Below are 115,343 nucleotides of genomic sequence, written 5' to 3'. Positions count from 1 at the left end.
CGTTGGACACTTAGTTGGACAGCTCCTTTGCCTTGGAAGCCTAGAATGGTAATACCAGGATGGAGTGAATTAAAACTAAATACGGATGGACTTATTAACAGTCATATTGACTATTGGGATATTTCTCGACTAGATGTTTTGAAGCAGCTTTTTCAAGTAAATTAATGGGTTGTGCATCAAGAAAGTGTGGGAATGATCATATAATTATTGTCCCTAAATACTTTCAATCATCATGGAATTTCCTTTGTATGGCCATCATCAAACTCGGGTATCATGGAAAGACCAGTAAAGGAAGTCAACGATAATTATTGTCCCAAATGTCAACAAACTTTTCCTGCGGAATGCTGGGCAAACAGTTAAACTTTCGACACTTTATACTATCGTAGACAAGTGCCTCCTGGGGAGGAGCTACCCATCAACCTGAACAAATGCGCATGGTTATACAGGCTGATTTTGAGGGCAGTAGTTTAAGAGGAATTAGTCGCACAGTGAATAAGTGCCTATCATACACGGCCAAATTAAAGATTCAAGGCTTGACTATACCCATAAACTAACAACCCAACTAATTAGAGAAAACCAAAGGATAGTAGTTGAGGATTTAGGAGTAAAAAACATGGTCAAGAATTACAACCCACCCCTCTTGCTCCCCTCCCGGGAGGGAGATGGAGGTGGGTTGTGATGCCAACTGGGGAGAGTTAGTCAGGCAATTAGAATACAAAGCTGAATGGTATGGCCGTACATTAATCAAAATTGACCGATATTTTCCTAGTTCTAAGCGTTATTCTAATTGTGGTCATGTAGTAGAAAAATTACCTCTAAATATTAGAGAGTGGGATTGCCCAAAATGTGCTAGTCACCATGACCGGGACATAAATGCAAGTATAAACATTTTGGCTGTGGGACTCGCAGTGTCTAGGGGAGCCGTCGGATTGGCGACGTACTGTGGAGCGACCGTAAGACCAGAAGGGAGTAAATCCCGGAGGGCGGGTGCTATGTTAGGGCAGCTCCTCTGTCAAGAGGCAACAGAAAGCCCTTACCAGCGGTGTTAGGGAATCCCGCCCTGTCTCGTAGAGCAGCGTCGGTATGTATATGGGTTTATAGAACTCCAAACTGGAAAAACTTATTGGTATTTAATACCACGAGTTAATACCAAGTGGTTAAATTTAGTATATGAAACTGTTGCTGTTGATGCGGGATTATCAGAAACAAAAAAAATCATCTTAGTAGAAGATAGAGCTGGGTGGCACAGAAGTCAGAAAGTTAAAGTCCCATTAGGGATAATTAGAGAATATTTACCTCCATATTCCCCTGAATTACAACCGGCAGAAAGATTATGGGCATTAGTATATGAACCTCTGATAAATAGACATTTTGAAAGTATAGAAGAAATGGAAGAGATTTGAGTTCAAAGGTGTCGTACTTTATCAACAATGACAACAGAAATCAAAAAGTTAACCAACTATTCCTGGCTAAACTCTACTTAGATATACACCTTTTTTTTAACCCGGATTTGTATGATATGCGAGATTCCCCATATGCTGGAAAACTCAAAAACCCGTTAAAGTTAAAATATGTAAAAATTTTTCAGAAAAGGTTAAGTAATTAATGCGTGTAATATTAATGACAGGAAAAGGTGGGGTTGGGAAAACATCAGTGGCCGCCTCAACGGGATTACGTTGTGCGGAGTTAGGCCATAAAACTCTGGTTCTCAGCACCGATCCAGCTCACTCTCTAGCAGATAGCTTTGATATGGAAATGAGCCACGAACCTCGGAAGGTTAGGGAAAATCTTTGGGGTGCTGAGTTGGACGCTTTGATGGAACTGGAGGGAAACTGGGGAGCTGTAAAACGTTATATTACTCAGGTTTTGCAGGCGCGGGGTTTGGATGGTGTGCAAGCTGAGGAGTTGGCAATTTTGCCGGGAATGGATGAAATTTTTGGTCTGGTGCGGATGAAGCGTCACTATGATGAGGGCGAATATGATGTTTTAATTATTGATTCTGCTCCGACTGGTACTGCTTTGCGACTTTTGAGTTTGCCGGAAGTGGGAGGTTGGTATATGAGGAAGTTTTATAAGCCTTTGCAGGGAATGTCGGTAGCATTAAGACCTCTTTTTGAACCTATTTTTAAACCTATTACTGGTTTTTCTTTGCCTGATAAGGAAGTGATGGATGCTCCTTATGAATTTTATGAACAAATTGAGGCTTTGGAAAAGGTTTTAACTGATAATACAAAGACTTCTGTACGGTTAGTTACTAATCCTGAAAAGATGGTAATTAAAGAGTCTTTACGCGCTCATGCTTATTTAAGTTTGTACAATGTTTCTACAGATTTAGTAGTAGCTAATCGGATTATTCCTGATTCTGTGACTGACCCTTTCTTTAAAAAGTGGAAGGAAAATCAACAGCAATATCGGCAAGAAATTCACGATAATTTTAGACCTTTGCCAGTGAAAGAAGTACCTCTTTATTCTGAGGAGATGTGTGGTTTGGCTGCTTTGGAAAGATTGAAAGAAACTTTGTATGGAGATGAAGATCCTAGTCAGGTTTATTATAAGGAAAATACTGTTAAGGTAGTGCAAGAAAAGGGTAATTATAATTTGCAATTATATTTGCCTGGAATTCCTAAAGAGAAAATTCAATTGAATAAAACTGGCGATGAGTTGAATATTAGAATTGGTAATCATCGTCGGAATTTGGTTTTGCCTCAAGCTTTGGCAGCTTTGCAACCTGCGGGGGCAAAAATGGAGGATGATTATTTGAAGATTAGGTTTGCTGAGGCGGTAAAAGTTTAGGTTAGTTATTTTTTTGTGGGAGCAGGTTTTGATTTTTTTCTTTTGCTTAAAGCACAAAGATTAGATTTAAGTATGCTCCTACAAGAGAAAATTAAAAGTTAGTCTTCGATAAACTTGAACCATCAGCCATTTTTATGTATTATTACCTCACAGACTAAAAAATTATTTTTTTTGATATTAAATTAAAAACTCTTACGAAATAGTTTTGATAAATATGGAAATAGGTACAACAGAAGCAGCATTTTTACTTAATATTTCCACTGCTAGACTCCGGGTACTACTAAAAGAAGGCAGAGTTATAGGTGCTCGTAAGGTTAAAAGGTTTTGGATGATTCCAGTTAATGGTCGCGGGATGCCAGAAATTACACCAGGTCGTCGCGGTCCAGAAGGTACTTGGAACAAGAATCAACGTACAGGCAATACCTTTATTCATGTTTTACGAAAGACTATTGACTATAACCGAGACAATAAAACTTCTCATCCAGCAGTTGCTGTGAAAGTAGGAGGTAAGAAAGATTATTGTCACGCTCTCAAAATTGATGGACCTTGCCAAATCGTTTATCAGCCACATCAACCGAACGACAGTCAAGCAGGCGGAGCTCGGCTGTGGATTGAGGTGGAACCACAACATATTGTAGAGCGAATCTACTTCTCGAATGGAGATTATGGTCCGCCCCCGGAAGTGACTGAGCAGAGAGAAAAGCTTAAAAGAAATAGGAAAAGTCAAAAGTCTTCCCAGAAGAAGCATTCGAGAAAATCGAAATTTTAAGTTATTTACCCTCGACAGCTAAAAAAATATCTACAACAGCATGAAGTGCGGAATGTCGGTTGAAAGAAAGGGAAAAATAATTTTTCTCTACTCCCTACTCCTTGCTCTCTGATAGTAAGACTTTTATCTGAGGATTTTCTAATAATTTTGCTGCATCTGCTAATAGTTTTTCGCCCCAAAGTTCTTTTTTGAGACGCTGTAAGTTTCCCCAACTTTTGTCTAATTTTAATGCTGCTTCAGCTATTGTTAAACTTTCAGAAATTTTGCCTTTGTTGTAGAGGGCAACTCCTATTGCTAATTTAGGTTCTACAAATTGGTTATTAATTTCAATTACTGCTTGCCAATGTTCTATTGCTTCATCTATTTTTCCTATTTCATATTTAACTAAGCCAAGATTATTAATCGAAGCTTCATAGTCTGGTTTAATTTCTAGAGATTTTTCCAAAGCAGCGATCGCCTCTTCATATCTTTCTAAAGCTGACAGAGCAATGCCTTTATTGCCCCAAGCTTCGTTTTTGTCTGGTTTAATTTCTAGAGCCTTATCAAAAGCATAAATACCCTGTTCATACCTGCCTAGATATAACATACAATTACCCTTACTATTCCAAGCCTCGTAAAAATCTGGTTTAATTTTTAGAGCCTTATCAAAAGCATAAATACCCTGTTCATACCTGCCTAGATATAACATACAATTACCCTTACTATTCCAAGCCTCGTAAAAATCTGGTTTAATTTTTAGAGCCTTATCAAAAGCATAAATACCCTGTTCATACCTGCCTAGATATAACATACAATTACCCTTACTATTCCAAGCCTCGTAAAAATCTGGTTTAATTTCTAGAGCTTTATCATAAGCATAAATCGCCTCTTCATATCTTCCTAAAATTAACAGGCAAACGCCTTTATTTACCCAAGCTTCCTGATATTCTGGTTTAATTTATAAAGCTTTATCATAAGCATAAATTGCCTTTTCATATCTTCCTAAAATTAACAGACAAACGCCTTTATTTACCCAATATTCCTGATATTCTGGTTTAATTTATAGAACTTTATCATAAGCATAAATTGCCTCTTCATATCTTCCTAAAATTAACAGACAAACGCCTTTATTTACCCAATATTCCTGATATTCTGGTTTAATTTATAGAACTTTATCATAAGCATAAATCGCTTCTTCATATTTGCCTAAAGTATATAGAGTAACGCCTTTATTGTGCCAAGCTTCATATTGCTTTGGTTGAATTTTTATAGTCTTATCATAAGCAGCGATCGCCTCTTCATATTTACTTTCTGTTCCTAGAATCAACCCCTGTTGAACTAATAGCTTTTCTTTATCTTCATCAGTATTATTTTCATCTTCGATTAAATTGTGAATATCTAAAAATTTTTGTCTTCTTTCTTCACAAGTTAAACTCTTATATTTATGATAATCTCCTTCCTCAATAATTCGAGATGATTCTTGAGCTACTAACTCCGGGTCAGACTTAAATTCAAATGTATTAGAACGCCAATCAAAAAAGTCTGGGCAACGATGAATAAAATATTTTAAAGCATACACAGGTACGATAAAAACAAAGCAAATTTTAAAGTCATCTCTGAATTTTTCTCGATGTTGATTCAGGTGACTTAAAATTGGAGGAACACCTTTTTTACTATAACTATATCTCTCATTACTACTCCAACCATTTTTCAGTTTATTCAACTCATATTCATACAGGGAATTTTCCAAACCAGTCACAAATAAAATATTAATATCCTGTCTATTTGGCAAACCAGCAACCAGATTATATAAATTATTTGTTGGTTCATTTAACCGCAAAACTTCGATTTTTTTCTGGGGAACATCTTCCTTAATTTTCTCAATTAATTTGGTTCCTTCTGCGGGAGAACATTCTACAAACAACAATCTAAAACCAGACGTTCTTTTGAGAGACCTAACTATAGCTTTATATTCTGTTTCTGGGTCTTTCAATAAATTCTCATCCCAGTCTATTAAATCTTGGTTCATAGCTTTTGAGATACTCACACGGATTATGCCACGAATATACTGATTAATTTGTTAGTCTTATTTTGAGCGATCGCTTGCTTCATTTTCACCTCCCACGTTATAGTGCTTCAGGAAATGAATCAATTATTGCTCTATAAGCAATAGTAGAGAAAATTCCATATTCACCTCTCCAGTTATGGTGCTTCACAAAATGAATCAATTATTGCTCTATACGTAATAGTAGAGAAATCCCATATTCACCTCTCCAGTTATGGTGCTTCACAAAATGAAACTATTATTGCTCTATACGTAATAGTAGAGAAATCCCATATTCACCTCTCCAGTTATGGTGCTTCACAAAATGAAACTATTATTGCTCTATACACAATAGTAGAGAAATTCCCATATTCACCTCTCCAGTTATGGTGCTTCACAAAATGAAACTATTATTGCCCTATACGTAATAGTAGAGAAAATTCCATATTCATCTCTCAAGTTATGGTGCTTCACAAAATGAAACTATTATTGCCCTATACGTAATAGTAGAGAAAATTCCATATTCATCTCTCAAGTTATGGTGCTTCACAAAATGAAACTATTATTGCCCTATACGCAATAGTAGAAAAAATTCCATATTCATCTCTCAAGTTATGGTGCTTCAGAAAATGAAACTATTATTGCCCTATACGCAATAGTAGAAAAAATTCCATATACTACTGAACTTTCTGAGTAATACTTTCAACAGCTTTCTTAAACTCAGGAGTTCCCTTAATCAACGGATGAACATCATACCAACGTCGCTTTTTTCCCTCATCATCATAATAACAATATTCCAAAATACAGCGATTAAACATTAAACTGCGGTAATTATCATCATTAGGTACTTCCCTAGAAAATGCCACTTCAGCTAACCTTATCCATTGATTATCATCCACAGTTTTCCGATAAATATCTCTAGCATCTGTTATTGACCTGCGGATAGCATTTCTCGGAATTGGTAAATCATCTGTATAATCAAAAGCTGACTGAATTAATAATAGTAAATTCCGTACATGACCACCACTCATTATACAAAGTTGATTCAAAGTTTCTTCACTATCAAATAGGTCAATTTCTAGGGAAAGATTAGGAGCAAATCTTTCCTCTCGCTTGATAATTAACTCTTTAATTTTATTAAATCCTGGTTCGTATTTACTTCCATCAGGTTTCTGTACCATAATCATCGGTAAAACCTGGGGATATGTATAAAATTATCTCAAATCTGCTGCTCTATGGGAGTAGACCATAGAAATAGGAACTGTATAAATAATGTGACAGTTTAATGCTTTTAATTGTTCGGAGCGGTCTATAAAAATATGGTCGTGGTTAGTCCGTTTATCCTCTTGAATAACTGGCACTATTTGGTCTAGGTTATCAACTATTACTGCTAATTCTGTACAACCATTGGGTAAATTTTTCTTAGCATCATTAATAAATTCATTCAAAACTTTAATTAGAGTAACAGTGTGAGGATAAATTTTCTGCCGAATTTCCTGACGGAGAGTTGGTACTGCTCTTAAATTTGCCGTTATTTTAGCAAAAGCAGATATTGTTACATCAACATTTACCTTCTCAAAATCAATTTCTGTCAGAGCTAAATCCTTCAATTCCTGCCAACGATCTTTTAACCAATTAACTACAGAATTAGGTTCAGCAGCATCTTTTAAATCTTGCAATAAATGACGAGTACAAGCCAGTAAAATATCTGTATATTCCGCATCCTCCGCATCAATATCTTGTTCGTCCGCAGCAAAATAAACCACAAATATTTTCTGTGATTCTAGATATTGTTTAAGTCTGAGTAATTCAGTCGATTTTCCTGCCCCACGATGACCAGCATAAAGTTGACAAGTCATCCTATTTGAACGCTTAATTTTTCTGCCTAAATCTACTAAAACATCTCCATCTCCTCGGACTTTTTTACAGTCAACATAAAGAGGGTCTCCTGCTGGTAATGGTTGAAATGGATCGAAGGAGTTGTAGAGATTTGTTAGAAGTTCTTCTATGTCTATTTTTTGATTAGCCATAATAAGTCTATTAAGTAGTTGTTTAATTAATTGATAATGGATAATGAATAATTGATAATTACCTCATCCAAGCCCCCTAAATACCCCAATTTTCGGGACTTTTAGAAGCAAATTGACTCTTATTCCCCCCAAAGTTGGGGGGCTAGGGGGGCAAAATTCAGTTATCAGTTATCAGTTATCAGTTATCAGTTATCAGTCAAATAATTTTTGAAGGAAGTTTAGGGGAAAATTCCTAGCAAAAGTTTCCAACTAATCTGCATTAGAGGTTGCTTGAGAAATTTGCTACATCCAAGCCCCCTAAATCCCCCAATTTTGGGGGACTTTTAGAAGCAAATTGACTCTTATTCCCCCCAAAGTTGGGGGGCTAGGGGGGCAAAATTCAGTTAACAGCTAATTTCTCAACTGAACAGGCATAATTAAATAAGTCATTTTCACCCCACCCAATGGATTTAAAACCACCGGACTTGTAGCAGTATTTAACTGAATTGAAATTTCTGAAGCTGAAGGAATAGCCTTTAACCCTTCAATCAAATATTTCACATTAAAAGCAATTTCTTCCGGTTCATCAGCAGAAATTTGTGCTGCCATAGACTCTCTACCACTACCAACATCTTGAGCATCTACAGATAAAGAAATCTCCTGATTAACACTATCAATAGAACACTTCAAAATATTATTCTTTTGGTCAGCCAAAACAGCAATTCTTTCCACCGCTCCTAAAAATTCTTTCCTATTAACATTAATTTGATTAGTAAACTTATCAGGTAATAATTGTCCGTAAGCTGGATATTGACCCTCCAATTTTCTACTCGTTAAACATTGTTCTCCTAGCTCAAAAATTACCTGACCTTCATCAAATCTCAAGGCAACAGCTTCAGATGATTGACGCATTCCAATCATTCGTTCAACCTCTCGTAAAGCTTTTGCAGGAATTGTTACTTCAAACTCTTCAATTTCTTCAATCTCTTCTACTTCTGACTCACCCTCTGGTGCCACACTTTCAGTCTTAACAATTGCTAATCTATGACCATCAGTTGCTGCAAATTCTAAACCATCTTTTTGTACTTTTAAATGTACTCCTGTTAACACTTGTTTTGTTTCATCAGGACTTGTGGCAAATAAAGTTCCTCTCAAACCATTAATCAAAGCTTCCGGTGGTAAATTGACAACCTCCCCACCTTCCACATCTGGTAATTCCGGATATTCCTCTCCTCCCATACCTCTAACTTGATAACGACCAGATGTAGAAGTAAGAGTGGCGATCGCTTCCCCTTCATCATCATCAATGGTAATATTACCATCTGGTAATCTGGAGACAATATCATTAAATAATTTGGCCGGTAAAGTAAAACTCCCACCTGTTTCTACAACTGCCGGAAAATTTGAACGAATACCTAAACTTAAGTCAAACCCTGTTAATTCTAAGCGTTGATTTTCTACATCTGCTATTAATAAAACATTTGCCAATACTGGGTGGTTAGGGCGAGAAGGAACTGCACGACTGACCAGAGAAAGATTACTATTTAAGTCACTTTGAGTACAAGTTAATTTCATTGGAGTTTACTATTATTACTGGAACTAGAAGCTTTAAAAAAAATTTACCAATAATTTGGGTTTAAAGCTGCACCCTAGAAGGATAGCTTTTTATAGTCAGTGTAATAAGGTCTGAAGAACAATTGTTAAGCGAATTGTTACAGAAAAATCTGATGAGGAGACTTGACGAAAGAGGAAATTTTCACATGAGTGTGAAAATCCCCGCACCTTCAGGTGCGGGGAGGATGTCAACAGGGACTTAAATTCTAAAATTCTTAGGTTAAGTAATGTAGACTTCTAACTTAACATTCTGCCGACGTTGTGCTTAAGCGACAACGCGGGATTCCCTAAAATCACTCATAGAGACCTTCTGCTGCCTCTTGACAGAGGAGCTGCGCTAACATAGCACCTGCCTCCAAGATCGAAGCTCTTTTTGGCCTTACGGTCGCTCCACAGACTGAAACTGCTACCCCAGCAGCTTTATTCTTTTGAGAATAGCACATTATTTTAAGAACCGCATGGGTTGATTGGTTTTCCTCCCGACGCTCCCCTGCCAGGAGGGCAGGGCTGTTTCATTCTCACTCTAGGTGTAGACTTATAGAGTCATGAGCAGACTTTACCCCAAGTTTGGCCTAATATTAGCTTAACTGGCCATTTTTTGTGATGCAAAGCAGTGCGATCGCGTCGCGGTGTGTAGTACTATCGCCACCAACCAATGTCAAACTAACCCAGAAATTGCCCTCTGCTGTGTGATCGCAACTTCATATTAATTCAGATCAAAAAATCGATTTAATACCACACTTAAGTACAAACAGAAAGTATATATTTGAGATGATTACTCAAGTACGCGCTTCGCTGCTTTAATTCCAGCAAAACCATGTATCCTTAGTAGAGTTAACACCCAAGTTTTCGCTCATCGACAAATTGATGGCAGAAAAGCCTGATTTTTGAGGACTGAAATCTTCTTCTCAAATTACATCCTTTACCCAATTTAGTTGATTTTCAATTAACCAATGTCCTCGAATCCCAGACCCTAGACTAGCAGATAACCCTGAGAGAGAGCAAAGGTAATAACTGATACTTTCTACTGATTTTGACCCACGATTACCACTGGGTTTGACTCTGATTACACAACCTGCATCTTGCCATAAATCATCAAGATTATTCGGTATATGAAAAACCTCTACTTCTGTTATGGTCTTGCGATTTCTAGTTTTTTCGTCATTTATATACCTTTTAACGGTTTTGCTTGATTTAACTTGCTGTTCTATTTGTGCATATAATAATGGTTGATTCCTTTTAACTTTGACTAAATAATCATTTTGAGTTTCGATAATTCCCGCCACGGTTTTTTTTGGCAGTGTAAAGCATCAAGGGTAAAAACTACTCCTTTTAAGGGCTTTGTTGCACAAAAAACAAAAAAGAGGAATTAGGGTAAAAATACCTGTAAGTGGCACAAAAAACCAAAATCCTAATCCAGAGATGAGTAAGTCTAAACCAAAGTCTAAGTCCAAGTCTCGTTATAGAGTAAGCAATTGGTCTGAATATGATGCTTCTTTGAAACAAAGGGGGAATCTGACATTTTGGCGAGCGTGATTAAGTCATAGAGCAGTGGCTAAACCAAGAAAAAACTGGATGTCGGGGGGCATCTAACACCTACAGTAACGTCGCTATTGAATTAATGGCCACCCTGGCTACTCTATTTAACTTGGCAGGACGACAAACCGAGGGATTGTTGGAATCTATATTTACCTTAATGGAATTAGAGCTACCAGTACCAGATCACAGTATCTTGTCCCGTCGCCTGAGTAAATTGAATATTGAAATACCAGTAGTCCCACCCCGTCGCCCAAGAGGCCATGCATCTAGTCGTAGACTCTACAGGGGTAAAAGTGTATGGAGAGGGAGAATTGAAAACAAGAGTTCATGGTATAAGCAAACGTCGGACATGGCGTAAATTGCATCTGGGCGTCAATGAAGCAACTGGAGAGATTGTTAGTGCCGTGGTCACAACTAACAATAGTTAGTGACGATCAAGTATTTTCCGACTGATTGGAGGGAGTAGAAGGTGAGATTAGGCAAGTCTTTGGTGATGGAGCCTATGATCAATGCAAGTGTTACCTTGAGGCCAGTAACAGGGGAGCAAAACCAACCATACCACCCCGTAAAAATGCAATCATCTGGCATCATGGCAACTGTAAGGCTCCAGCTCATCCCAGGGACTCCAATCTTAGAGAGATTCGTAGAGTGGGACGTAAAAAATGGAAACGTGAGAGTGGATACCATCGGTGCTCCTTATCTGAGACAACAATGTTGAGGCTCAAAGTGATATTTGGAGGCAAGTTGCGACAACGAAAATTTGATACTCAAGCAGTGGAGTTGTTCATACAATGGTCTATACTTAATCGTATGATACAGAACTGTAAGCCAGAAAGCTATAAAGTAGAATTCTAATTAATTTCTCTCGCAGGGGAGTGTTGCGATCGCAACAAAGCCGCAACAAAGCCGTAATAAAATCTCAAGTTAATATCTGTGGAAAATGTGGAAAACCCAAAAAATCCCTATTATATCGATGATTTCATCAATAAATACCCTGTGGAAAACCTGTGGAAAACTTAATTTTTGTTCTCCTGTATTATGTTATTCATACAATCTATGAACTCAGAAACTTGAAAATATTGAAACCCACATTCCGCACGACAAAATGTAGTACATAAACAGGGGGGACTTGAGTAAGTATTTAGACTCAAGAAAAAAAACCTCAAACTGTAATTCTAGACAAGAGGTGAAGATCAAAAAAGAGGAGAAAATGTCAATAGAAGTAAGTAACTTAGACCATCTAGGGAAAGTATTATATCAGTTTAAAAAAATACTGCTCCATTAATTTTTTTAAGTAGTTAAGAAAAACCTTGATTCCAGTATAAATAGAAAATCATTTTTCCCAATCCCTGAGTACTAACTCCCGATTCATTTTTTTACATTCACATTAGAAACAATCTTTAATGACGACTAGAAAAATTAATCCGATCGCTCAACTGCCTGAGAGTTTGGCCTAAGTTTAAATCATTCTTTTGTAGCTGGGCAATCTTATCGCAACTATATATAACAGTTGTATGGTCCTTTCCACCAAAAAACTCCCCAATTTTTGGCAGACTTAAATCAGTATGTTGTCGCATCAAAAACATTCCAACTTGTCTGGCCAAAGTAATTTCTCGTTTTCTAGAACTTCCTTTTAAATCTTCTATAGACACATTAAAAACTTCTGAAACAGCCTTAATAACTGCTTCTGGAGATGCCTCTAATTTTTCATTTTGTGGATTTAAAATAGGTGCGACATTCTCTACAGTCATCGGCAAACCTGAAATAGAAATATAAGTAACAACCCTAGTCAAAGCACCTTCCAACTCCCGAATATTTGAAGGATATCTAGAGGCGATATACTCTATTACATCCCTAGGCAAAATCATATTTTCATACTCAGATTTTTTCAGTAAAATTGCCATCCTAGTTTCCAGGTCTGGAGCTTGAATATCAGCAATTAATCCCATAGAAAACCGAGAGCAAAGACGTTCTTGTAAACTAGGAATTTGATTAGGAGGTCTATCGGAAGCCAATACTACTTGTTTGCCAGCTTCATGCAAAGTATTAAAAGTATGAAAAAACTCTTCTTGGGTATATTCTTTGCCCTCAATAAATTGAATATCATCTACTAACAAAACATCGGCAGTTCGATAATGTTCTCTAAAACTTTGGAGGCTATCTTTACGAATAGCAGCAATTAAATCATTAGTAAACTTTTCCGTAGAAACATAAAATATTTGAGAATCAGAAAAAATATCCAAACGATAATGACCTATAGCTTGCATTAAATGAGTTTTTCCTAAACCTACTCCACCACATAAAAATAAAGGATTAAACTCTCTTCCTGGAGATTCTGCTACTGCTAAAGAAGCTGCATGAGCCATACGATTATTCGGACCCACAACAAACCTAGAAAACATATATTTCGGATTTAGATTTGCTGGTTTAGGCTTTTGATTAGATAAACTTTCTGAAAGATCGGCAACCTTATTTTCAGACCATATAAGTTCTGAATTATCTTTACCCACACTTTCTCCCACTGTCGTAGTTAGGTAAATTTCTACAGGATGACCGAGAATATCATGTACAACATCAGCAATAGTTTTTACATAGTATTTCTGTAACCAATTTCGAGCAAAAGGGTTAGGTGTACAAATTACCAAACAATTATTTTCTAGTTGTTGGGCATTGGCTGTTTTAATCCATGTTTCAAAAGTAGGTCGGCTTAATTGTAATTGCAATCTTTCTAAAACTTGGTTCCACAAATTATCAAGAGAAATTTCCACTGCTAAGCTCTTTTTATATGAATACAAATAAAAATTAATTAAATATTTAAAGAAGGTCGTAGATTGTAGGTCGTAGTTCGTAGGTGGTGAAAAAAGCTTACCGTGCTACTAAAACCCACATTCCGCACCACAAAATGTAGCAACCGAAGAAGGAGTCAGGAGACAGGAGACAGGAGACAGAATTTTAGAAGAAAATTATAGCTGCCGTGATTGAGTCATCATCAGAGCAAGTATTTATGCGTAAATTTTTTACTAGGAATTTGATCAACGAAAAAAGTATTGAGATGATTTGCATAGTATAGATGATTTGCATAGTATAAATACTTACCAAGCTACAGATTCATATACTACTTTTAATGATACGCTCTTGAAGTGCGGAATGTGGGCTAAAACCTAACACCTTCTGATTAACCCTAACTAAAGTTGTAGACAATGCGCGTGAGTTGTGGGGTTAATAACCCAATTTTTAACTGCGGTGTGCTACACCTACAAGCTACTACCTACAAGCAGAAAGAAGGGTAGGGAGGATAAATTAGTAAATCAAAATTTGGGACTGAGAATGATCAAATAAGTTAGTTAATGAAGTATAGGAATGAGAATAAATTAAAACCGGATCAAATTAATATAGTAAAATTAGCAATTAAAGCTGCTCAGACAATCCAGTAAAAGGTTAATATTAGCATCTAACTAACTCAAAAACCCGACATTGAAAGTGGGCTTACTTGCTAGAGGAGAATTTGATCGACAAAGCTCTATCGGAAATATTGAAAGAGGACTCCTGCTATAATCGCGAGATTTAGCGGTGAGACGAGGCGTAGAAACTGCCTGGGTTTCCCACGCAGACAGCCCCTAATGAATTTCAATCCACAAATTAGAGCCGAGGGCTAATCAATCCAGTCTCAGTTATGATATAGTTATTAACGTTTAATTTTCAACCTTTGATGACTTTAACTTACCAGTACAAACTTAAGCCAACTAGACAGCAAGAAATAGATATTAATCATATTCTTGATGTTTGTAAGAGTGTGTACAATTACGCTTTGAGAGAGCGTAAAGACTGGTGTGTTTCAAGAAAGTCACCAATCAGTAGTTGCTCCATCCTAACTGAATATATTATACCTGCTAATGCCCCTTATCCTAACTATCATAATCAGGCTAAAAGCCTAACAATAGCTAAGAAGACTAATCCTAAATTAAAGTCACTTAATGCTCAAGTTTTACAGCAAACTCTGAAGACTTTAGAACGGGGATTTTCTCAGATGAAAAGTTTAGGTAAAGGCTTCCCTAGATTCAAGAAAAGGATGAGAAGCTTTGTTTTTCCTGCTATGCTGAAAAATTGTTTAGGTTGCAGTAGATTCAACTTACCTCAACTGGGGTGGATTAAATTAAGGCAAAGCAGACCTTACCCTGAAGGAATGGAAGCTAAACAAGCTAGAATAGTCAAAAAAACTAGTGGTTATTATTTGATGATTACTTTTGCTTCATCAGAGTCAGTACCAGATAATCCAGTAGGCAATAAGTATTACGCAAAAGTTGATAAAAATTACACATCTCAAGAATGTCCTAAGTGTGGGCAGATTGAAAAGAAAAAACTCTCTGATAGAAAACATATTTGTAGCAGTTGCGGAGATCAAACTAATTGTGATGTAGCTGCTGCAAAAGTAATCAGAAACAGAGGATTAATAGCCGTGGGGCACACGGTTGAAGAAAAAGCTTGTGGAGATGGTCTGACGGGGTTGCAATTCAACTTGTTTGATTTGTTATCTAGTTAAGAATCTGTGATACAAGAATCTCCCGTTATAATCGCACTTATTTACGGTGAGAGTGTCAAGCTGTGTCCTAACCAATTAGGTCAAGTCAATGAGAAGCCCATTTCTGATTGTGAGATTAGTGTGGGAACTGTTAGCTAACATTCATATAATCAAACCCTTAGATGGCACAAACTTTATTATTTAATGCTCTCCGTGCAGCCATTGATGAAGAAATGACCCGTGACCAGACTGTATATGTTCTTGGTGAAGATGTGGGTCAATATGGAGGCTCGTACAAAGTTACCAAAGACCTTTATGCAAAATATGGGGAACTGCGTGTCCTTGATACTCCCATTGCAGAAAATAGCTTCACAGGAATGGCCATAGGTTCAGCTTTGACTGGGTTAAGACCCATTATTGAAGGCATGAATATGGGCTTTTTACTATTAGCCTTCAACCAAATTTCTAATAATGCTGGAATGTTGCGCTATACCTCTGGTGGTAACTTCAAAATACCATTAGTTATTCGTGGCCCTGGTGGTGTAGGTCGCCAGTTAGGTGCAGAGCATTCCCAAAGATTAGAAGCATACTTTCAAGCTGTTCCTGGTCTGAAAATAGTAGCTTGCTCAACCCCCTACAATGCTAAAGGTTTACTCAAAGCAGCTATCCGTGATGATAATCCGGTCTTATTTTTTGAGCACGTCCTCCTTTACAATCTGAAGGAAGACTTGCCAGAAGAGGAATATTTGTTACCTATAGACAAAGCGGAAGTGGTACGGACAGGAAAAGATGTAACTATTTTGACCTACTCTCGGATGCGTCACCACGTCACCCAAGCAGTAAAAAGTTTGGAAAAACAGGGTTATGACCCAGAGGTAATAGACTTAATATCCCTCAAACCTCTAGATTTTGAAACTATTGGTGCTTCTATTCGGAAAACTCACCGGGTAATTATTGTCGAAGAGTGTATGAAAACAGGTGGTATTGGTGCTGAGTTAATTGCCTCAATTAATGAGAGGTTATTTGATGAACTAGATGCACCAGTTCTACGTTTATCTTCACAAGATATTCCGACACCTTATAATGGTACGCTAGAAAGATTGACAATTGTACAACCAGAGCAGATTGTTGAAGCAGTACAAAAAATGGTGGCAATGCAAGTTTAAGTTGAAGTAATAAGCAAGAAAACTGATGAACTTTTTTGACTTAAATTAACTATAAGGTGAAATTGCTGCAAATCTTAGTTCTACTTCTGCCTTTAATTAGTTGTCAATTTTTTGTTGTGGATATGGATATAGATGTTCCTCTAGGAGCATCTGTATCTAAATTATCTTGTCTATTTAAAGATAGTAATTAGTTAGTAGGAAAAGTACTCAGGAGTCAGTTTTTTATTTTTCTTGATATTGCCCTGTTTCAAGATTGCTTAATTCTCTATTCTGTAATTAATGAAAATGAAAAATTATATAATTAATATCTATTTCAAGCTAAGATAAATTTCTGGAAAAATTGATTTCTCAGTATTAATATTATAGGTAAAAAATAATTGACCTATATTGAAATTGAATTGACTTGATAAATATTTGTTCAGAACCATCGGATATTGATATTTTGTCAATAAAAGCTTTCTAAAAAAGCTCAGTATACAGAAAAGTAAAATATTACAACTTTGTCCTAGTGGAGACGCTGCGCAAACGTCGAAGAGTCAGAAGTCAGAAGTTAGAACTTAGAAGTTAGGAGATTTTGTTTGCTTTGGTCTGAGGAGTAGGCTCCTGGCCTTAAGCCTTATGGGGTCTAATTTCCCACTCTCATCTGCCCTATCTACAAGCTAATTGGTGTCTCCTGAGTTCTGCTTTAAATCATCTAGATATACTGGTTTTAGTTAATTAAATTATGCGCAGACAAAATTCATATATAGCCTTAGTTCTAGTTCTAGTCACAGCATCAGTAACAGTATTAACTCAGATTCTAATTCGTTTTCTAATTCGTTTGGGATTAGACCTCACAGGTGGAGGGACTAGCAATAGAATATCAACTGCAAAGACACCTATTAGCAAAGCAAGAGCTATTGAGAAACAGTGAAGATGAAGAGGCCATCACTAAAAACCTTTCAAACCACCCATCATTAACAACCAACACATCGGAGGCACCGTACCAGAACCAGTCCCCAGTGAAGATAATTGGAATATACTTGTCCGTTTTACACCAGAAGCGGCAACAAAGTTTGCCGAACTGACCAAAAATCTGGCCGGAACTGGACGTAGTATCAGTATTTTTCTAAATAACCAATTATTGATCGCCCCAACTGTTGCTGTTAAATTTGCAGAAACAGGCATTATGAGCGAACAGGCCGTAATTCCAGTTAGATTGACGGCCGAACAAGCACAGAACTTGGCCATAAAACTAAGTGGCGGTGTTTTACCCATTAGATAAAAAAATAAAATAATATTTACAAGACTTACGCATTTTTGAGATATATAGACTATGTATCTATAACTATAACGTTATAGTTTTTGCTCACCACAAGTAGTTTTTTTGCCTAAGTCCTAAGTTATCAAAATACTGATTTCAACTAGTCAAATCATGCGCAGACAAAATTCATATATAGCCTTAATTCTGGTTCTAGTAATAGCATCAGTAACAGTATTGAATCAAATTCCAATTCGACTGGGACTAGACCTTCGAGGTGGGTCACAACTTACTATTCAACTACAAACCTCTGAAGAAGTTCCCACTATCGACGAACGAGTCATGGAAGGAGTACTAAAAATTGTAGAAAATCGAGTCAATGCTCTAGGTGTATCAGAATCAGTAGTTCAATCTTTAGGACAAGACCAAATTCTTGTCCAACTACCAGGAGTAAACGACCCTGAACAAGCAGAAAGGGTTTTAGGAGGGACAGCTCAACTGGACTTCCGCGAACAACTACAGGGTACTGAGCAACAGTTAGCAATAGAATATCAACTACAAAGACAACGTTTAGTAGAGCAAGAATTACTGAAAAATATTGAAGATCCAGAGGCTATAGCTAAAAATTTAGAATCTCTAGAAAAAACAAATCAAGCGATCACTGGACTATTCAAAGAACCCACAATTAAAGGCCAAGATCTGAGAGATGCTTTAGCAGAACCGGAAGCTCCTGGGTCTAATAACTGGAATGTGGCCTTGCGCTTTACCTCTGAAGGAGGGCAGAAGTTTGCAGAACTTACCAAAAATTTAGCAGGAACTGGACGTAGTATCGGTATTTTCTTAGATGACCAACTTTTAAGTGCCCCTACTGTTGGCGTAGAATTTGCAGAAACAGGTATTACTGGTGGTAATGCGGTAATTCAAGGTAGATTTACAGCCCAACAAGCAAATGAATTGGCAGTACAACTGCGGGGTGGGGCACTGCCTGTTTCAGTAGAAATTGTGGAAAATCGAACTGTTGGGGCTACTCTAGGGCGAGATAGTATTCAGCGTAGTGTTTATGCTGGAGCTGGTGGCCTAATTCTGGTATTAATATTTATGGTCGTTTATTATCGACTTCCTGGGATAATTGCTGATGTAGCTTTAGTTATTTATGCTCTGTTTACCATTGCTAGTTTTGCCATCTTGGGAGTGACTTTAACATTGCCAGGAATTGCTGGTTTTATTCTGAGTATTGGTATGGCAGTTGATGCTAATGTTTTGATTTTTGAACGGACAAGGGAAGAGTTACGAGCTGGTAAAACTTTATATCGTTCTGTAGAGTCTGGCTTTTATCGGGCTTTTTCCAGCATTTTAGATGGTAATGTCACAACCTTGATTGCTTGCATAGCACTATTCTGGTTAGGAACTGGTTTGGTAAAAGGTTTTGCTCTAACCTTGGGAATTGGTGTAGCTATTAGTATGTTTACTGCTGTTACTTGTAGTCGTACTCTAATGTTTTGGGCGATCGGTTTTTCCCAATTCCGCAAACCAAAATTATTTTGCCCAGAGTTAAATTGAAGTAGGACTAACCACAAATCTAACCAAAACGCTTATTTGTCTTTAAATGGTTAGTCCAGCCCACTTTTTTCAAGTAAACGTTATTTTAATCACAATACATCGGGATGCGAGGTCAGTTCCGACCTCTATAAAATCAGTTATATAGCAGTACAAGAATTGGGCGGGGACATTTTTCAATCCTAAAACCCTTTTACCGAAAATTTGTGGTGTAAAGCCTCCTCTTTTAAGCTATCCTTTACCCATAAGTCTTGAAACCCTTGTGGGGAGAAGGGGAGCAGGGAGCAGGGGAGAAAGGGGAAAAAATCATAGTAGCTAAGTAAAACTACTGAAGTTGTCAAAATAAATGTATTTTTCCATACATTGTTTATCCCGAAAAAGCCGATCCAAGACTTACACATAACTCGTCTATTTTGTCAAGTTTTATGTTAAGGAAGATGTGGGTAATGGATAGCCTTTTAAGGGGATAATAAGAGGATAATAAAGAAAAATTTTTATGATTAGTAAATCCTATCCGTTTTAAAGGAAAGGTGATTATTAGTCTGGAGAGTACAAAGTTCTTCCCAAGAAAAATTTGCATTGAAGGCTGAAAGTATTACTGTAAAACCTTACAGTACTTACAGCTCTGAATAAAGAGTTTTTAACCTTTAGAGCGCTGAAAGCCTTAGCTAGGAATAGTTATTTCAAGAACTTTGCACTGTCTAGTTATTAATTATTAATTATTAATTATTAATTGTTCCCTATTCCCTAGCACCTATTCTATAAAATCAGTAAAAAATGAAAATCAGTGTTATTGAACAGCGATCACTATGGTGGACAATTTCAGGAGCGATCATCATTAGTGGTTTAATTGCAATGGTCATTTCTTGGACTAGGCCAGATATTGCAGCTCCTTTACGTCCAAGTTTAGATTTTGTTGGTGGTACTCGCCTGCAACTTGAACTAGATTGCAGTATGCCTAACAGTTGTAATGAAGCTATTAACGTTGGTGCTGTTAGAGAAATAATGAGCAATCAAGATTTAGGTAATAGCAAGATTCAAGTTGTAGGAGAAGAAAAACAAGCTCTTGACATACGCACCAAAACTCTAGATGTTGATAATAGAACTAAATTAATCGCTGCTTTAAGTTCAGAGTTTGGTGAATTCGATCCAAGTTCTACACAAATTGATACTGTTGGCCCTACTTTGGGACGACAAATTTTTACTTCTGGAATATCAGCTCTCCTGGTTGCTTTCTTTGGTATTACTGTCTATCTAACTTTTAGATTCCAGTTGGACTATGCAGTATTTGCTTTTGTCGCTCTGTTCCATGACATATTAGTGACGGTGGGTATTTTTTCAATTATTAGTTTAGTAGTTGGTGTTGAGGTAGATAGTTTATTCTTGGTTGCTCTACTAACTATTATTGGATTTTCGGTTAACGATACAGTGGTAATTTATGACCGAGTTAGGGAAGTAATTAAGCGCTATCCAGGAGAGTCAATAGATCGTATTGTTGATGATGCAGTCAATCAAACTTTGACCAGATCTATTAATACTACTGTGACTACTCTATTACCGTTAGTAGGCATTCTTCTATTTGGTGGTGAAACTTTAAAGTATTTTGCCTTAGCTTTAATTATTGGTTTTATTGCAGGTTCTTACTCTAGTATTTTTATTGCTAGTACACTTTTAGCTTGGTGGCGCGAGCGTATTGGTCAATCTATTCCTAACCCAGTAGTAGAAAATTTTCAATTACCAGAAGACCAAGAAAATACTGTTTAGGGTTTGCTGAAAAAGTCTTATGGGTGAGGGTAGGAGACAGGAGATAGGAGACAGGAGACAGGAGACATGGTTACTTAGAGGAGGTAGGAGTAAGAATTGTAAGAATAATTTTTCTGCCCAACTATGCGCCTAAAATACGCTCCTTTTTGAGGGTTTTAGACTGAAACAGGCGCACTGCAATTCGACCCCAAAAAGGCTAAAACTTTTATCTGTAAATACTTTGAGATTTAATCAGCAAGCCCTATTTAAAAATAACTATAGGAAAATGATAATTTGAAAATTATAATACTTAATTTTTCCCTATTTCTTCTAAAAAGTTTTGTCATAGTCTTTGATTAAATTGGTATATCATAAAAATTTACTCTTGCTTATTTCTTCCTCAAAATGAACAAAGATGATCCAGTTTTAAAAGTCCGAGTCGAAAGACTTTACAGACTAATCATCTACGTTAGATGGCTGATAGTTGGGTTGCTTTGGATGAGTATTGGTTTTCTAAGTCTCTGGAGTTTACGCAGAGAAATTTCTTTGTGGGCAGAGCATTTTACTTGGATTGCTGTACGTTACGCTTTGATTTATCATAGGTTACCGACACTTGGTTTAGGTTTGTGTATTGGTATGACAACTGCTGTTTTAGTTTGGCAAAGTAGACATATTCTTTGGGGTTTATCTCCTGAAGAACAAAAGCGTTTAGAAGAACAAGTATGTCAGATTAGTGCTCAAGGACCTACTAATATTTGCCCTGAAGACGTAATAGGAGAATCTATAAGTTTTTGATAAATCAAGATGATTTTCTGAAAACCATCTTTAGTATTGTGCAACTGTACTGTCTTTATAATTCCCAATTGATTGTAATAATAAAAATTCAATTATGCAATTTTTCTTGAAAAAATTTCCGCTAAAATTAAAATATAAAAAAATATCTAAAAATTCAATAAAGTACCCTCAATTACCATTTTTTTTGATAATTAAACAACTTGCCTTTCACGCAAAAGATAATCGTTATACTGGCAGTATTAAAAATTTTTTAGTTTTTTTGATCTTTATATCTTTGATCTATATAACAGTGCTAGCTCCTTTCGTAAAAACAGGAGTCAAAATTTTCGAGCAAACTATAAAAAAAATTGACATTGTTCAAGAATGGGTACAAGAACACTTCCAGAAAATTAGTCCATTGTTTCCCCCATACTATGGTAAATCCGATCGGTTTCTCCCTTATGTAGTTCATACACCTTATTTGATTGACGATAGTCCTCCTGGAGCTTACGATTTTACTCTAGAACAAAATGGTAAATTAAAAATTCCCATTCCAGCACCCTGTCAAGGAACTATTCTTAGAACTAGATTTCAAGGCACAAATGGAAGTTTTACAACTGCCCAAGGTGCAGGTCAGATAGTTGAACTTATGTGTGATGGGACTAATTATTATTGGTTGATGGGTCATTTAGTTCAAGGTTCTCCACCAAGAAGAGGAACAAGAATTAAGAAAGGACAACCAATTGGTATTCAAGGACTTACAGGAAGAACTTCTGGTTATCATGTTCATGCTCAGATTCACTATCATAGTGGGCAAAGAATCACTAACAGAAAGATTACTCGCCCTTTTGTTGAAAATTACATCAAATTTTTGAGAAAAGGTTCTTATTTGGAATAAATAGGCAAATATGAGAAAGTCACACTTAAATTAATAAATCTTAATAAATATCAATTTCTGGCAAAAATTGTAGTTTGTTATTTTACTTATGTTTAGCAGTTAAGAGCATCTATCAACAGTTAATACTAACTATTTTCATATTCAGCGCTGGCAATGAATTGATTTCATATTTTCTATTTTCACTCGCCTTAACTTTGTGTTTACAAAAGTTTGCTCATAAATCTTGATGTTAAACTGTTACCATCAAAAAATTAATTTATCTTAACGTAAATATTTAACCCTAATTGCTAAAGTTTGAGATAACTTACATATAAGGGGTATCTGTTATAATACCAATTGAGTGTACATAATGATGTAAAGGATAAGTATTATTCGCAGTAGCAAACTCTCTAAATTAGATATTTTTCAGATTATTAAGTCTACCTTGACAGTTTTTTTGCTCACAGGTCAGCTCCAAAGTTACAATAAGACAGTTAAGAAATTACAAATATCAAAATTTGCTATTATTTAAAGATTGACACCACAGTGTAAAAATTAACATAAAAATTCAAATAATTAATTAATTTGTGTTAGATTACAGAAGAATAAACAACAAAAGATCGATCTGTAATGACCGTAACTACAAAAAAATCATAAGTATGAGGATAATTAAGAGTGACTTTTGCTCGAATTAAGTTGTTATACTGGAAAGTACTTAGTTTTTCCCCAATTAGACTTCAACTATCGCAGATAGAATAAAATTAATTATCATAATATAGGAATCAGTAATAATACTGAACCAACAAGTCTTGAAAATATTAGCAGTCAGCAGTTGGGCAAAATTTTTATCTATAGTTAAAATTAAGTCCTATGTTTGAAAAAACTATGAATACTTCTCTAAATTCAACATGATAAATAGCGGAGCTAAATTAATGTACAGATTATTGCTAGCATTAAACTAATAAAAATAGTCACCTGGAAATCTTACCAACCAACCCTAAGATTAATAGGAGATGTAATAGTAAGAGTAGGTGCTAAGAAAAAAAGGAGGTGTAATAGAAAAAAATAATAACTATAGTTCATCCCTTTCTGGGATTGATTAAAAGGTTTATGGTTAGCGTGTTATTTTTCATCTGTTAGATGAGAAATGAAAACCCTCATCTAAATTCTTACCTCATAAAGTGGGAAGAGAAAGGGGGGCAACTATGAGGTACACCCTTCATGTCTAAATAGTTGTCATTTTTGATAATGAGTAGCTGATACATTAATTTGAGATTGCTTGTGTCAGTTTCTTTTAATTGTTAATAGGCTGAAAGCTTAAGTTATGTTACTAACATAATTAGATAGCCTAAAGCTTAAAAATTTATTGTTCATAGCAAACACAATGCGAGGTTACGATCAAACTCTCAGTATGGTAGATTCCTATTCAACTAACTAACATTCAGACAGGCAACTAGAAAGTAGAGTTATGGCTCTAATCCGATAAAGAAAGACTTTTCCGATAAAGAAAGACTTTTACTCTAGCTCAAGCTCTCAGTAAAAGATGAGAAACGTACTAAACGCAAATACATAGTCAGATAGGTAAAAGTTCCAGAATAGTTCATACTTGTCTGCTAGCAAAAATTTTGAATCTATATACTTACGTAAAAGTAAGTTATGGGAAAAAAAGGTAACTATGCGGGTTCTTCTCAATGAGGAGATCAAGGTTTGTCATCACCAGAAAGGTTAAGTAAAACTTGAATCGTCTTGAATGACGAAGATTCTGTTGAGAATGTCCCCAAAAGAGCATTGGCCTGTGAGACCCAAGAGGAGCTACAAAGCAGTTTAGTAAGGATAATAAAAATGATGTTGGCACGACTACCAGCCATAATCTGACACTTTAAACACGAGGGAAAAAAGTTCAATATTAATAAAGTAAGCCCTGCAATAAATATTTATTCAAAGCTTACTTAGAGAAATGCCCAATTTCGAAGACAAAACATAAACCATATAGGTTTGGTCACTAGCTATACTGTCTTAACATAGACAGAAAACTTCTGTAAAGTAATTTATTCTTCAATTTAAGGAGCATGAGGAACGCGACATGATCCAGACTAACAACGTAATCGAAACCAAAATTAAGCCTGAGCTAGATCCTAGCGAATTGTTTCCGCAAACCCCAGCCAGACAACCAGATAATGAGTTAGACATCTTAATCACAGAGAGAGAAGGATATACAGATACTCAGTCTGATGAGGACATTCTGAAGTCTGGTAAAGTTGCTAAGTCTCGTACTAAGACTGCGACTGCGGGCAAAAAAAAGCATTACACTGAAGATTCTATTCGCCTTTATCTACAAGAAATAGGACGAATTAGGCTATTAAGAGCTGATGAAGAAATTGAACTAGCGCGTAAAATTGCAGATTTACTGGAATTGGAGCGAATTCGAGAAGAACTAATGTATCATTTGGATCGAGAACCACAAGTTAGTGAGTGGGCAAATGCTGTAGACATGGAGTTGCTAAAGTTTAAGCGTCGCTTAATACTTGGACGTAGAGCTAAAGAAAAGATGGTACAGTCTAACCTGCGTCTCGTGGTTTCGATCGCTAAAAAGTACATGAACCGAGGTTTGTCATTCCAAGATTTGATTCAAGAAGGTAGTTTGGGATTAATTCGAGCCGCAGAAAAATTTGACCATGAAAAAGGGTATAAATTTAGTACCTATGCAACTTGGTGGATTCGTCAAGCTATTACCAGAGCGATCGCAGACCAATCTCGTACTATTCGTCTACCAGTTCATCTGTATGAAACTATATCCCGGATTAAGAAAACTACCAAACTTCTTTCTCAAGAAATGGGTCGCAAACCTACAGAGGAGGAAATAGCAACTCACATGGAGATGACTATAGAAAAGTTGCGTTTTATTGCTAAGTCAGCTCAACTGCCAATATCTCTGGAAACTCCTATAGGTAAAGAAGAAGATTCTCGACTTGGAGATTTCATTGAGTCAGATGGGGAAACTCCTGAAGACCAAGTATCCAAAAATTTACTACGAGAAGATTTGGAAAGTGTTTTAAATAGTTTAAGTCCACGGGAAAGGGATGTATTACGCTTACGATATGGTTTGGATGATGGTCGGATGAAAACTTTGGAAGAGATTGGTCAAATATTTAATGTAACTCGCGAGCGGATTCGACAAATTGAAGCAAAAGCTCTCAGGAAGTTACGACATCCAAATCGTAATAGTATCCTCAAAGAATATATCCGCTAGAGAAGTTAGGAAGTTAGTTGGTTCTCTATTACTTAGTTTTCTGAGTTCTGTTACTACAGAAATTGTAAGTAGTAGAAGTCAGCTAGATACTATTAGTCAAAGTAGAGATACTCAATTTGTTAAGAGATCAAATATAATTGTTCCTTTTGATAGGGTGTGAAAAACTGGTAAACCCTATCAAAAGGTAATTTTTCCTAAATCATTGTTTTGTGACTAGCATTTTTGTTGAATCGCTCAAAGAGTATTGGATATTATTTTCAGCGCTAAAAGAAAAAATCTGACTATAATAGACTTGTCGCTTTATAACTTAAAAATTCCCCAAAAACCTTGTTCTGTAAGGATTGTAGTTATTGGATAGCAAAAATGCTGGGAATTATTGCTCTGTCTAGGTTAGAGTGATTTTTTCCCTTTATTTAGCGACAACTCTAATGTCTGTTTGAATAACCACTTCGGAAAAATTTAGGGGCAGGGAGGTTGCATGCAACATCTCTAGGGAGTAGAAAACAATGGAAATTTTGTTTGCGCAGCATTCCGCACCGAAAAAATATTCTCTCTCAAGAGAAGAACATTTTTATTATGGCTATTTATTATGGCTAATTAATGAGACTGGATATTAAACAGAACTAGGACGTTTCATGTTTTAAACTCTTCTGTGGTTTGATCTCAAATCCGGGGGAATTGGACATAAAAAAAATATCCAATCCTCATAACTACGCTCATCAAAGTGATTCTCTCTCCTCCTGTACGTCGCCCTACCGACAGCTACTCTAGCTGAGGACTGAGGACTGAGGACTGACTCCTAAAGACTACCAATCTATAACTGTTTAACCGGATTTGATATAAGATAGTTACTATTTTCTAATGTTCGATCTTAGTTCCCAAAACTTGCAAAAATGCTGCTAACCATTGGGGATGAGCAGGCCAGGCAGGAGCTGTAACTAAGTTACCATCAACTACTACTTGGTCTACAGCCACTTCTACATATTTACCACCTGCCCTCAAAACATCAGGACTACAAGCTGGATAAGCAGTACAACGCTTTCCTTCTAAAACGCCAGCAGCAGCTAGCACTTGTAAACCATGACAAATAGAAGCGATCGCTTTGTGATTCTCGGCAAAGTGGTGACATATTTTCAAAATTTTGTCATTGAGACGAATATATTCTGGAGCGCGACCACCAGGAATGACTAGAGCATCGTACTCAGCAGGGTCTATGTCATCGAAGGTAGCATTTAAAGTAAAGTTGTGACCTGGTTTTTCGCTATAGGTCTGGTCGCCTTCAAAGTCGTGAATAGCAGTTTTGATACTTTGACCGGAAGTTTTGTCAGGGCAAACAGCGTGTACAGTATGACCGACCATTTGTAATGCTTGAAAAGGTACCATTACTTCATAGTCTTCTACATAGTCGCCTACCAGCATCAGAATTTTTTTTGCTGCCATATTTCTAACTCCTCTTGATTATTGATTTTACTAATTACAGCTTTTTCAATTATGAATCTTAATTGTTAAATTGTGAAATAAGGTGTTCAACATTTAAGCCATATATATAATTTTTGTCAAAGGCAATAGTTCAATAATTAATAATTTAGAATTAAGAATTTAGAATTACCTCTCCTTTAAAACGGAATTGATTGACTCAAAGGAAATTTTTTATTTTTATCCCCTTAAAAGGGGAGGCTTTATATCACAATTTTTCGGTAAAAGGGAATATAAAATCTACATGATTTTTATACGCATTAAAATTAGGACAGCTAAGAAACTTCAAAACATTACAAGTAAAAGTTTTAACTATAACTGATAATTGATATTATATCATGTCCGCTGGTAAGTAGTCATACAAAATTAATTACACATACTCTCAAGCTAAAAAGCTGATGCTGTAAAAATTACAGAGAATAAGATTAGGTAATTCATGTTTAAACACTTATTGTTTGTGTAAACCTAAGCGTGAATATCTAGAGGAAATGTAAGTTTTTTTTCCAACTTTTAAGCCTTCCTCCCTCTTCCTTATTCCTTGCCTTTACCTGAAAAGACTGATGCTACCAGACTTGATATTACTTCTTAGTTTCAACAATATTCTATAGTTACTTCTTTCTGTTTTTTCCGCAAATATTGAACTAAGTCTTCTATTAAATTACGACGAATCGAAATATTTTTTGGTAATAAAGGATTTTGATAAAATTCATTAATTTTTTGCCCTACTAAAAATAAAATTGAATCTGCTTCTAATATTTCTTCTGCCAACATCACCGCACCATTTTTTCCTGAAGGCAACCTGCCAATATCGCAATTAGACTTTTTCAAAATCTCTGTACATTTGGAAATAGTTAAAATTCCTTCGGTCACTAAATCTATTCCACTTAATTTACCTATGGGTGGCATTTCTTTAGTCATCGTCGTAATATCCATTTCAATAGTTTCTCCCAGAAAATTTGCCACAATATTTCCAGTTGTTCCGCCACAAACAACTCTCCGACCGCGAAAATTTAATAATTTTTCTACATATTCAAAATCTCTATTTTCATCTAGGGGCGGACCTGTAAATATCATTACTGGATTTTTCTTTCGCACATAAATTCCAACGAAAGAGGCATCATCTCCAATTTTGCCTCCATAGAGATTATGAGTTTTTTTAATGACATTTTGAACAATATTTCTAGCAGTATGAGTATGATTTATAAATAAAGATTCGATATATTTAGCAATATTATCCCAACCCCAACCAAAATTTAAACTAACTCCTAAACCCGCGTACAAAACTCCGTCACTAATAGCTCCTAAGAAATCGCCTTTTTCTAGCTTACCTTCAGAGAAAGTAATTTTTTTATCTAATATTTTTTCTGTTTTGTTTTCTAACTGAAATAATTTACCTTTTTTAAAATATAAAACGGGAGGGTTATCAAAGTTAATTACTAGAAAGTTATTATTTTTGGGATTAATTTGAATTACGGTAAAGGTAGCATAGGCAATTTTTCTAACTTGACAAATAGGTAAAGTACCGATGACTGTTTCAATTACATCTTCTAAAGAAACGTCATCATTATTCAACATATTAATCAAAATTTCTGTGGTTAAAGTGGCTAGAATATTAGCTTTTACACCACTGCCTAAACCATCAGACAAAACGATAATAGTTTTATTTTCGACTTTGCGGAATTTAACTTGGTCGCCACATAATTCTTCGCCTTTTTTATTGAGACTAAAATTGTAAATATCTAAAAAATTTTCCATTTATATCAATCTTATTTGAGTTGTGGGAATAGGGAATAGGGAGCAGGGAATAGTTCATTAATGGATAATGGATAATTGATAATTACCTCTGGTTAAAACCGTTACGGAATTGAATATCAGGAATATTTTCTTTTTTTTTCCCTTAAAAGAGGAGGCTTTAAACCAGAATTATTTAATTATTAATTATTAATTATTCGGTAACAGGGAAAAGGGAACAGGGAACAGATATGGAAGAAACACCTAAGCATTAACGAAGTCAGAAGTCAGAAGTTATTTTTGTAACGGGTATTTGAGCAACTCTCCAAAAATATTTCGCCTTAAAGGCAGGGTTGCGCGACCCAATTATTTTGATAAAATTATCACAAATGATTTAGGATTGCTATATATATCAATCAGTTACCAGTACCTGTACAATAAGGAGAGTTGAAATACGGAATCTTCTTTTTTTATCTTGTTAAAAGAGGAGGCGTAACTACCCAAATTTTTCGGTCAGCTATCAGCTTATTATCAATTATTTATTACCCATTTTCACAGACATAATTAATATTAAACTGGAGATGTTATAGCAAAGAATGAGTTGGTTAGGACTTATGTGGATAATAACACTGTTGCCTGTTGCCTGTTGCCTGTTGCCTGATTAGAGAGTCTCTTGATTTACCATTTTGATAATTTTTAATAAACTGACTTTTGTTTCAGCAGTTGTTTCTCCTAATAAACCAGCAATTTCTTGCACTACTTTCATCTGATGATCGACTACTTCATTTACTTTACTAACTGTTTCGTTTCTCAGATTAATCATTTCTTGTTTTCGTTGCCATTCATAGGTAATATCAACCATAATACAAGCAATTAAATTTTGGTCGCGAATGGGAAAAATTACTTCTTTGACATATACAATATCTGCTTCAGAATTTGCTTGATTTTCAGGTTTATATTTTTTTTCTTTTCCTCGAATTACTTCATCTTTTTCCCAGACTTTTTGAAAGTCTGCTAAATCTTCTAAAACTATAGATGCTGGTTGACCAATAATCTCTGTTTGGTTGACATTAAACATTTTACAAAATGCTGGATTAACTAGAGTAATATTCATCTGGGTGTCAACAACAATTAAGCCATTGGGGTCATATTCCCAGAGGATTTGCCAGAGATTTTTTTCGTTAGTCAAAATAATTTACTCCTTTGGTTTATTGATAGTGGGTAAGATTTCTGCTTGGAATTTTTGTTCGATATTTTCGGGGTTAATTTTGATGAATACTTGGTTTTTGTATTTCATTACAATTCCATCACTACAAGATTCTAAACAAAATGAACCTTTTAATTCTATTTTGTCTTCTAGGTGATATTCGCTAATCATACTTTGAAGTTTGGGCAATACTTCATAAACTCCTAGTTGATGACAAGCAGAACCCATACAAAGATATAAATTTTCTTTTTTCATAGTTCATTCTTGAGTAGGGGAGTGGGGGAGTAGGGGAGAACTAAACATAATAATAATTAACACCAACTGGTTAATAATTATCAAAAAGGTTATTTTACCTGTATTAATTACTTAATAATTGAAGTTTCATCTAAGTCTAGCATTCTTTTTTCAAATTGGTATAAAAATAGTTGGTCAGAAAGAGTTAAGAGAATAAAGAAAAAAATTTAACAGTGAAGAAGGTGAGTATAGGTAAAGTCAAAAGTCAATTTTAACTCTCAATAAAAAACAAATAGGAAGATATTTTTGGCGATAGGAAGTTGGAAATTTTTACCTCTACTGATACTTCTTGGATGCTAATTTTATATTGATAATTTTTTTCCTTCTTGCTTATTCCTTCTTTTAATTGCCATAAGCTACATCTAAGAATCAGGTGAATATAGGTGAAGTCAAAAGTCAATCTTTGCCATCAAGAAAAAACAAAAAGAAAGATACAACAGATTCCACTAAGGGTGAGATACATCCATCGCGGGCAAGATGCCCACACTACAAATATTTAATTGTTAATCTCTATACTTCTTATTTATGGGAGGAATATGTTGTATTTTTGGCGATAGGAAGTTGGAAATTTTTACCTCTACTGATACTTCTTGGATGCTAATTTTATATTGATAATTTTTTTCCTTCTTGCTTATTCCTTCTTTTAATTGCCATAAGCTACATCTAAGAATCAGGTGAGTATAGGTGAAGTCAAAAGTCAATCTTTGCCATCAAGAAAAAACAAAAAGAAAGATATTTTTTGCCATAGGGAGTTGGAAATTTTCACCCCTACTAATACTTCTTGGAAGTTAATTTGATATTAATAATTTTCTTTCTTCTTCCTTCTTCCTTCTGATTTATTCCTTGTTTTACAGGAAGATATTTTTGGTGATGGGGAGTTGGAAATTTTCACCCCTATTGATACTTCTAGGATGTTAATTTTATATCGATAATTTTCTTCCCTCTTCCTTCTTCCTTCTTCCTTCTTCCTTCTTTTAATTCCGATAAACTTCATCTAAAATATTGCCATTTGCCGCAATTAATTGAATATGTAATGGCATTTTACCTGCTGCATGAGTCGAACAACTGAGACAAGGATCGTAAGCTCGAATACCTGCTTCAACCCTGTTTAACATTCCTTCTGGAATTTGATTATTGTGAATATAATGTTTGGCTATTTGAGTAACAGTTTGATTCATTGCCAGATTATTTTGACCAGTGGCAATAATCATATTTACTTTCTGAATAATTCCATTTTCATCTACTTTGTAATGATGGAATAAAGTACCTCTTGGCGCTTCACTAACTCCCACTCCTTCCAGACAGTTAATACCAGCAGTAGCGCGAGTGCGAGGAGAAACAATATCTGGGTCATCTATCAATTGTTCAATTCTTTCTAAACAAGCAATAATTTCTATCAAACGAGCATAATGATAAAAGAAAGAAGAAGTAGGAACACCACCTACCCGCTCTTGCATTTCTTTTAATTCTCGGTCTGCTTTTTCTGTACCTATCTGAGAACAAACATTTAAACGAGCAAGAGGTCCGACACGATAAATTCCATCGGGATAACCCATTGGTTTGTAATAAGGGAACTTCAAATAAGACCAACTTTCCACTGCTTCCCCTAAAAATTCCTGATAATTATCTTCGCTTAAATTATCAGCAACAATATTACCTTCACTATCAGTAAACCTGAGCTTTCCGCCGTAATGTTCCCAGTCACCATTTGCGCCAACTAATCCCATGAATAATGATGGAAACTTACCAAAAACTTCGGCTTCAGTTTTCAGTTTATCGTCTAATAAACCCTTAAACAAACTAATAGCAATATTAGTAGTTTCAAAAGATTCTGAGAGACGATTTTTTATCCATTTTCGCCCTTCTTCAGATAAGGGAGAACGTACACCACCAGGTACCGCCCAAGCAGCATGAATTTTTTTAGCTCCTAATAATTCTATGACTGTTTGACCGAACTGCCGAAGTCGAATTCCTGCCCTAGCTAAATCTGGATTTTCCTCCATTAAACCAAAGATATTTCGTTTAGCTGGGTCGCTATCCCAACCTAATAGAAAATCAGGACTACTAAGATGGAAAAAACTTAAAGCATGGGATTGAGTTAACTGCCCTAAATTCATCATTCGGCGCAATTTTTCTCCTGCGGAAGGAACTTGCACTGCGAGAATTTTATCCCCTGTTTTAGCAGAAGCTAATAAATGACTTACTGGGCAAATTCCACAAATTCTAGCTGTTATTCCTGCCATTTCTGTAAAGGGTCGCCCTTCACAAAATTTTTCAAAGCCACGATATTCTACGACATGAAATCTACAGTCGGATACTTCTCCCGCATCATCTAATATTACTGATATTTTGGCATGACCTTCGATTCTAGTTACTGGGTCGATGACTATTGTTTTAGACATAGTTTATTTCTCTCCATTTAGTAAATAAATAATCTCTAGATTTTGATAAATTTGTCAAAGCTATTTTTGTGAGTAAGTAACTAATGTGATGAAAAGGAAACAAGAAAGTAATCTTAGTAGTGGCGTGACACAGCTAAAACTGTGCATTAGCTTTTAACTTAAAAATTCTTACTTTTGACTTTTGACTTTTGACTTTTGAATTGAATCTAATGCACCATTTTAGCTGTGTCTATCTACTAGGTTCGCGTTAAAATTTGCCCTTGATAAAAAGGAAACAAGAAAATAATTTTAGTAGTTTTGCTTGAGGAAACAAAACCTAACTTACTTAAATTAAACTCTAGTGTAGGATGGCAGAAATAACTAACCAGTTACAAAATTCTAAAAGCCTTACCAATCAATATTTTTGAGGGCGAATGCCATTTGCTTCGCATAACTATCGTTAACGCCCCTACGACTTTTAACTTCTGTGTAGTGGCACTAGGTTTTGAGAATATTATAAAATTTATTTCTCAAAGCTACCTCTACTTTGTTTATCAGTTTTCTTCTAATTACAAGTGCGGGCTTTTTGCCAAGGTTTTCGAGAATTCCAGATACCTAAACCTGCTTGTTTGGCAGAATTTTGAGCATTAATATAAGCAGTTTTTGAACTAGGACAAGTATCATTTAGATGTTTACAGAAAAGGGAAGCTTTTCCTTCGCTGGTTGTAAATTAATGGAAGTATGATCTTTAAATACTTCTGAAACTATCCGTTGATGACTACTCTTTCCTGTATCGTTTATTAATACTATTGTACCTCTAGGAATTAATGTTTCAAGTCTACTTTTAGCAGCCTCAAAAAACGGACTATCTCGATAATCTGGTCCATCAATACAAGCAAGTTGTAGCCGACATCGTTGTGAATTTCCTTCCCAAGGAATGCGACATTGTGACATGGTAACTTCTAAAGTATCTCCATCAATAATTTGAGAAATTCTTGCTTGTTGGGTAGCTAAAGATGGGGGAGTATTTAATAAAGATAAAAGTATTAAAATTCCACAGGATATAACAGTTAAAATCAGACTTATTTTGTGTTTTTTCATCAGTTTTTTTTGACTAACTAATACTGTGGGTTCAGTTGAGGAATGTTCGCCGAGCTTATCCGGAAGATAAACCTAACAAAAATATATATCTGTTGGGTTGCGCTACCGCTTAACCCAACCTACCCTAGCTGAATTCTGTCTCCTGACTCCTGTCTCCTAACTCCTTCTTCAATATATATCTGTTGGGTTGCGCTACCGCTTAACCCAACCTACCCTAGCTTAATTCTGTCTCCTGACTCCTGTCTCCTGACTCCTTCTTCAATATATATCTGTTGGGTTGCGCTACCGCTTAACCCAACCTACCCTAGCTTAATTCTGTCTCCTGACTCCTGTCTCCTAACTCCTTCTTCAATATATATCTGTTGGGTTGCGCTACCGCTTAACCCAACCTACCCTAGCTTAATTCTGTCTCCTGACTCCTGTCTCCTGACTCCTTCTTCAATATATATCTGTTGGGTTGCGCTACCGCTTAACCCAACCTACCCTAGCTTAATTCTGTCTCCTGACTCCTGTCTCCTGACTCCTTCTTATTTTACCCAAACTTAATCATTTCTCGACCTTGCATTTTTGGAATTTCACCCTTTAATAAAGGTTCTAAAGTAGCCTTAATTCTATCGGCAGAAGGCGGACATCCAGGCATAAAAATATCCACTGGAACAACTTCATGTACTGGTCGAACTTTATCAAGTAATTCTGGTACAATTCCCGGCGCATTTGGTAATTGTTGATTTTCGTCTGCCAACTCTAAATAACTTCTTTCTAAAACAGGTTTAGTACCACCAAGCATATTTCGCATAGCTGGCACATTAGCAGTAACAGCACAATCACCAAAAGAAATTAACGTTTTAGTCTTTTTTCTTACCTCAAAAATTATTTCTAAATTATCCTGATTAGCAATACCTCCTTCCACCAAACAAACATCTACATTTTCTGGATATTCTTTAATATCGCTGCCAACCGGACTATAAACAACCTCGACATGATTTGCTAATTCAAACAACCATTCATCTAAGTCGAGAAACGACATATGACAACCAGAACATCCAGCTAACCAAACTGTGGCAAATTTTATTTTATTTGACATAATTAATACCTTTAATTAGGGAACAGGGAATAGGGAACAGGGAACAGGGAATATAAAAGCACTCAAATTTTCTGTTTCAAAGGAATAGTATTTGCTTGCGTGCTTGATTTTTATTAGGTTATCGCTACTTTTACAGCGCTAGGCAATTATCTGTTATCTGTAATTAATTGTGCGTTGCAACGCACCCTACTAAACTGTGGCAGACTTTATTTTTTTCGACATAATTAATACCTTTAATTAGGGAATAAGGAGTAGGGAATAGGGAATAGAGAATAGGGAACAGGGAATTTTATAAATTCAGTCTCTAACTATAATTTCAATAGTTGCTCTAAAACACCTTTTACTATCCACAATAAATAGATTAGCCAAAATAGAAATCAAACAAATTAACTTTAGACTTCAGACTTCAGACTTCAGACTTCATTTACCTTGTCCATTGTTTATTCTCCCTAGCATTGACCAAAAATTCCAACTTAGAGCGATCGCGCTCCATTTCAGCTACCGTTGCCCCCTTACGGAAAATTGCACCAGTGGGACAAGCATCCACACACTTACCACAAGCAGTACAAGCATCCACCTCTCCCCAAGGTTGATTCAAACCAGAAACAATATAACAAGCAGCACCACGACTTCCCACATCCCAAACGTGCGCTCCCTCTATTTCATCACAAACCCGCACACAGCGAGTACACAAAATACAACGATTATGATCTATACCAAACTGTTTGTGAGATAGATCCATTCCCCGATCTGGGAAACGATAGGGAAACCGAGTATGATCCATCCCCACCTCTACTGCCATATTTTGCAATTCGCAATTCCCATTCGCAACACAAACTGCACAAACATGGTTGCCCTCAGAAAATAACAACTCCACCAACATCCGTCGATATTCTTGCAATTTCTGAGTTTGAGTCTGAATTTCCATTCCCTCCGCAACTTGAGTTACGCAAGCAGGCAATAATTTTTTCACCCCAGAAATTTCTACCAGACACAACCGACAAGCACCAATATCCGTCACTCCCTCCAAATGACAGAGAGTGGGAATGTGAACTCCCGCTTCCTTAGCAGCTTCAAGAATAGTAGTTCCCTCCTCCACTGCAATTTGATTGCCATCAATAGTTAACGTTTTTACTGACATATTTTTTTTCTCCTAATATTATATTAAATCCGGTAGCATTGGTATAACTAGATTCATAGTGTGGAGACCCACCCCTAACCCCTCCCAGGAGGGGAAGATGAGGATATGGGGAGATTAAGAAAGTTTTGGCAATGGCGCTCGTGAAGATAACATTTTTTTAGAACGAACTAAGCTAATTTGATATTACACCTCTTCTAAAAGTAAAATTGCAGAGCTTTTCAACTGTTATAAACCACTTAAATATTTAGGGAGTTAACATTTTGGTTACTCTCTCATCCAAATGCTCTGTTAGTTGACTTCTCTAGCAAGGCGATCGCCATCTCCTACATTCTCCTGACTCCTAATATCATTTCAAGTTAATAGCGCACCTCCTTCTTCTCTCCTGACTCCTGACTCCTGACTCCTAAGTTAATACCTTACCATTGCTAGAAAACTCCGACTCCTGCAATAAATCTAGATACTCTTGCTTAAAATAGCGCAACGTACTCAAAACCGGATTAGGTGCAGTCATTCCCAAACCACACAAACTAGTATCCTTCACCACATAAGACAACTCCTCCAACCTTTCCAAATCTATAGAAGTCGCTTGTTTATTCAAAATCTTAGTCAACAAAGCATATAACTGCACCGTACCAGTGCGACAAGGAATACATTTTCCACAAGTTTCACCACGACAAAATTCCATGTAAAACTGCGCCACCTCAACCATACTAGTTTCCTTATCCATAATCACCATACCACCCGAACCCATCATGGAACCAACTTTGCTCAGAGAGTCATAGTCTACAGGAGTGTCAATCATGGAAACAGGAATACAGCCACCCGAAGGTCCCCCTGTTTGTACCGCTTTCACTTCCCCACCAGGAACACCACCTCCCATTTCCTCAACAATTTCCCGCAGAGTTATTCCCATCGGTACCTCAATTAAACCGTTATTTCTAACTTTACCTGTGAGAGCGAATATTTTTGTGCCTTTGCTATTTTTAGTGCCAATACTAGCGTACCACTCTGCACCTTTTTTCAGAATAGGAGCAATGTTGGCGAAAGTTTCCACGTTATTAATTAGAGTTGGATATCCCCAAAGTCCAGACTGAGCAGGATATGGCGGACGGGGTACGGGGTTGCCACGTTTGCCTTCCACTGATTGAATGAGGGCGGTTTCTTCCCCACAAACAAATGCACCAGCACCGATGCGGATATCAATTTTGAAGTCAAAAGGACAGTCGAATATTTGACTACCCAAGAGTCCGTATTTTTTTGCTTGTTGAATAGCTTTTTGTAACCGTTGGATGGCGAGGGGATACTCAGCACGAACGTAAATGAAACCGTGATTTGCTCCCACAGCATAACCAGCGATCGCCATTCCTTCCAATACTAAATGGGGGTCGCTTTCTAATACGCTCCGGTCCATAAATGCACCAGGGTCGCCTTCATCACCGTTGCAGATAATATATTTCTGACCTTCTGGCATTTTGGCAACGGTTGCCCATTTTAAACCAGTGGGATAACCGCCACCACCCCGACCGCGCAAACCACTACGAGTAATTTCGTCCACGACTTCACTGGGAGTCATTTCATGTAAAGCATGGTACAGAGATTGATATCCACCGACGGCGACATATTCTTCGATGCGTTCGGGATTAATTTTGCCTGTGTGTTCCCTGACGATGCGGAGTTGATGAGAAAAGAATGGGTGTTGGGAGTCGCCTTTAATGACTTCGGTGGTCCCCCCATTGAGTGCATCGATAATACTGGCAGCGTTTTCGGGTTCTACTTCTTCGTATAGGGTGTCGTCGGGGTCTATTTGTACCAGGGGACCGCGTCCACAAAATCCCATACAACCTACTCCTACTACTTCGACACGTTCTTCCAACCCTGCTGTTTTAACTGCATTTTTCATGTTTTTCATTACATCTACAGAATTAGCAGCTTGACAACCTGTAGATGTGCAGCAGTGAACTCGAATGCTTTTTTGTCTATTTTTTTCTGTTTCGGCAATGTCGAGCAAGTCTTGATAGTCCATCTATTATTCTCCATTTATAGCGATAAATATTGAGCGATCGGCAGTTATAGCGCTATGTGCAAGTCAATCAGAAGTCAAAAGTCAAAAGTCAAAAGTTAGAAATCAGAAGTCATCCCTGACTAACAGCGCAAGTCAGAAGTTAGAAATCAGAAATCAGAAGTCAGAAATCATCCCTGACTAACAGCGCAAGTCAGAAGTTAGAAGTAAGTCAAAAGTTAGAAATCAGAAGTAATCCCTGACTAACTTTGGGCATTTATAAATGTCCGCGCCCTATTTGTGTAGTGCTATAGCTTTTTTTTCTTTCCTTGAATTTGATTTTGATTTATAAATCAGTAAAAATAGATCGTTAAATAATTAAGTGAGATGGTTTTTCGGTGGTGGTGCATTGTAATGGTCGTGCGTTGCATTATTTTGCTTACGAGGTACGGCAGTGGGAGCATCTTGCTCCCGTACCAAGCATCCCTTGTTTCTTGTATACCATTACTATGCAGGACTACTGGTTTTTCTTAGTTTCCATCTTACCTAAATATTCTAACTTCACAACTGGATTCTTTCTCTAGCTTTAAATATTTCCACAATCAAAAAATATCAACTTTTAATCAGGTAAAACTTTACTTAAATATCTATGTTTACCCATGGAATTTTGACTGTTGATTTTTGGCTAAATTTACTCCTGCCAACCTTTAATTTTTTCCATAACTACTTCTGGAGTTTGTTTACCTGCGACGCTACCATCAAAAACCACTGCTGGCGCAATCCCACAAGCACCTAAACAACGAGCTGCCATCAGAGAAATTTGATCGTCTGCTGTTGTTTCTCCTACTTTTATATCTAATTCTTTTTCTAGTGCTTTAATTACTTCTCCACCACCTTTTACATAACAAGCAGTACCCATACATACCACACAAGTATGAGCACCATTAGGCTTAAGTGAAAAAATATGATAAAAAGTTGCTACTCCATAAACTCTACTCAATGGTAACTTTAAACCTCGTGCTATATACATCAAAACATCAGATTCTAAATAACCAAATACTGATTGTGCTTTATGCAATACTTCAATTAAAGAATCTTGACGATATTGATTCCGCTTCATTGTAATATCTAACTGTTTAAAGCGTTTATCGCCACTAGGATGACCCTTTTTTTGTTGTTGATAATCTTTGCTTTTAGTATCTTTCGTGGCAGTTTCCATTTCTATAATACTCCTCAACTTACTGCTCTTGGTATTTGCTTTTGATAGTAGTCGATATTTACTTAATATTTACTGCCTGCTTATTCAAGTTTTAATTTATTTATATTGTTACATATTACTATTTTTTTGAACCACTTGATTCACATTTTATTACATTTTTTTCATCTTGTTTAATAAACAACTTGTTTGTTGTTTAATTTGGCTTTAAGACTGAGCTTAAATCTTTAATAATTATTCAACAAAATCACTAAAATCAACTAAATTTTTAAATCATATAGAAAGGAACGATTTGGTGAGCAAATAGACTGATGATGAACGTTAGATAAGGAAATACTTTTCCCATTATTGCCTGTTATATGAAATCTGGTTGAACAACCTCACTTCAATTCAGTAGTCTGTTCTCTGTAGAGGATGCTAAACCCTTCAACGTTTTTAGTATTGCTATAAATTTCACTATTCCCTATCTGTCTAAATTGGAGCTATGTGCAATTAAACGGATTTGATATTCCCTATTCCCTGCCATAATACCAAATCTCAAAATTTTGCTACATTTAGCTAGGGAGAAAAGCAGTAAGTAGAGAGCAGGGAGAGATTTGCCATTGAAGTCAGAAGATGGTTTTTTCAACTCTGATTGAATACTTATAAATTAAATAGACATAAAAGTGGAAATTACACATTACACATATAAAGCATTTTTTGCGCTTTTTTTCAGAAAATTTCTTCCCTGTTGCTTCTCTTGATGCCTTTTCCTTTGCGTCTGTCGAACCCCGTGGGGTCGCACAACTGTTGCCTATTTCTGCAAAAAGTCTATTCTTTTTCGGAGATGTCTAATAAACACAAAGCAGGGAGATATGAAAAAAAACAAAGATATATTTCTCACACTGTGCGTATTGAAATACATCTCTAGTTTAAATCTCCTAAAATTATTTGTGGGGTATTATAACTGGTCCTGTCTTCTGACTCTCTTGTATAATTTTTGTAGAGTAAAGAATGGGTTAAAACATAGACTAACGATCGCTTTTAGACAGGGAAATGTTTTTCCCACTTTTGCCTTCTGGAGTCGTTCTCTAAATATAGAACAGATTCCTAGTAAATGAGGTACAGTCCTTAACTTGATAAATTCTCACCATTCAGAAAAACTGGTTGAAAAATCTTTGTTGCCGTACCTCATCAACTTGAAATACTGTGTATTATCGTCGCTACGTTTCCGTTGTGTTTTGAGCGTTAGGTCTTAAGTATTAGGGCATTGCTGAATTAAGGTATGAAAGTAGGTTTATAGGGAATAGGGAATTACGTTTCCATTGTGTTTTGAGCGTTAGGTCTTAAGTATTAGGTCATTGCTGAATTAAGGTATGAAAGTAGGTGTATAGGGAATAGGGAATAGGGAACACCGGATCTGGGAATTAATATTAACAAGTAGTTCAAACCATCCAAAATAAAAAATCCCAAATACAAAATTCTCAAATCATACCCAGAATCAGCAACGCCAGTATTAGGAAGAAAATTTTTCAGCACTATTCGGAGCAGTTGGGTTTTCAAACCCCACAGCTACCTGTAGAGTCTACAAACTTGTTAAGATTGATACACTCAATAAGATTGAACCATTAACCATTAACCTAAAACCTATAACATTCTTCAATTAGGAGATGATATTACTTCCTGAAATTTATCTTCCCAAGAACCTTCTAAACGCGGACCTTGAATTTGTACAACAGCAGAAGCTAGATAATTTCCCCAACGTGCAGCTTGAATAGGTGTGTAACCATGGGTAAGGCCAAATAACACACCTCCCGCAAAAGCGTCCCCCGCACCAACAGTATCGATCGCTTTCACAGGAAACCCTGGTACAGGAGTAATTTTTTGATCTTTGGCAACTAAACAACCTTCCTTACCATTAGTAATAAAAGCTGTTTCTACCAACTCCCCAATTTTAATAGCACATTCTTCTAAAGACTCAATTCCACAGAAACTACGAGCTTCATCAGCATTGCAAAATAATACATCACAATAATTTGACGCTACTTCGCGGAAGTCATCAGCAAACATATCTACTAAAAACTGGTCAGAGAAAGTAAAACACACTTTAACTTCTTGACGCTTAGAATCTTCCATTGCTTGAATACAAGCTTGCTTTGTATCCGGTCCAGTCCACAAATAACCTTCTATATAACTGTATTTACAACGCTTAATTTGTTCTGCATCAATATCATTAGCACTGAGACTCACAGATACTCCCAGATTAGTACACATGGTACGTTCGGCATCAGGAGTTGTCAGTACCACACAAGTACCAGTAGGTCCATTTTCTGTAGATGTAGGAACTACATTAAATTCAATTTTGGAGTCGAGCATATCTTGACGGTACAACTCACCATTAGGATCGTTGGCGACTTTGGCCACAAAAATACCCGTTCCTCCACTCTGAGCGATCGCTATCATGGTATTTGCTGCTGACCCTCCAGAACGCATTTGTAAGGGTATGTGTTCTAGGTCATGCAATATTCCTCCTTGTGTTGGAGCATCCATCAGAGTCATTCCGCTTTTTTGGAGGGAATGTTTAGCGATTAAGTCTTCTTCTACAAATGCTAGGATGTCTACTAAGGCGTTACCTACGCCAAATACGTCTAATTTTTGGGTATTTGCTGCTGTCATCTATTTTTCTATTTTTTGGCCACTTAGGCATAATATCATGTCTGGATAAAATGTATAATTTTGATTATGATGTCTGGTTGAATATTTATAAATTAAGTTAGTGGGGTAGTAGGGAGAATAAGGAGATTTGTCTTGTTATTGAGATAATAGGTTTTTTGATCACTAATTATCCTGATTTAATATAAGTACCATTAGGACAAAATACTTTCGTTCAAAGGGAACAGGAAGTAAAATGTCCTAACCTGCACTCATGTACCATAAATTATGAAATAGAAGAAGAGAAGATTTACTTAGTTTAGTCTCAAACTGGCCTTATACCTGGAATTATCATTTTCTTTGTGGGTTTAATACCCCACCGTCAACGGGGGTGTTCACGCATTACTTGGGGGAGCGAATCCCCATGTAATTTTCCTCCTGTCTCCTGTCTCCTGTCTCCTGTCTCCTTCTTCAAGTTTTATTAACTACACTTGATTTAAGATTGTTGAATGACCCAGAGTAGTTAACATTGAAACCATCAGGTAAAATCGCATCAGCTAACTTAGCACGACTTAAATTAACCTCACTTAAATTAGTATCAAGTAAATTTACCCAACTTAAATCAGCACCATTAAAATTAGCTTTAGTCAAATTAGCAGCAGACAAATTAGAACTGTTGAGATCGACTTTACTGAAATTAGCCTTAGTCAGATTTGCACTACTCAAGTCTGTAACAATTAAATATGAACCAGTTAAATCAGCTTTACTCAAATCTGCCCCTACTAAATTAGCACCAATCAAACTTACATATTTCATATTTGCATAAATCAGACAAGCATAGCTAAGACTAGCACTAAAAAGAAAAGCACCATCTAGATTCGCTTGAGAAAGGTTAGCGCAAAACAAAAAAGCACGATTTGCATCAATTTTTGAGAGATTAGCACAACTTAAGTTCGCATTACTCAGATTAGCTTCACATAATTTAGCACTTGTTAAGTTAGCTTCACTTAAATTTGCCCCTACTAAATTTGTACCACTCAAATTAGCATTACTAAGATTGACTCCACTAAGGTTAGCATTTGTCAAATCAGCATCACTAAAATCAGAATTACTAAAATCAGCACCACTCAGATTAATACCACTAAGGTCAACTTCCGGCAGCTTTATTGCTATAAAGTTTCTATTACCATTAGTATAATCTTCTCGTATTTTCTTGGTATCTCTTATGGGCATCTACGCTAAATAGTTTAGGTTTGTTCTCAGTACTATTATCTCAAAATACTAATCAATTATAATAAAGCTTAATTTTTTATTAAGTAAAGAAAAGCGATAGCTATATACTCAAGAAGAAAAATGATAGATCCTCAACTAAAAATTGTTTCTCTAATTCCTAGTGCTACAGAAATTGTTGCAATATTGGGATTAACGGATGCTATGGTGGGTAGAAGTCACGAATGTGACTATCCTCCAGAAATTCAAAACTTGCCTGTTTGTACTCAGCCTAAATTTAATCCTGAGGGAAGTAGTCGTGAAATTCATAATCGAGCTACGGAGTTATTACAATCAGCTTTGAGTGTCTACCGTGTAGAAACAGAAACCCTAGAAAAATTAGAACCTACTCATATTATTACTCAAGCTCAATGTGATGTTTGTGCTGCTAGTTTGGCAGAAGTAGAAGCTGTAGTAGCAAATTTAACTAAAAGTCATCCTCAAATTATTTCATTACAGCCTAATTTATTGGCAGAAGTTTGGGCAGATATGGAACAAGTAGCAATGAGTTTAGGAGTGGATGGAAATGAAGTAATTTCTCAGTTAAAATATAGGGTTAAAGCTTGTTCGGAAAAAACTCAAAATTTACCAGTTAATGATATTCCGAAAGTAGCTTGTATTGAGTGGAGCAATCCGCTAATGGCAGCAGGAAATTGGATACCAGAATTAGTTAAGTTAGCTGGGGGAAATTCATTATTTGGAGTAGTGGGAAAACATTCTCCATGGTTAAAATGGGAAGAGTTATTAATTGCTAATCCAGATATTATAATTTTCATGCCTTGTGGTTTTGATTTAGAACGTACTCACCAAGATACTATGGAGTTAATTAATCGTCCAGAATGGCAAGATTTACCTGTAGTTAAATCGGGGAAAGTTTACATTACAGATGGTAATTCTTATTTTAATCGTCCAGGGCCGAGATTAGTCGATTCTTTAGAAATTTTAGCGGAAATTTTACATCCTGAATTATTTAATTTTGGTTATGGAGGAATAGGTTGGGTGAAGTTATCTTAAGTATAAGATCAAATTCGCTATTCTTAAATCAGGAGGAAAATACAGTTATAAATATTTGTTAATGGTAAAGATGGAGTAGATAAATAACGAATAAGATATGTTTACCTCATACAAATAATTGCTAAAAATATTACTTAACCTGACTTATTATTTGATAATTGAAGTGTTCAATAAGTAGAACATTGTTTTTAGGAGATTGGTATAACTTTATTGAGTACGCTTTACATTCTTTTTGCGTAGCATTTCCGCACCGAAAGGATGCCTTAGAATTACACACTTACTTTTCATTTGTGCAAAGGAGTTGCCTGAGAACTTGAAGTTAAGCAGAACAGAAAACTTGCCAAAAACAAAGAGATACAGCAGATTTAGTGCTATATGAAGTACAAATATTTAAGAAAACCTCGCCCGATCGGACGGGGTTTAAATAAAGTCTTTGTAGTGCGGGCATCTTGCCTGCCAAAGATGTAGCTCACTTATATGAAACAAGCTGTAAATTAAATTAAATCTCAAATAATATATTTTTATAGTTAAGTTAATTCGGTATAACCAAATATCAAACTATTAGATAAGTATTCGGGTATTAGGTGAGAGAAGTTGTTTAATTATTACTCCTTGTTCCCTATTTCCATCTCAATATCCTTCGTTCTATTTGATCTAACTATTTAACATCTAGCAATTTTCATAAGGAGTAAGATACAAAATTATAGATTTTACCGAACAGTTCATTTTTCAATAAGCAATAGGGAGTCAAAATACAACTTTAATTTATGCTTCTAGAGAAACCCTATATTCCTGACTTAGCATAATTAGTTTTAAGCTTTAATTCTATAGTATTCAGATGGTGTGCCATGTACAAACAACAAGTACAAAAAAGAAGTAAACCTCAAACAATTTCAGACATTGAATTAATCAATATCTGGTTACAACAAATTCCTCCTATAAATAAATCATTTCATTTATATATAGCTCAAATGTTCCTGAAATTTGTCAAAAAGCCACTAAAAAAAGTAACTCAAGTAGATGTTATAGCCTTTGCAAATATTCAGGGTATTCGCTCTAATAATCGAGAATTAGATCGAAATAAACGATTAGAAACTATTAATTCTTTGCTAAAATTTGGTCAGCAAACCGGTATACTCCCTAATACTCAAAAAAAGATCTTGTCTCCTACTATTAAAAACTTCAACAAATCAGCCCCCTCTAAAAACAAAACAGAAAATAATTCTACTACTCGGAAAATACATAAACAGCCCTTAAATTGGTTTAAACTGTTGAACATCCAGCTAGCTTCTACCTTATTAATTATTTTCGTGTTACTTATGGCAATCTTAAAACTATTTCAAGAAGTGGGTGGGGGCGCAAATGCTGGCGATGAAAATTGGCCAGAAACAGTAGCTATTATGCCTGAGATTGAGCCAACTGAGAATTGGGCCTATCCAATAAATGTACCCAGAATACGAGCTTTTCTCGATACAATCGCTGTAACAGAAGGCACCACAGGTCCTCAAGGTTATTATCGTCAATACACAAACGACCATTTCTCTGGCTTTGAAGACCACCCTAGAGAGATGAAATGTGGCATTGATAGGAATAACGAAAAACTTTGTTCTGATGCAGCAGGTAGATATCAGTTTCTGAGTACATCTTGGGACCTCTATGCTCCTATGGTAGGTGCTAAGAACTTTGGCCCTACTTATCAAGACCGTGTAGCGATAGAATTGATTCGAGAAAAAGATGCTCTGGAGGACATTGAACAAGGGAGAATTGAAGAAGCTTTTAGAAAGTTATATATGGTTTGGCCTTCATTTGGAGAAACACCTACAGAAGTTGAGCGGCTCATGCCTAAACTTATAGGAACTTACAATAATAACTTGGCTCGGTATCAACCCTCTGAGATATCTTCAGAACAAGAATCTCAAATGTAGTTTGAAGTATTCGTTTGAAGAAGGTGGGGAGATGGGGAGATGGGGGGATGGATTTGATATAAAATATCACTTCTAACTTTTAACTTTTAACTTCTAACTTTTGACTTTAGTGGGGAGATGGATTTGATATAAAATATAACTTCTAACTTCTAACTTTTGACTTTTAACTTCTAACTTTTGACTTTAGTATGGTACTATGTCCTGTTTGTGGCACAGAATACATTGACACATTCCCAGAATTTTGTTCTGTTTGTAGTTGGGATTTAACATCAGACACTACCTTCTTTGCTACAGCAGAAATATACCAGCGAAAAGAAGAAGCAAAATTGAACTGGGCTAGACAAATGTGGCAAATTGTACAAGACCAGAAAAATAAAAATAGTGAGAATAATACCATAAGTTTACCTTTTGGACAGGTAGATCAGGTAAATCACAATCAAAATTTCAATGGGGACCTCAAAAGACAACTAGATAAACTACAAGCTCAGTTAAATCAGGCAGCAATGGAACGCTTTCAGCTTCATTCTCAGCTAGAGTGGGTACTTTATCGCCTCGAACAGCTTAACCCAGAAATATTCACAGATACTCTGTATCGTATTGAAGAACACCTAAATGCCATGGCAACTCCAGAAGCAGCAATGTCAGAAGTAGGGATAGACTATAACCCACTGATAAATCTTTTAGCTGCAGGAAAATGGCGAAAAGCAGACGAACTTACTTGGGAGTTGCTACTGCGAGTCACCCTCCGGGAAGATGAAGGTTGGCTACAGTTAGTAGATATTGAAAATTTTCCCTGCACAGACCTTCTTACTATTGACTGGCTTTGGGAGTATTACAGTAACGGGTTGTTTGGCTTAAACGTACAACAACGTATATGGGAAAGTGTAAGTGGAGAATATGGAGATTTTTGCGACCGCGTTGGATGGCGAAATGGAGAAAGTTGGAAATATTATGATGAACTTAGCTTTAACCTGCAAGCTCTAGAAGGTCACTTACCTGTAATTATATGGCGACGACGTGCTTGTTATGGAGTTGGTAAAATGATAGCTCCTGAAACATTTTTGGCTTTTATATCTCGACTAACAATTTGTAATAGTAGTAGATAGGGTAGTCCTGCATGGTAATGGTAAGGATATATATTTTTTAATTTTTCCCACACTCCCCATCCCCCCATATCCCCAAATTCCCCTCCACCGGAGGGGTTAGGGGTGGGTCCCCATCTCCCCACACTTCTTTTTCCATTACTATGCACCACCACCGTAGATAGAAATAGGGTTTGCTGAAAAAGTCTTTTTCAGGAGTAATATCAAGCTCACCAAGCTCACCAAGGATTGAAATCTTTGGCTAATATTTTAAGTCATCTTAAGATTACTCTTGACGAGTATACCATCTTTTTCATCTTTTTATATTGTGGTTAATCTAGTGCAACTTTATTTATAGAACCCATTTGGGATCTCCTGGCCTAATCATAAGCCTTACAGTTTCTTGGTTTAATCATTATTGGCATAATATCATGTCCGGTAGCATCGGTATTGTATAGCAAGGGTAGGGAACACTTAACTGGGAACAGGGAACAGGCAAGAATACTTAAGGGCAATAAAAAACTTAAATTTCCTGTAGATATTCACCTTTGGGTTTACACGAACGCGCCCCAGCAGACATGATATAAATAGTTACTAAAGGCTATTACCTAGACCTAAATTGCTCAAGATATTAGCTACTTCAGAAGCTAATTTAGCTTGAAAAAGATACGGTTAGGGGTTCTATATAAGCTCTAAAGAGAACAGGACTTATGCAACGACACTAATTATTTGGTTGGAGTCCCGTCGAGGGTCGCGACAACTTTTTAGTATCCCTATCCACTTTTTCCTTCTTCCTTCTTCCGGCGTTGGTGAAAAGAGGTATGATATCATGTCCGAATAAGAGCGGGATAGAACTCCATTCCGCACTCCGCGTTAACGTGCATTGTGCGCCAGCAAACAAAAAACTTTCTCCTTCTATTCCTTATTTCTTCTTCTTTCTTCCCTACTGACTCCTCAGGAGTCAGTCCTCAGTAATTAAGATTAATATCATACCCTAATTTACCAAAGCCCCTTCTTCAAATATTATTTTGAATTACCTGCCGATATTCACTCTTACGCTTCACACCTTTCAACTGTTCGACCAAACCCTTGTTCTTAAAAAACTGAATCGTTGGTGTAGACATTACCCCTGCATTCTGAGCAATCTCCGGATCTTGCTCAATATCAATCTCTACATAATGAATTTTTCCCTCAAACTCTTGTATAACCTTCTCAAAAATAGGCTTCAAAGTATGACATGGAGCGCAACTAGGAGCAGAATACTTAACTATAATTAGGCGATCGCTCTGGTGGTAGAGTTTCCGCAAAGCATAACCGCCCAGATGATGAGTAGCATTATGGTCAAAACTCTCAACAGTATCAACAACTATCTCCTTATCCGACTTCTTAGTTGCTTTTTCCTGAGCAAACTCCTGTGTCAAACCTCTTTCCGACAACCATCTCTCTACCAACATTGCCCCCATACAACCACTACCAGCAGCAGTTATTGCCTGACGAAACTCACTATCTTGGACATCACCTACAGCATAGACACCTTCAACGCTAGTTTTAACCATATCTCGAGTAACCACATAACCCTTCTCATCCAACTCCAACTGTCCTTGAAAAATTTGGGTATTCGGGGTATGACCAATCGCATAAAACAAACCTCCAACTGGTAAGTCCTGCTGTGTACCAGTCTGATTATTTCTCAGTTTCACACCTTCCAAAACACCATTACCATATACATCTATAACTTCAGTTTGCCAATGAACAGTAATTTTTGGATTTTCTAACACCCTCTGCTGCATAGTCTTACTCGCCCGCATCTGGTCTCGACGTACCAATAAATGAATATGAGAACCATACTTAGTTAAATAAATAGACTCCTCTGCTGCAGTATCCCCACCTCCAATAACTGCTAATTCCACTCCCTTAAAAGCTGGGTTAGCTCCATCGCAGACAGCACAAGCAGAAATACCACTATTCCAAAATTTTTCTTCACTAGGTAGTTTGAGTTTTTTGGCAGTCGCCCCAGTAGCAATGATGATGCTATAAGTTTGAATTTCTCGTTCCTCTGACTTAATAGTAAATGGGTACTGAGCTAGGTCTACAAAAGTAACATCTTCGGTGTATAGTTCTGTTCCCCAGCGAACTGCTTGATTTTTCATCCGTTCCATTAATTGCGGTCCGGTAATACCTTCGGGGAAACCAGGAAAGTTCTCTACTTCAGTCGTTGTCATTAGTTGACCGCCTGGTACACCTCCTATTTGATAACCTTCAAAGACTACTGGTTTGAGGTTAGCGCGTCCTGCATAGATAGCGGCAGTATAGCCTGCTGGTCCTGAACCTATAATTACTAAGTTTTCTATTCTTTGTTTTGTCATAATATTAAGATTTCGCGGTAGATAGTAACGTCTTTGTGTTGTACTTTCTTCCAGCTATTAGAGTTATTAGAAAAAATTTGTTTTCTCGATACTTTTCTTTTTTTTCGGCGTTGCACAGTGACGAATGATTTTATATTTTTGATGAATAGGATTTTGGATTTGATAATTACTAGAATGACTAATTAATGGTTTTTTTTACTCAAAGTCTAAACTAATTTTTGGTAATATCATTCCATAATGTGCAACCCCTTTTTTTCAGTGTTAATTTACCGACACAGCTAGGATATAACCAGTGGAATTTTTCTATATTTTGCCTGCATCGGTTGTATTTTGTTAATCTACCTGAACCTAGTTATACAGTTAATCTAGTGAATAGTTCCTGATTTTTTGTAGACATTGTTTGCTTGTTAAATCGTACTAAAGCTTGGTTAAAATTTCTCTCTTTGCTTAGTTTTTTTGAACTTACAATATATGACTATATCTATGTAGAACTTTTGCTATACCTGCTTATCAAATTATACCAAATTCACGCAAAGGTACTTATATCAAGTCTCATTAATTAGCCAGGGGTAAAAATGTTCTTCTCTTAAGAGGAAATTTTTTTGAGGAAATATTTTTTCAGTCCGAATGCTGGGCAAACAAATTTCCCCTTCTTCCCTACTCCCTACTCCCTAAATTTTTCCGAAGTGGTTATTTAAAGAGACATGATATTACATCTTAATCTAAGTTTTCTGCATTGACGTTGAATTTTGCTAACCTACTATTGTTTACATTATTAAAATAAATATTTCTGAAGAGATAATTTTAAAATTGTCATGTTAAGTAAATTATGAATAAACGTAAAGTTGCCTAGTTATTGATATTATTCTCAATTATTTGACGAATTTACTTAATTTGGAGTCTATGATATGATTTTTATAGTCACAGGATTGGTGTAATTAATTTGCCAAAAAACTCTGCAAACTATATTGAAATCGTATGATATTAAGTAATTTTAATTTTAATCTGTTGGCCAAAAAAACAATTTTTCTAGAGACAGCTTAACAATAAAAGCCGAAAATTTGACAAAAAACGAGATTTGTGTGTTTTTGTTTTGGTTATTGGTAGAAATTTCAATAAAACAGAAAAAATTATGGACAGAATATTAGAACCAGAAGTCATGGACACTTGGGAAGAAGCAGAAGAATATGACTCAATGGACTTTTTGGAAGTCAATCAAGCCTTTGCAGAAAGTTCTATAGAAATCGGCCCAAAAAAAGGATTAGTTCTTGATGTCGGTACTGGTACTGCCAGAATACCGATATTAATATGTCAGCAACAACCAGAATGGCAAATAATTGGCATTGATTTATCAAAAAATATGCTGACTATTGGAGAGAGAAATATTGAAAAAGCAAAATTACAATCCCAGGTCAAATTAGAATTAGTAGATGCCAAAAAATTACCCTATTCAGAACATAGTTTTGAGATGGTAATTTCTAACAGTATTGTTCACCATTTATCAGAGCCATTACTATTCTTTCAAGAAGTTCAAAGAGTTTTGCAGCCTCAAGGTGGAATATTTATACGAGACTTACTTCGTCCAGAAAATCCAGAATTAAAAGAGGAACTTGTAGACAAATACGCTGGAGATTGTAATCAACATCAACGAAAGTTATTTAGAGATTCTTTGCAAGCTGCTCTGACTATTGTTGAAGTAGAGAAAATAGTTAAAGATGCTGGTATTAAAGAAGTAAAAATATATCAATCATCAGATAGGCATTGGACTACAGAAAGAAAATGGTCAAAAATAGAAGAGTTTTGAATAGTAACAAATTTATGCCAAGTGTATTTACATTTTAATCATTGATCTTGAGCGATCGCTCCCTAGTCAAATCATTAAAAATCGGCATACTTAAAAAATCAGCTAATGATTAACAGCTCAACTAATTAGGGTTTGCTGATTAATTATAAAAGTATTGACTGATATCATGTCCGAACGCAATCGTTTGTGTAAACCCAAGGATGAATATCTACAGGAAATTTAGATTTTTTTCTTGCTCAATAGCCTTCCTCCCTCTTATTTCCTCTTCCTTCTTCCTTCTTCCTTACCTTTGCTATACAATACCGATGCTACCGGACATGATATGATGTTGGTTTTAGCGTTTTAGAGTTGAAAAAAGTACCAGCTTTTCGGTGGAAAAAGCTCATGCATGCTAGTATTTTGGGATGATTATGGCAGAAAAATTGAGAGACAAAACTTAGCTCCTACCTCCTCTACATTCCCATTTCTCCCCTCCTGGGAGGGGGAGGGGCGAGGGGTGGGTTGTCTCCTACCCCAGCAAAAAGACTTTTTCAGCAAACCCTAATTAGAAATTTAATAGATTTTTTTTTACTTAATTAGCTAAATCGTAATTATAAGTACCAGCTATTAAGTTTGCTCTTAACCCCAATCTATTACCGAAAAATTGTGGGTATCCGCCTCCCCTTTTAAGGGAATAAAAAGCGGTCGATATTCGGATATTCTCGTAGGGTAGGATGACGAGGAAACCTGTGCCATATCAAATCGACCAAGAAAAAGAGAATATTCCAGATTTCAATCCCAATACTTTCCTACAGAATGCTGCGCAAACAGCTAGAGGTACTGAAGTCCGCAGTTCCGACCATAGGAGACTAATTGAAATGACCCCGATTTCTATCAAGATAAGAGAGAAAAACTAGAATTGGATTAAAACTATCACGGATAAAGTTATTACTGCTTGTGAAGTTAAACTCATTAGTTGATATCAATGATTGTTTAAATATTTATGGCTTTATGGTTTAGTTGAACCAAAAATAGGAGATTCTTTTTTTTGATGAATTTTAGTCATTTATACCAGTTCCTAAAAGTAAAGCTATACTTGGGTAATACTTCAGTTATTAATTAATCAAAACAGGTATAATCACTTTTTTGCTAAAAATAGCCTAGTTAATGTTAATTATTCTTACTTTTTACTTCTCTCCTACTCCCCCACTCCCCTACTCCCCTGCTCAACAAAATGTAGAAAAGTTGTTGAGAAATGGTATTTAAATACCCCTTGCGAGTGAAAAAAAGCAAAACCACAGTTATGTAGTAAATTTTCTAGAAAAATTAAGATATGGCGTTTCTCAAAAAGCGTGAAATACAGTTGTTTTTCTTCTTTTCTATCCTCTGTATTCCCGAATTACTGCTTTGTAGAAAGGTTGTATGCAACGTCCCTACTACTCCCTACTCCAGAGCAACAAACGAATGCGTGTACCTCAAATGGGAACTGCTATACATGATTTTTATTAAAAATTTTTTATTATAACACTATACATAATTGAAAAGTGGTCATAAGCTGTTAGTAGAAGGTTAAAAAAATCATAAGGAAGGAATTAGGACAGAAGTCGGAAGCATTTAGTCAGGGATTTGACCCCACTGAATGTAAGTCACTTTAAGAAGTAGGGGATTTAACCCTTGATCTCTCAAGATTGTGCTTATGGAAGAAGCTACGGGCGGTCAAAAGAATTAGTCAACCTTTTTCCTTTTTCCCTATTCCTTCAAGTTTATTTTTTCCACAGGAGCAATAGATTATGACCACAACTACAAGGTTTAATTCTTATCTGATGGGCAACTTTGCCCCAGTGAGCGAAGAAATTACTGTTGACAACTTAGAAATCAAAGGCGAACTTCCTAGAGATTTGTCAGGAATGTATGTTCGTAATGGCCCTAACCCTCAATTTACCCCTCTAGGTAAATATGACTGGATGGATGGTGATGGAATGCTGCATGGAGTGAGAATTAGTGGTGGTAAGGCAGAATATAAGAATCGTTATGTGCGGACAGGAGGATTTGAAGTTGAACGAGACTTGGGTTATGCGGTCTGGAGTGGAAGATTAGAACCGCCTCAAGTTTGTAATCCTTACGGGCCGTATAAAAATGTATCTAACAGTAGTGTTAGTTATCACAATGGCAAATTATTAACTTTTTGGGAAGCAGGGTTGCCTTACGCAGTTGAAGTTCCTAGTTTAGAAACAATTGGTCCATATTTGTGCGATGGTTACTTGGATTCTACTTTCACTTCTCATCCGAAAGTCGATCCTATGACTGGAGAATTAATATTTTTTGGTTACGCTCTTGATGCGCCCCCTTATTTAAAGTATGGTTTGATTTCTAGTAATGGTGAGTTGCTACAAATAGTACCTATTAATATACCCGTGCCCAGCGGACCACATGACTTTGCCATTACAAAAAATTATACAATTTTGATAGATTTACCATTGAGATTCCGTCCAGAACGAGTAGAGCAAGGTTTACCTGGTTGGATTTTTGAGAAGGGAGTGCCAAGTCGGTTTGGTATTTTGCCTCGGTATGGGAATAATGAAGATATTCGATGGTTTGAAGCTCATCCTTGCTATATCAATCATATTTTGAATGCTTATGAAGATGGGGATGAGGTAATACTGTATGGTTGTCGGATGAGTTCTACTCATTCCTATGCTAGTAACTTTAGAGATAGAGATCCTGATGAGAATATTCCTCGAATGTATGGTTGGGCATTTAATCTCAAAACTGGCGCAGTAAGAGAGGGAATGTTAGATAAAAGACCATCGGAGTTTCCTTCTGTTAATCATCGCTTTGTCGGACGAGAGATGCGTTATGTTTACACTTCTAGGATGGCTTCACTGCAACCTTTGTTTGATGGGATTATTAAGTATGATTTTTATACTGGTAGGTCAATAACCCATGATTTTCAGGAACAACGTTACGGGGGTTCTGTAACATTTGCGCCGAGAATAGGTGCTATTGATGAGGATGATGGTTGGTTACTAACGTTTGTGTATGATGAGAAAGATAAATGTTCTGAGTTATTGGTAATAGATGCTCAGAATATGAGAGAAGATCCTGTGGCGCGGGTGATGTTACCTCAGAGAGTTCCTTATGGTTTTCATGGTACTTGGATATCTGAGATGCAGTTGATAAATAGGGTTTGTTGAGGAGTAAGGCAGTGGGGAGTAGGGGAGTGAGGGAGTGGGGGAGTCTTACAAGGGTAAGTTTTTAAGATTTGACAGGGAGGAGCGGTGACATGGGGACGCGGAGATTGGATAATTGAGTAATTAATTCAATCTACTCGCTCTATTCATTAGAGAAAACCTCCGTCCATCTATCTGTGCGCCTCCCTGTCTCCCCCTACATACGTCCTCTCCACTCAATAATTCTCCGTTTTTCCCAACTCCCAACTCCTGACTCCTGACTTCTGCTTCTAATTAGGGCTTGCTGATTAAATCTAAAAGCATTTACAAATAAAGGTTTTAGCCTTTTTAGGTCTTGAAAAAGTACCTGGTTTTCAGCTCTTCATTCTCAAAAAGGAGTACATTTTTGCTGCTGAGTTGGGCAAAACAATTCTCCCCTACTCCCTCGCTCCCCTATCCCCTACTCCTGAAGAAAGACTTTTTCAGCAAACCCTAATTAGGGCTTATATCAAGTCTCATTAATTAGCGATAATAAAAATGCGTTCCCCGATCAATTTCTCCCTTTTGCCTGTTGCCCAAAATTTGGCGTTGCACAGTGACGAATGATTTGATATTTTTGAAGGAGACAGGAGACAGCTATACTGGAGACAGGAGGAAAATTACTTGGGGTGAGAATCCCCATGTAATGCGTGAACACCCCCGTTGACGGTGNCGGGCAGACCGAACAGTTATTGTAGGTAATAATAACACAGGACAACTAAAGTTGTCTAGTCTAAGCGACTCGCTTGTTTTCATCCCCCGGTTAAAACACGGGGGCCTTCAACGTCGCTTTTCGGTAAAAATTGCTTCATAGATACCTGACAATTGGCCATAAATTGACTGACTCCAAGTATCAGGAAAAAATTGCTCTAGAGTTTCGACTAAAGCAAAAATTTCCATATTAAACATTTTATAATATAATTCATGAGAATGTTTAAGTTGAGTTAACAGCTAATCTATATCTATACTGAGGAAGTGGCTGTTTGTAATTAGTTTCTTGATTGGTAAAATTACTAAGAGCATTAGAATCAGAAAATTTAGACATGAATCACGTCACATGATTAAAAACAATATATGATAAAATTAACTTAGTACAACTGACAATCAAGATAATATTTATAGTTTTATCAGTAAAACAGTTTAGGAATTAGATATTTTTAGATAGATATTGAAATTATGCTGAAAAATCAAGAACAAAGACCTAATTCAACTAGCATAAATAATTAAAGATAAATCTAACCGATCAAAGAAATGGCCGAAAGCTGCGAGGAGCCCTGATGCAAAACACTATGCCAAAACACTACCTGTGGGTTATAGGTGAAGGGATAAAAACCTATCGGCCAGGAGAAATAATAGTAGATCGTTATCAAGTTCAAGACGATCGAATACTAATGGATACTCAACCAGAAAAAACGCCCCAGATGCCCGAAGAAATTCCGGGAAAAATAGAACCATATTTAAGATTATTTCCCTATAGACTTCATATTCCTCAAGTTTTTGGAATTATATCAGTAACAGAAAAAAAAGGGACTCGAAAAATTTGGCTTTTAGAAGCAGGGCCAATTAATTCCAATTCAGGAAGCTTAATGCCAAAAATAGCTACATCATGGAAACATGCTACAGCAATGCGACAGTTAAATTGGTTATGGCAAATAGCTCAACTTTGGCAACCGTTGAATGTGCAAAAAGTAGCTTCTAGTTTGCTAAATTCAGAAAATCTGCGGGTAGAAGGACAATTAGTACGCTTATTAGAGCTACAGGCAGATCAAAAATCTTTGACATTGCAGCACTTAGGTAGATTCTGGCAGAAATGGGCAAGCAATGCTCATCCAGCAGTAGAAAAATTCTTGAAACAACTGTTTCACCAAATGATTGCAGGTGAAGTCTACAATGCCGATCAGGTTATAGTACAACTAGATCAAGCTCTGGAATTATTGGGGCGATCGCAAATTAGAAAAATTAACATTGCCACTGCTACAGATACCGGACCTAATCGTTCTAACAATGAAGATGCTTGTTACCCACCCAGCAAAACAGCCATTAGCTATCCACCGAGTTATAAAACAGTAGCTATGGTCTGCGATGGTATTGGTGGTCAAGAAGGAGGAGAAGAAGCATCAGAGTTAGCAATTAAAGTTTTGTGCCAAAGATTACAGAACATACCTGAAGATGGCGATCCTCTGACTATAATTACAAAATTAGAAGAATCTGCTTATGCCGCTAATGATGCCATTTATGAGCGTAATGATAACGAGCAACGCCAAGGTCGTCAACGGATGGGAACAACTCTAGTTATGGCACTCGCCCATCTACACGAACTCTACATCACTCATGTAGGAGATAGTCGTGCTTACTGGATTACTCCGACTCGATGCTATCAAGTAACTCTAGATGATGATGTTGCGACTCGTCAAGTCAGATTAGGCTACTCTTTATATCAAGATGCCGTCAACCAAATTGCATCAGGTGCTCTAGTACAAGCTTTGGGTATTACGGCCTCAACAAGTTTACATCCAACTGTACAACGTTTTCCAATAGATGAAGATAGTATTTTCTTGATTTGTTCTGATGGTTTAAGCGATAAAAATCGAGTAGAACAATATTGGCAAACAGAAATATTACCATTGCTAGAAGGGAAAACAAATCTAGCTACAGTGAGAGATAGATTAATAGAAATTGCTAACGCCACAAATGGTCATGATAATGTAACAGTAGCTTTAGTGTATTATCAAGTAACTGATAAAGGTCAGATAACAGAATTGTCTGTTCCACCTGTAAAAGTTCAGCATTTAAAAGTAGAAAAATCACGAAAAAATTCGGAATTTAATTCATCAGATAATCAATTTTTCGACAATAAACCCAAAAATTTTCCATATGACTCAGAATATAAAAGTGGGTGGTTTTACTTGTCAGGAATTCTGATACTTCTGGTATTAGGTGGAATATTGGCATATTTTTTAAGTCCTTTAGTAAAAGGATTAACAGAGCAAAAAAAAATAACACAGCCATTGGATGTAAGCTCTCCAAAGAATAATACTTTTGCAGGAAATACGAAAAACCCTAGTCAACAAACAAATTCTATATTTTCTCCTAGTTTATCTTTGGATATAGGTTCATTTATATTGATTAGTCATGGCGGTCATGATCGCGAAAGCTTACATGAACCAATTGAATTACTAAATAATACAACAAATAAGACAGTTAAAGGTACAGTTGGTGATGGTAGTATTCTCCAAGTAACTAGAAAATTGAATCAATCGGAAGAAAATTGGTTAGAATTACAGATTTGTGCAACTGAAACTCCTTCAAATATTGACCTAGAATTTTCTAATTTTTTACTACAACCAAAAGATAAAGGTTGGATTCAACAAGCAAAAATAGAGAGTAGCTCGGATGTCATAATTTTGGAAAAAAATTCAGAAAAACTAGATGGATGTGTAGAAGATTAGTTCAATTTAATCAATCAATAGACATCTATAGCAATCCTAATTTTGGTTGTGAAAATGTGAAAAAATATCTGGCAATTAGGTAATATTATGTGCCCCCTTCTGGGGAGCTACGCTTACAGTAGAACAGTTATAATTAGGTTCATAGTTGTGCTTTAGCCCTAAGGCCAATATTTACAAGGGTTTTCATTCCGGTAGACTACAGTAAGGACGTTCCATGGAATGTCCCTATAGGGTGCGTGATTGTGATAATGTGGTTCATCAATATCAAAAGTTCTGTAAAGGGCTAAAGCCCAACTACAAACAAAAACTCCATTATAACTATTATTATAACTAATTAGGGTTTGCTGAAAAAGTCTTTTGGCAGGGGTAGGAGTCAGAAGTCAGGAGTCAACCCACCCCTAATCCCTCCCAGGAGGGGAAGTCAGGAGGAATTGGGGATTTAGAGGAGGTAGTCGGATATATTTATCCCTTTATTTTTTTGCCGTAGTTAGCCCAAAATCCTAACTTTTTGGTCGCTCAAGCTTAAAAAGTTGCACTTTTTTTTCGTTCTAAAAAGGCTAAAACCTTTATCTGTAAATGCTTTTAGATTTAATCAGCAATCCCTAAGTATCCGAACATAATATTATAATATCAAATTCGGTTGAACAACCTCACTTCTTGGCCATTATTAGATTTTTGACAAATCAAATCATTATTATAGTGAAAAAAATGTAGAAACATTCTATTGAAATGAAAGTCTCTACAATGTATGAAAATTTATAAAGATATTTACTACAATTTGATATAAAAAATATCAACGACTACTAATTTCCATGTAGCTTAAAAGCCAATTTGCCATAGTAGCACGGCGTGCTTGCACAGGAGTAAATTCTCCTATTTTATAACCTTTAAAACCTAACTTTTGCTTCAGTAACTGTTTATTTTCTTTAGGAATAGAACGAGTTAACTTGACAGTGGGCGGGCGAAATTCAATAAAATTAGGAGGTTCTAGATATTCATCTCGCCACTCTGGTGCGACACTAGAAGCATCCCATTTATCAGTATTAGCATCATAGCGATAACCAAGATAATACCAAACTAATTGATTAACAGTATGATCATCAATTTTTTCATCAATAATTGCCTGAATAGTTTCTTTATTCAGTGGTGGTAGTTCAGACATAAAAGCTGACTCCATTTAACTTATTTTTATATAATTATATTATGATATGGCACAAGGAAGAAGGAAGAAGGAAGAAGGAAGAAGAAAAATATTGGTGTTGTCTGACTTTTAAGCTTTTGATATACCAAATACAGTAATTACAACTGCTATACCTATGAACTAGAGAAACAAAAGAAGAATAAAATGTAGAGGCACTCCACGCCTCTACCATAATTGAATTATTGTTAGTTAGCTATTGACTTAAAATACCTTCTTTTTGTGCCATTGATAACATTAAATCTACTACTCGACAAGAATAACCCCATTCATTATCATACCAAGAAACAACCTTAAAGAAATTGGAGTTAAGTTCAATTCCAGCACCTGCATCAAAAATACTAGAGTGAGAGTCGCTGGTAAAATCAGTCGAAACTACAGGGTCTTCAGTATATCCAAGAATACCCTTCATCGGTCCTTCGGCAGCAGCTTTCATCGCTGCACAAATTTCTTTGTAGCTAGTTGACTTCTCGCTCTTGAAAGTTAAATCAACTACAGAAACATCTGGAGTCGGAACCCGGAATGCCATACCAGTCAGCTTGCCTTTTAATTGTGGTAAAACCAGAGTTACTGCTTTTGCTGCACCAGTAGAAGCGGGAATAATATTTTGAGCTGCACCACGTCCACCCCGAAAATCTTTTTTACTCGGACCGTCTACAGTTGGTTGAGTAGCAGTCATAGCGTGAACAGTTGTCATTAGACCTTCTGCCAAACCAAAATTATCATCAATAACTTTAGCAATAGGGGCTAAACAATTAGTAGTACAACTAGCATTAGAAACAATAGTATCTTCGGTAGGCTCGAATTGATCGTGATTAACAGCCATCAACAAGGTTTTTACCCTATCTGGATCTTTTGTTGGAGCTGAAATAATGACTCGCTTTGCGCCTGCTGCCAAATGATTTGAAGCACCGTCAAAAGTGGTAAATAATCCTGTAGACTCAACTACATAATCTGCACCTTTTTCTTTCCAGGGTAGTTCAGCAGGATTTCTAACTGATACACATGGAATCAATTTTCCGTTAATTGTCATACCATCATCTGAAGCTGACACATCTCCTTGGAAACGTCCATGAGTTGAATCATATTTTAATAAATAGGCTAGGTTTGGTGGTGGTACTAAATCGTTAATCCCAACAAACTCGATTAAGTCGGGATGGTTAAGTCCAGCACGGAAAACTAGACGTCCAATACGGCCAAATCCATTGATAGCTACTTTTAAGGCCATGGATACACTCCTTTATAATGAATAGCTGAAAGTCACTATAAGTATGACAAATGCTTGATTTGATTAGAACCTATCACGAAGATAATTGTTTCAAATATATTCTTTTCCATATTTTAAGAATCTTTCTGTCAAATGACTTAGGTTTTACGGGAAGCTTATGTCCTAGATTAAATAGATCCACTTAGCTACTCAGCAGGTCGAGTCCAAAATTTCATACTTGATAATATTTTTGACAGATAATACTGAGTTCTTAGAGAGAGGCTAATTATAACTGCGCTATCGGACATGGTATAAATCATCAAAGACTTGGATAGTGAAATAATCTTAAGCACTGTATTTGACATATCAAAAGCTTAAAATTCAGAAAACGCCAGATTTTTCCTTTTTCCTTCTGCAATAATACTAGCTCGATCTAACTTTGAGGTGGCTTCTGTCTGACAACCTCATCAATATCAGAATCAGAGGTAGTATTTTCTGTAGAATTAGCTTGATTTTCAGATGAACCATTGGAACCATTTGCAGTGACAGTGTGCTCGCGATCGCTATCTTTGATACCATCATCAACAGATTCATATCCATGAGAATGAGCATCATCATAATTTGACAAATCAGGTCGCTCTGACTTCTTAGGTTTTTCACCCTCCAACAGCCATCCCTCCAAATTTTTAACAGCAATATATAAATTAGGAGTAATCAACAAACTCAAAAGAGTACCAAACAACATTCCCCCAAATATTGCAGTACCAAGAGACCAACGACTACTCGAACCTGCCCCAGTAGCAATAACTAGAGGCATAAAACCAATCAAACTGGAGATTGCCGTCATCTGAATTGGTCGAAAACGTTGCTCTGCTGCTGTAATTGCTGCCTTAGTAATATTTACACCCTTATCCCTTAACTGGTTGGCAAATTCTACAATCAAAATTGAGTTCTTGGAAGCCAAACCAATTAACATCACTAAGGCAACCTGAGCATACACATCATTTGTAACCACTGGCCAAACAGAGCCAGCCATAAGTATATTTGATCGAAACCAAATTGCTACCAGAGCGCCTAATACCGCCAGTGGTACCGAGAGCATAATAATTAAAGGGTCGATATAGCTTTCGTATTGTGCTGCTAGTACCAAAAACACCATCACAAAACCCAAGCCAAAAATAATCGGTGCTGCACCACCAGATGATTTTTCCTCTAACGCACTGCCCTGCCAAGCATAACCAAAACCAGGGTCTAACAATTCTTCCGAGGCTTGCTCCATGGCAGCGATCGCTTGCCCAGAACTATAACCAGGAGCAGGTCCACCTTGAATTTTCATGGAACGGAAAATGTTATAGTGGGTGATAATCTCCGGCCCGACAAAATCTTTGATTCTGACTAAACTTCCCAGGGGAATCATTTCACCATCAACAGAGCGGACATACAATTGATTAATATCATCAGGTTTAGAACGAAACTCTGGCTCCGCTTGAACATAAACCCGATACTGGCGTTGCCCTAAAACAAAATCATTCACATAAGACGAACCGAAATAAATTTGTAAGGTAGAAAATATATCATTAACATTCACATTTAATGCCTTAGCGCGATCGCGTAAAACTTCAATTTGCTTCTGAGGCTTATTAGCGCTAAACTGACTATAAACAGCTTGTAAACTAGGATATTCTGGGGAATTAGTTGCCCCAATTAATCGATTACCATTTTCGAGTAATGCTTGAATAGGCAAACTTCCAGTACGGTCTTGCAATTGAAATTCAAAACCTCCCGTACTACCTAATCCTGGTACTGGTGGGGCATTCACAGCAAAGGCATTCACTTCCTTTATTCCTTGCAACGCTCCATTTAATCTTCTGGTGATGCCATAAACAGACTGCTCTGGTAAAGTTCGTTCTTCCCAAGGTTTAAGTAGGACGAAAAATACCCCTTGACTAGGGTTGAGACCATCAAAACCAAACCCTGCAACACCAAAAGAAGATTTGATTTCGTCAATCTCCTCAATTTCCTGTTGAATTTTGGCTGCTGCATCAGCATTATAATTGAGGGAAACTCCGTCAGGAGCTTGATAAATGACGATAAAATAACCTTGGTCTTCTTCGGGAACAAAACCACCAGGAACTAAACCGTACATCCAAACAGTTGCCACTAGACCCGCAATAAAAATCCCCATGACAATTATATTAATGCGAGTGAGAAAGCTGACTAATTTACCGTACTTATCTTGTAACCAACCAAAACTTCGGTTAAAGGTATCAAATATCCAACCCAAGAGTCCAGTAGCTTCTTGTTTTGGGCGCAGTAACAAACCAGATATACTAGGAGAAAAGGTCAGAGCATTAAAAGTTGAGCAGGCAACAGCAAAAGCAATAGTTAAAGCAAATTGTTTGTAAATTACTCCTGTTGTTCCAGGGAAGAATGAAACCGGAATAAACACAGCCATCAATACTAAAGAGGTAGCGATCGTTGCTCCAGTGAGTTCCTCCATTGCATCCAATGCTGCTTGCCTTGCCTTCATTCCTTGTTCAATTTTACTTGAGACTGCCTCCACAATCACGATCGCATCATCCACCACGAGACCCGACGCCAAAGTACAAGCAAACAAAGTCAGAGTATTAATTTCAAAATTCAAAATTTTCAAACCAGCCATTGCCCCAATTAAAGCTACAGGAATAGCGATCGCTGGAATCAAGGTAGCTCGCCAATCTTGTAAAAAAATAAAGATAATCAAAACCACTAATCCTACAGCTTGGAGTAGAGTAATAACTACCTCTTGCAATGATACTTCCACGAATAAGGTTGTATCATAAGCAACGCTATATTGTAATCCGGGGGGGAAATTCTGACTAAGCTCCAGCATTGTAGCTTTGATTTGATTTGCTGTTTCTAGAGCATTACTGCCAGGAAGTTGATAGATTGCTAAACCCGTAGTCGGATCTCCATTATATGTAGTAACTAGATCGTAATTTTCCGCTCCAAGTTCAGCTCTACCTATATCTCTAACCTTAACCAAAGTACCATTTTCATCTACTTTCAGCACTAACTCCTCAAATTCTTGGGCATTTTTTAACCTACTAACAGCTTGCAGAGGAATTTCATAAACTAAATCTGGTGGTGCTGGGTTTTGACCAATTTTACCTGCTCCCACCTGAATATTTTGTTCTTGCAAAGCATTAACTACATCCCGAGCTGTTAATTCACGAACTGCCATTTTCTGGGGGTTAAGCCAAATGCGCATGGCATATTTCCTTTCCCCTAAAATTGTTGCCTGACCAACTCCAGGAATACGTTTAATTTGATCTAAGACATTCAGATCGATGTAGTTACTCATAAAGTCAGTGCTGTAGAAGAAATTGCCATTTTCATCTTTTTCTGAATAAGTGGCAATTACTAATAAAATATTAGGGGATGCAGCTTCTACAGTAATACCTGTTTGTCTGACTGAATCTGGTAAAGAAGCTTCTGCTTGAGAAACTCGGTTTTGAACATTAACCTGAGCGGTGTCTCGATCTACATCATTAGGAAATACAATATTAATACTAGTTTGACCGCTATTACTGGTGTTAGAATACATATATTTCATGTCTTCAACACCGTTAATTTCTCTTTCTAAAATTGTGGTTACGGTATTTTCTGTAGTTTGAGCATCAGCTCCAATATAGGTTGATGATACTTGAATTTCGGTATTAGCTAGTTGTGGTAATTGGGCAATGGGCAACAATGGAATTGAAATTGCCCCCGCTAATATAATTATGATTGTACAGACTGTCGTTAAGACAGGCCGTTTGATAAAGGTATCAGCAATACTTAAAAGCATAATGAATCAGTTATCAGTTATCAGTTATAGCGCTGCGCGCAGGCAACAGGCAACAGGGGGAATAAAAAACCTATAATATAAGATTTTAGCTATTGGACACCTCTTGTAATTTGTAAATATGCCAGCGCACATTGCTATAGAATCCAGTTATATAATAAACATCTCCAGAAAAGAGGGAATAGGGAATAGGTATGGAGGGGAAAATAATTGATAATTTCTGTACGATAATTGATTTTATTTTTGATTTTTACCAGATGTCTAATATATTTAGAATTCTATAACTACTTCAATATTCTATCCCCCCATTTCCCCATCTCCCCATCTCCCCATCTCCCCATCTCCCCATCTATATTTTAGAGGGACTGTTTCTCATTTTTCTTCTCAATGGGATTGCCCAATTCAGAATCATCAGCAATAGGTATACCATTCCGGAGTTTTACCACACCGGAAACAACTATTTTGTCAGTGCTTTTCAATCCCTCAATTACTTGATAATCTTGACCTTGAATGCTTCCCAACTTCACAGGTTTTTGAGTTGCAATCAACTTTTTCTCACCATCCATGATTTTCTCTTCTGCAACAAAAACAAAAGCTTGATCTCCGATCCGTCTGACAGAAGTAATAGGAACAGTTAATCCTTGCTTTTCTTCCCAGATGACTCTTGCCTTTACCTGCTGGTTAGTTTGCAGTTTCTTTTCCCCATTGTCATATATTGCTTTAACTAAAACAGTTTGAGTTCCTTGACCTGTATCTGGAGAGATAAAAGATATCCTACTGCTACCAATTAATTGACCTGTTTGTTGAAGTAATTCAACTCGTGTACCTAGTCTAATTTCAGGAAGTCGGTCTATAGGAATATTAATATTCGCTTCTAAAGTATTATTGTCCTGAATAGTGGTTAGTTCAGTTTGACTATCTACATAATCACCCACTTTCGGTTTTACTTCTCCAACCACCCCACTAATAGGAGCAAGAATATTGTAATATTGTAACTCTACTTGTTCTGCCACTGCATTTGCCTGAGTTTGTTGTAGTTGACCGCGAACTTGAGCTACCTGACTTTCCTGAGAGGAAATTTGTTCGTTTTGAGCTGCTATTTGAGCATCTAAAGTTTCAATACGACGCTGCAAATCTTTTTTGGCACTTTCTACCTGTGCTTTAGCAGCATCTATAACTTCTTTTTGAGCTGCTATTTGAGCATCTAATGTACCTGTGCGCCTTTGTAAGTCTTTTTTGGCACTTTCTACCTGTGCTTTAGCAGCATCTATAACTTCTTTTTGAGCTGCTATTTGAGCATCTAATGTACCTGTGCGTCTTTGTAAGTCTTTTTTGGCACTTTCTACTTGTGCTTGTGCTGCATCAATTTCTTGTTCTATAGCATCTATTTCAGCTTCAGCTTGTCTAATGTCACGGGTCGCTTGGTCAAACCTTTCTTTAGGGACAGCTCCTTCTTCATACAAAGTGGAAAATCTTACTTGTTCAATTTTTTGGTATTCTAAAGTCGCTTCCCTTCTTTCTTTTTCAGCTCTTTGTGCTCGTAAAGCTGCTTCGGCATCTTCTAATTGTGCTTCTTCTGATAAAGAACTTGATTCAGCTAGTAATCTATTTAGTTCCTGACGCTCTGACCTGAGAGTTGCTTGAGTATTTTCTAAATTAGCTTCTTCAGACAGAAAGCCAAATTCAGCTAGTAATCTATTTAGTTCCTGACGTTCCCTCCGGAGGTTCGCTTCAGCATTGTCTAGATTAGCTCTTTCAGAATTTAATTCTCTTTGGGCAATTAGTTCCGTTTTATCATCTCTCAAGGCTCTTAGTTGAGCTTCTGCACTATCTAATTGTGCCTGAGCTGAACTTATCTGAGCAATATTACTATCAAGAACTGCCTGTTGTTGAGAAGGATCTATTTGCAGTATGGGGTCTCCTTTTTTAACTCTGTTACCTAGTGATACAAATACTTGGCTGACTTGTCCACTAACTCTTGGCGTAATAGTTGCTCTTTCTTTTCCTTCTACTATTGCGATATACTCTGTGCTGTCTGCCACTTGAGTTGGATTGACTCTGGCTATTTCAACCGCAGTAGGTGGGGGTGCTACTGCTTGTGGTGTTCCACCTCCACAGGAGCTTAATATAAGCACGGATAACAGCAAAGGCCAATATCTAGCCTGGTTGACTAATTTACTATCCATTGGTATTAAGTTCACTGGTAAATTATCTTCTCAATTCTACCTTGCTCTTGTAATGAAATTATTTAACCTGATTAAGAGAAAGATCAATTCAGTTGTCAATGGAGGAGTCAGGAGGAAAAAAGAAGGAAGTTTTTTATCACTAAGACCATGCATGAAAAAAGAATGTGACGAATAAATAGATTACCTTATATTCTTGTATTTGCTACTATTTAATGCTGTTTTACCTCCTTTACTATTCCCTATTTCCTTTTTCATAGTACTTGTTCTCCACATCCTAGTGTTTAGCTGCAAAAATTAGTAATATTATTTTTGAGTTGACTTCGTTTGAGTTTAGGTGAGTTTAGGCTTTTTTCATTCTTCTAATAACTTCTAATAAATAGATTAACTTATACAATTAGACACTAGATAAAAACGCTATAATTTACAATTTAAAACATTTTTTCTGGGAAAAATTACTTATAGCAATCCTAAATTTGTTGTGATATATAATTCAGGCAATTATATTATGTTCCCCTTCCAGGGGAGCTGCGCTAACGGATAATCAGTTATAAAAAAACTTCTGGCCTTGAAGCTTTCTTTCCCTTCTACCTTCCCCTCCTGGGAGGGGTTAGGGGTGGGTTGCCTTCTGCCTTCCTTCCTGCAAAGTCTAAGTATTCAACCGTTAGCGTAGCTCCCCCGGAGGGGGAACATGATATTAGTTATCGTATCGTGCTCGGAGTCAGGAGTCAGGAGAAAGTCAGGATGAGAGTGGGAATTATCTGGAGATATTCTGGCATTTTATATCTGCATTGAATGGAAGTAGAAAGTGCGATAATTGTATAACCGGATTTTATATGACAATTTTGATCATAGTTAATTTGAATTGAAAACCTTTAAAATTCTGACTCGGTCTTCCTGACTCCTGTACGGGCGTTTTGCTAGCGCACAACTATGTTAATGCTCCGCGAAATGTAAAGCGGAGGCCGTTAGCTTCGCATAACTATCGTTAACACTCCTACCATCAAAATATTACAACTTAAATAGAATTGCTATAATAATCAATAACTTGATTCTTAAATCTTGAATAGTAATAATTCAATTTACTTAGAACTATATTAATATATGGAAACTACAAATTTTCTAACTTGGTTACTCTTTTTTGGATTAATAAGTAGCATTGGTATTGGTGCTATGATATATGCTTATCATGGAAAAGGTAGTATTTCTGTCCTATTTACAGAATTCATTTCAGCATCTTCATCAATACCATCAGAGGCAGAAGTAAATTTTCAACAAGGATGTGAGGCTTTTCAAAAGGGAAATTATCAACAGGCAATAAATAAGTTTGCTGAAGTTCTGAAAAATAATTCAACTATTGCTGAAGCTTATCATAATCGGGGTTTGGCTTTTGCTAATCTACGTCAAGATGATGAAAGTGTAGAAAATTTTTTGCAAGCTGGAGAATTATATATAGAACAAAAAAATCAAGATGCTATGGTAATTTTGAAAAAAAATTTGGAGTTATTAAAGGCTAGAAAAGAAGCCAGTTCCGATACGCGGAAGTAAAAAGTAAAAAGTAAAAAGTAAAAAGTATTGAAAGGAGGGTTATATATAGAACAAAAAAATCAAGATGCTATGATGATTTTGAAAAAAAATTTGGAGTTATTAAAGGCTAGAAAAAAAGCTAGGAAAACTCCTAGTTAATTGTTATAAGCTAGTTTTTTTAGGAGTTATATCAAATCGGTTTGATTGAACATAAAAAAAATCTCCAATTGTCATAACTACCCTCATCTTTGTGATTCTCTCTCCTTCTGACTCCTGATATAGATGGAAAATTATATAATATAATATATGTTTATAATTCTATTATTACTTCAATTTCCCCTACGGGTACTTTGGCAAAAAATATGTTAATAAAAGCATCAAACTCTTATATGGTCTAGGTTTTACATTTAATCAACCTTTTTCCTGATATATCTAGGTTTTCCTGCGGAATGCTACGCAAAGAGCCATTTTTAGCCAGAGCAACGTATTTCCCTTACCCCTACTAGCTTTGAAGGCATTTTAACTGTGAAAAATATTAAAGTACCCCTACTCCCCTACTCCCCTACTCCCCACCCCTAAATAGTATGATAATTATTCAACAAGTATTTTATTTTTTGAGGGGGTAATCATGGGATTAGGTATTTTAATTGATGGTAAATGGGTCTCTAAACGAGAACAAGAAGATTCTCAAGGTAGATTTATTCGCCCTAATACTACATTTCGGAATAAAATTACGCCAGATAATTCTAGTGGGTTTAAGGCAGAAACAGGACGTTATCATCTATACATTTCTTGGGCTTGTCCTTGGGCACATCGAACTGCAATTATGCGAAAGTTAAAAGGATTAGAAGATGCTATTGGGTTGTCAGTTGTAGGGGCAGTAATTGACCAAAATAGTTGGGAATTTTCTGATTCAGAATCAGGATGTATTCCTGATACTATTAATCATACTAATTATCTTTGGCAAGTTTATCTTCAAGCTGATGTTAATTATAGTGGGAGAGTTACCGTACCTATACTTTGGGATAAGGAGAAAAATACTATTGTTAATAATGAATCCCGTGAAATTATTCGGATGTTTGATACTGAGTTTAATGGTATTGCTAGAAATGACCTGAATTTGTGTCCTGAAGATTTAAAAGATACTATTGAAAAAACTCTTGATACTATTTACCAGCCAATTAATAATGGTGTTTATCGAGCGGGTTTTGCAGGTTCTCAATTAGCTTATGAAGAAGGAGTAAAAGATTTATTTGCTGCTTTAGATTATTGGGAAAATATATTATCAAAACAACGTTATTTGTGTGGTGATCGCTTAACTGAAGCTGATATTTGTATGTTTACTACTTTGCTTCGTTTTGACCTGGTTTATTATGTTCATTTCAAGTGTAATTTACGTCATATTTGGGATTATCCAAATCTCTGGAATTATCTGAAAGATATTTATCAATATCCAGGGATAAAAGAAACTTGTAATTTTGACCATATTAAACGGCATTATTACATGAGTCATCCTAATGTTAATCCTACTAAAATTGTACCGGTTGGTCCGGAGATTGATTTAGATTCTCCTCATAACCGTGGGTCAATGTAAGGTGAGCATTTAGTTGTCAGCTATCAGATATTAATATCTGAATTTTTACAATGTAAGTTAGTTGGGAAGAAGGAAAAAGACATAAGTTAAAATAGAAACTTTATACTTTTTCTTTTTTCCTTAATCTCTGACAAAAAACAGTAAAAAAAATCCTAACTACTCAACATAATTTCAATACTTTCAGCCTTTTTTCTCGATATGTGTGATATGATAAATTCAATATAATCCATAGGTATTTACTGCCTAATACAATTTTAAAGCTGCAAATATTGATTATTTCGTTGTTTAAAGCAGCGATCACCTCATATATCTCCAACCATAATGAACTAATTTTCCTCAGTTGTCCTAACCATGAATTGACTTATTAGCAATTACATAGTAAGGAGAAAATTAATTAACCTATAGAACCCCTGAGCGTATCTTGATAAATACCAAGTTTTTTTATCTAGGAGTCAGGAGACAGGAGACAGGAGACAACCCACCCCTAACCCCTCCCAGGAGGGGAAGGGAAGAGGGAAGAGGGAAGAGGGAAGATGTGGGCAGAGATAATACAAAAAATTCAACTCCTTGCTGATGATTTTTCCTCAAAATTGATGCGCGAAAAGACTTGACTACCATAATTATATAGATCTCAAATGGGTTCTATATAGCTATTGCAGGTAAAGTTCTATCGACCGCCAGTAGTAAATGTAATTGCATTTATAGCAGAAGAAAGAAGGAAGAAGGAAGAACCAAGAAGGGAAATTCTTGCTTTGTCTGAGTTTTAAGCTTTTGATCTGTCCGCGCCCTTTGCTTCGATTGCTATAATAGTTTGGTAATAGTAGTAAAAACTACTATCTCCATAATACCTGTCAATATTTATTTGATTGTAGTGGACTGTTTCAACTAAAATAATGCAATAGGAAATTGACGCTTAGATTGCTTTCCTATGGTCATGCTCCGCAAACATTTCGCGGAGCGTTAACGGAGTTATGCGCCAGCAAAACGCAATGACAATTCTAACGCACTACTTTAGATAAAACAGTCAACTACTCAATCTTTTTTATTTTGACTTTTGATTTTTGACTTCTAACTTTCCTGAGTACAAGCATCATAAATTCTTTGACTATTTTCACTTAGATCGCCCAACCATTTTTGTCTGACTCTTCGAGCTTTTTTATCATTAGCAAGAAAGTCATTAACATACCTCTTCCAACTAGAATTTTCTTCTCCTCCAGGAAGTATAAAGCCATAACCTGCACAAAAAGGACGGCCATTTTGCTGAGGAGTGAGTAAATTATAATCTTCCCCTAACTCAGAGTTCAGTATAAATAATGAACCTAACAAAAGAGTTCCATCGCTGGCAAATCCATTAATTTCACCATCCAATAAAGCTTTTACCCCTTGTTCTCTGCTTAAATATTTATTATCAATTCGTTCATCAGGATAACTTGTTTTAATATCATTTTCATTGGTTGTATTCCTAACTACACCAACTACCCCCTTACCATCCTTCAAATCTTGTTCTTGGGTTTCTTTTTTGACTAAGATTTGTGTTGCTGTAATAAAAAAAGGTGTAGAAAAACTAACGCCGTATTTTTCTTCACGTTCAGCACTAATAGTATTAGGACCACACTCCAAATCTACCTGACCACTTGTTACCATATCCCAACGACTTTGGGTAGTTGATGTAACTAATCTTACCCTAATTGGGTCTAGTTGGTTGGCACTCAGACGTTCAGCTAAAGCATAGGCAATATCTATACAATACCCTGTCCATTTTCCGTCATTTCTGTAGCCAAACCAAGGAGAATCTCCTCTAACTCCTACGAATATCAGCTCTCTTCTAATGATAGTTTCCTCTGTTTGTGTGTGACTGATTTTTGCTGGAAAAATAGTCCCTAGGAATGCCAACCATAAAAAAATCAGAATTTTTAGTTTTTTATTCATTTTTCCTCGTTTGAATAATTAGAATAATTAAACCGCTTCTACTTTGAAAACTATAGTTTTTCTGCCAATACTTCGAGATTGCTTCCTTACATCGCAATGACACATCGGAATAATTAGAAACTTCAGGTTTCAACATGGACGAGGTTTAGAATCTCCAAGTAGCTCGAGTAACAAATACTGAAATTGGGTCATTTCGATCGTCATGCTCTGGTTGTGTTTCGATAAAAAAACCGGATGTTACATCTATATTATTTGACATTCGATAATTGTAGAAAATTTGAAATTGTATAGAGGTATCTGGGTCATCTTCACCATTGTCAATATGTGTTACTTTTGGTTGTTGACCAACCGAAATACCTAAACTTCCATTTTCAAACACTAAGTCATCTATAGCTACTGTCACTGCCCAATTCCAAATATCTGCTTCATCCCCTTCGCGATCGCCTGCTTCTGCTTCAGCATTGCTATAACCAACCCAACCAGAAAAAGTAAATGGTGCCCAGCGATAGCTAGTTTGGAATCCAAAATGGTCTGCTGAAGTTGCCACTCTGCCAAAAGGTCGTTGAGCATTTCTGCTACCTGTAAAACCTGCTACATTAACTAAATCTGCTGTATAATATGCTCTTACATAAGCAAAAGAAAAATCAAAATCTACGGTTGGTGAAACTGTTAACTGAGCATAAGCGCTATTTGTACCGTTAAAAAGTCCACCACCTTCTCTTGGATCGTTAACTCTTCCTGTACCACCACCAGGACCACCTCCCAGATAAGCAACATCTAACCTAAAATTATCGTTAATTTGATAACTATAACCTAAACCAGCACCGCCTACTTGAATATAAATGACGGGGTTGTAAAAAGCGAACAAGGCTATACTTCCTGTATTACCACTGAGTAGTTTGGGATTAAGAGCAGGAGCCATCAAATCGAAGTCAAGTCCAGCAGCTCCTATATAAAGACTCATTTTCGTGTTGAGGGGAAAAATATAGTATACTTCTGTTAATCGCGCTATGTCATTAGGTGGAGAACCTGCGCCTATGAAAGTATGAGCTGTACCTGTATTTACTCCAGGTAAGTCTCCAACTCTTAGCCTAGTTCTCAGGAAGTCTAGACCTGTAAAACTGGTATCAAAGTTCAATGTTACGGCATGACCAAAGCCTAATTGACTATCATCGGCACTTACAGTAGCACCGTCTTTACCATCATTACCGAAAGCATCATAAAGGGCCATAGTTACTTGCCCTTTTAGTAATGTTGTGGTAGAAAACTGATTAGCTTCCAGGATATCTGTTCGTGTTTCTAGAGCATTCAGGCGGGATTTAGTATCGGCTATTTCGACGGCAAAATCTTCTTGTAATCGTTGGCTTTTTGCTAAGTCTTCTTGGGAAATATAACCTTCATTGAACTCTTCAATCAGGCTTTGAATAACTTGTAAACATTCGTTAAGATTTGCTGCAAATTCGTAACGACTGATGGCTCTATTGCCACCAAATGTAGCATTTGGGGAAGCCAATAGACAACCATAGCGTTCTGCTAATCCTTGTAAGGCACTATATGCCCAATCTGTGGGTAGAACATCACTAAGTTGATTGACAGAGTTAACTCGTTCTAGGGGCGGAGATATTTCGGGAGGCTGATCGAGTCGATTGTATTGTTCTATTTGTCCTAAGGTATCATCATTTTTCTCTGTAACAATATTTGTTTTTTTTTGGTCTAACTCTTCAAGTGATTTCGATGTCTGTGGAGGTTGCTTGAGTGGATTGTATTCCTCTATTGTTTCTAAAATCTGAGCAGTTTGGTCAAGACTTTCACTTGATTGTTGTTTCTTGGCTTCACTACTTGGAGTAATAGACAAGACAAATCCTATGCCTAAAATGAATGGGAATACTGCACCATAAAACTTACGTCCCATATTTTTAGTTTAATAATTTTACTGGAAGTACAAAAAACATTATTATGTTAATATGGTTTGTAACTTTGTTAAGTAAATATTTATATTAATTAGGCTGTAGGTGTTAGGTGGTACATCGTAGGTGTAAATTCAAGAGCTAATACTGGAAACAGATCATGAATTTGGGATATTTCTTCAATAACCCTTAAATATAAAATTTTGATTATGCTTAATTATCTTGACATGATATAAGTACTTTTTGGGCATTGCTGAGGGGGGGATGAATATAAATGGTAAGTGGGGGCAGGCATCCTGACTATCCCGAAAATATCAGGAACGGGAACGGGCAAGATGCCCATCCCACAAAACTATTAAAATCATCCCGTATTTATGCAACGCCACTTTTTGAGTTATTACCAACTGTCTTCTGCCTTTTTCCTTCTTCCCTCTTCCTTTTTTAATATGAATGACTCATCACAAAAATACTATATTATCAAGAAACTAGAGAAAACCTGTGAAATTTTGCCTAGTACACAAGTCGAACAAAAAAAAGACCCCGACGTTATAGAAACATGGGGTCCATTTAATACTGTTGAAGAAGCGATCGCCCGTCGTGTAGGATTGATTCGAGCAGGAAAATGTCAGCCAGAATAATTAATATAATTAATTTATCAATCTACTTTGTTGTTGACTGAGCTTTATTATTTTGGAGTTTTGCAATCTCTTGATTCAAAATTTCCAATGCTTTTGCATATTGAGGATCGTCAAGAGTACCTATTTTGTCGCGACTTTTCCGCAAAGCTTCTTTTTGTTCATCTGTCAGAGAGATTTCTACATCTGGTTTAATTCCCTCATGGTTAATATCGCGACCGCTCGGGGTGAAATATTTAGCGATCGTCACTGCTAACCCTGCACCTTTACCCACACCACGCACTGACTGCACCAACCCTTTACCAAAAGTTTTAGTACCTACTAATGTCGCTCGCTCATTATCTTGTAGAGCACCAGAAAGAATCTCACTTGCACTTGCCGAACCCCCATCCACCATAATCACCAATGGCTTATCTGTCAAAGACCTATTAGTAGCCTTTTGGCGATCGGTAACACCACTACGGTTTACAGTAGAAACAATATCTCCACGTTCGAGCCACATCCGAGCAATTTCTACGCTAGCATAAAGTAAGCCACCAGGATTAGAACGTAAATCTAAAATATAACCCGATACATTCTGAGTCTCTAACTCATCTATGGCCTCTCGCATTTCACCAGCAGCATTAGCACTAAACTGATTTAAGCGGATATAACCAACTTTACCCAGAGAACTGTCTTTCTGAGAATACTTTACCGGATGAATTTCAATTTTTGCTCTAGTAATAGGAAAGTCTATTTCCTGACCTTCTCGTTTAATGGTTAGAGTTACTTGAGAACCGATAGGACCGCGGATCAAACTTACTGCCTGATTTATATCCATTCCCTCAGTGCTTTGACCATCTATTTTGCTAATAATATCTTTAGCTTGAACACCTGCTTTAAAAGCCGGAGTATCCTCTATTGGTGAAATTACTACTAATTTTTTTGTATCTTGGTCTTGGGTTAGTTGAATACCTACACCTGTGAGTTCTCCAGAAGTGTCAATTTGCATATTTTTAAACTCTTCCGGGTCCATGAAGCGGGTATAAGGGTCTCCTAGCTTTTCAAGCATTTCCCTAATCGCATCATAAGCTTCTTCATCAGTTGTATAAGTTTGATCGAGATACTCAGTGCGAGTAGCTTTCCAATCTACTTGATTGAAAGTACCATCAACATAAGTTTTATCAATAATTTGCCAAACTTGGTCGATTAATTCTTTAGGGTCGTTATTATTTAATGATGCTTGAGAGGAAAGATGAATACCAGCGCCTATGACCGTAACGCCTGTTAACATTAATGCTGTTGCACCAAGAATTAGCCCACGTTTTGCTATAACCATTTGTTTGTTTGTCGAATTAATTTATACAATAATTACTACATCACTACTATGCCTAATTTAGCATAAGTAATATAATCCTTAGAATTAGGCTGTTTGATATATAAAAATCAAGAAAAGAAAAGGGAATCAGTTAAATCCTCATTAATAAATTTAGGATGTTTATAGTGAATACTTTATTTTGTTTTTATGGTGTATGTCTAGAAAAAAATATTCTTATTTAACTTGAGAAGTTTGGTCGTTTTAGTTATCAGTTAACTTCCTCTGAAGGAACTGCGTTAGATTCTTGACAGTACCTCTTGCAATAGGCGAGGTAAGAAAATACTGAATTTTCTTTTCTCTTGGTCTATTTGATATGGCAAGGAACCCTTCCCTACGGGATGCTACGCATTTTTCTGAGCAATATGTTTACAGCAGTTATGCAAAGCAAAAAACTAAGGCTTTTTATCCCTTTAAAAGGGGAGTTTTGAGACCGAATTTTTATGGTAAAATTTCAGCACTAATACTTGATTCATAAAGATAAAACTATGAAAATTCAACTGCTTATTTCCCTAGTATTAGTAGAAGTGCGATCGATAATTATTTTTGTTTATTCTCTTTAATCTAAATTTAGTATTAACCATTTTTTGAGGTATATCAAAGTTAGAATCTACTTCTACAGCTCTTGAATATTATTTTTAACTATTTATGCTAAATATAATATTAGGCTTACTCTCATCTATACAATTACAAACTTTTATAATTCAGAAAAATAGTATATTTATTGCCAGAATTTCAACTAAAACATTGAGATTTTATCTGTATCAAAATTAACTAATTGAGATTCCTACTATACCAAACGCAATAAATGTTTGTTACAAATGGTAGGGAGGTTACATCCAACATCTGTATTTCAGAAGAAAGAAGGGATAAATATTAAAAATAAGGGAAAAAGATAGAAATAACTATCTAAAATAAACTGGAGCAACTATTTTTAATCATATCCAATCCATATTACCTTTTTGTAGTATTCTTTTTTCAAAGTTGTATGAGATTCCTGATAGCCAACAAAAAGAAAAGCTCCATCTATTACAATTGTTAATTTATAGCGTTTATCAAGTTACTGAGGTACAGTTGTTTTTCTTCTTTTCTACTCTGTACCGACGTTACATGCAACGTCCTCATCCCTAAAATCAAATAGTTTTGTACTTCACCCTTCTTGAGCATTACTATAACTAAGGAGTGTATTATTAATTACACTCCCAATTAAATATCAATTATAAACTAAGGTTCAACCCAACGCCCATCAGCTTTAATCAAATTAATTAATTCTTCAACACCTTGAGACTCAGGGACCTTTTTAATTTCTTCCCGTCCACGATATAAAGAAATATAACCTGGTTGCTTACCTACATAACCATAATCTGCATCTGCCATTTCTCCAGGGCCATTGACAATACAACCCATAACAGCAATGTCCAATCCTGTTAAGTGTTTTGTTGCCTCTCGCACTTGATGCAGAACATTTTCCAGATTAAATAGAGTTCGGCCACAGGAGGGACAGGCAACATACTCTACCATTGTTTTCCGCAGACCCAAGGCTTGAAGAATACTGTAGCAAACTGGAATTTCTTTTTCGGGTGCTTCAGTTAAAGATACGCGAATTGTATCCCCTATTCCGTCTGCTAAAAGTGTAGCTATACCAGCAGTAGACTTAATTCGACCATATTCTCCATCACCTGCTTCAGTTACACCCAAATGTAGAGGATAGGCCATACCTAGTTCGTCCATCCGCTTTACCATTAATCGGTAAGCAGCAAGCATGACTGGCACCCGCGATGCCTTCAGAGAAATTACCAAATTGTAGTAGTCTAAGGATTCACAAATTTTGATAAATTCCAGGGCAGATTCTACCATGCCTTCTGGGGTATCTCCATAAGTAAATAGCATTCTTTCTGCTAAGGATCCATGGTTAACCCCAATTCGCATGGCTTTATTTTGGTCTCGTAAAGAAATTACCAGTGGTTCGAGGGTTTGGCGGATTTTTTCACCTATTTCCTCAAATTCTGCTTCGGTATATTCGTTTCTGCCAGATTGAGGTTTCTCGAATACATATAAACCAGGATTAATTCTGACTTTATCAACGTGCTTGGCAACTTCTAGAGCAATTTTCATACCATTATGGTGAACGTCAGCTACCAGTGGGACGGGTTTGTAAGTCTGTGTTAATTTCTGTCTAATCTCTGCTAAGGATTTTGCATGGGCCATACTGGGAACGGTAACGCGGACTATTTCGCACCCAATTTCGTGTAGACGACGAATGGCAGCTACGGAACCGTCAATGTCAAGGGTGTCTTCATTGATCATTGACTGGACTACGACTGGATGGCCACCACCGATGGTTACATTACCTACTTTGACGGGGCGAGTTTTTCGCCTATGGATAGTTGTGTCAAAGGCGGGTTGATTTGCAGAAGTTTTGGTTGGGTTGGGTAGAGTTTGCATAATATATCGTTATATTTCTGTAGCGAAAGGCTCAGTAATAGGTTTTGTCCTATATTCAGATTGCCATATAATTTGTCAATCTTATTAGTCAAGAGTCTAAAATTAAAAGTCATATGGATATTTAAAAAAAGCAAGTGGCAAAAAGCAAATTGCAAATATGAAAAATGCTAGTTTGGATCTTTTATTTTAAGCTCTATTTATTCCTTTAGTAATTATATTTATAGGTTCTATTGCTAAGAAATTAGCAAGAGGGAAAGGTTGGGAAAGACAAGATTTATTTTGGGGAATAGAACTTACCAATGGATAATTGATAATTAATCCCCAAAAGTTTAAAGCCTCTCCTTTTAAGGAGAAAAAAAATCAGATTTCCTTATATTCAATTCCGTTCCATAACGGTTTTAACCAGAGGTAATTATCCATTATTCATTATCCATTATTAATTAATGAAGTTATCTTCTATTTCTGGAGGTTTAACACTATTATTTGACTCTAATATTAATGCTGATGAGGCTCAAAAAGCTGGACTATTTATTACCGAAAATTTAAGGTATAAAGCCTCTCCATTCATGGATAAAAAAGAAAAAAATCCTTTTAGCCAATCTTCTTATTTACAAGAAGATGTAAGAGAGTGTTTGTAAACTAAAGATTAAGACGGCCAGAGTGCTTAATATTCGGTGGGTTACGGCGGAAAGTTAAATTTTGTTACGATTCATAGTTATTGTCGCCTAACCCACCCTACGCCTGGATTTAATATTCCTTTTACAAACAGTCTCTAATAATTAATAATTAATTATTAATTGTTGAAGATATCTTTTGGGCTTTTTATCTACGTTTTAAGTTTGCATCAAGAATGGCAAAACACAACACCAAGAGAAGAATCTTTTTGGTTGATTTTCTTTTCTAATATAATAGGTATAGGATTAATGACTTTATTTGTGTTTGGGATTAAGAGATAACAATTTTAGTTATGAAAGAAGAAGCTAACGACAGTTATCAAAAAAATGAGGCAGCATTTAGTAGAGAAAATGAAAATACTTCTACAACAATAGCTAGTACAGCAATGGTTACAGCATCTCTGATTGGAGCGGGAATAGGGGTAATAGCTGCATCAACTCCTATATTAGGAGCTGCTGCAATAAGTGCTGGAGCAGCTTCCGCACTGAAAATTATTCAAAGAAGGGGAAAGGAAAGAAAAGCGACCCAATAATTAGAGGAATAATGATAGTGATATTAAGTCTTATAGAGTATTTATAAGCAAAATATTAAGGGTCAAATATCGTAATGAATTTACATTCATGGCTAATATTCAATAATTAATACAGGACTTACCGAATAATGAATAATGAATAATGAATAATGAATAATTAAGAGTTGATAGTTAATAATTATTCATTCAAAAATTCAGGTTTAAAGCCTCCCCTTTTAAGGGGATAAAATAAAAAAAATCCTTTTAGTCAATCCTCTTCTTTTAAGAAGAGGTAATTATTAATTGTTAATTGCTGAACGATGAGGTACTAAAAACTAGGATTTGAGTGTGAGATTGTTTCCCTGTGGGTGGCAATGTTGAAGAAGGAGACAGGAGACAGGAGACAGGAGACAGGAGGAAAATTACATGGGGATTCTCACCCCAAGTAATTTTGAACACCGTGTAGACGGTGGGGTATTAAACCCACAAAGAAAATGATAAAAATTTGTTGTAATTCGTAAGTCCTATAATAATTAGGGTTTGCTGAAAAAGTCTTTTTGCTCTTTGTAGGGAGTAGGGAGTAGGGAGTAGGGAGTAGTTAAGAGTCAGGAGGAATGGGAATTATAGAGGAGGTAGAAGTAACAATTATCTCTTAATTTTTCTGTCCTACTAAACTTTTTCTGCTAACTTTTTGCACCTTTTTGACCTAAAAGCTTGTACAATTTGGCGACTAAAAATTGCTAAAAGCAATATCAGTCAATGCTTTCAGATTTATTCAGCAAACCCTAATTACTTCTCTTTAAAAGAAGAGAGTCAATTAAAGTGATTTTTTTCTCTTTTTTATTCTGAAAAAGAGAGGCTTTAAAATTTAATTATTTGGTAAAAGTCCTAACTTTTTGATAACTATAGTGTTTCTATTTGAAATGTCAATCTAGATTTAGTTTTTTTCTTATAGAAAAAGCACGCCGTTCGAGTACCTTATATCCTTATATTTGCTACTCTTTAATGCTGTGTTCCCTCCTTTAATATTCCCTATTCCCTATTTCGTAGCACGTTTGTCTCCACATCCCAGAGCAAAACACTATATCGAGACTTTAGTCAAAAACATCTAGAAAATAAACTCAAAAATTTATACCAATTCCCATGCATTAATGCTTAATTTAGGTAAGACTTCAGTTATTAAGTAATTAAAAATAGCAGAATAACTTTTTTGCTAATTAGCAGCTCAGTTAATGTTAATTATTCATATCTTTAACTTCCCCTCCTGGGAGGGGTGAGGGGTGGGTTCCCTACTCCCCTACTCCCCTACTCCCCTACTCCCTTTATTCCCTATTTCTTCAGTTACAAAATTATCATAGTCAGCTTCAACTTGCTGCGCATATTTAAAAGCTATTTCACGCACTAATTTTCTAAATTCTTGATGCTTACCATCAGTAATTTTTTTTACTTGTTTTTCAAAGGAAGTAGAAACTAATTTTTTATCAAAATCTTTATCTGCTCTAGCATGGTTGGTAGCCAGAATTTTTCCCCATTGTTGAGCGACTTCTATAAAACTGTTTTTATCTATTAAATTTTTAATTTTGAGAGATTTTTTATAGGGAGATATTTCTCTAACAGAATAATCACCAGAAAAATCTCCATCAATAGGATTATTATCCACAAGTTTTATCCATCCTAAAAAGTCATCAGCGTCTTTAATCAGTGCTTTATAAGCTAGAGCATGACGTTGAGCACTATTATTAAATATTTTCCAATAATTAATCCGGTCATATAAGCTGAACAATTCATCAGTAGGTGCTGGCTGAAACTGATGTTTAATATCTAGGATATGGTCATCATCTAAAGCATCAGTTTTCCCTTCTATTAAGACATAATAACGTGGTGTTCCTAAGGAACCTAAACCTGCATTTAATCTTTGGGCAACATCTTTAACTTTAAAATATTCTGGGTCATAATTTAGGTTTCCGGAAAGGGTTTTACCATAATCTAGCATTCGTGATTGAATAGCCTTTTTAGCATCAGTAGCAAGACCTAATTTTTCACTGGAAAAATCAAACATTCTTTGATTATCTATGACTTTAGTCCACTTATATAGCATTCCTTGTCGTGTTTTTTGAGCGGCTTTTTCTATGGTTCTTTTTATCTCTCCTTTAGTATTAGCTTCTGTAAAATATATTTTAGTTTCTTCGTCATTTCCTACATAAGAAGCTAAGGTATCTAGATAAGTTTCACTAAGGCTATCAACAACTTCTTCTTGTTCGGATTTAGATAGGGTAGAATCATTTGCCACTAAAATAATACTGGTTGCTAAACGCCACAAATCATATTGATAATCAGCAATAATTGATTCGTCAAAATCATTCATATCAAAGATAATTTCTCCTTGATCGTTATTATAAGCACCAAAATTATCAACATGACAATCTCCTAAAATCCAAGTTTTTGTATTAGGATTACCAAATTTACTGAGTCTACTATCATTAGCAAAATCTTGCCAAAACAAATGATTTGTTGCTCTGTAGAATGCAAATTCTGACTCTTGCATCTGAGCATATTTTTTGTCTTTTAACTGTTGTTTTTCCACTGGATTTGCATTTTCTAAAATTAAATTCGTATTTAATTCAATGGATTGGAATACTTGTTGTTCGCGCCGACTATTATCAATGGGTTGAGCGGAAATATTAGAAGATAGCAAGAACCAATTTATGATAATTAGGATAGTTATTACTATTAGGCTATTTCCGGTCGTATTACTTAATTGATTAATCATTATTAGAGTAATTTGAGTGGCATTGATTATATAAGCGGGTTGGCGTTAAAAATTATTGTTATGCCAAGGCAGATAGGGTGGTCGTTGGATTGGTAAAATTAGAAAGGGCACAAGGAAATAAATTTTTGACAAACTTTTTTTTCGTCAAATACTTAAGTTTTTTTGTGGCTTATTCTTCTTATTTAGTAATATTCGACGCAGTTATAAGTAAGCATTCAGCCGTCAGCCATCAGCTATCAGCTATTGCTTTTAGTTTACGATCAAAGCTTTATTAATTGTCTTACTACAAAAGTTGGTTCCCTTGACCTTAAAGTCAATATTAATTTAAACACTGTTCTTAAAGAGAAAGTCTTGTTGCGGAAAGCTAATAGCTGTTTGCGCAGCATTCCACAGGAAATGCTTACAGTTATAAAGAAAATATCTTAAGAATCAGTAAAGAGGAAATAGTGGTAAAGATTTCAGACTTTATTCTGTTTATTTTTGAGGGTTTTACAAATCTGACAATAATTACTACTTCCCAAGTATATTGGAAAACTAAATGGTAATTTTTGCTTCTCCCCAAAACTAGCTAATTACCTGAAACTGCTTCCTATTTCCTCAAAAATTTTAATGTTCTATTCACATCATTTAAGGCGAACTATAAATTAGTAATAATACTAATTTTTTTTTCTTCCTTCTTCCTTCTTCCTTCTTCCTTCTTCCTTCTTCCTTCTTCCTTCTTCCTTCTTCCTTCTTCCTTCTTCCTTCTTCCTTCTTCCTTCTTCCTTCTTCAATGGCATAAAATCAATATTCTCTCTGCACTTATTTCAATTTAAATCATTATCATTACTCAAAAATTCTCGCATATATTGATTAACCAATTGAGGCTGTTCCTGTTGTACCGAGTGACCACAATTAGGAATATAGCGAATCTGAAAATTTTCCACATATTCTTCTGTGCCATAAGTTAATTCTTTTCCTAAAGCCGTATCCTCTTCACCCCAAAGCATTAAAGTAGGAATTCGCAATATTCCCCACTCTTGTTGATTGAAAAATCCAGAAAATATATTACGATAATAATTAATCATTGAAGTTAAAGCGCCTCGTTTAGCCACAGCATCCTTGTAAGCTTCTATATCAGCATCAGTAACAGCAGATTTATTTACCATACTTTTAAAAATAGAACCAATACCTTGATAATCATCAAATTCAAGCATTAATTCTGGCAAAAAAGGTAACTGGAAGAAAAACATATACCAACTTCTCAAAAGTTGCTCTGGAGTACCTAAACCCTCCTTAAATTTTGCTGGATGAGGAATATTCATTACGATTAATTTTTCTACCATTTCAGGATGTGCATAAGCAAAAGACCAAGCTATTACCCCTCCCCAATCATGTCCTACTAAAACACATTTTTCATAACCTAATTCTTTGATTACTCCTTCTATATCTTTAATAAATTCTGACATTACATAAGCAGATTTATCTTCTGGTTTATCACTTTCATTGTAGCCTCTTAAATCTAAGGCAACTGCTTTATAATCTTGAGCAAATTCAGGAATTTGATGTCGCCAAGAATACCAAAATTCAGGAAATCCATGTAACATTAACATCAAAGGGCCTGAACCTTGAGTCACATAATGGATTTTAATACTATTTGCTGTGATAAAATTGCTAGACCAAGGATTTTCTTTGGTTAACATTGATACCTCCTGAATAATTACAGTAAGTTTAAATAGTTGAACTTTACACTTCATTCTATCATTTTCTGATGATGCGATAAATTATATATCGATATAAATTCAACTATTTTACTACTAGAATATGTAGTAAAATCTTCCACATAATCATTGTTATTACTGTGGCGATCGCTGCTCAGACGATACTAAAATTTGCTATTAAGATTATTATTTAAAATATATTTATCACTACACTAAATCAAAACATCAAAATCAATGTACTTTGATATCCAGTCATAATCATTAACCAACCTACAGAACTAATTCCTGCATTTACTAACTACTCTAAAATCAGAACAATCATTTCCTCTTTTGCTTCTACAAACCCTGTACCAAAAATTTTAAAATTGGAGAAGCAAATACAACTATCAGAATAGTAAAAGTGAATGAAGGTCAGAATATCCAATGATCAACTGTAGCAATTAATTTTTTTTGTAGTGTTAACTAGCTCTGGGTTAAAAGCTTTTAGCTTTAGTTTAAATCTCCGGCCTATAAATGCCAAATAGTTTAAGAGTGGTTTAAATACTCTTTTAAATTGTATTTTTCTCGGTTTCAGCTATTTATCACTCGCTGTTTACGGAGAATGACCTCAGGAAATGCTGACTGCTAAATTGCTGTTTGCAGAGCATGACCTCAGGAAATGCTTTTTCATAATAGGTACATCAATAATCAAGGATATTTAATCACGAAAATAATCATTTTTTCTGACCCTTAAATCCATTAAATAATAATAGTAGCATCTACCTATAGTAAAGCAATAAACTTATCCATAAAATTAACTACCAACTAACACGAAGTAACAATTATAAATAACTCCATTCTTCTCTAGTTTGATATTTCAGATATCAAGGGTATAGCAGTGGGAGGAAAGGGCACGGACATATCAAAAACTTAAAACTCAGACAACACCAGATTTTTCCTTATCTGGTAGATAACTAAACGCTTTCTTCCTTCTTCCTTCTTCCTTCTCCTATAAATTAGCTGCTGGTCATCCTAGCTGGGCAAAAATTCTTAATACTAAAATCTATTAAATAACATATTCATATAGAAAATAAAGAGTTGCTTATACCAATGTTATGTAAGGCTGAACATAATTATGAAATTGATTAACTTGTCTGTCTTGATCTACAGTCAACTCTGATTAAAATTTTATTCTATATAACTTTATCTTAATTTCGTATTAGAACATAGACTAATAATCAACCTTAAACAGGAAAGTATTTTTCCCGCTTTTGTCTTCTGAAATTGCTATAAATAGATGCCAAATTAAGTAATATCCATCTAGAGAGCTAGAGAAATTTATAAAAAATGCTAGATTAGCACACTAAATGATCTGACAGTGAAAGAAATATTTGCTCCTTTAGCTAAAAAAGTTAAAATTTTCTTGCTCTATTTATAGCAATTACCAAAAATAATACTACAAAAAAGAAATTGGAAATTTATGCCTCAAAGGACAATACTCAATTCTATTACTCACCTATTTCTATCATTGTTTACCTTTTTATTTTTTCTGATTTATTGAAATTTATTTTATTATTTTTGCTTTCTTTTCCTGTCAATATAAGGAGGTAAAAATTTAGTTTCCTCCTCCTCATAAATAGTATATTGCCAAGGAACATTAATATCGTGAGCTGTGCTCTTCCCATTGTAAGAAGATCGACGTTGGGGTTGAGCTAATAAAATAATCATTCCGACTAAAATAATACCACCGCCAAGAAGTAAAATAGCTAAGACTATTCCTCCAATAAACCACAGTATACCTTTTTCTAAATAATTCGCAGAACTACCTGAAGCTCTTCTGCTATAATTATCTATCCCCTGTTGTAGACTCAATCCAGAAATCAAACGTTCTTGCTCCTGGACTTGAATCAACAATCGGTCATTTTGTAGCTTCAGTTGATCTTGTTGCAGTCTCAGTTGTTGTGTCTCTGCCCATTGTTGCTCTAACTGAGTTTTCAACTGTCGCATATCAAGTAATTGCTGCTGTAGTTGAGTTTTCAGTTGCTCATAAGCTGAACGTTGTTGCTCTGATTGATTTTTAATTTGTTGTTCCAACTGATAGTCCTTAAAGTCAGGAACTGAAGGGACTGAAATTGGTGGGGGTGGTAATGGCTGGGGTGAGACAGTTACTAAAGGAGAAGGAGAAGGATATACTTTTGGAGAAGGAGAAAATGTGATTGAGGGAGAAGGGGATGCTTTTGGCGCTTCCGTCCGATAATCAGGAGACGACTTGCCAAATACAATCCAACCCATGAGCAAGAGGACAATCAATATCCCCGTCAGAATACATCCTCCTATAAACGCTGCAGTCTGATTCATTATTTAATTTTACTTGATGGTTAAACCAGGACTATTTGACAAATCATATAGAGTATCTATTCTCTAATGCCGATTAATATCATAACCAAGCTTATGCAACAAAAATCAAAAACATCACTACTGTATTTACGTCAAGTCAAAATTATCTCAGTTATTCTGAGTTTCAAATGTTTAACCTTCTGTTAATAGTAGGATCTGTTGGGCATACTGCACTGGTTTCTAGAAAAAATTAATATAGAAATATACGGACTTTGAAATAAGATCCTACGACAATTAGTATTTTGATGCTACCTCCATCTAAAAACATTTGTCTTGGACTTCCAAGTTTTCTTCTAGGAAATAATCTGAAAAATATTTTTACCACAGAAAAGCAAATAGAAGCGTGGCAGGAGATTAGGAGAAAAAATCTTGGTAGAAAATCACCCCCCTTTTTTTTTAGCAAAGCTACCTTTCTTTTCTTGTCCTTTCCTTTCTTATTTCTGTATAGCACTACGTCTTTTGGCGTTTGACAATAAATTTCGGTTGTAAGGGAACACCGGATCTGGGAATAGGGGTGGGACTCAGCGGGGTCCAACAGAGGCAACCACTCGGAACCCGGCGAGGTTTCCTCGTCATGGGACCTACTAACAGAGGTAATGGGCACTCCTGTGAGGGAACAAAGGAATGTCAAGAGCGTATTTGCGTAGCGCTATACTACTTCACGGAAGTAATAAATCAAAAATCAAAATCAAGGGTTATAAGGTAAGAAAAATCTATCAAAAACTCAAGGGGTGATAGAAATCATATCTGATTTCTACCATAAGATATGTTAAGCTTAAGAATCTTGTTATTCTTACTTATATTTATAGATACAGGGATTTAGTGCCTTATATATTTTTGGTAACATATTGACTCTTAACATATTAATTAAGCGAATTAATTAACAATTTTCTTTTAATAATGGCCTCTGTTTTTTCTATTTATAAAGAACAAGTAAGTTAGAAGAAAAAATGAAAAGATGCTAGGAAATCTCAGGGTTATAGTAATCTTCAGATTTGACCTTTCCAACTTCATCTAGATCTTGATTTATACAACCTTGTCTTTGAGCATATTGACAAACACGAGCCCATAACTTTGCTTTAGTACCAGGTGGTCCAGAAGAAAATAACACCCGATCTCCACCTACTATTTTAACTAGACAGACTGGGCAAGTTTCTTGTTGATTTTCTGACATTGTTAATTATTTATTGTTTAATCATAAATTGACTTATAAGTATATAACGCTTTTTATTAATTTTGGCAAATCTCATATCTAGCAGATGTAATATTTTAGGAGGAAGGCAGATTAAGATTTTCTAGAACAATCTCCAATTTCAAGTTATTTATTATTGGTATATAGCATTTACATTTTAAATATGAATATAGAATTAAATATTTGAGAGGAAATATTAATTGAAAATAGTATGAGGGAAAAACAGCATTTTTTTACTAAAAAAATAACAATCTATTATAATAAATTACCTGATAAATTATATTTAAATCAATAATTATTTAAGCGTTAAAATTGCTATCACTAAATAATTAATTACTTTTTTATGGGATATTTACTGCTAACAATTAAAGGGAAAACTAAGTAATAAATATATTTAAATATATTTATTAAAAATTCCAAAAAATCAAAAATAAACTAATATAAATTATGTTGATATCGGAGCTTTATTGCAATGATAAAGTAGGATGTGATAGACTTATAGAGAGTTAATTAGTACCTTTTTATCAGCATATTTAGTATAAAAATCATAAAAATCAACCCTTTTTTCTTAATTAATTTTACCTATGTATTCTACACAAGCATTCTAATAATTTGCATAAGATTTATGAATTACATAGAAAAAATCAATCATTTACTTAAACCATCTGTTAATCTAACTAATTTAGCTATAGATTTATTTGCTGGATGTGGTGGTTTATCTCTCGGTTTTGAAGCCCAGGGATTTCAAACTTATGGTTTTGAAATGGATGCCGATTGTTGTGCAACTTATAATAAAAATCTCAAAGGTAATTGCACTAAAATTACTCTTTCTTCTGAAACAGAATTACCTCCGGCAAATGTAATAATTGGCGGTCCTCCCTGTCAACCTTTTAGTGTTGGGGGAAAGCAAAAGGGTTTGAAAGATTCGCGAGATGGTTTTCCTATTTTTATTAATGCAGTGGCAAGATTACAGCCGGAAATTTGGTTATTTGAAAATGTAAGAGGTTTACTTTATCGTAATAAATGGTATTTAGATGAAATTACTCAAGCACTTCAATCTTTGGGTTATATTATTGAGGTTAAATTGTTAAATGCTGTTGATTTTGGTGTGCCTCAAAATCGTCAACGAGTAATAGTTATTGGGCATAAAGGTGAGTTGAAATTTCCTCAAGTTTTAGACAAAAAAGTAACTGTTGGAGAAGCATTAGGAGAAATGGCATTCCATGCACCTCCAGAGTCAAAATTTCTGACTCCAAATATGGATAAATATGTGGCAAAGTATGAAAAAGCTTCTAGTTGTAAACAACCTCGTGACTTGTATTTAGACAAACCTGCGAGAACTTTAACTTGTCGAAATATTTCGGCTCCTACTGGTGATATGCACCGGATAAAATTGCCGGATGGGAGAAGAAGGCGTTTGTTATTAAGGGAGGCAGCAAGATTACAAAGTTTTCCTGACTGGTTTGAATTTGTAGGAAAAGAAACCAGTTGTTTTAATCAGATTGGAAATGCAGTTCCTCCTTTATTTGCTTTTCATTTGGCAGGGAGTATTAGGAGCTATTTAGAATCTAGGAAAAGATTCTCGCCAGAGGAAATTTCACAAAAAATTATGCCTGTACAATTATCATTACCTTTTTAAGAGATAAAAATGCCTCAAATTCCCCAAGATATTACTAAGTCAGATAAGTCTAAACAATTTCAAAAGTTAATCAATGAAGCGTTATATATTATTAGTAAGTTTGGTGTACCTCTTGAGGGGATGACTAAAAGACGATTGGAAAGAATGGCAATGGCTTTTTTAGCTGTAGCCAAAGTTAAGAAAACTAATGAATGGGCAAAAATTGATAATTCTCATGCTTTAAGAACTAGGGAAATTATTAGGTACTGGAATAATTATTTTAATGAAAAAATATCTGAAAGTTCTTATGATGATATTCGAAGGAAAGATTTAAAATTAATTGTTCTTGCAGGAATTATTATTCCTAGTGCTGCTAATCCAAATTCAGCTAGAAATGATGGTACAAGATCTTTTGCTTTAAATCCCGATATTGCTAATCTAGTTAAAAATTTTGGCTCAAATAATTGGGAAGAAGAGGTTGATATTTTTTTAGCTAATCTAGTCACTCTAGAACAACAACTTTCTAGTCAACGAGAAATAAGTTTAATTCCTGTTAATTTTCCTTCTGGTAAAGTCTTAAATTTTAGTCCTGGCAAACATAATGAATTACAGAAAGCAATTATTGAAAGTTTTTTACCTAGATATGGTTATGGTGCAGAAATTTTATATGTCGGCGATACAGCTAAGAAGTTTTTACATTTAGAAAAAAACAAACTGAAAGAACTAAACTTTTTTGAATTATCTGATGGAGAATTACCCGATATAGTAGCTTATTCAGAACAGAAAAATTGGCTTTATTTGATAGAAGCTGTTCATAGTTCAGGGGTAATTTCTAATGTACGTTTATTAGAATTGAAAAAATTGACAGAAAAATGTCAGGCTGACATAATTTTTATTACAGCTTTTCTAGACCATAATACTTTTCGCAAATTTGCTGCTGAGATTGCTTGGGAAACAGAAGTTTGGATTGCTGATGCACCAGACCATATAATTCATTTTGATGGTGAAAAATTTTTAGGTCCTTATTCTCAAATAACTAATACTTAAAAAAAATTATGACTGAAATTAACTGGCAATTATTCTGGATATTAATGATTTTGCATTGTGTTATTGGTACTGCTGCTGCTTTTGTGGCAAAAAGTGGAGGTAGGAATTTTAATATTTGGCTAGGTTGGGGTTTATTGGGGGGTACTATTGCTTTGATAACTGCATTTTTGTTACCTGCTAAAAATCTAGATTAAAAAGGAAATTAATTAGCCGACAATTAGAGAAATTTATCTAGAGATAAACAGAATTTAGTTGAATAAAAAGTCATGCTTAGGGACGAAACACCCCCCATAGTTTTTATAATATCAAAATTTTTGTGGCGATGCAACCGAAAATCCTTTGACGCGCGATTTTTTTGAGCTTAAGAGAATGAAAATATTTATGGTTTTCCACTGAGAATGCATGGAAAGATTTGATGAGGGAAAAACAAGCATATATAGCGCTGTGCGCAGGCAACAGGCAACAGGCAACAGGGGGAATAAAAGACCGATAATACAAGACTTTTAGCTATTGGACAGTTCTTGTAATTTGTAAATATGCCAGCGCACATTGCTATATTTTACTTGAGCTTCACAGGATGACAACTTCAACAAATATCTACTTACCTTGAGGTAGACCAGACATTTGGGAAAATTTTCTGACAAATTTGCGACTACATATATATAGAAGTGAAATTTTCATCTTTTCAGAAAACTGGTAAAAAATCGAAGGGAAATAAGAGGCAGTTGCTCAACTTCAACAAATATCTACTTACCTTGAGGCAGACCAGACATTTGGGAAAATTTTCTGACAAATTTGCGACTACATATATATAGAAGTGAAATTTTTATCTTTTCAGAAAACTGGTAAAAAATCGAAGGGAAATAAGAGGCAGTTGCTCAACTTCAACAAATATCTACTTACCTTGAGGCAGACCAGACATTTGGGAAAATTTTCTGACAAATTTGCGACTACATATATATAGAAGTGAAATTTTTATCTTTTCAGAAAACTGGCAAAAAATCGAAGGGAGATAAGAGGTAGTTGCTCAACTTCAACAAATATCTACTTACCTTGAGGCAGACCAGACATTTGGAAAAATATCTGACAAATTTGCGACTACATATATATAGAAGTGAAATTTTCATCTTTTCAGAAAACTGGTAAAAATCTAGGGTAGACAAGAGATAGTTGCTCAACTTCAGAAAATGTCTACTTACCTCTAGAGCAAGCAGATATTTTTCCAAAATCTCTGGTAATTTTTCAACTCTTTAATCTATCTAGAATGAAGTTTATTCAAAGCTGTAAAACTGACAGAAATGTGAAAATTACTGACTGAAAAAAATTCAGACTTCAGTTAATCTCAACTTTCCTCAAATTTGGGCGGATACTTCTCCAACACCTCCCGCAAATATTTCCCAGTATAAGACTCTGAATTCTCTGCCACCTCTTCCGGCGTTCCACAAACAATTATTTCTCCTCCTTTATCTCCACCTTCCGGACCTAAATCTATTACCCAGTCAGCACAACGAATCACATCTAAATTATGCTCAATAACTACAATCGAATTTCCCTTATCCACCAATCTTTGCAAAATATTTAATAACTGATGAACGTCATAAAAAGATAAACCAGTTGTTGGTTCATCTATTAAATAAATAGTTTTTCCTGTTGCTCGTTTAGACAATTCGGAAGCTAATTTTACTCTTTGTGCTTCTCCTCCAGAAAGAGTCGGTGCGGGTTGACCTAATTTGACATAACCTAACCCTACATCTACCAAAGTTTGTAATCGACTCGCTGCCCTGGGAATATTTTTGAATACTTCTAAACCTTCCTCTACAGTCATATCTAAAACATCAGCAATTGACTTATCTTTATATCTCACCTGCAAAGTTTCTCTGTTATATCTTGCACCCTTACAAACATCACATTGCACATAAACATCTGGTAAAAAATTCATTTCAATTACATTTACACCTTGTCCGCTACAAGCTTCACATCTCCCACCTTTAACATTAAAAGAAAATCGCCCCGGTTTATAACCTCTTGCCTTAGCTTCAATAGTTTCCGCAAATATTCCTCTAATTACATCAAATACTCCTGTATAAGTTGCCGGATTTGAACGGGGAGTTCTACCAATAGGTGATTGGTCAATTACAATTGCTTTATCTATTGCTTTTAATCCTTTGATTTTTTCCAAATTTTTCGGGAATGGAACTTTTCGACTCAGATGATTTTGCAAAGCTGGATAAAGTAATTCGTTAATTAAGGTAGATTTTCCCGAACCAGAAACTCCAGTAATACAGACAAGTTTTCCCAGAGGAATTTCTACATCTATATTTTTTAGATTGTTTCGATGACAATTTTTCAGTAGTAGAGATTTGCCGTTTCCTGTTCTTCTTTCGGATGGGGTGGCAATAATTTTTTTGTCGGATAAATAAGCTCCTGTTAGTGATTCTTCTGTTGCTAATAATGTCTGGAAATTTCCCTGAGAAATTATTCGCCCGCCATGCACTCCCGCTCCCGCACCTATATCAATAATATGGTCGGCAGTTCTAATAGTTTCTTCGTCATGTTCTACAACTATTAATGTATTTCCTAAGTCGCGAAGTTTGGTTAAAGTTTGCAAGAGGCGATTGTTATCTCTCTGATGTAAACCGATACTTGGTTCGTCTAAAACGTAGAGAACTCCTGTTAGACCAGAACCAATTTGTGTTGCTAATCTAATTCTTTGCGCTTCTCCTCCAGAAAGAGTCATTGTTGCTCGGTCTAATGTTAGATAATCTAAGCCAACATCCAAAAGAAAATTTAGTCTGGCTCGAATTTCTCTCAATACTAATTCTGCTATTTTTGCCTGGCGATCGCTTAGTTTTAAGTTATTGATTTTTTCTAGACATTCTCGAATGGAAACTTCTGTAAAGTCGGTAATTTTATATTGCCCTACTTCTACGGCAAGTGCTTCTGGTTTTAATCTTTTTCCTTGGCAAGTTTCGCAGGTTTGATTGACTAAGTATTGTTCTAATTTTTGTTTGATTAAATCTGAACCAGTTTCCTCATATTGCTTTTCCAAAGTCGGGATAACTCCAGGATAGTAACGATAATCTCCTTCTCCATTTTTCGTTTCTATCCAGATAGGTTCGTCGCTACCTTCTAGCACTAACTTTTGTTCTTTCTTGCTCAATTTATTCCAGGGAGTTTCTATCTCAAAGTCATAAGCTTCAGCCAAACTATACAGCAGAGAAAAATAATAGGGATTTTCCTTGTTTGACCAGGGAGCGATCGCTGAATATAAGGGTGCATTGGGGTCGGGTACTATTAATTCTGGGGAAAATCGCTTCAAACTACCCAAGCCATGACAAGTCGGACAAGCGCCGTAGGGAGAGTTAAAAGAAAAGAGCCGGGGCGACAACTCCTCCATCACTGCTCCATGCTCCGGACAGGCAAAATTTTCCGAAAATACTATTTGAGTCTGAGACTTTTCCATTTCTGCTTCTAGTTCCTGACTGGAATTAACTGAATTATTGTCAGATTTAGAATTAGCTGAAGTTGCTATTTTTGCTGGAGTTAGGTTATATTTATTTTTTGTAGGCACTGCCCCTATCTTGGTTGATGTGTCATTTAATACGTTAATTAATGCAATTCCAGTAGATTGACGTAGACAAGTATTTAGAGAATCTGCTAAACGTTCCTCTATTCCTGGCTTTTTTATAAGTCTGTCGATAACAATTTCTATAGTATGTGTACGATTTTTATCTAATTTGATGTTTTCAGCAATTTCTACGACCTCTCCATCAACCCTCAAACGAACAAATCCTTGAGCAGCTAAACTAGATAAAAGTTTCTGATGAGTCCCTTTTTTGCCTCGAACCACGGGAGCTAGGATATGAAATTTCGTGCGGTCTGGAAGAGCCATAATTCTGTCGCACATTTCATCAATGGTTTGAGGAGCAATATTATGGTGGCAAATTGGGCAATGGGGTTCTCCTGCTCTCCCAAATAGTAATCTCAGATAGTCGTAAATTTCCGTGACGGTGCCGACTGTGGAGCGAGGATTATGGGATGTGGATTTTTGGTCGATGGAAATGGCAGGGCTTAATCCTTCGATGGAGTCTACGTCTGGTTTGTCGAGTTGTCCGAGAAATTGTCGGGCATAAGCGCTGAGGGATTCGACGTAGCGGCGTTGCCCTTCGGCGAAGATTGTGTCGAAGGCGAGGGAGGATTTGCCGGAGCCAGAAACTCCTGTGAAGACTATGAGGCGATCGCGTGGGAGTTCTAGGTCGATGTTTTTGAGGTTATGTTGTCTGGCACCTCGGATGCGGATGGTATTTTCAGGGGCGGTCATTTCAGTTATCAGTTATCAGTTATCAGTTATCAATTATCGGTGATCAGCAAAATTTGTAGTGCCATGACACACCTAAATCAGTTATCAGTTATCGGAAAATTAGTCGTGCCAAAGGATTTTTCGGAATCTTCCACAGGAGCAATGCCAGAGATATTTTCATTCTGTGAAGCATTCATATAGAACTCAATTCCGCTTTCCTATAGAATGCTAATCTCAAAAAATGGTGTGCCATGTCAGTCCAACTGCGAAAACGACAATTTAACGTCAAAGAATATAACAAAATGCCTGAAGTAGGCATCCTGAAAGAAGATGAGCGAGTAGAACTAATAAGAGGAGAAATTCTCAAAATGTCCCCAGTAGGTTGTCACCATGCAGCTTGTGTAAATCGTTTAAATAAATTATTTTCTCAAAAGTTAGACGATCTAACTCTAGTCAGCGTTCAAAACCCTGTTGAATTAGATGATTATTCTGAACCATGACCAGATATAGCTTTGTTAGAACCAAAAGCAGATTTTTATTAATCAGGACATCCCCAGTCTCAGGATTTATTTTTGGTAATTGAAGTGGCAGATAGTACGATTCAATTCGACCGTGAAGTTAAAGTTCCTCTTGATGCAGAAAATAATGTAATTGAGGTTTGGTTGGTAGATATTAATGAGGAATGTTTGGAGGTTTATTGACAACCTATTGGTAGTGGTTATAAACAAGTACAAAAGTTAGAGCGTTGTGAAAAATTTTTTACCAAAGTGTGACTTGCTGGAATTTGATTTACTAAATCTTCAAACTTAAACTTATAATCTTCATCCAATAACCTATCAACTTCCACATTCCTAGTTCCCGTCAACAAACAAATTAAAGTCGCCCCCAAACTATATAAATCAGAAGCATTACTCAAAGGTAGATTAAACATTTCCTCCGGTGGCATAAATCCTGGAGTTCCCGCTGCAATACTACTTAAAGCCAACTCCTCACCTCGCAATCTTGCCAAACCAAAATCCACCAAATAAACCTACAAATTTTCATCCACTAAAATATTCTCCGGTTTAATATCCCGATGAATTATTGGAGGTTGAAAATTTTGCAAATATACCAAAATTCCCAAAACTGAAATAGCAATTTGTTTCACTTCTTCAGGAGTAAAAATATGCCTTTCTGCCAAAGATGGAGCATGAATATATTCTGTTACCAAACAAAACCCATACTCAGTTTCAAAAGAATTTAAATAATAAGGAATTTGAGAATGTTTTAATTGTTTGAGAGCTGAAATTTCCCGTTGATAATTCTTAAAAGCTGATCAACTTCCATCAGCAAGAGCAAATCTAAATTCCTTAATTACAACCTGTCGATTTGAAGTGATAGAGGAAGCTAAATATGTAATCCTTCCACCTTGTAAATTACGCCCTAGTTCTTGACTAATTTGATAACCGTAATTAGTAAAATCTGGAAAATTTTTCATATTCTGTGACTGACTTTTTTTCAAGCAATTAAACAAGTGGTTTTGCCAAGGTGCCCGAGGAATATTGCTTTTGTCATAGGAAACAATTTTAATCTGACAAAATTAACCTATTTCATTGCAAAAATATAGTAACTTGCATAGATATTTTGTTATTACTCCTGCAACTTTAGTTTGTTCTTTAATTATGCAGACAATTTGATGACTTATTACTATTCCTAGTAAGCTTCTTTGAGCATTAGTATTTTCTCTTGATTCTATATGTTTTAAATTAATTGAGTATATTTACTATTAGATCGAATAATTTTTTCTGGTGGGGAATGATTCATTAGAAGGTGAGCTAAGTTCAAAGGTTAGAGTTGTAATAGTTACCATTTCTGTGTTTGATTTACCCAATTGCCCAAGCAACTAAATATCTAATAATGAAATTAATCTCTTCTCTATTATTCCCATCCATTACTCAAAAACTACAAGAATTTTTATTCTGTGAACCTCTCTAGAAAAATTGTCTATTTTTTCTAGCGATCGTCTCAACCTTGCCTAGCAATATCCGTCCCTATTGTACCCAAAATTTCCACTCCACGAAATTCACTGATTTTCTCAGCTATCAAAAATACAAAAATTACAAAAATCAAAAATTATAGATCACCGCCAAATTTCTCGCATCGTTAAATTAATATCTTTTCCATTATTGCCACCTATAATTCCTCACCACTAAAAATGTCATCCCGTGAAGCTTCTAAAAAATCGGCGCGCGGAAGGATTTCTCATTGCATCCTCAAAAAAATTGTGATAGTATTAAATTAGTGGGGGTTGTTTGCCCCTAATCAAGACTTTTTATTCAACTAAAAAAAGTAAGGTTAGGATATTAAGAGATTGTAGCGATCGCGAAGCGTGGCATCAGCCGTATCGTCAACAGCAGATAAAACTCCTAGAAAGAGCAGAACATAAAGGTTCACTTAAAACCAGAGAAAAATCATTCTGTGAAGCATCTAAAAAACAAAGATGTGGTTGTTTTGTAGCGATCGCCTCAACCCTGCCAAACAATATCGCTCCCTACTCTTCCCACAATTTCCACTCCACGAAATTAACTCATCTTCTCAGCCATAAAAAATCAAATAAATATCACCACCAAATTTCTCAAATTATCAATCAAATCAATATCTATTCGATAATTCCCACCTAACCTGATAACTCCTCACCACAAAAATTATCATTCTGTGAAGCTCCAAAAAAACGGCAAAAATTACCATTGCATCCCCAAAAAAATTTTGATACTATTAACTTATTAGGAGTCGTTTGCACCTAAGTATGACTATTTATTCAACTAAAAATCCAATCCTTAAATATTCGATAAACTAATCAGATTTTAGCAACTAACCATTACTAAGCAATTAAAGCGATCGCCAATTCATACCTGCGATTAACCTCCGGCCAATTAACAACATTCCACCAAGCATTCAAATAATCACCGCGACGATTTTGATACTTCAAATAATAAGCGTGTTCCCAAACATCATTACCCATAATCGGATAATCCCCAGTCAAAAAAGGACTATCTTGATTAGGAGTGCTAGTAACCTTTAACTTTCCGCCTTTACCCAAAACCAACCAAACCCAACCACTACCAAAACGACCACCACCAGCAGCATTAAACTTTTGCTTAAAACTATCAAAATTACCAAAACTTTCATTAATAGCAGCAGCTATTTTTCCTTCAGGTTCACCCCCACCATTAGGAGTCATAATTTCCCAAAACATCTTATGATTAACATAACTACCACCATTGTTTTGTACAGCAGTACGAATATCCTCCGGTAAAGTATTCAAACTACGCAATAAATCTTCTGCATTTTTTTCTTTAAGTTCAGGATACTTAGCGATCGCTCCATTCAAATTTTTAATATAACCAGCATAATGTTTATCATGGTGAAACTGCATAGTTTCTTGATCGATATAAGGTTCCAATGCATCATATTCATAAGGTAGAGGTGTTAGTTTAAAAACCCCAGAGTTTTCCACTGATTTAGTATCATTTATTGAAGTAGAAGGAGTTACGGATGAAGAAGAATGATCTGTTGATGTTTGGCAAGCACTTAGAACCATAGATCCTAAAGTTGCACTCTTTAAGATTAAGAATTTGCGTCGATTAATGTTCATTATTAGTTTTTCATAAAAATAGTTTATATAAAATATATTAACAGCCATAGCACCCGATATAGAAATCTAAAAATTATTTCGAGTATTTTGTGTTGGGAAATAAATTATTTATGAGATACAATTTTTTTTATTTCATGTTTTTTGTACCTCCAAGCAGATATGTTATTGCGTAAACTTTCCAGATTTACTCTCATATCAGAGAGTGTTTATAAACTAAAGATTAAGACGGCCAGAGTACTTAATATTCGGTGGGTTATGGCGGAAAGTTAAATTTTGTTACGATTCATAGTTATTGTCGCCTAACCCACCCTACGCCTGGATTTAATATTCCTTTTACAAACAGTCTCTCATACCCGGTTGAATACTTAATCAATAACTACGGAGCAGTCAGGAGTCAGGAGGAAAGAATAAGGAAGTTTTTTATTACTAATTAAACGGACATTATATCATCTCTAATTTTCAACTTACTTTGGCGTAAGTTGATGATTTAAAAAGCCAGGAATTAATGATATTTTTTAATCTTTATACCTCATAATTTTAACAGCAATAGACTTTTGGCAAAACAAATCAAAATTATTGAGAGGGGACAGAGAATTACATTGAAGAAGGAGGCAGGAGACAGGAGGAAAATTACTTATGGATTCTAACCCCAAGTAATTTTGAACACCCTGTAGACGGTGGGGTATTAAACCCACAAAGAAAATGATAATTTTAGCTGTGGGATTTCCGGAAAAACATATTATACTTTGGTCAAAGCAACTTCTGTTTAATTTTTTTTTCGACCTCAATAAATCCTTGGATTTATACTTTGCTGGAAGGAAGGCAGAGGGTAAAAGGCGCTTATGTTTAAAGGTTTATTCCAATGCTGACTTAATTCTATACACAAACCATGCTACCGGAGATGATATAACAAACACTTATCAGTCTTGGTATTAGTTAATTATCTTCTTGAAAATAAGAAGTAATTGTTAATTATTTAAACTTCTGCTTTCCTGCTCAAAAAAATAAAATAAAGAGAAAAATTATTACTTTATTTTAGCGAAAAAAAATCTGCATTTTTTCTTATAGTTCCTGTTTTTTTATTTAATAATATATAATATTGTATTGATTGGAAATTATTCTAGTTCATCAGTTACTAAACGCCTCAGAATTTCCGTAACTTCGGCTGCCATCCGTGCATCTATTTCTACTGCTTCTTTGTCAAAATCTCCTAAAGCTCTTGCTGCCCGCAAAGTCATCGCCATAGACCTAACTTTTTGCTGATATTCAAACTGTATAAAACAAGTATAAGTAAGTTCTGTACGTTTGCGACTGCTACTATATCCAAAACCTAATTTAGATAGAATAACAGGATATTTAATACTATCTTGAATACCCAATTTTTCCAGAGCCACATCAACATAACGAGCAGTATCTTTACCAGCATTACGAATAAAAGGTTGCAAATTTTCCCAAGACATTCCTGGCAGTTTTGCCGATTCTGGTAAATGATAATAGTAACCAACCATTGACATAATTCTAGTTAAATCATAAGTAGCGACAGTATTTTCTCCAGGTTGTTCTGCTCGCTTTTTACTTTCCGATACTGCACTTAATAATACCCGGTCGTCTTGTGTTATTTGGGGAGAAAAAATAAACGGTTCCTCACCATATAAACCTTGAAATTCCGTATGATTATTACCTGTGATTTCCTTGAGCCATGATTCTAAATCTACATAAATCTGAAAACATTTAAACATTGCAGCTAAAGCATTAGAACCACCAATTTTTTTTCCATAAGTAAAAATATCTTCTACAACTTCATTAAAGTCTAAAAAATTTCCATCTCCGCAGATTTTGCATTTATTAATATCTCCATTAATAGAACAAATAACATTTAAGATTGCGATAATTTTAGTAGAACTCCAATATTGACATTTATCCAAAGAATTTCTGCCTAACCAACGAGATTTCAACGGTCCGCCAGCAGTACCAACTAGACAAATACAAGCCTCTTTAATATCAGGATGAATAAAACTAAGAGCCTGTTCATCAATATCAGGAAGTTCGCCAACATTAGGAAAAGTTTTTGCTCCTGGGATTGCTAAATTAGGCAGCCTAGTTAAATGTTCTGGATAATTTTCTACCTGGTTTTGATAGGGAGAATTTTTAATGCCTTTATCCAGAAAAGCTAGTTTATAACTGTTAAAACCAGCCTCAGCTTTTAAGAAATCATTATATACTTTTTCTCTGTCTATTGCCAGTAATAAAGTCAATGCTTCTTTTTGACCAAAAGAGGCAAAAAACTCTGCCACTATATTTAGAATTTTATCGTTGATATTTTCCATAATTTTAGTTGGTTAAAATATAGATACACGGATAAAGAAGTTATTTTCTTTGCTACTACTATTATATTTGTTAATATTGGTAAGTCATCGGATAATTTTACCGGATTTAGTGGGAGTTTGATATTTTTGAAGGCGAAAACTGAAATAGGATTAGTAACGGATGATAGCCAAAAGTTAGTTTATTTGATTTTAGAACCTTTGATAGAAGTAGATGTGATCGCCTTTCAAGCATTACTTGTGCAAGATAATATCAAAAAACGGGATTTATTAAGATTAAAAAATGGTAGTGTAATTGAATATTATTTACCGAAAAATTGTGGTTTAAAGCCTCCCCTTTTAAGGGGATAATAAATAAAAATTTTCATGATTAGTCAATCATCTTCTTTTCAAGGAGAGGTAATTATTAATTATTAATTATTAATTAGTAATTATTAATTATTGAAAGCCTCAAAAGTTAACAGGTAAAATTGTCGTTCAGGTCTGGAGTTTTCGAGATGTAAGGGAATAAGGTTGTTGGTTGATTGGGTTTGAATAAATTCTAGTTTACTCCGTTAATCTCCTGTTTTACTGGGGGGTTTTTTTTTGCCTGGCCTCTGATAGCAATCGCACCGATGAGTATTCTATCTCACGAAGAGGCCAATGCTTTTACTGGTCACTTATTTGTGCCATCCTGCACTAGTTTTCAGGGGTATGTTTTTTTGAATAATTAATATTAACTGGCGTGCTAATTATCAAAAATGTCATTCCGCCTGTGTTAATTACTTAATAATTGAAGTTTTACCTAAGTTAAACATTCTTTTTTCACCCTTGGTATAATATCATTGATTGGTAGTTTTAGATTGGGACATAAATAAGAATAAATAGGCTCTAGCAAATAATATTTTTGCCGTTGATAAATACTATTTACTAACTGATTTACCCTAAAAGTAAGTTATTTTGGATTACCGATAAATTACAAATTACTCATCAAACAACTAAATATTTTAGCCTTTCAATTTCAGACAAAATTTAATATTATTATAGCCCATTGTCTTAGCAAGTTTAGCACAATATTTCTAGAAATCATTGCTTTGAATTAGTTTGTTAAATGCTATATTTTTTGACAAAGATCAAAAATAATGGTATCAACATCTGAAAATATAGAGGAAATGACTAATGAAAATTGGATTTTTAGGAACGGGTTTAATGGGTCTGCCAATAGCTCAAAAATTGTTAGAAGCTAATCATATTGTAACTGCTTATAATCGTACTCAATCAAAATTAGAACCTTTAGAAAATGCAGGTGCTAAAATTGCTAATTCTCCGGCTGAAGCTATTCAAAATTCTGAATGTTTAATTTTGATGTTGACAAATTATACGGCTATTAAAGATGTACTTTTATCTGATAGTTCAAAAGCGGAATTATCGGGTCGAACAGTAATTCAAATGGGAACTATTTCTCCTACTGAAAGTAAACAAATTAGAGATGAAGTTGTTGCTTGTGGCGGTGAATATTTAGAAGCTCCTGTTTTAGGCAGTATTCCTCAAGTAAAATCTGGTAGTTTAATTGTGATGGTGGGAGCTTCCCCAGAACAATATGAAAAATGGTGTGGTTTATTAAAGATATTTAGTCCCGAACCATTACATATTGGTGCGGTAGGTAGTGGTGCTGCAATTAAGTTGGCAATGAATCAATTAATTGGTTCTTTAACAACTGCTTTTGCTCTGAGTTTAGGGTTGATAGTTCGGGAAGGAATAGACGTAGATTTGTTTATGCAAATTGTTCGGGACAGCGCTTTATATGCTCCAACATTTGATAAAAAATTACAACGAATGTTAGACATAAATTATGAAAATCCTAATTTTCCAGCTAAACATTTATTGAAGGATACGAACATATTTATTAATGCGGCAGAATCAGTAGGACTTGATGTGAGTATTCAAGAAGGAGTGCGTAAAGTTTTGGGGAAAACTATTGAACTAGGATTGTCAAATGTGGATTATTCTGCTTTATTTTCGGCAGTTAATCCAGAGAATTAGAATATTTTCTCTTTTGATCGGCACGTTCTTCTAAAATGATAAAAAAAAATTACTCCTAATTGTGGTGTTGCTGATTTGATGTATGAAATTCAATTAGTGGTAAGTTTTCACACCATTTTTAGTTGAATAAAAAGTCATGCATACGGGCGAACACTACCCAATAATAAAATCGTATCATGATTTTTTTGGCGATGCAAGGGGAAAAGCCTTGCCTTTTTTAGAGCTTCACAAGATGATAATTTCTGGATTTGTGAATATGTAATATCGATCTTTTGATGGGGTGAAAATTTTTCCGGCCGTTAGTTCTTTATTTGAGTGCTTCACAGGATGATAATTTTTCTGGTGCTTTGATGATGTGAGTATCTCTATATATTCAGTGACAATGTGCTGTTTTTTAGTTGAATAAAAAGTCATGCGTACGGGCAAACACCCACGGCAAACGTATCTTATTTTGCCTTTCCCTATATGTAGTGTTTATTTGATTTTATAGACACTATATGTTGAAAGTCTATTGTCAACAAGCGCAATAAAACCCGGTTTATTGATAATTACCCCTAGTTTATTGACGAGATGCGTTTGCCCTGGGCGAACACCACCCAATAATAAAATCGTATCATGATTTTTTTGGCGATGCAAGGGGAAAAGCCTTGCCGTTTTTTAGAGCTTCACAAAATGATAGTTTCTGGGTTTGTGAATATAGCGATCGCTTCTACATGAATAATATTGATACTGTTGATGGGGTGAAACATTTTCCAATCGTTACTTTTCCAGCAAAGTGCTTCACAGGATGATAATTTTTCTGGTGCTTTGATGGTGCGAGTATCTCTTCTATATATATTCAGTAACGATATGCTGTTTTTTGGTTGAATAAAAAGTCATATATATGGGCGAACAACACCTAATAACAAAATCGTATCATGATTTTTTTGGCGATGCAAGGAGAAATATAGCAATGTGCGCTGGCATATTTACACATTATTTTTTGTACACCTTTTCGCTTACTGCACTTTGAGCTGGACATTGTAAATACCTGAGCGCTCATTGCTATACCTTGCCGTTTTTTTGGAGCTTCACAGGATGCAGATTAATCATCCGTGTATCCGTGGCCAAATCCTTGTCTGGCAACGTTGCTTAAATGTAATGGTAAGTAGCTAAAAGTAATTTCAGTTATCAGTTAGCCTTCTCCGGAGGAGCTACGCTTTTTCCTATCGGATGCAATACTAACTCCTGTGAAATCATAAATTTATTCAGCAACACCTTAATTTTGTTGTCCCAAAATCTGATTTCGATCGCTAGCTCCCAAACCCAACCTATTACCATTAATCTGAGGAGTAATCACAGCAGGTACTTCAGTAACTCCCCAAAGACTTACCAATTGCTGTAAAAACTTATCCTGCTCCACCCGTGTTGCTTCCCAGTAGGGACTTCGGTTAATCATCGTAAACCAAACCAAACCCTCTTCACGGGTAGGAATAACTCCAGCTAAAGCAATCACATCATTGAGAGTACCAGTTTTCACCGCCGAACCCTGGGGAATACTCCTAGACTGGTCTACTAAAGTTCCTCGGTCATAACCAGATACCGGAAATAAGTCAGCAATAACCCACTCAGAAGTTTGAAGATACCGTTGAATAGCTATTAACATTGCACTCACAGCTCTTGGAGAAATTTTATTTTCTACTCCCAACCCAGAACCATTAATTAACTGAATTTCTGCTTGAGGCACTCCCGCAGTCCAGGCAGCTTTTTGTTGAACAACTTTTGCTCCACCCAAATTACTAGCTATTATTTCAGCCAACTTATTATTACTTTCTACATTCATAGTTTTGAGAATATAGATAAGTGGCAAAGACTTGTGTCGAATAATTGGAATTTCTGTAGATACAGATTTTTGGGATATTACAGAACCAGCGATCGCTACTTTTGGCAGAGGTGTTCCTGGTGGCATTCGGTTGTAGATATTTCTCACATTATTAGACCAAGTGGCTGAATTGATACCTTCTCGCAATAATTGGCCTGCAACTATGGGATTAGTCTGATGGTTCATCCAGAAATCACCCACTACAATCAAATTACCTGTGACTTGATTAATTCCCAATTTTTGGATGGCGTTACCCAGGGCGATCGCTTCTTCCCAGACAAAATATGGGTCATTACCGCCATTTATTACCAAATCTCCTCGCAATATTCCATTTGTAATTGGTCCTGTGGTGCTGATGGAGGTTTCAAATTGATGTTGAGGTCCCCAAGTTTCTAGGGCAGCTAAAGATGTGGCGATTTTTGTTAAGGAAGCACCAGGCATCGGAAGTGTACCTTCGCGGCCATGCAAAAGTTTAAATTCTGACTGTATCCATATACCCTGAGCATCGGAAGTTAGTAATCTCTTGGCTGCCAAACCTTTCAAGTATTCATCTACTTTTATAGTTAATATTCGATCGGAATTTTCAGGTGAAATTAATTGAGGTAAACCTGTTTGCCATTTGAGTATGGTTACAGTATTTTGCCCAATAGTTTGTATGCCTGCCATTTCTAGCCACAGAGATATAATTCCATAGCTGAACAAATCCCACATAACTCAATTCAATTTTTTTTCAAGTTTTTCTATAGCAGGGAACAGGGAACAGGGAACAGTGGTAAAAGCTTTTCTCTGTCTCAGGTTCATCATCAATCTCTGTCCTAACTAACTTTTTCCTTGCTATATCATAGTGGACTTCAATCATATATATCCTACATTCCGCACTTCATCATACAAAGATTATGTTTTTAGGGGATAGAAAGCAGAAAATTGATTGTTCAGGAGCTTGTCTAATTCTTTAATCAAAAAAGGAAAATTTATTTATTACTGTTTTGTCATACGCAATAGTAAGACATCAAACACCTGGCAATGATTAACTTGGAGTTTCCTACTGAGGAGGCAGAAAATTTATTGCTTGGGAGCTGGTGTAATTATGGAATCAAAAATAGAAAATTTATTCATTACTGTTTTGCCATACGCAACAGTAAGACATCAAACACCTGGCAATGATTAACTTGGAGTTTCCTACTGAGGAGGCAGAAAATTTATTGCTTGGGAGCTGGTGTAATTATGGAATCAAAAATAGAAAATTTATTCATTACTGTTTTGCCATACGCAACAGTAAGACATCAAACACCTGGCAATGATTAACTTGGAGTTTCCTACTGAGGAGGCAGAAAATTTATTGCTTGGGAGCTGGTGTAATTATGGAATCAAAAATAGAAAATTTATTCATTACTGTTTTGCCATACACAACAGTAAGACATCAAACACCTGGCAATCATGAATTTAAATACTCCTATTGAGGAAGCAGATTATTCATTACTGTTTTGATATACACAACAGTAAGGTATCAAACCTTTGCCAATCATGAATTTGGAATTTCTTACTCCGGAAACATAAAATTAATTGCTCAGGAGCTGGTGTAATTATTGAATCAAAAACAGAAAATATATTCATTACTGTTTTGACATACGCAACAGTAAGACATCATTATTTGCTAAACTTGTTTATTGAATATGCTAAGTTCTGAAAATGAGCAAAATTTCTATAGGGAAAGCCGCAGAACTACTTGGAGTAGCAGAAAGTACTCTAAGAAGATGGGAACGTGAAGGCAAAATCCAATCAGAAAGAACCAAAAATGGACATCGCCGATATGATGTGACCACTCTTCTTGGACTAAGAGCTGGAGAACGTAAAACTATTGGTTATGCCTGCATTTCTAATTCTGAGCAAACAGCCGATTTAAATAGACAAATTATGGTACTAGAAGCCTACTGTAATAATCAGGGTTGGCTAGTAGAAATTATCCGAGATTTAGGCTCTGGAATCAATTATAGAAAACGGGGGTTAGTAAGATTAATAAAAATGATCTGCTCAGAAAAAGTAGAGCGTTTAGTTTTAACAAATAAAGACCGTTTAGTAAGATTTGGTTCGGAACTAATTTTTACAATTTGTGAGATTTTTGGCACAGAAATAGTGATTATTAATCACTTGTCTGAATCCACAGAAGAAGAAGATTTGGGTACAGATATCTTAGAAATAATCAAAGTTTTTAGTGCTAGGTTATATGGTAGCCGTAGCCAAAAGAATAAAAAAATAGTCGAAAAATTGCAAGAGGCAGCCAATCAAATAAATTGATATTTATTAAGTCAAAAATTATCTGTAATTTAAGATATCTGTCAATGGATTCGGAAGGCTGTATCTTTTGTGTGTTTATAGAAAATATTTTTTTGCTGTTATAAATTGAATTAATGCCCGAGAGAGTAATTTTTCAAAAGTCACTAATTTAAAAAGCTTTTCCTGACGGAATGCTCCGCAAACAGGTGCCTAATTATATGCACAAATTTTTCGGCTGATAGATGATAGCTGATAGCTAATAGCTGATAGCTATTAAAAGTAAATAAAGATCAATTAACTGATAAAATCTTGAAGGCTTCTCTAACTTGGATCAATGGGAATAACACCTACACGAATCGCAATAGACGCTATGGGTGGGGACTACGCCCCATCACAAATTGTTGAGGGAGCAATACAAGCACAAGAAACTCATGGTGTAAAAGTATTGTTAGTTGGCGACCCTCAGAAAATCAAAGCCTGTATTAATCACAAGTCAAATCAACCTCTGCCAGAAATAGTCCCTGCGGAGGAAATTGTGGAAATGCACGAAGAACCTTTGACTGCTATTAGACGTAAGTCCAAAGCATCAATTAATGTGGCGATGAACTTAGTCAAGCAAAAAGAGGCTGATGCTGTGGTATCTGCAGGTCATTCAGGAGCAGCCATGGCCTCCGCATTACTACGTTTGGGACGACTATCAGGAATCGATCGCCCTGCAATTGGGGCAGTTTTGCCAACTATGGTTCCCAAAAAACCAGTACTGATTCTTGATGTTGGTGCGAATGTAGACTGCCGTCCTAAATTTTTAGAGCAGTTTGCAGTTATGGGGACAATTTATAGCGAATATGTTCTGGGGACTACTGAACCAAAAGTGGGTCTACTGAATATTGGGGAAGAACCATCAAAAGGAAATGATTTATCAGTCAGGACTCATCAAATACTGCAAGAAAATAATCAAATTAAGTTTATTGGTAATGCAGAAGGTCGGGATGTTTTATCTGGCAGTTTTGATGTGATAGTCTGTGACGGTTTTGCCGGAAATGTTTTATTAAAATTTGCTGAGGCAGTGGGTGATGCTGTATTGCAAATGATGAAAGAAGAATTAACGCCAGGACTGAGTGGAAAAATAGGTACTGCAATATTACGACCTAATTTAAAACGAATGAAGCAAAGAATAGACCATGTAGAACATGGAGGTGGATTACTATTAGGAGTAGGAGGAATTTGTATTATTAGTCATGGTTCTTCTAAAGCTATAGCTATATCTAATGCAATTCGTTCAGCAAGAGATGCAGTAGAAAATAAAGTAATTGAACGAATTAATTCTAACTATGTACCAGAAAATCACAAATCAATAGTCAGCAATCAGTAATTTTTCTAGATATTTTAGACTGATTCACTGTAATTAGAAGCTACCCAAATTATTGAACAAAAAAAATTAGTAGATAGAATCAATCATAAATTTCAAATAAGTCAAAAAATAGCAAAATTTGAAATAGGTAAATTCAGAGTAAATAGCCTTTAAGAATGGTTAGTAGAAACAATTAACAATTAACAATGAATAATTAACAATTACCTCTCCTTGAAAACATAGGATTGACTCAAAGGAAAATTTTTTCTTTTCTCTTAGTCCATTGGATATGGCGAAGAGACCCGCTCTTAACAGAGCCGCTCCGCTAACGCCATCCCACTCTACTGGAAGCTCCGCTAACGAGAGCTTTTCCCCTTTAAAGGAGAGGTTTTAAACTTTAATTATTCGGTCATTAGTAACGATCAAACCAATAAGAGCTTAAAAACTGACAGATGACAAATATCGGTATTGCCATTACAGGAAGCGGTTCAGCTACGCCAAAAGTATCCCTAAATAACCAACAGTTATCCCAAATAGTAGAGACTTCTGACGAATGGATCGGCACTCGTACAGGGATTCGTAATCGACGACTGGCAGATACAACAGAATCATTATGTACCCTCGCGACTAAAGCATCTCTAGCAGCGATCGCCCAAGCTAATATTACTTCCGCAGATATTGACTTAATAATTTTGGCCACATCTACTCCAGATGATTTATTTGGCACTGCCAGTCAAATTCAAGCAGAATTGGGTGCCCAGAAAGCAGTGGCCTTTGATATGACTGCAGCTTGTTCTGGTTTTGTATTTGGTCTAGTCACAGGAGCACAATTTATCCGTACAGGAGTGTATCAGAATGTTTTGCTGATTGGGGCAGATGTTTTATCCCGATGGGTAGACTGGGGAGATAGAAGTACTTGTGTGTTATTTGGAGATGGCGCTGGTGCTGTGGTTTTGCAAGCTTCAGAACAAGACCGACTCTTTGGGTTTGAACTTCGCAGTGATGGTAGTCAAAATAACTGTCTAAATCTTTCTTATCAACCCCAAGCAAAACAAATAATTGAGGGAGTAACTGTTAGTCAAGGTACTTATCAACCAATCACTATGAATGGGAAAGAAGTCTATCGTTTTGCGGTTCAAAAAGTTCCGGAAGTGATAGAAAAAGCTTTATTTAAAGCTAATATGAGTACTGAGAAAATTGACTGGTTATTATTACATCAAGCTAACCAAAGAATTCTTGATTCTGTTGCTAGTAGACTCAAAATTCCCTTAGAAAAAGTTATTAGTAATCTCGGAAATTATGGTAATACTTCTGCTGCTTCTATACCTATAGCTTTAGATGAAGCTGTTAGAGAGGGTAAAGTTAAACCGGGAGATATTATTGCTGCCTCTGGTTTTGGAGCAGGGTTAACTTGGGGAGCAGCAATTTTTGAGTGGGGAATTTCAAAAATTAATAATTAATAATTAATAATTAATAATAATTACCGAAAAATTGTGGTTTAAAGCCTCCCCTTTTAAGGGGATAAAAAAAAGAGTATTCCTTATGTCAAGCCTCTTGCTTTAGCTAGAGTTACTGATAACTGATAACTGATAACTGATAACTGAAATGACCTCTCCTTTAAAACGGAATTGATTGACTAATCATGAAAATTTTTATTCTCTTGGTCGATTGGATATGGCGAGGGAACCCGCTCTTTAGAAAGTCGCTCCGAATTAGGGAATAGGGAATAGGGGAAATAATTGATTATTTATCTGCAATAATTGATTGGATTTTTTATTAAACAGGGAGTAGGGAATAGGGAATAGGAGGAAAAGTCTTACGTTATCTGAGCTTTAAACTTTTTAACTATCAAGCAACTTTCCTTCGACTACTATATAATTTCAAGGCTAAATAGCTGACAACTTTTAGACATAAATAATAGGCAAAATTTTAATATCAAAATGACAAAAACAGCATGGGTGTTTCCGGGACAAGGTTCTCAAAAAAAATGTTGGCTAATTCTTTTCAACCAGACATTGTTGCAGGTCATAGTTTAGGAGAATATGTTGCTCTCTACGTCGCTGGGGTATTTAATTTTGAGACAGGACTAACATTAGTTAAAAAACGTGCCGAATTTATGAATAATGCCACAGGTGGACAGATGGCAGCTTTAATGGGATTCGATCAAAAACAGCTTGAAGAAGAACTTCAGCAAACCGCAGATGTTGTTCTCGCAAATGATAATAATTCAGCTCAAGTTGTAATATCTGGTACACCAGAAGCAGTCGAAACTTTACTCAGTAAAATTAAGGTTAAACGTGTAGTGAAGTTAAATGTTTCTGGGGCGTTTCATTCTCACTTAATGGAGTCGGCATCTACAGAATTTCAACAAATATTAGAATCAGTAAAATTTGCTGATGCAAAAATTCCCATAATTTCCAATTTTGAGCCAATTGCTACTACAGATGCAGTGACAATAAAACAACGTCTGGATAGACAAATGACAAATGGCGTGCGGTGGCGCGAAACATCTTTACAGATGCAAAAAGAAGAAGTAGAAAAAGTCATAGAAATTGGTCCGGGGAAAGTTCTCACAGGTATAATTAAACGAACTTGCCCAGATTTTAAATTAGCAAATGTAAGTAGTTTAAAGGATATTAAAGTTAAAGTTGAAAGTTAAAAGTAAAAAGCTAAAGAATAGCCTTGATTTTTTGATTATTTCTAGTCAAAAATTTAGGTAGATAGTTTGATATTATTTTTGAATTGATCATAAGTAAAAAAATTAGGCTTGTTGGATAGCAATGAGAATCGTCAAACCCTATGAATTTTCAGACTAATATAAAAATCTTATTTGAATTGCGGGTAAAAATATCTTTGAATTTAGGGAATACCGGAGCTGGAGAATAGGGGGAAAAGTTTCAGAGTTTTTATATATCCTTAGATTTTTTACATATCATTTGGGATTTCTATATAACAATCCTATTTGACTTGTGAGATATCCTCAACTGTTAGGGAATAGGGAAGAGGCAATGGAAAACACCGAAGCAATAAATCAAATTATCAGGAAGGATTTAGGATTTCTATAACTATAAATTATTAGGTTATATCCTACTTGGATTACTGATAAATACCTAGTCATAAATCAAATTAATTTTGAGACTAGGAGTCAGGAAGGAGATAGGAGAGTCTATTATTTTGCGACTTATGGAAGTAAAATAATTTTGGAAAATTTACTTCGTGCAGTGTATTTTACCTTTAATCTTACTTATAGTCATTCCAGTTAAGATTGAGACAAGAGTTTCTTACCTTGAAAGAGTTTCAGCTAAAAAAGTGTTACAGTCTTATTCAGAATGACTATATCTATAAAAAAATATCTATTTGCTGTTTATCTGATTTTCCCGATAATACCAATTTGATAAATATTTGCTACAAATAACTAGGTTATTTCTTAGGAGTTGCCGAATCAAAATGAATAGCTTTGATACCATTTATTAGGTCGGAATTTATCTTTGTTAGTCCAAGGGAAATCTCTTGCACATGTCTTTTAACTGCCCTGATTATTCGTAAATTTTTTTTCCAAAATAGAATAATATTTTGATCGGGGTTAACTGTAGATCGAGACAGACAAGTTAATAAATTTTATAATTCTGTGCAGTCTCACATAAAATTGATATAACACCTGACACCTAATTCTGTGTAGACTCATCTAAAATTGGTATTATTCTATCTAAATTATGTCAGTAATAAAATACTTATTCCTAAGTAAGCAAAAGAATCTCTCCGAAATCGCCTAATCCTACTTATTCAGACTAAAATTATAGAATAGAAACAAAAGGCACAAAAATTTATAGGTAGGTATTAACGATCTATGACTTCATCAATAATCCTATCCAAATTGTACTTAGTATCACTATCAAACCAAGCTAAAAAATCATGGCTAAAAATAATGCACCACCAGTAATTTTTTTTATACTATTATTTTTCCTACTAGCTGGAGGAGGATACTGGTTTTTATTAAATCAAAATCGACCAGATACTAACAACAATATTGTTAATAATCCATCAAAAAAATTAAGCATCCCTGAACCAGCTAATCAAATAGTCTCTAACCTAGATACATCTCTACCAAATCCCAATATATTAGCAATGGATGGTAGTGTGACGATGGTTAAATTAATCAAACTGATGGAAAATGCTTATGAACAAAAATATCCTAATATTCCCATCACTTATGGAGTACCTGAAGGTAGACCAAATGGTTCTAATCAAGGCATCAAAAATTTACTAGAAAATCGAGTACAAATAGCAGCAATATCTCGTACATTACGACCAGAAGAAAGCTCTCAATCAAACATTAAATTAATTCCTATTGCCAAAGATGCTTTAGCAGTAGTAGTCGGAATTAATAATCCCTACAAAGGAAGCTTAACATTAGACCAACTCAAAGATATTTATCAGGGAAAAATAATCAATTGGTCAGAAGTTGGTGGTGATGATTTGCCGATAAAAGTTATCAACCGTTCTCCCAAAAGTGGCAGCTACAATTTCTTTCAAGATGTTGTCTTATTAGGAGAATCTTTTCTTCCAGATAGTTCAAACTTTATTACATATCAAAGAGATGTCACAACTCCAATTTTACGAGAATTGAACAATAATGGAATTAGCTATACCACAGTAGCTCAGGCAAAAAATCAAACCACCGTTAGAATCATGCCAATAAACGACATTTCACCTGTAGATAAAACTACTCCTAATAATGACAATTATCCTCTGAATCGTAGTGTATTTTTAGCAGTACCAAATCAAACAAGTTTAGCAGTAAAAAATTTTCTAGAATTAGCTTGATCAACCAAAGGTCAACAACTTGTACAACAGGCAGATTTTATACCTTTAGATTGAAGAAGGCAAAAGGCAGAAGGGAAAATTGCTGATGGATAGTCTTGACACACCACTCCGTTTCTTATACCCCCAAACAATTTTAAGCACCGCAAGTGACGATGGGGGTATTAAACTCGCAAAAGAAAAGATAACGTAGTTCCAACCTTATGAGGCAAGCTGAAAGCTGTTTGCGCAGCATTCCGCAGGAAATGCTTAACCTTCTGCAGCAAAAAAACTGATATAGCAAGGAACGAGTTGGTGTTTGACTTATGTTGATGATGAATATTAAGACAGAGAAATTATTTTCCCACTTTTACCTGTTGCCTGTTGCCTGTTGCCTGTTCCCTGTTCCCTGCTATAGGTTATGATGATGAACTAACTTAACCTAAAATCAAGGTCATATCTTGTGGCTAGAAATCGTGAACCAGTCGAGAATTTAATTCTTTATCGCTTATTAAAATGGTCAGTAATAGTTCCTATACTTAAGTTTTATTTTCGGAATAATGTTTATGGTACAGAAAATGTTCCACAACAAGGGCCATTCGTCGTAGTTAGTAATCATGCCAGTGACTTAGACCCTCCAATAGTTTCTGTTTGTATGAAAAGACCTGTTGCTTATATGGCAAAAGAGGAATTATTTGAAGTACCTATTTTGAAGCAGATTATTACATTATACGGAGCATATCCAGTTAAAAGAGGATCGGCAGATCGAAGTGCTATTCGTTCAGCACTCAATAGTTTGGAGCAGGGGTGGGCAGTAGGTATCTTTTTACAAGGGACTAGGACTTCTGATGGTAAAATTACAGAACCAAAATTGGGGGCGACTTTAATTGCGGCAAAGGCAAAAGTACCATTATTACCAGTTTCTATCTACGGTACCCATGCAGTGAAACGTCAAGGTTTGATAGCTAATTCTGTACCAATAACTGTCAGAATTGGAGAACTTATACCACCTCCAGAGTCAACCAAGAAACAAGAGCTAGAATTAATAAGTCAAAAATGTGCAGACATAATTAACAAAATGCACGATTTAGGACGTTAAGATATTTAGTTAAAAAACAAATGCAGGATATTAGAGAACAATTGGCCGAAAACTTGGATGTAGCTGAATGGAATTGGTTAGTACCCCATGTAAAACGTGATGCTGTAGTAATTGTCGGCCAAAATTTAGATATATTAGATGTAGGAGTAGCGATCGCTTCTGATAATACATCTTCTGTGCAAGACTGGATTAGCCGAGAACTTATTTATAAGCCCTCAGCCGAACAATTGTCAATTTGGAATAGTAATGATAGTAAAAAATTTAATGCTTTGATAGTACAACCTTTTGTTTTAGTACAAGAATCTGATGCTACTCAAGAAGATAATGGAGCTACCAGTCCTGCACCAGTATAACCAGTAGTCACCCATAAAATTGCTCTAATGCCATCTCTAATAACTTTTTCAATGGGTTCGGGCGATCGCCCAGAAGGTACAGGCATTGGCTTAAAATTAATGCCCCTACTACCCAAAACAATTTCCCCGATAACTTGGGCACGAAGCATATGGTCATCAGAAGTAACTAAATAAACACTTGTGATACCGTGGGATTTTAACTTATCTACCATTGTTGTAAAATTAGTTACAGTATCTACGGCATCGTAATCTAAATGTAAGCGAGTTTGCGAAATACCACTCCTAGAAAATAACCAGTCGGCATATTCTGGGTTAGTGCCAGAAGACACCCAAATATCTAGCTGCGGATGTTGACGAGCAAATTCTGCAGCAAAAACTTCTCTCTCTATCGCCCCACCAAGTACAAATAAAGCTTGAGGTGTTTCTAAACTACCTGCAAACTGTTGATAACTAATCCAAAAAGTTAATATAAGTCCTAGTAGAAACCAGAAAATGCGGGAAATCTTCAATTCTTTGTATAATTTTTTACTTGAAATAACCCTCAACACCATATCTTTCACATAAAAAACCATCTGTAGTGTTACAGATGGAATTAGATTCTATCAAATAAATATTCAGATAGTATTATTTACCATCCGGAGTAGACAATTATGGCGTTACGCGTAAGTCAGAACTCAGAAGTTAGAAGTCAGAAGGCGCAAATTAATCCCTGGCTGAGTTTGAGTGTTTATAATTGCGCTAACCTATTTCCATAGTGCTATACAAAAGATTTTTTGAATAAATAACAATTTCTGGTGTTCGTGAATTTAGCTATGATTTTTTTGCTGAGGGGTTAGGGAATAGGTAGAGGCGTTGCATGGAACAGCAGCCTATTCAAGGCCAAAAATACATTATAGGAGAGTTTTGGACTTCTCTATAATATTAATTAAAATCGGAGCGGCGGGATTTGAACCCACGACCCCCACTACCCCAAAGTGGTGCGCTACCAAGCTGCGCTACGCCCCGACAACCATTAATATACTATAACATCATATTACACTTTTGCAATTAATTATTATATTTTGAGAAAGATATTTTTTATACATTTATGATAGTTATAGCAGTCGAAGAAAAGGCCGCAGACATATCAAAAGCCTAAAACTCAGATAACGCAAGATTTTTCTATCTTTCCCCTTACCGAATAATTAAGGTTTAAGGCCTCTCCTTTAAAGGAGAAACAAGAAAAAACTTTCCTTTGAGTCAATCCTATCCGTTTTCAAGGAGAGGTAATATCAAATCCGGTAGCATCGGAGTAATTAAACCTGAATTTTCGGCCACCAATGGTACTGGGTTATAGCCTTGATTGCAAATTGCTGTGTTAAAAGAACTTGACAACGCTCAAACAGAATTTCTTCTAACTC

The 115,343-nt window shown here is 35.7% G+C and carries 87 protein-coding genes, 1 tRNA gene and 3 pseudogenes (1 of these 91 running past the window's edge); 45 read left to right on the top strand and 46 right to left on the bottom strand.

The features are described 5' to 3' along the window. The 6 genes from F6K06_RS08040 to F6K06_RS08025 all read left to right on the top strand — a co-directional run. A protein-coding gene (locus tag F6K06_RS08040) for a DUF2358 domain-containing protein (protein ID WP_124146679.1) crosses the window boundary here: on the top strand, positions 1-165 show its 3' portion. Its footprint begins 216 nt before the window's first position; the window shows 165 of its 381 coding nt (coding positions 217-381); its start codon lies off the left edge, out of view; the stop codon is at positions 163-165. A 331-nt stretch (positions 166-496) separates the two neighbouring features. Then, on the top strand, positions 497-679 hold the full coding sequence (locus F6K06_RS34525; RefSeq protein ID WP_353735323.1) for a transposase: 183 nt from the start codon (positions 497-499) through the stop codon (positions 677-679). Continuing rightward, positions 663-1,049, top strand: a complete 387-nt coding sequence (locus F6K06_RS08035; RefSeq protein WP_353735322.1) for an RNA-guided endonuclease TnpB family protein — start codon at positions 663-665, stop codon at positions 1,047-1,049. The genes F6K06_RS34525 and F6K06_RS08035 overlap by 17 nt, the downstream gene beginning before the upstream one ends. 3 nt (positions 1,050-1,052) lie before the next feature. After that, complete coding sequence (locus tag F6K06_RS33825) at positions 1,053-1,403, top strand: transposase (protein WP_353734826.1); 351 nt, start codon at positions 1,053-1,055, stop codon at positions 1,401-1,403. 202 nt (positions 1,404-1,605) lie between these two features. Then, positions 1,606-2,793, top strand: a complete 1,188-nt coding sequence (locus F6K06_RS08030) for a TRC40/GET3/ArsA family transport-energizing ATPase (protein WP_124146668.1) — start codon at positions 1,606-1,608, stop codon at positions 2,791-2,793. 214 nt (positions 2,794-3,007) lie between these two features. Then, a complete protein-coding gene (locus tag F6K06_RS08025; RefSeq protein WP_192901183.1) occupies positions 3,008-3,562 on the top strand; it encodes a DNA-binding protein in 555 nt (184 codons plus the stop codon). A 94-nt stretch (positions 3,563-3,656) separates the two neighbouring features. On the opposite strand, the gene F6K06_RS08020 is transcribed toward F6K06_RS08025, so the two are convergent. The 8 genes from F6K06_RS08020 to F6K06_RS08000 all read right to left on the bottom strand — a co-directional run bounded on the left by F6K06_RS08020 (position 3,657) and on the right by F6K06_RS08000 (position 10,494). After that, complete coding sequence (locus tag F6K06_RS08020; protein WP_287323218.1) at positions 3,657-4,499, bottom strand: tetratricopeptide repeat protein; 843 nt, start codon at positions 4,497-4,499, stop codon at positions 3,657-3,659. Next, positions 4,500-4,601, bottom strand: coding sequence for a tetratricopeptide repeat protein (locus F6K06_RS33820; RefSeq protein WP_353734825.1), 102 nt, complete (start codon positions 4,599-4,601; stop codon positions 4,500-4,502). Beyond that, the gene (locus F6K06_RS33815; RefSeq protein ID WP_353734824.1) at positions 4,602-4,703 is read right to left on the bottom strand and encodes a tetratricopeptide repeat protein; all 102 of its coding nucleotides are present in this window, start codon (positions 4,701-4,703) and stop codon (positions 4,602-4,604) included. It abuts the gene before it with no gap. After that, positions 4,704-5,570, bottom strand: a complete 867-nt coding sequence (locus F6K06_RS08015) for a tetratricopeptide repeat protein (protein WP_124145676.1) — start codon at positions 5,568-5,570, stop codon at positions 4,704-4,706. 692 nt (positions 5,571-6,262) lie between these two features. Beyond that, entirely contained in the window at positions 6,263-6,766 is a 504-nt protein-coding gene (locus F6K06_RS33810; protein ID WP_338043205.1) for a hypothetical protein, read from the bottom strand. Between the two features lie 33 nt (positions 6,767-6,799). After that, positions 6,800-7,615, bottom strand: coding sequence for an ATP-binding protein (locus tag F6K06_RS33805; RefSeq protein WP_338043206.1), 816 nt, complete (start codon positions 7,613-7,615; stop codon positions 6,800-6,802). Positions 7,616-8,005: 390 nt separating this feature from the next. Further along, positions 8,006-9,169: a DNA polymerase III subunit beta gene (dnaN, locus tag F6K06_RS08005; protein WP_124145677.1), complete on the bottom strand. Its 1,164-nt coding sequence runs from the start codon at positions 9,167-9,169 to the stop codon at positions 8,006-8,008. A gap of 947 nt (positions 9,170-10,116) precedes the next feature. After that, complete coding sequence (locus F6K06_RS08000) at positions 10,117-10,494, bottom strand: ISAs1 family transposase (protein ID WP_161564590.1); 378 nt, start codon at positions 10,492-10,494, stop codon at positions 10,117-10,119. A gap of 136 nt (positions 10,495-10,630) precedes the next feature. Here F6K06_RS08000 and F6K06_RS07995 point away from each other — a divergent pair. Next, positions 10,631-11,602, top strand: a pseudogene (locus F6K06_RS07995) (IS5 family transposase). Between the two features lie 545 nt (positions 11,603-12,147). On the opposite strand, the gene dnaA reads toward F6K06_RS07995, so the two are convergent. Continuing rightward, a complete protein-coding gene (gene dnaA, locus F6K06_RS07990; RefSeq protein ID WP_124145679.1) occupies positions 12,148-13,515 on the bottom strand; it encodes a chromosomal replication initiator protein DnaA in 1,368 nt (455 codons plus the stop codon). A 941-nt stretch (positions 13,516-14,456) separates the two neighbouring features. Between dnaA and F6K06_RS07985 the strand changes: the two genes are divergently transcribed. The 10 genes from F6K06_RS07985 (at position 14,457) to rpoD (ending at position 25,873) form a co-directional block, all read left to right on the top strand. Then, the gene (locus F6K06_RS07985) at positions 14,457-15,287 is read left to right on the top strand and encodes a helix-turn-helix domain-containing protein (protein WP_240039017.1); all 831 of its coding nucleotides are present in this window, start codon (positions 14,457-14,459) and stop codon (positions 15,285-15,287) included. 161 nt (positions 15,288-15,448) lie between these two features. Then, on the top strand, positions 15,449-16,432 hold the full coding sequence (locus F6K06_RS07980; RefSeq protein WP_124145681.1) for an alpha-ketoacid dehydrogenase subunit beta: 984 nt from the start codon (positions 15,449-15,451) through the stop codon (positions 16,430-16,432). A 62-nt stretch (positions 16,433-16,494) separates the two neighbouring features. Further along, positions 16,495-16,623, top strand: coding sequence for a hypothetical protein (locus F6K06_RS07975; RefSeq protein WP_287308773.1), 129 nt, complete (start codon positions 16,495-16,497; stop codon positions 16,621-16,623). A gap of 533 nt (positions 16,624-17,156) precedes the next feature. Then, on the top strand, positions 17,157-17,345 hold the full coding sequence (locus F6K06_RS07970; protein ID WP_124145682.1) for a hypothetical protein: 189 nt from the start codon (positions 17,157-17,159) through the stop codon (positions 17,343-17,345). Between the two features lie 39 nt (positions 17,346-17,384). Next, entirely contained in the window at positions 17,385-17,696 is a 312-nt protein-coding gene (locus F6K06_RS34520; protein ID WP_375339379.1) for a hypothetical protein, read from the top strand. 150 nt (positions 17,697-17,846) lie between these two features. Beyond that, positions 17,847-19,232 (top strand): protein translocase subunit SecD, encoded by a 1,386-nt coding sequence (gene secD, locus F6K06_RS07960; protein WP_124145684.1) that lies wholly within the window; start codon positions 17,847-17,849, stop codon positions 19,230-19,232. Between the two features lie 774 nt (positions 19,233-20,006). Next, complete coding sequence (secF, locus tag F6K06_RS07955; protein WP_124145685.1) at positions 20,007-20,993, top strand: protein translocase subunit SecF; 987 nt, start codon at positions 20,007-20,009, stop codon at positions 20,991-20,993. Between the two features lie 384 nt (positions 20,994-21,377). Beyond that, positions 21,378-21,767: a hypothetical protein gene (locus F6K06_RS07950; RefSeq protein ID WP_287243060.1), complete on the top strand. Its 390-nt coding sequence runs from the start codon at positions 21,378-21,380 to the stop codon at positions 21,765-21,767. Between the two features lie 289 nt (positions 21,768-22,056). Then, complete coding sequence (locus tag F6K06_RS07945; protein ID WP_161564591.1) at positions 22,057-22,644, top strand: M23 family metallopeptidase; 588 nt, start codon at positions 22,057-22,059, stop codon at positions 22,642-22,644. Positions 22,645-24,706: 2,062 nt separating this feature from the next. Further along, positions 24,707-25,873 carry an RNA polymerase sigma factor RpoD gene (rpoD, locus tag F6K06_RS07940; RefSeq protein WP_124145688.1) on the top strand — a complete coding sequence of 389 codons (1,167 nt, stop codon included), beginning with the start codon at positions 24,707-24,709 and terminating at the stop codon, positions 25,871-25,873. Positions 25,874-26,731: 858 nt separating this feature from the next. Here the strand turns inward: rpoD and F6K06_RS07935 are convergent. The 13 genes from F6K06_RS07935 to F6K06_RS07875 all read right to left on the bottom strand — a co-directional run bounded on the left by F6K06_RS07935 (position 26,732) and on the right by F6K06_RS07875 (position 43,367). Further along, a complete protein-coding gene (locus F6K06_RS07935; RefSeq protein WP_124145689.1) occupies positions 26,732-27,313 on the bottom strand; it encodes a DJ-1/PfpI family protein in 582 nt (193 codons plus the stop codon). Positions 27,314-27,940: 627 nt separating this feature from the next. Continuing rightward, positions 27,941-29,104, bottom strand: coding sequence for a SpoIIE family protein phosphatase (locus F6K06_RS07930; protein WP_124145690.1), 1,164 nt, complete (start codon positions 29,102-29,104; stop codon positions 27,941-27,943). A gap of 637 nt (positions 29,105-29,741) precedes the next feature. After that, on the bottom strand, positions 29,742-30,269 hold the full coding sequence (locus F6K06_RS07925; protein ID WP_338043207.1) for a PAS domain S-box protein: 528 nt from the start codon (positions 30,267-30,269) through the stop codon (positions 29,742-29,744). 6 nt (positions 30,270-30,275) lie between these two features. Further along, complete coding sequence (locus F6K06_RS07920) at positions 30,276-30,542, bottom strand: (2Fe-2S) ferredoxin domain-containing protein (protein ID WP_124145692.1); 267 nt, start codon at positions 30,540-30,542, stop codon at positions 30,276-30,278. Positions 30,543-31,380: 838 nt separating this feature from the next. Next, positions 31,381-31,575: a hypothetical protein gene (locus tag F6K06_RS07915; RefSeq protein WP_124145693.1), complete on the bottom strand. Its 195-nt coding sequence runs from the start codon at positions 31,573-31,575 to the stop codon at positions 31,381-31,383. After that, on the bottom strand, positions 31,556-32,983 hold the full coding sequence (locus tag F6K06_RS07910) for a Ni/Fe hydrogenase subunit alpha (RefSeq protein ID WP_124145694.1): 1,428 nt from the start codon (positions 32,981-32,983) through the stop codon (positions 31,556-31,558). The genes F6K06_RS07915 and F6K06_RS07910 overlap by 20 nt, the downstream gene beginning before the upstream one ends. Positions 32,984-33,646: 663 nt before the next feature. Further along, entirely contained in the window at positions 33,647-34,063 is a 417-nt protein-coding gene (locus F6K06_RS07905; protein WP_124145695.1) for a thermonuclease family protein, read from the bottom strand. 532 nt (positions 34,064-34,595) lie between these two features. Then, positions 34,596-35,147, bottom strand: a complete 552-nt coding sequence (locus tag F6K06_RS07900; RefSeq protein ID WP_124145696.1) for an oxidoreductase — start codon at positions 35,145-35,147, stop codon at positions 34,596-34,598. 424 nt (positions 35,148-35,571) lie between these two features. Next, the gene (gene hoxU / locus F6K06_RS07895; RefSeq protein ID WP_124145697.1) at positions 35,572-36,288 is read right to left on the bottom strand and encodes a bidirectional hydrogenase complex protein HoxU; all 717 of its coding nucleotides are present in this window, start codon (positions 36,286-36,288) and stop codon (positions 35,572-35,574) included. A 403-nt stretch (positions 36,289-36,691) separates the two neighbouring features. Next, positions 36,692-38,311 (bottom strand): NuoF family protein, encoded by a 1,620-nt coding sequence (locus F6K06_RS07890; protein WP_124145698.1) that lies wholly within the window; start codon positions 38,309-38,311, stop codon positions 36,692-36,694. A gap of 667 nt (positions 38,312-38,978) precedes the next feature. After that, a complete protein-coding gene (gene hoxE, locus F6K06_RS07885; RefSeq protein ID WP_124145699.1) occupies positions 38,979-39,506 on the bottom strand; it encodes a bidirectional hydrogenase complex protein HoxE in 528 nt (175 codons plus the stop codon). A 1,635-nt stretch (positions 39,507-41,141) separates the two neighbouring features. Beyond that, positions 41,142-42,158, bottom strand: coding sequence for an adenosine kinase (locus F6K06_RS07880; protein WP_124145700.1), 1,017 nt, complete (start codon positions 42,156-42,158; stop codon positions 41,142-41,144). A 447-nt stretch (positions 42,159-42,605) separates the two neighbouring features. Next, complete coding sequence (locus F6K06_RS07875; protein ID WP_287243055.1) at positions 42,606-43,367, bottom strand: pentapeptide repeat-containing protein; 762 nt, start codon at positions 43,365-43,367, stop codon at positions 42,606-42,608. Positions 43,368-43,487: 120 nt separating this feature from the next. Here F6K06_RS07875 and F6K06_RS07870 point away from each other — a divergent pair, with 120 nt between their 5' ends. From F6K06_RS07870 to F6K06_RS07860, 3 genes are all read left to right on the top strand, one after another. After that, entirely contained in the window at positions 43,488-44,417 is a 930-nt protein-coding gene (locus tag F6K06_RS07870; RefSeq protein WP_287243053.1) for a cobalamin-binding protein, read from the top strand. 848 nt (positions 44,418-45,265) lie between these two features. Continuing rightward, complete coding sequence (locus F6K06_RS07865) at positions 45,266-46,342, top strand: glycoside hydrolase family 104 protein (protein ID WP_287243051.1); 1,077 nt, start codon at positions 45,266-45,268, stop codon at positions 46,340-46,342. A 188-nt stretch (positions 46,343-46,530) separates the two neighbouring features. Further along, entirely contained in the window at positions 46,531-47,448 is a 918-nt protein-coding gene (locus F6K06_RS07860; RefSeq protein ID WP_287243049.1) for a GUN4 domain-containing protein, read from the top strand. Between the two features lie 684 nt (positions 47,449-48,132). On the opposite strand, the gene F6K06_RS07855 is transcribed toward F6K06_RS07860, so the two are convergent. Together F6K06_RS07855 and trxB are read right to left on the bottom strand one after the other, a co-directional pair. Next, positions 48,133-48,255, bottom strand: coding sequence for a hypothetical protein (locus F6K06_RS07855; RefSeq protein WP_282433639.1), 123 nt, complete (start codon positions 48,253-48,255; stop codon positions 48,133-48,135). Positions 48,256-48,440: 185 nt separating this feature from the next. Continuing rightward, complete coding sequence (gene trxB / locus F6K06_RS07850) at positions 48,441-49,790, bottom strand: thioredoxin-disulfide reductase (protein WP_124145706.1); 1,350 nt, start codon at positions 49,788-49,790, stop codon at positions 48,441-48,443. Positions 49,791-50,922: 1,132 nt separating this feature from the next. Between trxB and F6K06_RS07845 the strand changes: the two genes are divergently transcribed. Next, positions 50,923-51,594 (top strand): class I SAM-dependent methyltransferase, encoded by a 672-nt coding sequence (locus F6K06_RS07845; RefSeq protein WP_287243047.1) that lies wholly within the window; start codon positions 50,923-50,925, stop codon positions 51,592-51,594. Between the two features lie 408 nt (positions 51,595-52,002). Here the strand turns inward: F6K06_RS07845 and F6K06_RS07840 are convergent, their stop codons facing one another. After that, entirely contained in the window at positions 52,003-52,131 is a 129-nt protein-coding gene (locus F6K06_RS07840; RefSeq protein ID WP_275670348.1) for a hypothetical protein, read from the bottom strand. A 1,232-nt stretch (positions 52,132-53,363) separates the two neighbouring features. Here F6K06_RS07840 and F6K06_RS07835 point away from each other — a divergent pair. The 3 genes from F6K06_RS07835 (at position 53,364) to F6K06_RS07825 (ending at position 58,231) form a co-directional block, all read left to right on the top strand. After that, positions 53,364-54,767, top strand: a complete 1,404-nt coding sequence (locus tag F6K06_RS07835) for a carotenoid oxygenase family protein (protein WP_124144592.1) — start codon at positions 53,364-53,366, stop codon at positions 54,765-54,767. A 547-nt stretch (positions 54,768-55,314) separates the two neighbouring features. Next, positions 55,315-55,449, top strand: coding sequence for a hypothetical protein (locus F6K06_RS07830; protein WP_282433638.1), 135 nt, complete (start codon positions 55,315-55,317; stop codon positions 55,447-55,449). Between the two features lie 622 nt (positions 55,450-56,071). Beyond that, positions 56,072-58,231 carry a protein phosphatase 2C domain-containing protein gene (locus F6K06_RS07825; protein WP_161565021.1) on the top strand — a complete coding sequence of 720 codons (2,160 nt, stop codon included), beginning with the start codon at positions 56,072-56,074 and terminating at the stop codon, positions 58,229-58,231. A 793-nt stretch (positions 58,232-59,024) separates the two neighbouring features. Here F6K06_RS07825 and F6K06_RS07820 read toward each other — a convergent pair. The 4 genes from F6K06_RS07820 to F6K06_RS07805 all read right to left on the bottom strand — a co-directional run bounded on the left by F6K06_RS07820 (position 59,025) and on the right by F6K06_RS07805 (position 66,648). Beyond that, on the bottom strand, positions 59,025-59,393 hold the full coding sequence (locus F6K06_RS07820; protein WP_124142854.1) for a DUF1823 family protein: 369 nt from the start codon (positions 59,391-59,393) through the stop codon (positions 59,025-59,027). Positions 59,394-59,625: 232 nt separating this feature from the next. Beyond that, positions 59,626-60,657, bottom strand: coding sequence for a type I glyceraldehyde-3-phosphate dehydrogenase (gene gap / locus F6K06_RS07815; RefSeq protein WP_124155081.1), 1,032 nt, complete (start codon positions 60,655-60,657; stop codon positions 59,626-59,628). Positions 60,658-61,069: 412 nt separating this feature from the next. Continuing rightward, positions 61,070-64,465 (bottom strand): efflux RND transporter permease subunit, encoded by a 3,396-nt coding sequence (locus F6K06_RS07810; protein ID WP_287240167.1) that lies wholly within the window; start codon positions 64,463-64,465, stop codon positions 61,070-61,072. Between the two features lie 353 nt (positions 64,466-64,818). Next, a complete protein-coding gene (locus F6K06_RS07805) occupies positions 64,819-66,648 on the bottom strand; it encodes an efflux RND transporter periplasmic adaptor subunit (RefSeq protein WP_287308778.1) in 1,830 nt (609 codons plus the stop codon). A 1,101-nt stretch (positions 66,649-67,749) separates the two neighbouring features. On the opposite strand from F6K06_RS07805, the gene F6K06_RS07800 reads away from it, so the two are divergent. The 3 genes from F6K06_RS07800 to F6K06_RS07790 all read left to right on the top strand — a co-directional run bounded on the left by F6K06_RS07800 (position 67,750) and on the right by F6K06_RS07790 (position 70,340). Next, on the top strand, positions 67,750-68,193 hold the full coding sequence (locus F6K06_RS07800) for a hypothetical protein (RefSeq protein WP_287240172.1): 444 nt from the start codon (positions 67,750-67,752) through the stop codon (positions 68,191-68,193). Between the two features lie 607 nt (positions 68,194-68,800). Further along, positions 68,801-69,766, top strand: coding sequence for a glutathione S-transferase family protein (locus F6K06_RS07795; RefSeq protein ID WP_124142850.1), 966 nt, complete (start codon positions 68,801-68,803; stop codon positions 69,764-69,766). Between the two features lie 421 nt (positions 69,767-70,187). After that, complete coding sequence (locus F6K06_RS07790; RefSeq protein ID WP_161564295.1) at positions 70,188-70,340, top strand: hypothetical protein; 153 nt, start codon at positions 70,188-70,190, stop codon at positions 70,338-70,340. 494 nt (positions 70,341-70,834) lie between these two features. Here the strand turns inward: F6K06_RS07790 and F6K06_RS07785 are convergent, their stop codons facing one another. Both F6K06_RS07785 and F6K06_RS07780 read right to left on the bottom strand, forming a co-directional pair. Continuing rightward, a complete protein-coding gene (locus F6K06_RS07785; protein WP_124155133.1) occupies positions 70,835-71,695 on the bottom strand; it encodes an amino acid ABC transporter substrate-binding protein in 861 nt (286 codons plus the stop codon). Between the two features lie 145 nt (positions 71,696-71,840). Then, positions 71,841-73,607 carry an iron uptake porin gene (locus F6K06_RS07780; protein WP_124142848.1) on the bottom strand — a complete coding sequence of 589 codons (1,767 nt, stop codon included), beginning with the start codon at positions 73,605-73,607 and terminating at the stop codon, positions 71,841-71,843. A 501-nt stretch (positions 73,608-74,108) separates the two neighbouring features. Here F6K06_RS07780 and F6K06_RS07775 point away from each other — a divergent pair. Beyond that, entirely contained in the window at positions 74,109-74,240 is a 132-nt protein-coding gene (locus tag F6K06_RS07775) for a DDE transposase family protein (RefSeq protein ID WP_345789240.1), read from the top strand. A gap of 22 nt (positions 74,241-74,262) precedes the next feature. Here the strand turns inward: F6K06_RS07775 and ctpC are convergent, their stop codons facing one another. Together ctpC and ispG are read right to left on the bottom strand one after the other, a co-directional pair. Beyond that, the gene (ctpC, locus tag F6K06_RS07770) at positions 74,263-75,555 is read right to left on the bottom strand and encodes a carboxyl-terminal processing protease CtpC (RefSeq protein ID WP_287240179.1); all 1,293 of its coding nucleotides are present in this window, start codon (positions 75,553-75,555) and stop codon (positions 74,263-74,265) included. Between the two features lie 1,260 nt (positions 75,556-76,815). Then, positions 76,816-78,036, bottom strand: coding sequence for a (E)-4-hydroxy-3-methylbut-2-enyl-diphosphate synthase (gene ispG / locus F6K06_RS07765; protein ID WP_287240181.1), 1,221 nt, complete (start codon positions 78,034-78,036; stop codon positions 76,816-76,818). A 443-nt stretch (positions 78,037-78,479) separates the two neighbouring features. Between ispG and F6K06_RS07760 the strand changes: the two genes are divergently transcribed. Together F6K06_RS07760 and F6K06_RS07755 are read left to right on the top strand one after the other, a co-directional pair. Continuing rightward, on the top strand, positions 78,480-78,674 hold the full coding sequence (locus tag F6K06_RS07760) for a hypothetical protein (protein WP_124142844.1): 195 nt from the start codon (positions 78,480-78,482) through the stop codon (positions 78,672-78,674). A 329-nt stretch (positions 78,675-79,003) separates the two neighbouring features. Further along, a complete protein-coding gene (locus F6K06_RS07755) occupies positions 79,004-79,243 on the top strand; it encodes a hypothetical protein (protein ID WP_124142843.1) in 240 nt (79 codons plus the stop codon). Positions 79,244-80,519: 1,276 nt separating this feature from the next. Here the strand turns inward: F6K06_RS07755 and F6K06_RS07750 are convergent. The 5 genes from F6K06_RS07750 to F6K06_RS07730 form a co-directional block, all read right to left on the bottom strand. Next, complete coding sequence (locus F6K06_RS07750; RefSeq protein WP_287240185.1) at positions 80,520-81,992, bottom strand: DUF2252 domain-containing protein; 1,473 nt, start codon at positions 81,990-81,992, stop codon at positions 80,520-80,522. A gap of 656 nt (positions 81,993-82,648) precedes the next feature. Then, a complete protein-coding gene (locus F6K06_RS07745; RefSeq protein ID WP_287240188.1) occupies positions 82,649-82,771 on the bottom strand; it encodes a hypothetical protein in 123 nt (40 codons plus the stop codon). Between the two features lie 27 nt (positions 82,772-82,798). Further along, on the bottom strand, positions 82,799-83,728 hold the full coding sequence (locus tag F6K06_RS07740; protein ID WP_353734823.1) for an alpha/beta hydrolase: 930 nt from the start codon (positions 83,726-83,728) through the stop codon (positions 82,799-82,801). 1,515 nt (positions 83,729-85,243) lie between these two features. Further along, positions 85,244-86,029, bottom strand: a complete 786-nt coding sequence (locus F6K06_RS07735) for a hypothetical protein (protein ID WP_124142841.1) — start codon at positions 86,027-86,029, stop codon at positions 85,244-85,246. Positions 86,030-87,029: 1,000 nt separating this feature from the next. Beyond that, positions 87,030-87,242 (bottom strand): hypothetical protein, encoded by a 213-nt coding sequence (locus F6K06_RS07730; protein WP_124142840.1) that lies wholly within the window; start codon positions 87,240-87,242, stop codon positions 87,030-87,032. A gap of 643 nt (positions 87,243-87,885) precedes the next feature. Between F6K06_RS07730 and F6K06_RS07725 the strand changes: the two genes are divergently transcribed. From F6K06_RS07725 to F6K06_RS07715, 3 genes are read left to right on the top strand one after another with little or no spacing between them, the layout of a single operon-like run. Continuing rightward, positions 87,886-88,899 carry a DNA cytosine methyltransferase gene (locus F6K06_RS07725; RefSeq protein ID WP_124142839.1) on the top strand — a complete coding sequence of 338 codons (1,014 nt, stop codon included), beginning with the start codon at positions 87,886-87,888 and terminating at the stop codon, positions 88,897-88,899. A gap of 9 nt (positions 88,900-88,908) precedes the next feature. Beyond that, positions 88,909-89,925 (top strand): BsuBI/PstI family type II restriction endonuclease, encoded by a 1,017-nt coding sequence (locus F6K06_RS07720; RefSeq protein ID WP_124142838.1) that lies wholly within the window; start codon positions 88,909-88,911, stop codon positions 89,923-89,925. Between the two features lie 8 nt (positions 89,926-89,933). Next, positions 89,934-90,119 (top strand): hypothetical protein, encoded by a 186-nt coding sequence (locus F6K06_RS07715; protein ID WP_124142837.1) that lies wholly within the window; start codon positions 89,934-89,936, stop codon positions 90,117-90,119. A 1,148-nt stretch (positions 90,120-91,267) separates the two neighbouring features. Here F6K06_RS07715 and uvrA read toward each other — a convergent pair. After that, the gene (uvrA, locus tag F6K06_RS07710) at positions 91,268-94,246 is read right to left on the bottom strand and encodes an excinuclease ABC subunit UvrA (protein ID WP_124146524.1); all 2,979 of its coding nucleotides are present in this window, start codon (positions 94,244-94,246) and stop codon (positions 91,268-91,270) included. Positions 94,247-94,476: 230 nt separating this feature from the next. Here uvrA and F6K06_RS07705 point away from each other — a divergent pair. Then, positions 94,477-94,926 (top strand): annotated as a pseudogene (locus F6K06_RS07705) (Uma2 family endonuclease). Between the two features lie 17 nt (positions 94,927-94,943). On the opposite strand, the pseudogene F6K06_RS07700 reads toward F6K06_RS07705, so the two are convergent. Together F6K06_RS07700 and F6K06_RS07695 are read right to left on the bottom strand one after the other, a co-directional pair. Beyond that, positions 94,944-95,519, bottom strand: a pseudogene (locus F6K06_RS07700) (serine/threonine protein kinase); the annotation flags it as partial. Positions 95,520-95,540: 21 nt separating this feature from the next. Further along, the gene (locus F6K06_RS07695) at positions 95,541-95,702 is read right to left on the bottom strand and encodes a hypothetical protein (protein WP_240039118.1); all 162 of its coding nucleotides are present in this window, start codon (positions 95,700-95,702) and stop codon (positions 95,541-95,543) included. An 814-nt stretch (positions 95,703-96,516) separates the two neighbouring features. Here F6K06_RS07695 and F6K06_RS07690 point away from each other — a divergent pair. Further along, positions 96,517-96,885 (top strand): hypothetical protein, encoded by a 369-nt coding sequence (locus tag F6K06_RS07690; protein ID WP_287240195.1) that lies wholly within the window; start codon positions 96,517-96,519, stop codon positions 96,883-96,885. Positions 96,886-97,085: 200 nt separating this feature from the next. Here F6K06_RS07690 and F6K06_RS07685 read toward each other — a convergent pair whose 3' ends face one another. Both F6K06_RS07685 and F6K06_RS07680 read right to left on the bottom strand, forming a co-directional pair. Beyond that, positions 97,086-97,859, bottom strand: coding sequence for a superoxide dismutase (locus tag F6K06_RS07685; RefSeq protein ID WP_124146521.1), 774 nt, complete (start codon positions 97,857-97,859; stop codon positions 97,086-97,088). A gap of 1,115 nt (positions 97,860-98,974) precedes the next feature. Next, on the bottom strand, positions 98,975-100,186 hold the full coding sequence (locus F6K06_RS07680) for a hypothetical protein (RefSeq protein ID WP_205127486.1): 1,212 nt from the start codon (positions 100,184-100,186) through the stop codon (positions 98,975-98,977). A gap of 126 nt (positions 100,187-100,312) precedes the next feature. Here F6K06_RS07680 and F6K06_RS07675 point away from each other — a divergent pair, with 126 nt between their 5' ends. The 3 genes from F6K06_RS07675 (at position 100,313) to F6K06_RS07665 (ending at position 102,996) form a co-directional block, all read left to right on the top strand. Beyond that, on the top strand, positions 100,313-100,534 hold the full coding sequence (locus tag F6K06_RS07675) for a hypothetical protein (protein ID WP_124146520.1): 222 nt from the start codon (positions 100,313-100,315) through the stop codon (positions 100,532-100,534). An 807-nt stretch (positions 100,535-101,341) separates the two neighbouring features. Next, positions 101,342-102,205 carry an NAD(P)-dependent oxidoreductase gene (locus tag F6K06_RS07670; RefSeq protein WP_287240200.1) on the top strand — a complete coding sequence of 288 codons (864 nt, stop codon included), beginning with the start codon at positions 101,342-101,344 and terminating at the stop codon, positions 102,203-102,205. Between the two features lie 647 nt (positions 102,206-102,852). Then, positions 102,853-102,996: a hypothetical protein gene (locus F6K06_RS07665; RefSeq protein ID WP_161564655.1), complete on the top strand. Its 144-nt coding sequence runs from the start codon at positions 102,853-102,855 to the stop codon at positions 102,994-102,996. Between the two features lie 467 nt (positions 102,997-103,463). Here the strand turns inward: F6K06_RS07665 and F6K06_RS07660 are convergent, their stop codons facing one another. After that, complete coding sequence (locus F6K06_RS07660) at positions 103,464-104,777, bottom strand: D-alanyl-D-alanine carboxypeptidase (RefSeq protein ID WP_124146518.1); 1,314 nt, start codon at positions 104,775-104,777, stop codon at positions 103,464-103,466. A gap of 978 nt (positions 104,778-105,755) precedes the next feature. Between F6K06_RS07660 and F6K06_RS07655 the strand changes: the two genes are divergently transcribed. The 7 genes from F6K06_RS07655 to F6K06_RS07625 all read left to right on the top strand — a co-directional run bounded on the left by F6K06_RS07655 (position 105,756) and on the right by F6K06_RS07625 (position 113,943). Next, on the top strand, positions 105,756-106,361 hold the full coding sequence (locus F6K06_RS07655) for an IS607 family transposase (RefSeq protein ID WP_287240205.1): 606 nt from the start codon (positions 105,756-105,758) through the stop codon (positions 106,359-106,361). Positions 106,362-106,674: 313 nt separating this feature from the next. Further along, on the top strand, positions 106,675-107,712 hold the full coding sequence (gene plsX / locus F6K06_RS07650) for a phosphate acyltransferase PlsX (protein ID WP_124146516.1): 1,038 nt from the start codon (positions 106,675-106,677) through the stop codon (positions 107,710-107,712). Between the two features lie 431 nt (positions 107,713-108,143). Then, complete coding sequence (locus F6K06_RS07645; protein ID WP_124146515.1) at positions 108,144-109,151, top strand: beta-ketoacyl-ACP synthase III; 1,008 nt, start codon at positions 108,144-108,146, stop codon at positions 109,149-109,151. A gap of 527 nt (positions 109,152-109,678) precedes the next feature. Beyond that, positions 109,679-110,350, top strand: coding sequence for an ACP S-malonyltransferase (locus tag F6K06_RS07640; RefSeq protein WP_353734822.1), 672 nt, complete (start codon positions 109,679-109,681; stop codon positions 110,348-110,350). Between the two features lie 1,253 nt (positions 110,351-111,603). Next, positions 111,604-112,515, top strand: coding sequence for a substrate-binding domain-containing protein (locus F6K06_RS07635; RefSeq protein ID WP_124146513.1), 912 nt, complete (start codon positions 111,604-111,606; stop codon positions 112,513-112,515). A gap of 439 nt (positions 112,516-112,954) precedes the next feature. Then, the gene (locus tag F6K06_RS07630) at positions 112,955-113,590 is read left to right on the top strand and encodes a 1-acyl-sn-glycerol-3-phosphate acyltransferase (protein WP_124146512.1); all 636 of its coding nucleotides are present in this window, start codon (positions 112,955-112,957) and stop codon (positions 113,588-113,590) included. A 20-nt stretch (positions 113,591-113,610) separates the two neighbouring features. Then, complete coding sequence (locus F6K06_RS07625; RefSeq protein ID WP_124146511.1) at positions 113,611-113,943, top strand: DUF2288 domain-containing protein; 333 nt, start codon at positions 113,611-113,613, stop codon at positions 113,941-113,943. On the opposite strand, the gene F6K06_RS07620 is transcribed toward F6K06_RS07625, so the two are convergent. Next, positions 113,904-114,494, bottom strand: coding sequence for a YdcF family protein (locus F6K06_RS07620; RefSeq protein WP_124146525.1), 591 nt, complete (start codon positions 114,492-114,494; stop codon positions 113,904-113,906). The genes F6K06_RS07625 and F6K06_RS07620 overlap by 40 nt on opposite strands. Positions 114,495-114,874: 380 nt before the next feature. Further along, positions 114,875-114,948: transfer RNA gene (locus F6K06_RS07615), tRNA-Pro, on the bottom strand. Between the last annotated feature and the right edge of the window lie 395 nt (positions 114,949-115,343).

The organism is Okeania sp. SIO1H4, from assembly GCF_010672695.1.
GTDB classification, from domain to species: domain Bacteria; phylum Cyanobacteriota; class Cyanobacteriia; order Cyanobacteriales; family Microcoleaceae; genus Okeania; species Okeania hirsuta.
This window is presented reverse-complemented; position numbering and strand designations above follow the sequence as displayed.

Bases quoted from the DNA above. Each gene is read 5' to 3' on its own strand.
- F6K06_RS08030 (WP_124146668.1), top strand. From the start codon at position 1,606: ATGCGTGTAATATTAATGACAGGAAAAGGTGGGGTTGGGAAAACATCA.
- F6K06_RS07855 (WP_282433639.1), bottom strand. From the start codon at position 48,255: ATGATATCATACCTCTTTTCACCAACGCCGGAAGAAGGAAGAAGGAAA.
- F6K06_RS33810 (WP_338043205.1), bottom strand. From the start codon at position 6,766: ATGGTACAGAAACCTGATGGAAGTAAATACGAACCAGGATTTAATAAA.
- F6K06_RS07795 (WP_124142850.1), top strand. From the start codon at position 68,801: ATGGGATTAGGTATTTTAATTGATGGTAAATGGGTCTCTAAACGAGAA.
- F6K06_RS07970 (WP_124145682.1), top strand. From the start codon at position 17,157: ATGCGCAGACAAAATTCATATATAGCCTTAGTTCTAGTTCTAGTCACA.
- F6K06_RS07735 (WP_124142841.1), bottom strand. From the start codon at position 86,029: ATGAATCAGACTGCAGCGTTTATAGGAGGATGTATTCTGACGGGGATA.
- F6K06_RS07750 (WP_287240185.1), bottom strand. From the start codon at position 81,992: ATGATTAATCAATTAAGTAATACGACCGGAAATAGCCTAATAGTAATA.
- hoxE (WP_124145699.1), bottom strand. From the start codon at position 39,506: ATGGAAACTGCCACGAAAGATACTAAAAGCAAAGATTATCAACAACAA.
- F6K06_RS07915 (WP_124145693.1), bottom strand. From the start codon at position 31,575: ATGAAGTTTATCGGAATTAAAAGAAGGAAGAAGGAAGAAGGAAGAAGG.
- F6K06_RS07785 (WP_124155133.1), bottom strand. From the start codon at position 71,695: ATGAATAAAAAACTAAAAATTCTGATTTTTTTATGGTTGGCATTCCTA.
- F6K06_RS07985 (WP_240039017.1), top strand. From the start codon at position 14,457: ATGACTTTAACTTACCAGTACAAACTTAAGCCAACTAGACAGCAAGAA.
- F6K06_RS07800 (WP_287240172.1), top strand. From the start codon at position 67,750: ATGGAAACTACAAATTTTCTAACTTGGTTACTCTTTTTTGGATTAATA.
- F6K06_RS07780 (WP_124142848.1), bottom strand. From the start codon at position 73,607: ATGGGACGTAAGTTTTATGGTGCAGTATTCCCATTCATTTTAGGCATA.
- F6K06_RS07950 (WP_287243060.1), top strand. From the start codon at position 21,378: ATGAACAAAGATGATCCAGTTTTAAAAGTCCGAGTCGAAAGACTTTAC.
- hoxU (WP_124145697.1), bottom strand. From the start codon at position 36,288: ATGTCAGTAAAAACGTTAACTATTGATGGCAATCAAATTGCAGTGGAG.
- F6K06_RS07670 (WP_287240200.1), top strand. From the start codon at position 101,342: ATGAAAATTGGATTTTTAGGAACGGGTTTAATGGGTCTGCCAATAGCT.
- F6K06_RS07645 (WP_124146515.1), top strand. From the start codon at position 108,144: ATGACAAATATCGGTATTGCCATTACAGGAAGCGGTTCAGCTACGCCA.
- F6K06_RS07825 (WP_161565021.1), top strand. From the start codon at position 56,072: ATGCCAAAACACTACCTGTGGGTTATAGGTGAAGGGATAAAAACCTAT.
- F6K06_RS07880 (WP_124145700.1), bottom strand. From the start codon at position 42,158: ATGACAGCAGCAAATACCCAAAAATTAGACGTATTTGGCGTAGGTAAC.
- F6K06_RS07655 (WP_287240205.1), top strand. From the start codon at position 105,756: ATGAGCAAAATTTCTATAGGGAAAGCCGCAGAACTACTTGGAGTAGCA.
- F6K06_RS07685 (WP_124146521.1), bottom strand. From the start codon at position 97,859: ATGAACATTAATCGACGCAAATTCTTAATCTTAAAGAGTGCAACTTTA.
- secD (WP_124145684.1), top strand. From the start codon at position 17,847: ATGCGCAGACAAAATTCATATATAGCCTTAATTCTGGTTCTAGTAATA.
- F6K06_RS07980 (WP_124145681.1), top strand. From the start codon at position 15,449: ATGGCACAAACTTTATTATTTAATGCTCTCCGTGCAGCCATTGATGAA.
- F6K06_RS07755 (WP_124142843.1), top strand. From the start codon at position 79,004: ATGAAAGAAGAAGCTAACGACAGTTATCAAAAAAATGAGGCAGCATTT.
- F6K06_RS07910 (WP_124145694.1), bottom strand. From the start codon at position 32,983: ATGTCTAAAACAATAGTCATCGACCCAGTAACTAGAATCGAAGGTCAT.
- F6K06_RS07820 (WP_124142854.1), bottom strand. From the start codon at position 59,393: ATGTCTGAACTACCACCACTGAATAAAGAAACTATTCAGGCAATTATT.
- F6K06_RS07865 (WP_287243051.1), top strand. From the start codon at position 45,266: ATGTACAAACAACAAGTACAAAAAAGAAGTAAACCTCAAACAATTTCA.
- F6K06_RS07640 (WP_353734822.1), top strand. From the start codon at position 109,679: ATGTTGGCTAATTCTTTTCAACCAGACATTGTTGCAGGTCATAGTTTA.
- F6K06_RS07920 (WP_124145692.1), bottom strand. From the start codon at position 30,542: ATGAAAAAAGAAAATTTATATCTTTGTATGGGTTCTGCTTGTCATCAA.
- ctpC (WP_287240179.1), bottom strand. From the start codon at position 75,555: ATGGTTATAGCAAAACGTGGGCTAATTCTTGGTGCAACAGCATTAATG.
- F6K06_RS07805 (WP_287308778.1), bottom strand. From the start codon at position 66,648: ATGGATAGTAAATTAGTCAACCAGGCTAGATATTGGCCTTTGCTGTTA.
- F6K06_RS07905 (WP_124145695.1), bottom strand. From the start codon at position 34,063: ATGAAAAAACACAAAATAAGTCTGATTTTAACTGTTATATCCTGTGGA.
- F6K06_RS07930 (WP_124145690.1), bottom strand. From the start codon at position 29,104: ATGGAAAATTTTTTAGATATTTACAATTTTAGTCTCAATAAAAAAGGC.
- F6K06_RS07695 (WP_240039118.1), bottom strand. From the start codon at position 95,702: ATGAAAAATTTTCCAGATTTTACTAATTACGGTTATCAAATTAGTCAA.
- F6K06_RS07760 (WP_124142844.1), top strand. From the start codon at position 78,480: ATGAAGTTATCTTCTATTTCTGGAGGTTTAACACTATTATTTGACTCT.
- F6K06_RS08015 (WP_124145676.1), bottom strand. From the start codon at position 5,570: ATGAACCAAGATTTAATAGACTGGGATGAGAATTTATTGAAAGACCCA.
- F6K06_RS07810 (WP_287240167.1), bottom strand. From the start codon at position 64,465: ATGCTTTTAAGTATTGCTGATACCTTTATCAAACGGCCTGTCTTAACG.
- F6K06_RS33805 (WP_338043206.1), bottom strand. From the start codon at position 7,615: ATGGCTAATCAAAAAATAGACATAGAAGAACTTCTAACAAATCTCTAC.
- F6K06_RS07860 (WP_287243049.1), top strand. From the start codon at position 46,531: ATGGTACTATGTCCTGTTTGTGGCACAGAATACATTGACACATTCCCA.
- F6K06_RS07680 (WP_205127486.1), bottom strand. From the start codon at position 100,186: ATGGAAAATATCAACGATAAAATTCTAAATATAGTGGCAGAGTTTTTT.
- F6K06_RS08035 (WP_353735322.1), top strand. From the start codon at position 663: ATGGAGGTGGGTTGTGATGCCAACTGGGGAGAGTTAGTCAGGCAATTA.
- F6K06_RS07720 (WP_124142838.1), top strand. From the start codon at position 88,909: ATGCCTCAAATTCCCCAAGATATTACTAAGTCAGATAAGTCTAAACAA.
- plsX (WP_124146516.1), top strand. From the start codon at position 106,675: ATGGGAATAACACCTACACGAATCGCAATAGACGCTATGGGTGGGGAC.
- F6K06_RS07875 (WP_287243055.1), bottom strand. From the start codon at position 43,367: ATGCCCATAAGAGATACCAAGAAAATACGAGAAGATTATACTAATGGT.
- F6K06_RS07725 (WP_124142839.1), top strand. From the start codon at position 87,886: ATGAATTACATAGAAAAAATCAATCATTTACTTAAACCATCTGTTAAT.
- F6K06_RS07625 (WP_124146511.1), top strand. From the start codon at position 113,611: ATGCAGGATATTAGAGAACAATTGGCCGAAAACTTGGATGTAGCTGAA.
- F6K06_RS07745 (WP_287240188.1), bottom strand. From the start codon at position 82,771: ATGCCATTGAAGAAGGAAGAAGGAAGAAGGAAGAAGGAAGAAGGAAGA.
- F6K06_RS07890 (WP_124145698.1), bottom strand. From the start codon at position 38,311: ATGGACTATCAAGACTTGCTCGACATTGCCGAAACAGAAAAAAATAGA.
- uvrA (WP_124146524.1), bottom strand. From the start codon at position 94,246: ATGACCGCCCCTGAAAATACCATCCGCATCCGAGGTGCCAGACAACAT.
- F6K06_RS07900 (WP_124145696.1), bottom strand. From the start codon at position 35,147: ATGTCAAATAAAATAAAATTTGCCACAGTTTGGTTAGCTGGATGTTCT.
- F6K06_RS07935 (WP_124145689.1), bottom strand. From the start codon at position 27,313: ATGGCAGCAAAAAAAATTCTGATGCTGGTAGGCGACTATGTAGAAGAC.
- gap (WP_124155081.1), bottom strand. From the start codon at position 60,657: ATGGCCTTAAAAGTAGCTATCAATGGATTTGGCCGTATTGGACGTCTA.
- F6K06_RS07660 (WP_124146518.1), bottom strand. From the start codon at position 104,777: ATGTGGGATTTGTTCAGCTATGGAATTATATCTCTGTGGCTAGAAATG.
- F6K06_RS07715 (WP_124142837.1), top strand. From the start codon at position 89,934: ATGACTGAAATTAACTGGCAATTATTCTGGATATTAATGATTTTGCAT.
- F6K06_RS07620 (WP_124146525.1), bottom strand. From the start codon at position 114,494: ATGGTGTTGAGGGTTATTTCAAGTAAAAAATTATACAAAGAATTGAAG.
- dnaN (WP_124145677.1), bottom strand. From the start codon at position 9,169: ATGAAATTAACTTGTACTCAAAGTGACTTAAATAGTAATCTTTCTCTG.
- rpoD (WP_124145688.1), top strand. From the start codon at position 24,707: ATGATCCAGACTAACAACGTAATCGAAACCAAAATTAAGCCTGAGCTA.
- F6K06_RS07635 (WP_124146513.1), top strand. From the start codon at position 111,604: ATGGCTAAAAATAATGCACCACCAGTAATTTTTTTTATACTATTATTT.
- F6K06_RS07870 (WP_287243053.1), top strand. From the start codon at position 43,488: ATGATAGATCCTCAACTAAAAATTGTTTCTCTAATTCCTAGTGCTACA.
- F6K06_RS07845 (WP_287243047.1), top strand. From the start codon at position 50,923: ATGGACAGAATATTAGAACCAGAAGTCATGGACACTTGGGAAGAAGCA.
- F6K06_RS07740 (WP_353734823.1), bottom strand. From the start codon at position 83,728: ATGAAGTGTAAAGTTCAACTATTTAAACTTACTGTAATTATTCAGGAG.
- F6K06_RS07835 (WP_124144592.1), top strand. From the start codon at position 53,364: ATGACCACAACTACAAGGTTTAATTCTTATCTGATGGGCAACTTTGCC.
- F6K06_RS08025 (WP_192901183.1), top strand. From the start codon at position 3,008: ATGGAAATAGGTACAACAGAAGCAGCATTTTTACTTAATATTTCCACT.
- trxB (WP_124145706.1), bottom strand. From the start codon at position 49,790: ATGACAAAACAAAGAATAGAAAACTTAGTAATTATAGGTTCAGGACCA.
- ispG (WP_287240181.1), bottom strand. From the start codon at position 78,036: ATGCAAACTCTACCCAACCCAACCAAAACTTCTGCAAATCAACCCGCC.
- secF (WP_124145685.1), top strand. From the start codon at position 20,007: ATGAAAATCAGTGTTATTGAACAGCGATCACTATGGTGGACAATTTCA.
- F6K06_RS07730 (WP_124142840.1), bottom strand. From the start codon at position 87,242: ATGTCAGAAAATCAACAAGAAACTTGCCCAGTCTGTCTAGTTAAAATA.